We start from the raw sequence: 115,343 nt of genomic DNA, 5'->3' as shown, positions 1-115,343 counted from the left end.
TAAAAATGACGTAACAGTAAGTGGGGAAGTGCAGATGGCGGCATAGCTACTGCAAAAAAGAAATGGTAAACCGGAATGTAATATTCCCGGTTTACCATTTCTTTTTATAGCTAAAACTTAATTAGCTTTTTGCGTCAGACGCATCAGCTTTAGTATCTTTCTTTGATGGCTCATCTTTGGCATCTTTAAACTCACGTATGCCGCTACCCAAACCGCGCATTAATTCAGGTATCTTTTTACCACCAAACAATAACAATACTACCAGTGCTATCAGCAGTAATTCTTTGATACCTATTTCCTGCAAAAACAAAAGCGGGATATTCAAAAAAGATGTTGTCATTATATCAGATTTTATTGTGTTCTTTTATATACTGTATTTGGAAACATAAAGTTAGCACGAAATACGAGTTTTTTTGTTTTTTAAAGAGATATTTAAAAATTTTAACATAATTCGCTTGCCGGCAATAAGTTATAAATTAGAAAATATCACTTTTACCTCTCCGTTTTCTACCTTTAAATGTGATATCCGGCCATAATCAGCCTTAATATCAAAGGCATCTACCAATGCTGTATCGGTCACATGCGCCAATATACACCGGATCACTCCGCCATGGGTAACGATCACGGCATCCTGCTCCTTTGCGATCACTTCGTCCAGTAATTGTATGCTACGGGTATAGAGTTCTTCATAGCTTTCGCCACCGGGTATGTGTTCAAATACCACATTATCAGCCCACTTTCTGAGGGCAGTACGGCTGATATCATCCCATGGGAGCATCTCCCAGCTCCCAAAATTCATTTCCTTTAAGCGTGCATCTGTTGTATAGTTGCTGCCAAACAGCGCATTGGCCAGCTTCTCGCAGCGTTGCAGCGGGCTGGTATATACGTCATACGGCCGGGCAGGCAGCAGTGGCTTAATACGGGCGGCTTCTTCTTCAAAAGTATTGGCTACATCTATGTCAGATGCGCCGTAACAAATACCACTTTCGATAGCCGGTGTGGTATGTCTGATCAGGTATATTTCCATGTGAGAATACAAAAACATAAATAAATAACAGTCTCTGATACCTGCTGTACAGCCCCCAGGCAATCGCCGGTATAGCCGCCTATCCATTTGCGCATCAGTCGCGCCAGGTACCAGCGGGCCAGCCACAGGGCGGGAATGGTGAGCAGCAGGGTATAGTTCTGCAGGTAAATCATTGCTGCCAGGAAGGGTAACAGGCCAAAGGCAGCTGCAATAGATAAATCAGGTAAAGTGATGCCATTGGCAATAGGCTTTGCTTTACTGTCTTCATTTTCACGCACATAGGAGTGAGTATAAATAATCGTTACTGCTATAAACCGGCTCAATGGTTGTGCGGCTATAATAGCCAGCATTACTTTGTAAAATGAAAGTTCCCGCAGGCACAAAAATTTCAGTGTCATCAGCAGTAACAGCCCCAGCATACCATAAGTACCTATGCGGCTGTCTTTCATGATGTCCAGAATCTTTTCTTTGGTCCAGCCACCACCAAAACCATCGCACATATCGGCAAAACCATCTTCATGAAAAGCGCCTGTTACCCATACACCAATGATGATAGACAAAAAAATACTGATCATAGGCGGTGCAATGTGCCAGAGTACATATAGTACAGCTATCATAACAGCACTTGTTATCCAGCCTATCAGCGGCAGATAACGGGTAGCTTTACTGAGCATATCCGTGTTAAATGGTGTACTAACGGGAACGGGCAAACGAGTATAAAACATAATAGCGGTTAGCAAGAGCTGCCACTGTTTTTTCATATCGTACGATTTGATACCTGTGCACTGTTGAAACTGGCCATTTCTTCCAGGAAGGCCACTGCGCTCTGTATGAGTGGAATTGCCATGGCTGCGCCGGTACCTTCGCCCAGGCGCATATCCAGTTGTAACAGGGGTTGTACGCCCAGGTGTTGCAACATAGCCTTATGGCCTTTTTCTTCGGAGCAATGTGCAAAAATGCAATAGTCTTTTACTGCAGGTTGCATATTAGCGGCTACCAGCAAGGCAGAAGTAACAATGAAACCATCTATTACCACCAGCATTTGCAGTGCTGCTGCCTGTAATATTGCTCCGCAGATCATGGCTATTTCAAAGCCGCCAAAAGTAGCCAGCGCCTGTTCCGGCGACTGGGGGAAGGCGTGTTTTGCTATCACCTGTTGCAGCACAGCGCGCTTTTGTGCCAGCTGCTGTGCATTGCTGCCGGTGCCGGCACCTACACAATCCGCCAGCGGGATACCGGTAAAATGACTCATCAACAAGGCGGCGGCAGATGTATTGCCGATGCCCATCTCTCCAAAGCCTACAATATTGCTACCATTGGCGTGGAGTAATTTTACTTCTTCGGCACCGGCCTGCATAGCCAGTCTGCATTGATCCAAAGACATGGCCGGCATATGCAGAAAGTTCTGCGTGCCCATGCCCATCTTACGGTCTTTCAACAAAGGATGAGGCGCAAATGCATGATTCACCCCAGCATCTACTACAGTCAGCTGCAGGTGATGTTGCCTGCAAAATACATTGATAGCGGCACCGCCCTGCAAAAAATTATATACCATTTGGGCGGTAACAGCCTGTGGGAAAGGATTTACAAGTCCATCTGCGGCTATGCCATGATCACCCGCAAATACAATGATCGCGGGCTGCTTCAGCACCGGCGTCAGCGTATTTTGTACCATGCCTGCCTGCAGTGCAAGCCCTTCCAGCTTGCCCAGAGATCCGGGTGGTTTGGTTTTCTGATCTATCTTATCCTGCAATGCTGCTCTCAACGTTTGCGGCACAGGTGTTATCTGAATATTATTCATCATGACTGTTGATTTATAACGCGTCTTTTTTTATTACCACGGGTATACCGGAAACCATCAATACTACGGTGCCGGCTATACGTGCAATGTATTGGTTTACCCATCCCTGCAGGTCTGTAAACTTGCGCCCTACAGACGTTTCAGCGTGTACACCCATCCCTATTTCATTGGTAACAATGATAAAGGTGCCGGCTTTTTGCTGCAACGCATGTATTTCTTCCTGTATGGCTTGCAGTGCAGCGTCCATATCATATTCGTGATGTACAAAAAAATTGGTCAGCCAAAGTGTTACACAGTCGATCACAACGGTGTGTCCGTCCAGTGGCAGCCGGCTTACATGCAACTCTTCTTCGTAGTTAACCCACACCGGGCCACGTTCGTCTTTATGCCGTTGTATGCGCTGTGCAAAATCATCATCCCATACTTTGGCAGTAGCCACATACACGGGATGTGCACTTTGTGATAAAGCAAGTTCCTGTGCGTATTTACTTTTGCCGGACCTCGCGCCGCCTGTGATCAGATGAATCATATTATAGCTGTTAGCTGTTAGTGATTAGCTTTTAGCAATTAGCTTTCAGGTAACTACTAAAAGCTAATTGCTAAAAGCTAAAAACTGTTAATTAAATACTGGCATGGCCGGGAAGAAAAAGCCGGTATAATCAAAGCTTTTCTTAGCAGCGGCAGTAGATGCGTCGTAAATATAAAGTGTATTTACTTGTGCATCCTGTCCGTAGCCCGGTGATTTAATACCGGTGATTACCACGGTATTGTTATTGGAATTATATCTGATACCTGCGCTATACAATTGTTTGCCGGCAGGCAATGTAATAAAAGATGTTTGTAAAGAAGCAGGATTACCTGCTACATATCTGTAAATTTCATTGCCACCACCAAATGATAGGGTCTTAGCCAGGAAAACAACATTTTCTGCAGTGGAAGCTGTCAGCGAACCTGCGTTCCACCAACCCCACGTGCTGTAAATAGTAAATGGTACAGCTATTGTATCTGTTGTAAGTGTTTGCGGATTAATAGCATACAGCGAGTTGCCTCCGCTTGCCCATACTTTACCATCAAGCGTTTGGGTTAAACCTACATCTGCTTTTACAACTTTTTGCGCGATGCTGAAATCACCTGCGTTTAATACTACTACGCCATCAGCCTGGGAAATTACAAATACATAATTACCTGCTTTGAGCATGCCACCTATCTGTCCGTTTACACCAGCAATTTGAGTACCTACTGTGAGTGTTTGCAGGTTAAGTGGATAAAGGCCATTGGCAGTACCAATTAAACCGGTGTTATTGTCGATACCACAGAAAGATCTGCCATCAGCAGGTAATTGTGGTATGCGCCCAGTTTCTTTCATGGTAAAAGCATCTGCCACTACAAGCGGCCCCTGTTTGGAAACCAGGTACAGGTGTCCGTTAAATACAGCACCATATTGTGTAGTGGTACCTAATGTTTTACCGGGGTTCTCCCGCTGGAATACGTTCTGGTAAACGCTGTCTTCTCCGTTACGGTAAAAGTTTACATCACCGGGACCATGACCAAGCCAACCTTCGTTTACGATATAAAAACCATTATCATATTTACCTAATACTTTAATGCGGTAGTAGTAGGAAGCCATACTGTTACCCGAAAGTATTTTATAAGAAATCGTATAATCACCTCTGTTGGTAGGGGTAAAAGTAAAGATGGAGTCCGTGCTGGCTTGCACACCGTTTACCAGCCAAAGGAAAGTGGGATCTTTGGTGTTGGCTAATTGCGGACTCAATACCCTGCTGTCACCGAGATAAATGGTGTCCTGACCATTTTTCAACCCGGGGCTTACTATAGAAGGTACTGTTACAGTTGCTGCGTTATCTTTTTGACAAGAGGTGAAACCCAGTACAGATAGGGCTGCTGCAAAAAAGGAAATCTGAACTTTGCGCATGACTAGTAGTTTATTTACGTATGTCCGTTTTCGTAAGATATTACAGTTGGTTACTGTAACAATGGTGCTAAAGACAGCTGTACTACTTGCAAAAGAGCGTAATAATGGATATTCCTATAACAATTTAGAGATTTAGAGTAAGGCAAATGTTGGTCATCTGCTTATAGCTCTAAATCTCTAAATAAAAAATTTCAAAAATATTATTGGGCAAAATGCAATCTGCGTTTTACCAGTTCAAAGCTACCGAAGAAGATGGCACAATAGATCAGGTTTCCTGCCAGGCTAAACTTCATGTAAGGAATTGCCGCTACGTAGCAGCTGATAAGCCCGGACATGTCTTTGGTATAAAGTGTTCCGGACATCCATACACCAAAATCAGATACGATCCAGTGTGTAACTGCAGCAGCTACAGATGCTAAAACGATATTACCAACACTCGCTTTCTTAATCAACAACTGTCCTATCAGCACAATAAATACGAAGCTGAGGTAATTCCATATCCAACCTTTGTAAAGCAGGCCTTCTGCAAATTCTTTATGAAAAAACTGCATCAGGATAATATCACTGGCAAACATGGTTAATAAAGGGAAAGCATATGATTTCCACTTCTGGGAAAAAGAGGCACCGCCAAATAAGGCCATGGCTCCTACAGGCGTGAACATGGCTATCGGAGACATATTCGCATCAGCACCCAACACGACACGTATTACACCTGCCGCCAGAATAAAGAGCAGCAATACACCAAATCGCGGATTAAGATTCTTTAAAGACATTATGTTGGTTTTAGTGTTTACAAATTAAATACAATACCGGTGTTAAAATTAAACCGACGGGTATTATAACCGAGAATATCAAAATACTGATTATCCGTAATATTTCTAAACCCGGCGAAAATTTTAAGCAAGTTACCAAATTTATACTCACCGTATAAATCCAGGGTGTAATAATCGCCCATAGGTTTAACACCCTCATAGCGCTGCCCCATATATTTATAAGTGGCGCTGGCATAGAAGGCACGCGTTACCTGGTAACCCAAAGTGGCATTCAGTGCATGTCTGGGCACACGGTACAGGTTGTAATAGATAGAGTCTTTATTGTTCTGTTGACGTTGCGTGATACGGCCATCTACATACGTGTAATTTACCGTCAGTTCCAGTGCCCTGGTAATACTCCAGTTAGCCTCTATTTCTGCCCCGTATGCCTGTTGTTTGTCTGCGTTGCGGTATTGACTGAAATAGGTAGCAGGATCATAATAGAAAATGATCAGATCGCGGGTATCACGGGCAAAACCGGTAACCCGGAAATCAAGCGTATTATGCGCCACCGTAGCCTGGTAGCCAGCTTCATAGCTGGTGGTAGTTTCAGGTTTCAGCCCTTTATTGCCATAACCGGTAGCATATAACTGGTACAGTGTAGGTACCCGGTAAGCAGAAGATATATTGATAAATAATTTATGTTGCTGATTAATCAGGTAAGATGGATTAAAAGAGATCGTTTGGTTATTACCATAGAGGCTATGATAGTTGAAACGCCCACCCAGCTCCAGGTTAAAACTACCCATGTTATGCAATAGCAGGGAAGCATACAAACTGGTTTGATTAGTATTGGAGCTGTCAGGAGACAATATAGTAGTGGCTACCGTAGAACCGGGCCACAGGCTCAGCAGCCGGTCGTACTGATTTGTTTTGGACAGCGTAAAAGCTCCGCCACTGATGAGTCTTACCTGGTTGGTAACATCCCAGTTTACATAGGTTTCAAACTGGTGCGTATTGGAAATAAAAACAGAACTGTCGAATTTTGCGTAGGCATTTACCGGAACATCTATTGAATCATTGAGGATATCACGTTTATTACGCTGGTAGCTGTACAAAAAATGCCAGGAGCCCTTTTTGAACTTATACTCACTACTGAAGCCATTCAGGAGATACCTGGATTTACTGGTATAATCTTTATCATCTATGAACGCGCCTTCGTCCAGGTCATGATGATATTTACTCCAGTTAAGCAGGTATTGAAAATTCCAGCGGGAACCGGCTTGCAGCCCCATTTTGGCAAAAACACTGTTTTGTGAAAAGCCATCTTTATCAAAACCGGCTTTGCCGGTAGAATCGTAGGCTTCAGAAAACCCGGTTGTTTTTTCGTGTTTATAACCCAGCATATAGGAGAAGTGCCCCAGGTTGCCATGTACGTTTACATTGCTCTGGTAATCTCTGTAGCTGCCATAGCTGGCATTTACGCCTACACCAAATTTTTTATCACTGTTTTTGCGGGTAATAATATTGATCACTCCGGCCACAGCATTGGAGCCGTAGAGCGTAGATTGGCTACCGCGGAGGATTTCAATTCTTTCTACCTGATCCGGGGAAATAAAATTAAGATCAAATGTACCGGCTATCTGGGAGGCATCGTTTACCGGCAAGCCATCTACCAGGATAAGTGCGTTGCCATTTGTAGCACCGCGCATGTATACGTCGGGGACTGTACCCCGGTTATTTTCAGCCCCGTTTATTACCAGTCCGGCCTGTTGATTTAAGATGCTGGCAATTGTTTTGCCGCTGTTCTTTTGCAGGTACTCGTGGGTGAGGATGGTGACTACCTTACCCGTTTCACTGGCCTTTTGCGGCCCTTTGCTGGCGGTAACAGTAATTTCATTGAGTTGGCTAACCCGGTTAGAATCCTGCGCCATAGCTGCAGTATACCACCCAAGTATAGAAAATAAAGTGGCGTAAAATTTCATTTGCATCAACGAATAGTTTTAAAAAGAGCGATTAGCTTTCAGCAATTAGCTGTTAGTAAAAATGCAGCGAAGATAAAAGTATCATACTTCATCTCCACTGCATTTTTACTAACAGCTAATTGCTAACAGCTAAAAGCCAGTTGCTTATCCGGGCATCCGGGAAATATATTTGTCCATTTCTTTGATCTGGTTCACGATCTGCGCAGTGGTAGGCTTTTGTGCTTTAGCTCTGCGGAAGTATTCTTTGGCAGACTTGAAATCGCGGCGGCTCATGGCTATGGAAGACAGTGTTAACAAGGCCGCAGCCGTGTTTTCTTTGTCCGGAAGGCCTTTTTTCATCGCTATTTTCAGGTTCTGATCAGCCGTTTTAAGGTCATTTTTCTGGTAGGCAATGGTTCCAAGCTGGAAATATTGCATGCCTTCGTATTCCTTCATCGGGCTGCCGGAATTGATACTCTGGCGGATAGTAGACTCTGCTTTGTCCAGGTCATTGGAATACATGGCCATGTTGCTTTGCATAAAATAATATACAGAGCGGATAGGTTTGTACAGCAGTTTGGGGAACTTTACCTGGTTCATCAGCGCGGTAGCTCTTTCGATGTCACCGGCTTCCACGGCTTCCTGTACCATTCTCATGGGCCCGAACATCACATGTGTAACCAAACATACCAGTGCCAGTATCAGCACAATAGTAGCTTCCCACCAGCCAACAGTCAAGCCCAGTGTAATACCGCCTAATAATAACACGATACCTATCGGCAGACGATATAGAATAAAAAAATTAAATGCTTTCATGAAAAAACAGTTCGTAAATCACTAAGTTCTAATAGAGGGGGCAAAGATAAATAAAAAAAACACCTCATGGGTTTTAAATAGTACTCATTACCGGCGACCGTCGTTTCAGATTTGCCATGGCAATTGCACTTAATATGATCACTACCCCCAGTATTTGCAAGGCAGATACGGATTCGTGCAGGAAAATGGTGGCCGATAACATCGCCACCGGCAATTCGGCCGCGCTGAGGATAGCTCCCAGGGATACCCCCGTTTGCGGCATCCCCTTGGAAAACAGAAAAGGCGGCAATACCGTACCAAAAGCCGCCAATGGCAGCCCCCAGATCCATAAATCAGCGCCGGTAAAGCGTCCGTTAAAAAAATATACCGGTGGAAATATCAGGGTGATGATCAGAAATGCCCCGGTAACAATCCAGGCGCTTTTAAGCACAGGCTTTAAAGATGGTGCTACCCGGCCACTCACCACAATAAATACGGTATAACATAAAGCTGCCAGCAAACCAAAGCCGATGCCTTTCCAGTTGAGCTGTGCTGCTCCGCTATTTAATACACCACCGGCCAGCAGGGTGCCTGCCAATATACATATTACCGCTATCCACTGCACAACGGAAGGTCTCCTTTTATAGATGATCCATTCGGCCAACATACTCATCCAGGTAAACTGCATGAGCAGGATAATGGCCACACTGGCAGGAATATATTGTACACTCTGATAATAAGTAATGCTCACAAGACCGGTAGAACTGCCGAGTATAAAGGAAGTGCGGACATCCTTGTTTTTGAGCCCGTAAGTTTGAGCCCTGGATAAAAAATGAATTCCCCACAAAGCCAGCATGCCAAATCCTGCCTGTACACTACAAAGTTCACCTAATGTAAATCCTTGCTGATAGCCCAGTTTAACGATCGTTGATAATATCCCAAAGCTGCAAGCGCCCAGGAGCACAAGCAGTATGCCTTTCCACATAATAATTATTTTTTAGGGTGCGAAGATAAGACTGTGATTTATATGATTAATGTGATTATCCTGACTAGCGAAGATCAGTGCGGAAAATAAATCACGTTAATCTTCGCTAATCAGGATAATCACATTAATCATATAAATCATTGTTTCTTCTTCTCCAGATTCGGTAATAGTCCTGTCAGGAGTCCTATCAGTGGCAGATAAGCACATACCTGGTATACATGATTGATGCTGGTAGCATCTGCAAGCTTACCCAACAGGGCAGAACCTACACCGGCCATACCAAATGCCAGTCCGAAGAACAGGCCGGCAATCATGCCTACCTTGCCTGGTACCAGTTCCTGTGCGTATACCAGGATAGCGGAAAATGCAGAAGAAAGTATAACGCCGATGAATACACTGAGTACGGCTGTCCAGAATAAAGTAGCATGTGGTAGCAATAATGAAAATGGTGCTACCCCCAGGATAGAAATCCAGATCACATATTTACGGCCAATGCGGTCGCCAATAGGGCCACCAATGAAGGTTCCGGCTGCCACTGCAAATAGGAATATAAACAGGTATACCTGCGCACTTTGTACGGATAAATGGAAACGATCCATCAGGTAAAAAGTATAGTAGCTGGTCATACTTGCCATGTAAAAGTATTTGGAGAAGATAAGTGTCAGCAATATGCCAAGTGAAAATATCACTTTGGTATTGGAGAGTGTAGGCTTATCCAGTTGCTGCACCACCTTTTTGGGTTTAATACGATGTGTGTTGGCCAGATACCATTTGCTGATATTCAGCATCACCACAATAGCCAGCAATGCGGCAATAGAGAACCATATGATATGAAACTGTCCGAATGGTACAATTACCATGGCTGCCAGCAAAGGTCCCAATGAGCTGCCGGCATTGCCGCCCACCTGGAATAAGGATTGCGCCATACCATGTTTGCCTCCGGAAGCCATATAGGCCAGTCGCGATGCTTCCGGGTGGAATATAGCAGACCCGATACCTACCAGTCCTACAGATACAAGCACCATAGGGAAGGTATGTGCTAAAGACAAGCTAATCAATCCCAGTAAAGTAAAGCTCATACCAATAGCCAGTGAATAGGGCTGTGGTCTTTTATCGGTGAACAGGCCCACCAGTGGCTGCAATAGCGATGCGGACATCTGGAAGGTGAAGGTAATTAAACCTACCTGTGTAAAATTAAGTTTCAGTGTACCCTTTAGTACCGGGTACATAGCGGGTATCAGCGATTGCAACGTATCATTCAGGAAGTGAGTAAAACTCAGGGCCAGTAAGATGGAGAGCACTGTTTGCTGGGCTACTTGTTTGGCGTCGGTTTGGGTCTGTTCTGATAATGTTGTTTCCATTTCTGTTCTTTTAAGATCAGATCATCTGATGTTTTCAGGTAAAAAAATTATTTGGCAATGCCACTGATTTTGGTTGCCCAAACCAGTGCCTTTTTAGGGTCCTTGTCTATAATGCTTTGCAGTAAAGCATCATGCAGATGTTGTGATTCCGTAAATGAGTCTGTATTGCGGTAACGCAATGCAAAGGCTTTTTTCAAATGCTCCGCTACGGTTCTGTACAGGTCCCGCATGATTTCGTTTTTGGAGGCTTCCGCAATGGTATTATGGAAGTTGATATCCGCCTGTATGCAGGCTTCCAGCTGATTGGCGGCCGCGTACTCAAAACGTTTTTTCAGGAAACCTTTCATTTTTTCTATGTCCTTGCTCGTGCGGTGTACTGCTGCTTTTTCCCCAATTTTTACTTCCAGTAAAAGCCGCACTTCATTCAGGTCTTCAAAGTCTGCCCGCTGCAGTCGCTGCGACAAAGCTTCTCCGGATCCTGTTTGTGAGGCAACAAAAGTGCCCAGGCCCTGCTGTACACGCAGGAGTCCCCGATGTACCAGTATTTTTACAGCTTCGCGGATGCTGGAGCGCCCAACGGCAAACTGTAACATCAGTTCCGGTTCTGTAGGCAATTGTTGTCCTAAGGCATACTTGCCGGAGGTGATCAATCCCTGCAGTCTGTCTGCTACTTCCTCAGCCAGGCTGAGACGTTTTAATGGAGAGCTGTTTATATTCGTCATATCATCTGATGATTACAAAGATAACAGAAATTTTGATTGTTGATGATCCGATCATTTATTTTTTAACAGCGATCATTATCTGCATAAAATAATCAAATAGCTGAATTATTTTACCTTTAGCGAAGATGAACATCTTGCTTGAAATATTACGCGCACTACCTGCCTGGCTGCTATGGACTATCTTCCTGGCTGAAAATCTGCTGATTATGCTGGGCGTACTCGCATGGGGCAATGTATTGCAACGTAAACCACGCAGCAGGATGTTTTCGTATAGCCGCAAACAATGGAGCATTGCGCTGCTCACCTGTGTATTAAATACTATTGTCACCTATGTTGGGTACTGGCTCTGGAAGCAGGGCTACATCCATATTTCAACCGGTTTTTCCGGATGGATAATAATAGACGCGGTGTTTTTATTCCTGGCCATGGACTTGCTGATGTATATATTTCACTACTGCATCCATAAAACATTTGTCTACAAGCTGCTACACGGGCTACATCACGAATCTACAGATCCGGAGCCGATTGATCTTTTTATACTTCATCCACTGGAAACGCTGAGCTTCGGCGGATTGTGGCTCTTGTTACTGCTGGCATTCAGCATGAATATTTATGGTATCATCATTTACCTGGCTGTAAATGTATTGTTTGGTATGATGGGACATCTGGGGATGGAGCCGCTGCCTGAAAAAGTGCGCCAATGGCCGGTATTACGTTATCTGGGTACTTCTACCTTTCATCACGGGCATCATAAAAATGAGCAATACAACTTTGGGTTTTATACCAGCTTGTGGGACCGCCTCTTTCGTACATTTAATGAATCCCTTTAATATCACTCATCACTTTCCATTTTGTTCTCCGCAGCAATAAGTTTATTTTGGCCGGATACCTTGGTTACAGCTTATTAATTCAACCGCTATATGAGAAAACTGATTTTATCGTTATCCTTATTCATTACTTTTCGAACCTATGCCCAGGACGCGCTGAAATATCAGACGCCTCCGCAAAGTATTCTGGAACTAGCCATGGCAGCACCTTCGCCATCGGTAGATTTTAACAGCAAAGGAGATGTGATGCTGGTGATGGAACGCACCAGTTATCCTACTATTGAAGAATTATCGCAGCCGGAATACCGCCTGGCCGGAAACCGGATTAACCCGGCTAATTTTGGCCCCAGCAGGGGTGGTTATATTACCGCTATCCGTATTAAACTGGTAAATGGAAAAAAAGAGTATGCGGTTACAGGGCTCCCGGCTAATGCACGTATCAGCAACATACGCTGGTCGCCGGCACAAAAGAGTATAGCCTTCACCGTTACTAATAACAACAGCATCACTTTGTGGAAGGCTGATGTGGCCAGCGGTGTGGCTAAACAGCTAAGTACCCGCCGGTTGAATGATACCGGAGTACCGGCTTTTACCTGGATAGATGAAGAGCGTATCCTCGCGATGGCTGTTCCTGCCGGTATTGGCAATGCACCGGAAAAACCAGTAGCACCGGAAGGCCCTACAGTACAACAAACCAGCGGTAAAGCAGCTCCTGCGGCTACTTTTCAGGATATGCTAAAGAATCCTTATGATGAAAAATTATTCGATTACTATTTCCAGTCCGAACCGCTGATCATCAGTAACAGCGGCGAACAGGTAATCGGTAAACCTGCTATTTACAGTACCGCTGCACCATCTCCCGACAATCAATACCTGCTGATGGAAAGTTTGCATCGTCCATACTCTTACCTGGTAGGTGCCGGACGTTTTCCAACAGCAATAGAAATATGGAAAATGAATGGAGAGCTGGTGAAAAAACTGGCCAGCAATCCGCTGGATGAAGTAAGACCTAAAGGTTTTGATGCCACCAGCAACTATCCGCGCAATTTTGCATGGCGCAATGATGCCCCGGCTACTATCTGGTGGGTACAGGCCCTGGATGGCGGTGATCCTAAAAAAGAAGTGCCTTTCCGCGATGTAGTAAATACACTGGCAGCACCTTTTAATGGAGACCCCACACTACTGGTACAAACAACTAACCGCTTTGCTGGTATCTCCTGGGCTAATGCACAGCTGGCACTGGTGTCAGATGTCAATAACACACAACAAAAAGTAAAGGTAAGCCGCATAGATCCGTCTCATCCCGCACAGGCACCGGTAACCATTATTGACCGTTCCGAAAATGACCGCTATAATGATCCCGGAGAGCCGGTAATGGTGAAAAATCAATACAACAGATCTGTATTGTATGTATCGCCGTCTAATGAATTACTGATGACAGCACCCGGTGCATCTCCCGAAGGTGACCGTCCGTTCCTGTCTAAATTCAGTCTGAATGACGGCAAACAGAACATCCTGTGGCGTTCACAGGCTCCGTACTATGAGCAGGTAACCAATGTGATTGATCCGGCCAAACTGGTGGTAGTAGTGGCACGCGAGTCTGTAACATCTCCTGTGAACTATTATCTGCAGGACCTGAAAAAGAAAAACGCAGCGGTAACTTTAACCGCTTTCCCGCATCCACAGCCACAATTAGAAGGTGTTCAAAAACAACTGCTGAAATATAAACGCAAAGATGGAGTAGACCTCACGGCTATGTTATACCTGCCAAAAGGCTATGATCCCGCTAAAGACGGACGTTTACCGGTACTTATGTGGGCTTATCCACGCGAATATAAATCTGCCAGCGACGCTGCACAGGTACGCGGTTCCGCTTATAAATTCACGCGTGTAAATTATGGTTCTCCTATTTTCTGGGTTACCCGTGGCTTTGCTATCATGGATGCTACTGAAATGCCTATTGTAGGCGAAGGTGATAAAGAACCAAACGATTCTTTTATTGAGCAATTGGTGATGAATGCTGATGCGGCTGTAGACAAGATCACAACCATGGGTGTGGGAGATAAGAACCGCATTGCCGTTGGTGGTCACTCTTATGGCGCATTTATGACGTCTAACCTGCTTGCACATACGAATTTATTTAAAGCCGGTATATCCCGTAGCGGAGCCTATAACCGTACTTTAACGCCATTCGGATTCCAGAACGAACAACGTACTTACTGGCAGGCGCCGGATGTATACTATAAAATGTCTCCGTTTTCTTATGCAGATAAGATTAAAACGCCTATACTCATGATCCACGGCGAAGCAGACAATAACTCTGGCACCTTCCCGATCCAGAGCGAAAGATTATACAATGCCATCAAAGGAAATGGCGGCACTGCACGCCTGGTATTCCTGCCGCAGGAAAGCCATGGTTACGCTGCTAAGGAAAGTATCCTGCATATGCTGTGGGAAATGGATGAATGGCTGATGAAGTATGTCAAATAAACTGTGATTTATATGATTAATGTGATTATCCTGATGTGGGGAGATCAACGCGAATAATCTTCGCTGAAATCTTCCCACATCAGGATAATCACATTAATCGTATAAATCACAGTTCAGATATTTACAATAAGTAAAAAGTACCATTAAAGCCCCTAATTCCACAATCCGCTTTCCTTCCTCCGTATTACCTTTGTAACATCATGTCAAAGGCATTCATTCCTACATACGATATCTGTTCCCTGGCAATGGGAAGACCGGCATCAGAAGATATACTGGTCGCCAGATTCTCAGCGTATCTGGCTGTGCATAAGGATATTCATTTTCCGCACCGCCACTCTTTTTACCACCTGGTGTTTTTTACTGCCGGGGGAGGAAGCCATACTATTGACTTTGAACGTTTTCCTGTTAAGCCCGGTCAGCTTTACTTTATGATACCCGGACAGGTACATAGCTGGTTCTTTTCCGGAAAGACAGAGGGCTACGTGATGAATGTATCCGCTGATTTCTTTAACGCATTTTTACAGGACGCTGAATATGTAGAGCGATTTCCTTTTTTCAGCGGTGTGAGTGCTGAAGGCGTGGTACAGTTGCCCAAAGCAACCGCTCCTGTGGTAACACAGTTGTTTGAAGAGATGTTAAAAGAAATACGCGGTGAGCAGGTGTATAGTCAGGATCTCCTCCGGTTAAAGGTGCTGGAAATGTTTATACAGGTAAGCCGTGCCAGCAGACAGAAACATGCTAAACAGGAGCCTCCGCACAACTATGTACTGCTGCGTAATTTCCGTAAACTGGTGGATCAGCATTATATGCAGCTACACCTGCCCAAAGACTATGCTGCGCGTTTGTATGTAACACCTAATTATCTCAACGCTTTTTGCCGGCATATGCTGGGCAAATCGGCCGGGGAAATTATCCGTGACCGTGTGCTGTTGGAAGCAAAAAGATTATTGATCAATGCAGATATGAGTATCGCGTCTATTGCTTACCAGCTAAGCTTTGAAGACAACTCCTATTTTACTAAGTTCTTCAAAAAATATGCAGGTGTGACACCGGAAGAATTTCGTAAAAATATTTCCTGATAAAATTTAAAGCCTCCATATATGTGTGCAGATAAAAATCATGAAAAATCCGGTCTGCTGAAAAGCCTGCTGGGTAATAAATGCGCCCGTTGCAGACGGGGAGCTATTTATACAAGTAAGAATCCCTATGATCTTAAAAACTGTTTGAAGATGCCCGATACCTGCCCGGTATGCGGACAACAGGTAGAAGTGGAAGTAGGATTTTATTACGGTACCGGCTATGTTAGTTATGCCTTGTCTATTGCAATATGTGTAGCCAGTTTTATTGCCTGGTGGTTATTCATCGGGTTCTCTATATACGATAACCGTATTTTTTGGTGGTTGGGTGTAAACGCATTTATTCTGTTGGTGATGCAACCGCTTATTATGCGCTGGTCCCGTACCATCTGGATGGCATTTTTCGTGTATTATGATGAAAACTGGTACCAGGGGCCACCTGAAGGTAGTGGCAGGGCAAATGCAACGTTTAAAAATGCTATATAGATAATTACGAATTACAAATTGCGAATTACGGATATAAGCGATCTTCGCTTATATCCGTAATTCGCAATTTGTAATTCGTAATTTTTGAAGTGCCGTTGATGTATGAAGACGAATTATTCGTTATATTGTATTACTATTTAACCCCGTTCTATATCTGCAGATTTTACTAACATCAATGGTTATACGATGATGTTTTTCAGATGGCCCGGAACAATTTTACTCTTTTTTGTATTTTCCTTTTTGGTGAGTCCGCGACTGTTGGCGCAGGACAGCAGCGGCATAGCTTTGCCGGCTCAGTGGAGTTTGCAGGAGTGTTTTGATTATGCCCTGAAGAATAATATCCAGTTAAACAGTTTAAGATTAAGCCGGATGAGCAGTGAACAGGATCTGTTGTTATCCCGTGCTGCCCGGCTGCCTAACCTGAACGCTTCCGCTACACAATCACTGAATGGTGGTAAAACAATTAGTGCCGCTGGTAATTCGTCTTATGAGCTGTCTGCTGCTGGTAATTATGGCGTTAATTCAGCCCTCACCGTTTATCAGGGTGGATTTCTCAACTATGACATCAAACAAAAGAACCTGGCAATGCAGGTAGCAGGGCTGAATATAGCCCAACAGGTAAACGATATAACCGTACTCATTACACAGGCTTATCTGAACATCTTACTGGCCCGGGAGAATATTGTATATGTAAAGGATGTGGTAACTACCTCTGAAGCACAGGTAAAACAAGGACAGCAACAATATGATGCCGGCAGCATTGCATTGATTGGATTGGTGCAATTACAGTCGCAACTCGCTAATGACCGCTATCTGCTCACTATCGCAGAAAATCAGCACAGGCAGAATAAGCTTGTCTTAAAACAATTGTTGCAATTACCCGGTAGCTACAGCTTTGAAATAACAGCGCCGGATACACTCATCTCCAATACACATCTTGCTACGCTGCAGGAAGCGCAGGATTCTGCCCTGGCAAACCGGCCGGAAGTAAAGAGTGGTGAACTGGGTGTGCAGATATCTTCACTGGATCTGGCAAAAGCAAAATCCGGTTACCTGCCCACAATTACTGCAGGCGGGGCATTGGGGTCTTCCTATGGATCAAATTCAGGGAGTAGTTATTTTAAACAGATAGATAATAATTTTTATCAGCAGATAGGGTTAACACTGTCCGTACCCATTTTTACACGAAGGGTGGTTAAAACCAATGTAGAGAAATCAAAGATCGGGATAGATCAATCTAAACTAACATTGAAAGACACCAAAACCAATCTCTCCCAAACAATTGAACAGGCTTATATCAATGTGCAGAATGCACAGGCGCAGTACGATGCTGCGGTAGAGCAATTGAAATATTCACAGGAAGGCTATCGTATAGCCAGCGAGCAACTGAAAGTAGGAGCAGCCAATATTGTGGTTTTTCTGCAGCAGAAGAATTTATATATACAGGCTTTGCAATCTTATACACAGGCTAAATACAATGCTGCACTGAATATCAGGATATATGATTTTTACAGGGGCGTGCCGGTAAAACTATAAATGCAAAAGAGGTATGAGAAAGTATAAAGGAGTTATCATCACCGTGGTAATCATATTGGCGCTGATTGTTATCTGGTATCTTTTTATCCGGAAGAAACCGGTACCGATCTCATTTGAAACAGCGCAACCTGCATACGGACATATAGCCACTACCGTTACTGCCACCGGCACCATACAGCCTGTGGATACAGTTGCCGTGGGCACACAGGTTTCAGGCACACTTAAATATTTGTATGTTGATTTTAACAGCCATGTAAAAAAAGGACAACTACTGGCTGAACTGGACAAGGCCCTGTTTCAGGCCCAGGTAGATCAGTTCAGTGCCAATTTACTGGTGGCTAAAAGCAACCTGGAATACCAGCAGAATAACTTTCAGCGGCAGGACCTGTTATATAAAACCGGTGCTATCAGTAAAGCAGATCACGACCTGGCTACCAACCAGCTGGGTCAGGCCAAAGCCAATGTGGCCAGTGTAAATGCCCAGTTACAGTCAGCGTTGAAAAATTTCTCTTTCACTGAAATAACTTCACCCATAGAAGGAGTTGTGCTGAACAGGAACGTGAGCGTAGGACAAACCGTGGCCGCCAGTTTTAATACACCTACCTTATTCGTTATTGCAAAGGATATTACCAAGATGCAGGTAGAGTCGAGAGTGGATGAAGCAGACATTGGCACCGTTACAGACTCACAACGTGTAACCTTCACCGTAGATGCTTACCTGGAAGATGTGTTTGCGGGGCGTGTACAGGAAATCCGCCTGCAGCCTTCCGTTGCATCCAATGTAGTAACGTATAATACCATCATTAATGCCCCCAATGATAATATGAAACTAAAGCCGGGTATGACGGCTAACGTTACCATCGTCACCGCAGAAAAAGACAGTGCCTTGCTGTTGCCGGTAAAAGCGCTCAAATTCCGACCGGATTCTGTACAGCTGAAAGATTATGTAATACAAAGTGCGGTGCGCAAAAATGTAGGCCAGAAACGTGATTCCACCGCCGGTAAGTTAAAAAGCGGAACACGGTTAGGGTCCTCTAATTACGTATGGCTGCTCCGCGGCGATACGCTGATACAAAAACATATCAGAACAGGACTCAATGATAACACACATATAGAAGTACTCTCAGGAATAAACCAGGATGATGTGGTAATCATTAATATGAACACTGGCCCCACTGCAGTAGCAGCCGGAGCTGCTAAAAGCCCGTTCTTACCAAAAATGGGAGGAGGCCGCAAACGATGAACAACAAGATCCTGGAATTGCAGCATATCAAGCGTGAGTTCGTAATGGGCACAGAGATAGTGCGTGCATTAAAGGGCGTCACCTTTGACGTACATGCCGGTGAGTTTATTACTATTATGGGCAGCAGTGGCTCCGGTAAAACTACGTTGCTGAATATATTGGGTTGTCTGGATAAGCCTACGGATGGAGAATACCTGCTGGATAACGTGAATGTGAGTGGATTATCCCGCAACGAGCTGGCGCGATTGCGCAATCATAAAATAGGCTTTGTATTTCAGGCATACAATTTATTACCGCGTACTTCTGCACTGGAAAATGTGGAGTTACCGCTGTTCTATAATCCCGAACTAACGGCTAAGCAAAGAAAAGATAAAGCATTGGGTGCGCTGGAATCAGTAAAGCTGGCAGACCGGGGAGATCATACACCCAGCCAGCTTTCCGGCGGACAACAACAACGGGTAGCCATTGCAAGGGCATTGGTAAATCAGCCGGTGATGATATTGGCAGATGAAGCCACGGGCAACCTGGATACCCGCACTTCCTACGAGATAATGGCCCTCATGCAGGACCTGAATCAGCTGGAAGGCAAAACCATCGTATTTGTTACCCACGAACCGGATATCGCTGCTTTCAGCAGCAGAACGGTAATGCTGCGTGATGGCAAAGTGGTGAAAGATAGTAAGAATGAAAATGTACGTTCGGCAAAAGAGGCGCTGGAGGCTTTGCCACCGGCAGATGATTATTAACTAACAAACAGTAATGAGTGCAATCAACCTCATACGAATCGCATTAAGGGCTTTGCAGCGTAACAAACTGCGGGCTTTCCTGACCATGCTGGGCATCATCATTGGCGTGGCTGCTGTAATTGCTATGGTGGCCATAGGAGAGGGTTCTAAACAAAGCATTCAATCCCAGCTGAGTAGTATGGGTTCTAATATGATTACCATATTGCCCAGTAGTAATGTTACTGGTGGCGTGAGAATAGAAGGTGCCAGCTTCCAGTCATTAACCATTACAGATGTAAAGGCCATTGAGAATAATGCGGAATATGTGAGTGCGGTATCACCAGTATCATCTACAAAAGGGCAAGCGATTTACGGTGCCCTTAACTGGCCTACGTCGCTGCAGGGCGTAGCTCCTTCTTACTTTGATATCCGCAAGCTGACAGTGAATGAAGGCATTAGTTTTTCTGATGCCGATGTAGCTACCGCAGCAAAGGTGTGCCTGCTGGGGCAAACGGTTATCAATAACCTGTTTCCAAGTGGTGAAAGCCCCGTTGGGAAGGTCATCCGGCTCAATGCTATACCCTTGCAGGTGATAGGTACCCTGGTGGCTAAAGGACAAAGTTCTTTTGGTCAGGATCAGGATGATATTATCCTTACACCCTACACCACTGTACAGAAGCGCATTCTGGCTACTACTTATTTTCAAAGTATTTATGCATCAGCCATCAGTGAGGGGATGTCGGATAAAGCTACCAATGAAATAATAGATATCCTTAGAACAACGCATCGTCTGCGGCCGGCAGACGATAATAATTTCCAGGTAAGAACCATGGAAGAGCTTATTAAAACATTGAGCTCTACCAGTAGTTTGCTCACTATTCTATTGACGGCCATTGCTGGTATTTCACTGGTAATAGGTGGTATCGGTATCATGAACATTATGTATGTATCAGTAACGGAACGTACGCGGGAAATAGGATTGCGTATGGCTGTTGGTGCCAGGGGCATCGATATTTTATTGCAGTTCCTGGTAGAAGCTATCATCATCAGCATCACCGGCGGTTTAATTGGGGTAGTGCTGGGGATCACTTCTGCCAAAGTAATTACGCTCACATTGGGCTGGCCTACTATGGTGTCTGAATCTTCTATTATGCTATCATTTTTGGTATGTGCATTTACGGGGGTGTTTTTTGGCTACTATCCTGCGCAGGCGGCCTCCCGACTGGATCCTATCGAAGCACTGCGCTACGAATAGATGGTTATGTGTTGCAGTCGCACAATGTGGCAATACCTTCCGTAATCCATTCTTTAAAAGCGCTTTCTCTTTCAAACTGCAGCAGGTTAAGTGAGCGACCGGTAATGTCTTCCAGTGAAAAGCCATTAGCATGTGTCTCCACTATTTGCTGGGTAGCCATTTCCTGTTCACCGGAAGTAGCGCCTAATATTTTTTTCAATTCAAATACAACACTGTCGGAGGTGTCATTGGCGTGGATAACTGCTACAATGAATTCATATGCTCCAAATCGCTGCAGCAGCGGTGGGATGGCGCTGGCGTCTATTTTGTAGCAAGTGCCAGGTTTGAGTTGCATAGTCTTGCATTTTGTGTCAGTATGAATATACGTAACAATTTATGTATGCCAGCCTGCAGGAAGATTTTTTCAGCAACAAAAAAGCCGGTAGGTTTCCCTGCCCCGGCTTCTTTATTTCGACTTATAAATTAGTTTTTCTTTTTTTTCTTTTCATCCTTTTCATTCTTTTCATCGTGAATCTGTGATTTCTTCAGATATACTTTCTTTCCTTTTTCGTCTACAATGTATTTCTTATCTTTTTTGTTGATGTAAACGGTTTCTCCGTTCGGACCTTCTTTGCCTTTATAAACTTTATCTGTTATGGCAGAGGTTCCTTTTACAGCCAGAGAGGCTGTTTTGTGACCTATTTTTTTAACGGTGCTGTCGATGCCTTGTGCAAATGCATGTTGACCTGCGATAGACATTACAGCGCCTAATGCGGCAGCAAACAGGAACTTGGAAATGTGTCTTGGAGTTTTCATTTTGTTATCTTTTTTAATTTAATAATGATTGCTTTTGTTATCCTTTTAAATTTAAAAAATGATTGCCTGGTGACTAGATTATTTCAACAATGATGCCAGTCAGTTTGTTCACTGAAAAACAGATCCTTACAAATAGCTGTTTTAGCCGCTATTGTGGTAGTACCGGGAATTTTCCCACAAAAGGGTGTAATAAATTTTCGTATATTCATATCCGATAACCCGAACCTATGAAGTCAACGAAAGGTCTGTATCTATCTGTTCCTACACCTTGCGAGGAGAATTGGGGCCAAATGACCCACACTACAGCGGGGAAGCACTGTAGTAGTTGTAATAAAACCGTGATAGATTTCTCCTTATTAACGGATGTCGAGATGTTTGCTGTTATCAATAACAGTAAGGGAAGTGTATGCGGTCATTGGTTTTTCTGGAGATAAAGAAAAACCTTTCCGGCAGCCTGTTGCCAGAAAGGTTTACCCGTGTATTACCGCTGCGTTAATCATCTACCCCAGAAAGTATTTTCCTGCTGCACATCGGTGGCATATACTTTAGCCGCTACAATCTGGCCATCTTTTACCGTATATACGTCAACGTTATCTGTGTGCAATTCTGCCCCTGGCCTGGATGCTTTCCATGTTAATACAACAGAAGCCTGGTCACCGTTTACTGCAATCGTTTTGATATCTGTTAATGACATCGTATTCTGCGATACTTCAAACATGCCACCTACCATCTGGAATACTTCTCCGCTGGTTTTCTTAGTACCGGAGAAACGGTTGCTGCCAGGCTGTTCCCAGCTGATTTCAGGATGTAACAGTGCGCCTAATTTTTCGAGATTAACCTGTTGTACTGCGGTTACAAATTCAGTTACTACCTGTAATGTTTGCTTTTCCATTTTTATAATTTTTAGTTGTTGATGAATTGATAATGCAAAGCTACTTCGTCGACGATGTTTATCATTTACCTTAACACGACAATTACTTATCATTTAACGACAACTTGTTTTTTGTAATCTGATAGATGAATATCTTTATAGTATGAAACAATTGGTATTAAGTATGATTGCTTATGCGGTGCAGCGCGATATTGATGCTGCCCAGCTTTGCAAACTGGCAGGCATTGATTTACCTGCGCTGAAGAAAAAAACAGCCACACCCGTTACTGCACAACAACTGCAGGACCTGTGGTTGAATGCCAGCAGGTTAAGCAACGACCCGTTGTTTGGTTTACACTTTGCAGAATCATTGCAGCCCGCTGCATTAGGAATAGTAGGCGAAATTATTCAGAGCAGCGCTACCGCCGGGGAAGCGCTAACACACGCGGCTGCACTCACACACCTGGTAACGGATCAATGCAGAATGGAGCTTACCCGTACCAACAAAACATTTACCGTTAGGCTGATACCGGCTACTGATTATGGTGCTACACCACCCTATGCTTTCAGGCAACTGATAGACTTGCTGCTGGTAATGGTTATACACGAACTGGACGGTTTGCTGCTGGAAAAAATTGCTCCGTCGGCAGTGCGACTGGCATATACAGTACCTGATTTGCCGGAGTATGAGCGTGTTTTTCGTTGCAGGCCCTCAAAACGGGCAGGAGAATATGTGTTGGTGTTTGATATCAAATATTGGGACGAGCCGCTTTTAACGGCAAATTATGAGCTGCAAAACCTGTTGTTGCAAAAGGTGAGTACCCTGACCAACACAACAGCGCAACCACAAACCCTACAGTTGAGAATTTATAATTATCTGCTCGCCAATTCCTACCTGGGTGTTTCCTCGCTGGATGACATGGCGGCTAACTTTAATATAAGTCCCCGTAGTTTACAACGGAAACTGAAAGAAGAAGGCGTGAAATACCAGGACGTAGCAGATGCGGTGCGACGTTCTCTGGCAGTATATTATATCTCTTCCGGGAATTATCCGTTAAAAGACATCTCTTATATGCTGGGTTACAATGAGCTGAGTGCTTTTACACGTGCTTTTAAGCGGTGGACAGGCAGCACACCGGTCAGTTATCAATCGTTGTAATTCAGGAAAGTGTCTTTATGTACAATGCCCCATTTCTTAACAAATACATATTCTCCCTTTTCCAGGGCAATAATGTAGTTCCTGAGCCATTCTTCAAAAGAATTGGCCAGAATTTGCCGGTGCCCGTCATCGTGCCAGAGGGTGATTATCTGCCCATATCGCCCTTCCGGTGCGGGGTCCAGGTCAATACAGAGGTGGTTGCCGTAGCCATCGCTGGTAATGGGGATCCACAAAGGATTCCACCAGTCGTTTTTAATGCCCGTGTCGGGTGCAGACATGATGGGTTCGTCATTGTAGGTAAAAGTGCCGGCATCCAGTAAGTCCTTCCAATGATGCCACTGTGTAATGATATCCTCTACACCCAGTAATTGGTCGGCATCTACCAGCCCGGTTTTTACCCGATGCTGCCCGTTGTGGATAGCGTAAAATGCTTTGAAAGAGACCGGCATGGCTGCTCCGGTTAGTTTTTCAAGAGATTCAATGGCTTCAAAGGTTACTCCGGGATTGAGGATGTTAAGTAATTTTGGGGCATGCTGTTTCATCCAACTTTCCCACCTGATCCAGTATTGTTGCATATGGTATGGGTTTTAACGACTATAAAGATGTGAAATTTTATGAATAAATTCATTCATTCTCACAGTATGTTTTTTATTAGCTAATTATCAATAATTTTGTAATTCTTATTGAGAGAATCATTAAAAGTAAATAACTCATTATGGCACAGTTACCTAAATTTCTGATCGCAGACGATCCTGTAACAGATCCGGAAAATGAATATATTTTTCATACCGAGAAACCCCGCTTCTTCGCAAAACGTGTGGAAGAAGACGAAGAAACTGCTTACATCGATATCGTTCATGAAATCGATAATGTAGAAGAATTCTACAAAAACACGCCGGAAAAGAAACAGGAACTGCTGGAACAGCTGGAAGACTGGTACTACTCTTACATGGAGTGGCTGGAAGATGATGGGGATGAAGAGGAAGAAGAATAGTAACAACAATGAACTATAAAAAAGCGCTTCCGGCTAAGACGGGAGCGCTTTTTTATGTTTAATCAGTTAGTCTGCGATTGCAGCTCTTTTCTGAAGGAAGACGGATTAACGCCTTTATATTTTTTAAACATCCTGTTTAAATGACTTTCGTCTGTAAAGCCCAGCTCATCGGCAATTTCACCTACCCGCATACTGCTGTACTGTAACCGGGTTTCCACCAGTTTTAATTTGTATTGTGTAATATATTGCTGCAAACTATCACCATTATTGCGTTTAAAATATTCGCTGAGGTAGGTGGGAGAGATATTAAAGTGCGCTGCAATCTGCTCTGACCGCAGCTTTTCAGGTACATAAATATGCTCATGTATGTAATGCAAAATGTTTAACGACGCTTCGCTTTTACCCGGATGTTTAGGTTGTTCCGGTAGCTGTAATAAAATATTCCGGGCTATTACCGTGATGATCGTATTCACGATCTGCTGCGCCATTTCCTTGTGGTATGCCTGTTGATTTACCAGTTCTCTTATCAGGGCTTCTACCAATGATTTTACCAGCGGTTTGTCGTTCTTGTTTTTTAAGATACAGCCCGGCATATGATTGGTATGCTGGAAGATAAATTCCAATTGTTGAATCCAATCTTTTTGCTGATCTTTTAAGTAGATGTTATTGAAGCGGATAAAGAAAAATTTTGTATTTTCTTTTACATCAAATGAGTGACAATCCTGCGGCATTACCAGGAATAATTTACCCGCACTGTAAGGTAGCTGGTTCTTGTTAACACACTGTACACCATTGCCTTCTACGATATAAACCAGCTCAAAGAAATTGTGCTTATGCGGATCTATCGGGCATTCTGTGCATTCCCGGTATTCTATCTCAAAAGGCTGATATAAGTTTTCCTGTACCATACCTGCAAAAGTACAGAATGATCCAATAATTGTACAGCTATTTTAGTTTGCCGGAACTGATCTTTGACATATAAAACTATACTAATGGAAAATAATGCTATTGTATTTTTATTACTTCGTCTGGCCGTGGCTGCAAGTATGTTTGGGCACGGACTGGTAAGACTTCCCAAACTAAATGGCTTCAGTACCTGGATGGTGAAAAGTTTTGAAAAGTCGATGTTACCTGACTTCATGGTCGTACCTTTTAGTTACGCGCTACCCATTGCGGAATTTGTGATCGGCTTACTGCTCCTGGCAGGCTTATTTACGCGCATATCCTTAATAGGCGGGGGAATTGTAATGGTGATACTCATTTTTGGTACAGCCATGATAGAAAACTGGGATGCATTACCTTCTCAACTGATTCATGCTGCCTTCTTTGCGGTATTATTAGCATTTATCCGGTATAACACTATTGCCGTTGATCATCTCATAAAAAAATAATGGCTGCAGGAAAAGAATTCCTGAAAACAGCAGGCCTTATGCAGTTTGAAGCAGGCGGACAGCTAGACCGTGCAGAAAGCCCTTTTTCGCAAAAATAGCAGGAGAGGAGAAGTTCTCACTTCTCCTCTCCTTTTTTAGGGAAATTATTCTTCCAACATTGCTTCATAAATGATTTTGTATCTAATGGAGTCAATCGGTTTTTTTAAAATGGTAATCCTATCGCAAAAAAATTCATCATGATAGTCAAATGCAGATAAAGTTATTTTCTTAAAATCATTGTTGGGAATTGCTCTGGCAATAGTTAGATGCGGATTGATTTTCCTGCGCCTATTAAATTGAGCGAGGATCAACTGATGTATGGTAGCAATAGGAGTTGGATTATTAATTTTTATGAATAAAGTTTTTGAAGTGTTGTGGTTAAAAATGTCTGCTCCGTCCAGCTTTATACTAAACCTATGCTGATAAGAGATAGCCCTGTTTACTTTGTTAATAATAAAAAGATCATCATCGGGACAGCTCAGTTTTAACAAGGAAATATGTGCAATTGATTTTAAATTTATAGGAGATAGCCCAATCTTCTGATGTAATACCACCTTTAATAACGCAATGTCTTCTATGTTTTTTTTAGGAGGCGATATAACAATAGAATAAGATGGATACATATCTTCCAAATCAAATAAAGTCAGTTGTATATTATTTCCGCGACGCATCCCCACGAATATTACATGACTAATCAGTTGTATAATAGATAACAAAGTATTTTGAAAAGGGTTGACAAGGAAAGCTACAGCCTGATTAAAGCATCCTGTAGAGATTGTAAAGTTATCAAGATAGAAGTAACATGCGCTTTGTGCAAAAAAATATTATTTTTAACAGATAACTAATATAATACCTATGTCGTTTAGCAAATGATAAATCCGGGAATAACCAATTAAGCGTAATTAATAATAACTGCACACCGAATCAACATCAACCTGTTTATTGCCTATAAATATTTATCTATGAGAGCATTCTTTGCTAAGAGAATCTGTTTTTTAATTCCTGTTATTATTTTATTTTCCGGATGTGCGTCTATTGTATCCAAAAATAAATATCCTCTCAATATCAGGAGTACCCCCAAGAGTGCAAATGTTACTGTTGTTAACAAAAAAGGGATAGAAGTATTCAGTGGCATTACTCCGGCTGATATTATCCTGAAATCCAAAAATGGATTCTTTTCAAATGCAAGGTATAAAGTGAAGATCTCTATGGATGGTTATACAACAAAAGAGATCATCGTAAGTGCTAAACTTAATGGCTGGTATTTTGGAAACATCTTCTTTGGTGGCGTTATTGGTATGCTGATAGTAGATCCTTTAACCGGGGCCATGTGGAAGATCAGCGAACGTGCAGTTTATGCCTCTCTGGAACAGGTAGGGGCTACCAGCGTTACACCTGCTTTAACCATTATTGATATTAAAGATGTGCCGGAAACAATGAAAAAAGACCTGATAAGATTAAATTAATTTTTTATCATTACCGGAGTTTTCAGACTGTATGGTAGCCTATATAAGAAACAATGAAACGAGCAATTTTTCTTTACGCTGTAATAATGATTTGTGTGTTGACCAGCTGCAAAAAACATTCGGTAGCATCTCCTCCCTCAGCTGCGCAAGGACTTCCGGGTACTGTATTGGATTTGCACCCCTGGTATCTTATACTACCGGTCAATAGCAATAACCAGGAAGGTATAGGAAAAAAGGCTATTCAAATCTCCAATACGGCACTATTAGCGGGCTATACTTCTAAATATTTTCATAGCGCGGAAGGTGGCGGCGTGACTTTCTGGTGTCCTATCAACGGTGCTACTACTACGCCTGGAGCAGGATTTGGATCAGATCATCCGCGCACCGAACTAACAGAATCTTATAACTGGAATCTTGGTAAAACCGCAACACTGGAGGGAATAGTTGCAATTAATAAATATCCGGCTACAACAAAAACGATTATTATTGCTCAATTACACGGTGGTGGAAATTATAAAGCCGTCGCTTTTGTAATGCTTGTTGCAAGAGCCGGCACCATTACGGCTTACGTTAAGAACACTCCCCGCGGAGATGTGGGAATGCAACATATAGTGCTATTGCAAAATGTAGCAATGAATGCGAAAATTTCCTATTCTATTCATGCAGATGCACAGCGTATTAATTTCACTGTTACGGCACCGGGTGCTGGCTCTGAGCAATGGTCTGCCCCAATCCCAAGTGCCTGGGCGAAACAAACCGTTCATTTTTCTGCAGGAGATTACGTACAGGCTGTGGGAAATAGTAGTACTGACGGAGGAATGGTTACTTATTATAAGCTCAAAATATCCCATCTTTAACTGACCGGCTATTTATAAAAGCTAGTAGAAAGTGTTAGCATTGCTGCCCCAAAGGAAACTTTTTATTGCTAAATTTGGAAACGCGCTTTGCAGGTTAAGCGCATATCAGTCCAAAAAAAGCATATGCAAAAAAAGCCATCAGCAGAAAAATTGGTCTTCAACAAACTTCTGGATCAATACATTTATCTGGGATTGCCCATTGATAAGATAGATGTGAAAACTGAATTTACAATTCATAACCTGAAAGATATTCACGATACTTTACCTTATAAATCACCTATATACAGAACCAACTTTTTCTCCTTTGTTTTTGCAAAGAACGCCAAAGGGAAATATACAACAGATGAGCAATGCCCGAAAACCTGAATTTAGTATCAATGGTATCAAAATCAATTACCCGCTTATAGGTTTTTTGAAAGTCTCCTTGTTCCAGCAAGCGGTTGGTATTCGTTCCGATAGGTAGTATCGGAGTGTTTCATCCTCATAACTAATGTTAGCGAAAATGGTGTTTTCTGTGTCCTTCGGTCTTTTTAAATAAAATTTGATTTCCATTACGACAGAGCTAACAGGGTTAGTAAATAAAATTGCATTTTGGGGAAAGTAGCAGGTCTTTGCCGGTGGCAAAACCAATACAGTTTTACTTTGCTGGGGAAACTCTTGGGGAAAAATGGGAATGGTTTTGAGGATATTTCTGTTTAATTCCTCTTTACCTACTTTTCCCGTTCTTTCTTCTGAAACACACGTCCAGTAATGAAAAACGCCCAAGCCTAGTAAAACTAAGCTTGGGCGAGTAAACGTTTTTGTGGTCCCGACAGGGATCGAACCTGTATCTAAAGTTTAGGAAACTTCTATTCTATCCATTGAACTACGGGACCATTCCGGCACCCCAAATCGGGGATCGGGTGGCAAAAGTAAGGGTTTTAAATTAATATTTAAAGACTTTCTATATCTACTTTGCCATTGGCAGGGGCATAGATACCAGCAATTTCATTTTTGAATTTCTCCAGGATCACCTTACGCTTTGCTTTTAGTGTAGGGGTGAGTTCTCCGCCATCAACAGTCCATTCATGGGGGAGGAGGACAAATTTTTTCACTTGTTCAATGTGGCTGAAAAATTGGTTGTATTTATCTACTGCTTGTTTGAAGAGTTCTAATACTTCCGCATTTTTCAGCAGTTCTTCATTGGAATTGGCAGCAATGTCGTGTTTCTGGGCCCAGTTGCGCAAATTACCAAATGATGGAACTATCAGTGCTGCAGTAAATTTCCGGTCTTCACCCACAATCATGATCTGCTCAATAAAGGGTGATTCCTTGAATTTGTTTTCAATAGGTTGCGGCGCTACAAACTTGCCACCGGAAGTTTTGAATAATTCTTTTTTTCGATCTGTTATCTTCAGAAATTTATTATCTATCAGTACGCCTATGTCGCCGGTATGGAACCAGCCATCCTTAATGGCATCGGCAGTGAGATCCGGACGTTTATAGTAGCCAATGGTAACGTTAGGGCCTTTGCATAGGATTTCTCCATCTTCTGCCAGTTTTACCTGTACATTACTGATGATGGGTCCTACGGTGCCAAACATACGATCTTCCACTGTATAGCGGTTAACACTGATCACTGGCGACGTTTCCGTTAAGCCATACCCTTCCATGATAGGAATACCGCCGGCAGTGAATATCTTCAGGAGACGCACCTGGCAGGCTGCGGCACCATTAACGATGGCCTGGATATTACCACCCAATGCTGCGCGCCATTTGCTGAATACCAGCTTATTAGCCAGCTTGAGCTGCAGATTGTACCAGGCACCCTGGTCTTTGTTGATTTCATATCTTTTGCCAATGTCTACCGCCCAGAAAAACAAGGCCCGTTTAATGCCTTTGAGTTCAAGACCCGTAGTCATTATACGTTCATACACTTTTTCCAGTAGTCGTGGTACAGTGGTGAAAATAGTAGGCTTTACCTCTTTCAGGTTGTCGCCGATAGTATCCATACTTTCTGCATAGTAAATGGGCACGCCTGAAGTCAGGTACAGGTAGGTGACCATTCTCTCAAAGATGTGATTCAATGGCAGGAAACTGAGTGCTTTGGCGTCTTTGTTTACAGGCAGGTAAGGTTTACAGGCAAGTACATTGCTCATGATGTTATGATGACTGAGCATAACCCCTTTTGGAGTACCTGTTGTGCCTGAAGTATAAATAATAGTTACGAGTTCATCGGGAGAGATGTTTTTGCTGACTTCTTTTATCCTGACGAAATCTTCTTCCTGGGCCAGTTCCAGTACTTCAGTCCAATGCCGTGCGCCTTCTACCTTGTTAAAGGTGAATATTTCGCGGATGGTAGGAAATTTGTCGCGCATCGCCACTACTTTGTCCAGTAGCTCTTTATCACTTACAAAGAGGATACGTGCTTCTGCATCGTTGAGTACGTAGGCAAGTTCGTGTTCACTGATAGTAGGATAGATGGGAGTAAGCACAGCCCCCAGCTGCTGACAAGCCAGGTCAGTCAATAACCATTCTGGTCTGTTGGGAGATATAACAGCGATTTTATCTTTCTCTTCATTATGCGTAATACCCGCCCTGATACCCAGTTTTAGCAAACCAGAACTGAATTTAAGGGTGATGTCCGCTACTTCTTTTGTACTATATTTCTTCCATTGTCCGTTTTCCTTGCCGGCTAACATATCCTGTTTGGGGTAGTTTTCCAGTTGGTAGGTAATCACGTCAAATAGTCGCTGCGGTTGGTCCATCATGCTGCTGTAATTTTGTTTTGGCTCAAATACGGGTCTGTTGTTGCTCTTTTAGTTTTTCATATTCTTTCAGGGTATCACCGAACGGGTCTTTGTGATAAGCGCTGAAATATTGAAAAGCCAGTGCGATTCCCCAGCCCAATGCCGGCCATACCGGCCATGGTGTGCCATTGGTTTTATCGCTGTCTGTCAGAAACCATACGGCCCATAAGCCCATATTTATTACGAGGTATATGATAAGATGTGATTTGAATCCGGCTCTGGCTTTTGCAATACGCCAAAGTCGATCATCTCTTTCTTGAGTTGTTTCCATTGAAATCAGTTTTTTACGTGATAGAGGTTGTACTAAATTTAAAATATTTTATTGGCTTCACGTAGAAAAAAACGAAAAAAGCAGACTTATCGTTTTGCGCTGATATTGAATCCTATATTCACCTGTGAGTTGATGAGCTTGTCCTGTAGCGATTTGTCTGCCCGGTAGCTAATACCCCATTGGGTACGGTCAATGTTGAAGTTGGCCACAGCAGTGATGTTGTTATCACCAATGACAATTCTGGCGGGAAAGGAAATATTTTTGGTAATGGCTTTTAAGGTAAGATTGCCTTTAATAATATGGGTAGCACCTTTAAACGACACCTCTTCATCAACAGTAGGATGGAAAGGCATTACACTGGTTATTTCAAAAGTGGCAGTGGGATATTTTTTTACATAAAAGAACATATCGCCTTTCAGCTCATTCTCCAGTTTGTTTTTCATCGCAGTATCTGCTACCAGGTCAATATCCTGGAGAGAGTTCATGTTAAGGATGAACTCTCCGCCGGTGATCACACTGTCTTTTACATAGATGGCTCCGCCAGCCAGTTTCAGTGATCCATGATGTTTGCCGGTGGGTTTTGTCCCTACCCATTCTACCAGGCTTACAGCAGTATCCGGCAGATAGGCATTGCCGGTACCCGCGTGCACAGTTTGTGCATCGGTTACCTTGGCTTTGTCTGCCTTCGGAGCCTGCTCACATGCAGTGGCATAGCAGGTAAAAACGAATATGACCCATAGCAGTTTTCTCATAAATATACAGGTGCTTTATAAAGCAAGCGTCCCGTTAGGGCGGGACGCTTGCTGATATGTTAGACTATTCAACGAGCTCCCGGTTGCCTACCCATACAAATCGTTTTACAATAAATTCCTGGTTGGTAAAGCTGGCATTGCCTGCAGGATTGCCTCCCGTAACATGGAAGTCGGAAAATGCGGCGTGCTGATTTACCCATATAAAACCAGTCAGGTTAAATGAAACAGGTGTAAACACATTGTTCATCTCTTCTGCTATCTTTTCTTTAACGGCGGCATCTGTAGTATAAGCACCACAGGTGATGGCACCGTATTTTAATGCCATCTGTTTAGCCAGTTGTATGGTATGATCAGTATCCCTGGTCTTGATAATTAATACTACCGGACCAAAGAGTTCTTTCTCATAAATATTATTATCTGCACTGCTTACCTCTAATACAGTAGGAGCACATACCCTGGCGTTTCCATATTCTTCATTCACTACCGGCGTTCCTTCAAGTATTACTTTTCCACCCAGCTGATGTGCTTCTTTGGCGCGCGTGAGTGTATTTTCATTTTGTATGGCGCCTAATGTACCTGCTCCCATTTTAGGATGATTCACCAGGGCAACAATGGCATCTTTGAATTTTTGTACTACATCATTAAAGCTTACCTGTCCATTGTCAGTGGTTACGCCCTGTTCAGGAATGAAGAAGTTCTGTGGGGCAGTGCACATCTGACCGGAATACAGACTAACGGAAAATGCGAGGTTCTGAATAACGGCATCGAGGTCTTTTACACTGTCCAGTATCACAGAGTTCACGCCTGCTTTTTCCGTGAATACCGTTTTGCCGGGTAATGATTCTACATAATTTCCGAAGGTGCTGCCGCCGGTATAGTCTATCAGGCGTACATCAGGATGTTCACACAGTTCTTTGGCAATCAGTTGCTCAGAGCTGTCTGCTGCCAGCTGGCACAGGTTCGGATCGTATCCGTTGTCCTGTAATGTTTGCTGAATAGCACTAACGGCAATGGCTATAGGAAGAATTGCTTTCGGATGTGGTTTTACGATTACCGGGTTGCCGGTAATCAGGTCTGCGTATACACCCGGCAGGGTATTCCATACCGGAAAAGTAGAGCAGCCAATCACCACACCGGTGCCTTTAGGAATAGCTTTGAAGGTTTTCTCCAGCTTGATGCTGGTTTTACCCATTGGCTTTTCCCATAACAGTTGTGACGGATAACGCTTCAGCTCATGATAGCCGGTGGCAATGGCCTCCAGTGCCCTGTCGTTGGCATGCGGACCGGAAGCCTGAAAGCTCATCATAAAGCTTTGGCCGGTGGTATGCATGGTGGCATTGGCAATATCAAAAAAGAAGTCCTTAATGCGTTCCAGCGTTTCTGTTAATATACCAGCTCTTTCTGCTACGGGTGTGTTGGCCCAGCCTTTACCTGCTACCGCGGCTTTTTTCAGCAAATCATTTACAGTAAAGGAAGGATAAGTAACGCCCAGTACTTCGCGGGTATAGGGTGACACTTCTTCTCCGATCCAGCCGGTTTCACCGGTTTGCAGTAATTGTTTGAAGGGTTTGTTGAGCATTTGCTGATAGCTCTGCACGCCCTTCGCATGGGCGTCTTCACCGTAAGCCTTGGGATGCTCAGGGTATTGCGAATAGAAAGTTCTTTCGTGGTTCGCTTTTACAGCGTTGTCAATAGTGTTTTGGTGTTTAGTGACGAGCATATTCAGATTTTGAGATTTACGGATTCACAGTTGTAGCAATTTTGTTTCAATGAAAGATACATTACTGAAACGAAACCACTACAGCTGTAAATCAAAAAATTTCTAAATATTTAATATCCCGAATTAATCAGCGTAAACTTCCCGTCGTTATAATATTCATCAGGTCTCGGCTTCAATGGATGGTTACGTTGGAATTTCAGGAAAGTATCATAATCTTCTTTGTGTAATCCTACCCATGCTCTGTAATTGGCCTGGTTGGCCGCAGGGCCAAACAACCATTGATTGTAGGATTCAAACATGCCCTCCCGCAACAGGTTGCGTTGAAAATCGAAAAGGGCATACGGATATTTCGAATCGTAAAAATTAAACCAGTCCAGCAAAAAGCGTGTGCGTACCATAATCAGTACATCAGGATCAATGCCACCGGTAACTACGCTGATCTGTTTGCCCATGCTGGCTTTAAAAGCCTGTACAAAATCACTGTTACCGCTTTTACTTTTTTTGCTTCTCTTATCATCTTCCGGAACCATGCTTTCGAACAGCGACGGATCATTAAATAATTTCTTATAAGACTCCAGTAATATGTTCCTCACTTCTGCTGTACGCGTAGTGAAGCTTTCCATATTCATAAAAGTTTCGCCATATAAAATGCACCACAACGGGTTATTACTGAAATCGTAGGTTTTAACGGCATTGTAATAGTTACCTGGAAATCCGGGGTCCTGTTCAATACCTTTAATCCAGCTGCGTAACGCACCATCGTACATCTTAAAGTTCATCAGCAACGTACCGTTATCATTATACAGTTCACCGCTGTTGGGAAATTTTCTGATAGCACGCTCATACATGCGCTGTGCCGTTTTCCATTCCTCTCTCGCTACATAAATATTGCCGGCAATCTGAAATACCTGCACATCTGCTTCTTTGCTGCTTAGCAAAGGCTCTATCACACTTTTGGCTTTGTTAAGATCTCCTTTCAGATAATAAGTGAAGCCCAGCTGCTTTTTATACTCAAAATTATCCGGTTCCAGTTGCAAAGCCTGGTTCAGCACCAGTAACGCATTTGAATAGTCGCCACTGCGAATGAAGCCGGAGGCTGTATTGTACAGCTCCTTAGCATCCTGCGCTACTACCACCTGTGAAAATAAAACTCCCGCAACTAAAAATGTTTTCAATAAAGAAGACCTCATATGCATTCCTGTCTGTCGTTTGTTGTAAAAGTAAGGAAAATGAGGTTATGTCCCACAGATCAATCGATGAGTGCCGGGAGGAAATAAATAAAGGTTTTATATTAGTTAATTGTTTTATTTGAGAGAGCGGTATGTCTGGTGAAATAATATTGTAAATAGATAATGCCTGCCGCAAATATGAGCGTCATGGCTGCTACTATCAGTTTATAATCCAGGCTGTTATGGCAAAGGGGCGCTATGCTCAGGAATTGATCACCATTACTATACTGGAAAATAACCAATGCAGTAAGATTGAAAAGCATGCGGGTCAATATGCCGCCAGACACGGAACGCAGGTGATAATAGAGCCATCCCATAAAAATGGCAGTAAGGAAATTGGGTATAGCAATAGCGGGGGACATATACATAATCCCAATAATTAGTGAACTTTGAAGAATAGCTGAGAAAGTGTTTCTGTTTTTTAAGAGCCCGTCAAGTAAGACGCCCCTGAATATTACCTCCTCTACTACAGATGAAAATATCATTATAATACCAATATAAACCAGTGGATATTGCAAAGTACTTTTAAGGTAGTTGATGGCGTATTGGGGCATCTCAAAGGGAAGGATTTCGCTAAATGCCTGTAGAATTATATAGAATGCTGGTGTTATCACTATTAGTATCAGTACAACCGGAAGCGCTGGTAAACGGAATGATGGCCGGTAATCTGGCTCCGACCTGAGTTTCATGAAGTAGTAACTAAACAGTAAAAAAGTTATTTCACTACAAACTGTAATAAGAGAAAAGTTTATTACAAGTGAAGTCGCGGCTGCCTTCCAAAAAAAACTGCACATTAATCCCAATATTATTGCAAAGCTGACATTGATAATCAGCACGACAGGAATCCATAACCAGGCCTGTAACAGGTTTGGGTAGGATTTTTTTGTTTCAGGCAGCTCGTAGTTATCGAATATAGTTTCAGGTTGATCCTGTATTTGCATAAGATAGGGGAGATGATAGATTTAAAAGCAAAATAAATCCCCTGACTGCTGCATGCCAGGGGATCTGTAAATATTAAATAATATGTGTAATCAAACCATCACGCAGTTTGGGCTCAAACCAGGTGCTCTTGGGCGGCATTACATTGCCACTGTCTGCAATATCGAACAGCTGTTGAATAGTAACCGGATAAAGGGCAAAAGCAACCTGCATTTCGCCGCTGTCTACGCGTTTTACCAGTTCTCCTAATCCACGGATACCACCTACAAAGTCGATACGCTTATCGGTGCGTTGATCCTTGATACCGAGCAGTTTGTCCAGGATATTGTTGGAAAGGATGGTTACGTCCAGGATGCCGATAGGATCAGTGGTATAGGTGCCTTCCTTGGCCACGAGGCGATACCACTTGCCGTCCAGGTACATGCTGAATTCGTGTAACATGGATGGCTGTTGCGGTTGGTGGCCGGTTTCTTCTACTGTAAAGTCGTAATCCAGGCGGGATAACAACGCTGCTTTGCTCAGGCCGTTAAGGTCTTTTACAACACGGTTATAATCAAGGATAGCTAACTGGCTGGCCGGGAAAATGGTGGTGAGGAAGTAATTCACCGGATTTTCTACGGAAGTGATCTTTCCTGCTGCCTGGAATTCTTTTTGTACCAGGCTGGCGGAAGCAGCACGGTGATGCCCGTCTGCGATATATGTGCAGGGTACTTTTTCGGCAAACAGGGAAGTGATATCCTGTACTGCCGAAGGTGTATTTACCACCCAGATGGTATGTTGAATGCCATCTTCTGCAGTGAAATCATATACTGGTTTATTATGTTCCTGCCAGTGATCAATCAGGGCATTTACTTCCGGTACATCATTGTAAGCCAGGAATACGTTGCCTGTTTGGGCTTTGGTGGTTTTAATATGGTTGATGCGATCCAGTTCCTTGTCCGGGCGCGTAAACTCATGTTTCTTAATAATGCCGTTGTTGTAATCAGCTACAGATGAAACGCATACCAGGCCTGTTTGGGCACGGCCATTCATTACCAGTTTGTAGATATAATAAGAAGGTTGTACATCGGGAAACAAGGTGCCTTCCTGTACCAGGCGATGCAGGTTCTCTGCTGCCTTGTCATATACCTGTTGACTGTGTGTATCAATACCTTCCGGTAAATCTATTTCAGATTTTGACACACGATAATATGAATACGGATTCCCGGATGCAGCTGCTTTTGCTTCTTCCGAGCTGAGTACGTCATAAGGCCTTGCAGCTACTTTTGCCGCCAATTCTTCCTTGGGCCTTAGTCCATTAAAAGGTCTGATGATAGCCATGATAAAAATTGTGTGAGTGTGGGGTAAAAATATGAAAATAAGCTTTTAGCTGATATCTTTTAGCATATAGAAAAAGAAGATTGCCCTATTCAGTTACCCAAATAAAACAATCTTCTTTTTCTATATGCTAAAAGCTAACGGCTGATATTAATAATACAGCTCTTTATGCTTTCTTGAGGCTGAAATATTTCATGGCTTCCACCATTACTTCTACGCTTTCATAAGGCAGTGCATTATACATAGATACACGGAATCCGCCGGAAAGCCGGTGTCCTTTGATACCTACAATATCTTCTTTCTTACAGAACTTCAGGAACTCTTCTTCCATATCGGGTTTATCCATAATGAAGCAGGCGTTCATTTTGCTACGATCTTCCTTGGCCACCGTTCCACGGAACAGTGGATTGTGGTCAATTTCGTCGTACAGGAATGCTGCTTTCTTGTCATTGATTTTTTCAATGGCAGGAATACCTCCCTGGTCTTTGAGCCAGCGAAGCGTCAGCATGGAAATGTACACAGCAAATACAGGAGGGGTGTTCAACATAGAACCATTTTCTATATGATTCCTGTAGTCCAGTATGGATGGTATTTTGCGCGATACTTTACCTAACATGCTTTTGCGTATAGCTACCATGGTAGCACCTGCGGCGCCCATGTTTTTCTGTACACCGGCATATATCAGCGAGTACTTGTTAAAGTCCATGCTGCGGCTCATGATGTCACTGCTCATATCTGCTACCAGCGGAACGTCGGTTACGGGCGTCATATGCCACTGTGTACCATAGATGGTATTGTTAGTGGTAATGTGCAGGTAACTGGCCTGGGGCGGAATGGTAAATTGTTTAGGGATGTGGTTGTAGTTGCTTTCCTTGGAGCTTGCTACTACGTCTACGTAGCCAAACAATTTTGCTTCTTTGATGGCTTTGTTGGACCATACGCCGGTATCTGCATAAGCGGCAGTTTCACTGCTTTCCAGCAGATTCATCGGCACCTGCATAAACTGTGTGGTGGCTCCGCCATGTAAAAAGAGCACTTCAAAGTCGTCATCAAGCTGCATCAATTCCCTCACCAGGTTGCGCGCCTCATCCATTACCGCTATAAACGGTGCCGTTCTGTGGCCAATTTCCAGTATAGACATCCCCGAACCTTCAAAGTCGATCAGGGCTTTGCTGGCTTTGTACAATACCTCGTTGGGTAATACAGAAGGACCTGCGTTAAAATTATGCACCTTCATGTTGCGATTCAGATTAAATTCATTTTTTGATCTTTCCACTTTGTTTTGGTTTTTCTAAGGAAACGGAAAAAAAACGGCACGGGTGTTTTAAAACCAGTAAGGCGTGTGTGGTGTAGGACAGGTTAAAAGATGGTATGCGCAAAGATAAAATTTCTTTTCTAATTATTAAGTATTGCCATAAATATTTTAAGGGATTTACTCCTCTCTTCCCAACAGTTTGCCCTGTATCCACTGCTGTTGCAGCTTTTCAAATTCCTGTAACTCTGCCGGAGTAAGCGCTGTGTGGGTCAGGTCCTGTAAAGAAGGTTGTCCTGCATTCACCCATGCAGTATACCAGCATGCAGCCACTGCTTCAATAGCGTTTTTCATTCTCCGTTCTACCATATCACCCATAGATAAGCGATAGGCGTTCGTGTAACCATCTGCGTAGGTACGCACGAGTAAACCATTCCGGTTTTCATACGCAAACCGTTGGGCCGGAGGGAATTGGCTGCTTAGCCGCTTTTCATAAGTGAGCACAGTATCTGCTTCCATCCCGCTTATCGTAATAATTTGCCAGATGTATTTCCGGGGTTCGGCAATGTACATCGCCTTACCTGCCCAGTAATCAAATTCTCTGTCGGCTACCAGTTCCGGTATGCGCGACTCCCATAACGCATGGATCCCCTGCTGACCGGTAAATTGACCGTTATGATTGGAGCAGGCATGCAGCGGTACATGCGCATCTGCTATATAATGCCCTAACTCGGCAGATAGCTGTAATATGTGCTGCTGGTCTTTTTCCCGGAAAGCTTTGGTGAGCAATGCCAGCATCTTTTCCAGGTGCCAGGGCAGGATGCCGTTGCGGTTGAGCGAATCGGCGCTGTATTTGGTCAACGCATCCGTCCAGTTGCGCGGAATATGCTGGTAAGGTGGTTTGTCAAACAAGTCAATATCAATGAAATGCCGGGCACCTTCAGCCGCTACTGCATATCTTCTTTTGTCCGGATCAGTGGCATGTGTTGTAATGTATTCCAGGTGCGGTTTGTATAATAACATCATTTCCGGAGGCAAACAAAATACCGCCAGCCGGTTGATACGTTGATGCGCAAAAAATCCCCATGCATGGGCATCCGCATAAATCAGTATCATGAAAATAAAGGATACGGAAATTCGTATATGGGTTCGGGTTAACATGTCACTATATTTTTGGGAAGACGAATATAGTGATTTCTTATGTAGCTATTTTGATATTAAATGATCAATATGAAAATCAAGTATCAAAACAGCTACACGAATAAATAATTAATTAAATGTTGGTTACGCCACCACTCACTGCAAATTTCATCGCCTCTCCGGCAGAAATGTTCGTCAGGGCTTTAACCCTGTCTTTAGGCACCATAAACACTTTGCCGGTAATGGCATAAGCATGCGGCACATATACAGCCATATAACCTTCTAACCCAAAATTAGCAACATCTACCTGTGTAATAAATCCCATCTCCCAAACATCTACACCATAGATCTGTACTAATACCGGGTGATCAAATTTCTTTTTTTCTCCCACAAATGCATCAAATACATCCTTGATAGAAGTGTAAATATATTTGATAAAAGGAGTACGTTCCAGCAAGTGATCAAACAGATCAAAAATGCGCCCGATGATGAAGGATGAACTCAGATATCCTACCACAATTACTAATAATAATACCAACACAAATCCTACTCCTTTATATTTCAAAAAACTAAAGGCAGCATCAGCAGGAATTAATTCTTTAGGAATAATATTATCGATGGTCATAAAGGCCCAGTACAACGTGAGCGCGGTAATACCTATGGGTGCCAGTATCAGCAATCCCTGGAAGAAATACCGCAGTAAACGCGACATAAATACTTTAAATCTAAGTTTTGGAGACATGGTATATAGAAGAATGTGCAGCTGTGTTCCGGCATTTACCCGGATGCAGATATGCGAAGTTTAGAATCAAGTTTACGTTTCGGCATGCAAATTATACAATAAAGCTGACCTATACGAATGTTACCTCGCGCACGCTATTTCCCCCGGAATATCGATGTTGCCACATGCAAAAAAATATTACTGGAAACTTTGGAAGTTTGGAAAGTTTCCATAGTTTTGTGTCTCATAACCAAAGTTATTATTGCGGTAAATCTTATGGAAGTACAAGAACGCATAATGGACACGGCTTTCGGCCTGTTTCGTCAATATGGTACCAGATCCATTACCATGGACGACATCGCCGAACGAATGGGTATCTCCAAAAAAACATTGTATGCCCATTTCACCGATAAGGATGACATGGTATGTCAAACCATCACCCGGTTCATTGCCATCGTAAATGAAGAATGTATCACCGACCGCAATAAATCAAAAGATGCTATAGAGGAACTTTTCCTGGTAATGGAAATGCTGGACCGCCGGTTACGTAACATGAACCCCGTAATCATGCTGGACCTGCAAAAATTCCATTCCAAAGCATACCAGGTATTTCTCGATTACCAGAATAATATGCTCGCCACCATGATTCGTGAAAATATGGAACGCGGCATCAAAGAAGGATTATACCGGCCTGATCTGGATATCAGGATTTTGACGCAATACCGCATACATGCCTGCATGTTGTGTTTTCAGCAGGAACTTTTTCCGGGTACATTTGATATGAACAAAGTGCAGAGAGTGTTGCTGGAGAATTTTTTATATGGAGTGGCTTCGTCAAAAGGATACAAACTCATTGAAAAATATAAACAACTATCGCAAAATAAATAATACTATGCTATCAATCAAAAGGCTCACCAGCATGGCTTTAACGGTGTGGCTGCTATCATTGGCCACTACTATCCGCGCCCAGCAGCTTATCACACAGGAGCCAATACGCATGTCTGCCAAAGAAGCGGTAGACTACGCACTGGCCAACCAGAGCACAGTTAAAACTGCTAAACTGGACGAGCTGATCCAGTTGGCCAAAAACAAAGAGATCAGCGGGATGGCACTGCCTAATATTGCCGGAACAGGATCTTATCAGTATAACCCGATCACACAGAAACAAATGTTTAATATGAGGAACTTCGGCCTGCCGAAAGATTCCTTTACTACCGTTTCGTTTCAGTTGCCGCATAACATGGCCGGTGAACTAAGGCTCACACAAACACTCTTCGATCCCAGCGTACTCGTTGCTTTGCAGGCACGTAAAACACTGGAAGACCTGGTAGCCCAAAATGTTACCAAAACCCAGATAGATGTGAAGTCCAATGTGTACAAAGCGTACTACAACGTACTCTCTGCCAATAAAGCATTGAATATTCTCTCCGGTAACCTCAACTCGCTGGAAAAAATACTGCGCGAAACACAGGAAATATATAAAAACGGACTGGTGGAAAAACTGGATGTAGACAGGCTGATAGTACAATTCACCAATCTGCAGACAGAACAAACCAAACTTAAAAACCTGATAGAATTAGGCACCGCCTCTCTCAAGTACCAGATGGGTATGCCACTGAAACAGGTTATAACGTTAACGGATACACTATCTACCGAAAGGATTGCTGCTGATGTGCTGGACATGGATAAATTCGACTACTCCCAACGTATAGAATACCAATTGCTGCAAACACAGAAAAAAGCAAATGAATTTGATCTGAAAAGATATAAAATGAAAGCACTGCCTTCCCTGCAGTTATTTGGTGCTACCGGCGCACTCAGGGGCAGTAGTACATTTGATTATCTGCAAACCCAGATGTGGTACGGATATGTAAATACCGGGCTGAATTTATCTGTTCCCATTTTTTCCGGTATGCAGCGTAAACGTCAGGTAGATCAGGCTTTCCTGAACGTGAAGAAAAGTGAAGTCGCCATCGAAAATGCGAAACTGGGCATTGATCTGGAAAGAGAACAATCTGCCTCTACTTTCCGTAACAACGTGCTGACATTGGAATCGCAGGAAAAAAATATGGCACTGGCACAGGACGTATACAATACCACTCAAATTAAATACAGAGAAGGCGTAGGTTCCAGCCTGGAAATGACCACTGCGGAAAACGACCTGCTCACTGCACAGAATAATTATTTTACAGCACTGTTTAATGCCATCGTTGCTAAAATAGATTTGCTTAAATCATATGGCAAACTATAATGTAAATTTTTCCATTCACCATTCACTACTAATTATATGACTAAAAGATATTTCTTCCTTATTCCCGTCATCACTATTATCCTGGCCTCCTGCGGTGGCGGCGGCGGTAACAAAGCAGATCAGTTACAGAAACTTAAACAGGATAAGGTTAAGTACAATGAAGACATTGATAAAAAAATTGCTGCACTTGAAAAAGAAGTAGGTAAGAATGATAGTGTGGTAAAGATGAAAGATGTGACAGTAACAGAAGTAAGAGATACTTTATTTGAACATTATATTGATGTGCAGGGTAGCGTGGATGCCCGTGAAAATGTGAACGTATCTGCACGTGTACCAGGCGTTATTACAAATATTTTTGTGAAAGAAGGCCAGGCAGTAAGCCAGGGACAAACACTGGCGCAGGTAGATGACCAGGTACTGAAAGCTAATATGGCCGAACTCCGCACCCAGCTCGATCTCGCTAACACCTTATTCGAAAAACAAAAGAACCTCTGGTCACAGAAAATAGGGTCTGAACTGCAATACCTGAATGCTAAAAATCAAAAGGAAGGCCTGGAAAGGAAAGTAGCTACCCTGCAGGATCAACAGGCACAAACACGCATCATCGCACCTATCAGCGGCACCGTAGATGCGGTGATTGCCAAAGTGGGTGATAATGCAACACCAGGTACAGCGGCATTTCGTGTTGTAAATGCCAATAACCTGAAAGTTACGGCCAACGTTGCAGAAGCTTATGCCGGTTTACTCAAAGCAGGCGACGCTGTGATATTGTCTTTCCCAGATATAAACCGCGAAATACGCAGCAGCATTGGTTTTGCCTCCAGAACCATTGATCCGCTCAGCCGCACTATCAAAATAGAAGTACCACTGAAAGGAGATAATGCACTGCGTCCTAATATGATTGTACACATTAAAGTGATTGACTATACTTCAAAGAATGCAGTAGTTATTCCGGTGAGCGTTATCCAGTATTCTGCCGGTAAGCCTTATGTAATTGTAGCACAAGGCGCCAATGGCAAACTGGTGGCTCAACGTAAAGCAATAGAACTGGGTCGTACCTATAATGATAAAGCAGAAATCAAGGATGGTTTGGGGAAGGGTGATAAAATTATCACTACCGGTTTTCAGGGGCTGAACGATAACGACCTGATTAAATTATAAAGCTGACTGTAACAGCCAAAACCAAGTTTATGCAAGACAATATCCATAAAGAATTTAAGCCTACCAGTTGGGCCATTGATAATAAGGTGAGCATTTATGTGGCCACCGTTATCATTGCGCTCGCAGGTATACTTTCATATATCAGTCTGCCTAAGGAACAGTTTCCGGAGGTAGTGTTTCCACAGTTCTATATCAATACCATCAATGCTGGTACTTCGCCGGAAGATATGGAAACTACGGTGACCAAACCAATTGAAAAAGCATTGAACGGGATCTCTGGTGTAAAGAAGATCAAGAGTACTTCTATGCAGGATTTCTCTGCTATCACCATTGAATTTAATGCGAATGAAGATATAGAAGCAGCAAGACAAAGAGTGCGGGAGAAAGTAGATGATGCAAAGAAAGATCTGCCGCAAAACCTTACCCAGGAGCCGCAGATAATAAAGATCGACGTGTCGCAGATTCCTATCATGAACGTAAACCTCTCCGGTGACTTTGATTTGCCAACCCTGAAAAAGTATGCAGATGAAATGAAGGACCGCATTGAGGCACTGAATGAAATTACCCGTGTGGACCTGGTGGGTGAACTGGAACGTGAAATCCAGATCAACGTGGACAAATACAAAATGGATGCGGCTAAAATCAGTTTTGATGATATCATAGGCGCCATACAGGGAGAGAATATCACCATCTCTGGTGGTTTGGTTGCTATGGACGGACAAAAGCGCACCCTCAGTGTAAAAGGGGAATATAAAGATCCTTCCAGGATCGGTAATATCATTGTGCGTGGCCAATCCGGCGCTACCGTATATCTCAAGGATATAGCGAATGTGGTGGATGGTTTCCTGGAGCAGGAAAGTTATGCACGCCTGGCCGGAAAAAATGTAATCACGCTGAACGTTATTAAGCAGAGTGGTAAAAACCTGATTGATGCTTCTGATAAAATCCAGGCTATCACCAAAGATATGCAGGCCAACTATTTCCCGAAAGGCCTGAATGTAACCGTTACAGCGGATCAGTCAAAATCTACCCGCGTAACATTACATGATCTGATCAATACCATCATTATCGGATTCCTGCTGGTAACATTGATCCTCATGTTTTTTATGGGTGCAGTCAATGCCATCTTTGTGGCCTTGTCTGTACCAATATCCATGTTCATCGCATTCCTGCTGATGCCCACCTATGGGTTCACGCTGAATATGATGGTACTGTTTTCCTTCCTGCTGGCATTAGGTATTGTGGTAGATGATGCGATTGTGGTGATAGAAAATGTACACCGTATATATAATGAACGAAAGGAGCTGGGCATTGTGAAAGCAGCCAAGATAGCGGCAGGAGAGGTGTTTTTGCCGGTATTTTCAGGAACCCTGACGGTATTGGCGCCATTTGTACCATTGCTGTTCTGGCCTGGTGTGATCGGTAAATTCATGTTTTATTTACCGGTAACGTTGATCACTACACTGGGTGCTTCACTGATAGTGGCGTATATCATCAATCCTGTATTTGCAGTGGATTTCATGGATCGTCATGAAGGAGAAAATCATCCTAAACCTAAATTCGATAAAAAGTTTGCCATCCTGAGTGGAGTATTTGCATTCCTGGCGCTCATTGGTTATGCCAATGGCAGCAAGGGGGTAGGCAATTTTGTGATCTTCCTGTACCTTGTTATTGTACTGGAACGTTTCTGGTTAGGTGGCGTGGCACGCCGCTTCCAGCATGGGTTCTGGCCTAAAGTGCAGAACCGTTACAAACAAATGCTCAAATGGTGTTTGCTCGGCTGGCGTCCTGTATGGATTGTGTTGAGCACATTTGGATTGCTGATTTTCAGTATTGTATTAATAGGTATACGAAATCCAAAAGTCGTGTTCTTCCCGCAGGCAGATCCTAACTTCATCTATACATACATTGAATTACCAAACGGTACTGATCAGAAGTATACAGATTCTATCACACATATTGTAGAGAACCGCATTACCAAAGTGGTGGGTACCAACAATCCTATTGTGGAATCTATCATTTCCAATGTGGCCAAAGGTGCAGGAGATCCTTCTCAAATGGATTTGAGCGTACAGCCACAGAAAGGCAAAGTAACAGTAGCCTTTGTAGAATTTGGGGCGAGAAACGGACAGTCTACAGTACAGTATCTCGATAAAATCCGTGATGCAGTAAAAGGTATTCCCGGTACCAATATCACGGTAGAGCAGGAGCAGGGCGGCCCGCCAACAGGTAAGCCTGTTAATATCGAAATCACCGGTGATAATTTTGATGACCTCACTAACACTTCGTTTAGGCTTAAACGTTATCTGGATTCCTTACAGATAGGTGGTGTGGAAGAATTGAAAAGTGATTTTGAAGCTAACAAACCGGAAATCGTAGTAAGCATAGACCGGGAAAGAGCCAATAATGAAGGTATTTCTACCCGGCAGATTGGCGGCGCACTCCGCACCGCACTGTTTGGCTTTGAAGCTTCCAAGATCCGTGATGCGAAGGATGAATACAAGATCATGGTAAGATTAAGAGAGGATCAGCGTAATAATATTAACAACCTGATGAATCTTAACCTGGTATACCGTGATATGAATATGGGTGGCGCTATCCGTCAGGTACCGCTGTCGGCAGTGGCTGATATCCATTATTCCAACACCTATGCGGGTATTAAACGTATAGACCAGAAACGGGTGATCACACTGTATTCCAATGTGTTAACCGGTTTTAATGCCAATGAGGTAGTACAACATATAGAAACGGCGCTGCATGGTTTTGTACGTCCTGATGGGGTATTGATCAAAATGACCGGTGAGCAGGAAGACCAGCAGGAAACAATGAATTTCTTATTGATGGCCATGCTCGGTGCTTTTGGCTTAATTCTGATGATCATGGTTACCCAGTTTAACTCTATAGGGCGTCCGTTGATCATCTTCATGGAAATTTTATTCAGTATTATCGGTGTATTCCTTGGTTTTGCCATCTTCAAAATGAGCATTTCCATAGTAATGACTGGTGTGGGTATTATGGCGCTGGCAGGTATTGTGGTACGTAATGGTATCGTGCTGGTAGAGTTTACGGATTTGTTGATCCAGCAGAAAATGCCTGTGTATGAGGCTGTTGTAGAGGCAGGTAAAACACGTATGACGCCCGTAATCCTTACCGCTATTGCGGCTATATTGGGACTGATCCCGCTGGCAGTAGGCTTCAATATCGACTTTGCCTCCCTGTTCAGTGAGTTTAAAGCGCATATCTTCTTTGGGGGCGATAACGTGGCCTTCTGGGGACCACTGGCCTGGACCATGGTATTTGGGTTGGTGTTTGCCACCTTCCTCACCCTGATCCTGGTGCCGGTGATGTACGCCATGAACAAGCGTTCTATAGATGTGCTGGATAGGTATAATATGCCAAGAGGCTTGAAATACGTGCCTTTCCTGGTATTATTTATAAAAATATTTATGAAGAGAGAGGAGGTGAGAAAAATGCACGATCCTAAGTATTTATCTCCCAAAGCATATAATTTCTTCCCGGAACCAGAAGAATCAGAGGAGCAGGTACTGGCAAAGAAAGTAGAGGGAATCTCAGTTAATTAAGATTTTTTATTAATACAGTGTAACAGTTGTAGGTTAACAGTCTCCGTCCCGATTCTTCGGGACGGATTTTTTTTGTATATTGTCGTCAGAAATATCTTTTTTGCTCTCATTAACAAATTTTAACATTTGGAATGGCCGGCAATTGAATAGCCTTTATTACTTTTGAGTCATCAGACAGTTAACACGTTACTAGCCATATACAGCCTTAGCCTTATATGCCATATGAGAAAACAAGAAATAAGATATTAAAAGATACAGTCTGTTTAAACAGTTAGGCCCGCTTGTCTGTTTTATATTAAGAGGAGAACTAAGAATAAGATACAACTTGATAATACAGTAGAAATCCGCCATTAAAAGCTTACGAAGGCGCAAGATTGGAAGACCATGGAGTACGTAGCATCATTAGCGTTTGCTAAAGAGAGGGACCAACAGGATCCACTATATAAATTCAGAGATCAGTTTTATTTTCCACAGCGTAAAGGAAAGGATGCTATTTATTTATGTGGAAACTCACTCGGATTACAGCCTAAGAATGTGAAAGCAGCCATAGATCAGGAGTTAGCCGATTGGCAACAGTGTGCAGTGGAGGGTTATTGGGCAGCAAAGAACCCCTGGTTATATTATCAACAGTATTGCAGTAAGCCATTAACAGCTCTTTTAGGAGCCAGCCAGCAGGAGTTAACGGTAATGAATACACTAACCGTAAATCTGCACTTAATAATGTTGAGCTTTTACCGGCCAACTAAACAGCGGTTTAAGGTGTTAATGGAGGCAGGTGCCTTTCCCAGCGATCAGTATGCAGTAGAAACGCAGGTGAAAATGCATGGTTATGATCCGGAAAGCGCTATCATAGAGGTTTCCCCGCGAGTGGGAGAACATTTGATAAGATTGGAAGATATTTTAGAGATTATTAACAGAGAAAGTGATAGCTTAGCATTAGTTTTATTTGGAGGTATAAATTATTATACCGGACAGTTTTTTGATATACCCGCTATTACAGCAGCTGCACATGATGCAGGCGCTTACGCAGGTTTCGACCTGGCACACGTAGCTGGAAATATACCGGTAGAATTGCACAATTGGGAAGTAGATTTTGCCGTTTGGTGCTCATATAAGTACCTGAACGGTGGTCCCGGCGCGGTAGGTGGCGCATTTGTTCACGAAAAACATGCCGGCAACCGCGAATTTTTTCGCTTAGGTGGCTGGTGGGGTAACGAAGAGAGTGCTCGTTTTAAAATGGAAAAGGGGTTTGTGCCTAAAAAAGAAGCTGAAGGATGGCAACAAAGCACCGCTCAGGTGTTTAATATGGTAAGCCTGAAAGCATCCCTGGAATTATTTGAAGCAGCCGGTATCGGCGCTTTACGTAGCAAAAGCATTGGAATGACCAATTATCTAGAATTCCTGTTGCGACAGTTAAAAGGCATAAATTTCCAAATTATTACACCAGAAAATTGTAATGAACGTGGCGCTCAGTTATCTTTGCTCTTCCTAGGCAAAGGTAAAGAGATACATCAACGAATGACGGATGCCGGTATAATCGTTGACTGGAGAGAGCCCGGAGTTATAAGGGTTTCACCGGCACCCTTGTATAATTCCTATCAGGACGTATTTCATTTTTATGAAATCATAGCTAATATTGCTTCAAACGCTTAATTAAGTAAGATGAATTTTGAGAGAAACGAACGCCCCCGCAGGCCTTACTCTTCTGATACCAACAAAGAGAATGATCCCAATAAGGAGAAAGGCGATGACAAACCCAACTTAAATAACGAGCGGGAAGGCGGCAAACCCGACTACAACAGTGGAGGCTCATCAGAAAGCCGTCCAGGTTACAATCGTGAAGGCGGATATCGTCCGCGTACAGACTACAATCGTGATGGCGGCACAGGTGGCGGCTACAACCGTGAAGGCGGAAGTGGTGGTTACAACCGTGAAGGCGGAAGTGGTGGCTACAACCGTGATGGCGGTAGCAGCAGTTACAACCGTGACGGCGCAGGCGGCGGCTATAACGGCGGTGGTGGTAGTGGATACGATCGCGGCGGAAGCGGCGGTGGTGGCTATCGCGGCGGCAGTGGTGGCAGCGGCGGCTACGGCGGCGGAAGTGGCGGTGGTTACAACCGTGATGGCGGCAGTGGTGGCGGCTACAATCGTGGTGGCAGCGGCGGTGGTGGATACGATCGCGGCGGAAGCGGCGGTGGTGGATACGATCGCGGTGGTAGCGGCGGCGGTGGTTACAATCGTGGCGGCAGTGGCGGCGGCGGATACGATCGCGGTGGCAGCGGCGGCGGTGGATACGATCGCGGCAGTGGCGGCGGTGGTGGTTACAACCGTGGTGGCGGCAGTGGCGGTGGTGGATACGATCGCGGCGGTGGCGGCGGTGGTTACAACCGTGGCGGTAGCAGCGGCGGCGGTGGTTACGATCGTGGCGGTGGTGGCGGTGGCTACAACCGTGGCGGTGGCGGCGGCGGTGGATACCGCGGTGGCGGAAACCCAAGACAGGGTGGAAGACCTCAACGCTTTGAACCAAAACCTGATAACAAAATATACTTTATCGCTTTGCTGCCAACAGCTGAAGTAGGTAAAGAAATCATAAAAATCAAACAGGAATTTGCAGAATCATATGGTCCTATGTACGCACTGAAAGTGTTGCCGCATATTACCCTGCAAGTACCTTTCACGGCTGATCCGGCACTGGAAAAAGCTTTCTGCGATGAACTGACCGATTTTGCCAAAACACAGGCACCTTTCGAAGTTTCATTAAAAGGCTTCGGTACTTTCCCGAATAAACAAAACCGTGTACTGTTCATCAACGTGGAAAAAAGTGAAACCATGTCTGCAATGCACCGTCAGCTGATCAACTTCCTGCGTAAGGAATTTGGATTCAGCACCATGCTGGCACGCACAGGATTTACTCCACACGTTACCGTGGCTTTCAAAGACCTGGAAGACGATCAGTTTAACAAAGCATGGCCTGACTATGAAAACAAGGAATACGAGGCTACCTTTAAGGTAAACAACCTCTACTTCCTCCGTCACAACGGTAAATCATGGGAAGTACTGCAGAAATGTAAATTAGGTGGTGCTTAATTAAAGCCCTGCTTATAAAATAAATAAAAGGCCCTCGCAATAGCGGGGGCCTTTACTGTTAAAACCACAGACAGCATAACAGTGTAGACTATACGAAAATTTATGGCACTACAGTTTGATTAATTTCCCCGACCCTTTTATATCTGCATTTACTTTTGCAGCACCCGTGTACGTAATATTGCCACTACCGTAAATATTGGCATTGAGTGTTTTCGCAGCACATATCGAATGTTCACCGGAACCACGAATAGTAATGTTGGCATTTTGCACAGACATATCCAACGCTGCTATATTCCCACTACCATTAATATCGCTATCCAGCGTTACAGCACTGCCTTTCATAGTAATATTGCCCGATCCGTTAATAGTGGTGGTAAGATCTGTAGTAACCAGCAATAAAGATGCGTTGGCACTGCCGTTTAATTCATACTTAAACAACGAAGTATGTATGGTATCCTTACTTTCCAGAGAACCAGAACCATCAAAAGTTATACGCTGAAAAAGACGATTGTGCACATATATCCGGATAGGTAAATGATGCCGGATATTTACATGATTCCTGATGCGTACAAACAATCCGTTGTTGCTGACACCGGTTTCTATCACATCTATAATATTATCTTCAGCTTTTATTTCTACTGCAGCAGTATCCTCCTGCAAGAGGTGCACCTCAAATGGTCCGGATATATCCACATCTGCAAAAGTTGCTGTATTGCGGGTTTGCGACACTACATTGCCGGAACCGGAAATATTATCTTTGGTGCAACCGGAAAGTATAACGCTAAAGATAGCTACCATCAACAGCACCCATCCTAGACTTAAACTGGTATATGCAATAACAACTTGTTTCTTTGTCATCATCTTTTTAAAGGGGGTGTTTAAAGAATGACGGCTGCGGAAATATTTACCCCTATGATCGTGAAGGAAATAAGGCAAAAAAAGAAGCCGGCCGTACAGACGTACGGAACCGGCTTTTGATTAACCCCTATGAAAACAAACTATTGCTCTTGTTTAATATGCTAATTGAATCTCCCGCACATCAGTGGATTTTCTATTATCCACTTTAATAGCTGTAACAGTTGCAGGTTTAAATGATGCCTTTGTTTTTATGATAACGGTATATGCATCTGTTTTAGCGTGTGCTGCACTGTTATACTTTATATGCTTGGAAATGCATTATTGAAAACTATTTTTGCAATTACGGTGCCATTAAATGCAATCATCTTTTCTTTAACAATTTTTTTGGAAGACATTAACAAAATAAAAAAGCCGCCTCAATTTTTTGAGACGGCTTTTATGCATATAATTTTTGTTATTATTTTCTGTTCAATTTGCTCAACAGACGCAATATTTCCAGGTATAACCATACCAGGGTTACCATCAGACCAAAAGATGCGTACCACTCAAAATATTTGGGTGCACCTTGTGCAGCACCTTGTTCTATCATATCAAAATCAAGAATGAGGTTTAGTGCGGCAATGCTGACTACGACCAGTGAAAATATAATTCCAAAAGTACCACTGCTATGAATAAGTGGCATTTCTATATGGAACATACGCAGTGCAAGTGCAATGAGGTAAAAGATACCAATGCCAAGGGTAGCGGTAAAAACGATAGATTTAAAACGTTCTGTAGCGCGGATTACACCGGTACGATATAAAATCAGCATCGCTATGAAAGTGCCGAAAGTAAGTCCTACTGCCTGTAATACAATGCCCTGATACTGGCTGTTAAACATAGCAGAGATAGCGCCCAGAAATAAGCCCTCAGCAATAGCATAAGCAGGAGCAATGTATGGAGCCCATTCCTTTTTGAAGATAATTACCATAGCGAGGATAAAACCACCGATAGCGCCACCTATTGCCAGTGCCATCACACTGCTGCTACCTTTAGCGAACTCGCCCCAGGAATATACGGCCGCTGCCATTAACATGATCAGCAGAAAAGACATTTTGTTCACAGTACCACGGATGGTCATTGTTTCACCTGCAATATGCGGTGCTTTATCAAATACACTTTGTTTAAGTACAGGGTTGTTCGATTGAAATAGTGCCATAAAGTATAGTTTAAAATTTATGGGTTAAAAATACGATTTGATTTGATATCACGATATTTGCGGGATATAAATTGTAACAAAATTAGCATTTTATAGGCAATAACTTCCTGTTATCACCCATAACAAGAAGTAATAGGAATAACAGATTCCTGTAATAATAGTCTACCAAAGTTGTGTACTTTTGTATTCAAATCAGGATCAATCTTAATAGATGTGGGGTTACTACCTGCCGATTACCTAAATTTACACCTTTAAAAAGAATACCTTAAAAGAATATAGATGCCTAATACTTCGATTCAACAGCTGGAGGATGTAGTGATAAAATTTGCGGGTGACAGTGGAGACGGGATGCAGTTAACGGGTACCCAGTTTTCAAATAATACCGCTTTATTTGGCAATGACCTGAGCACATTCCCGGATTTCCCCGCAGAAATACGTGCCCCGATAGGTACACTGCCGGGCGTGAGCGGATTTCAGCTTCATTTTTCTTCTAACAGAATATTTACACCAGGAGATGCCTGTGACGTACTGGTAGTCATGAACGCTGCTGCTTTAAAAGCCAATCTGAAAGGGCTGAAAAGAGGCGGTATTATCCTGGCCAATACAGACGGCTTTGATGCAAAAAACCTGCGCCTGGCTAATTATCCGGAGGGTGTAAATCCCCTGGAAGATGGCTCACTGGTAGATTACCAGTTGCATACCATGGATGTTACCAAAATGACGCGCGAAGCGCTGAAAGACATCAACATGGGTATGAAAGAGAAAGACCGCGCAAAAAATATGTTTGTGCTCGGCTTCCTCTACTGGCTGTACGACCGTAACATGGAAAATACAGAAACTTTCCTGAAGGAGAAGTTTGGTAAAAAACCGGAAATACTGGAAAGTAACCTGAGAGTACTGCATGCCGGCTATAATTTTGCTGACACAGTGGAAGCTTTCACCACCCGCTATCGTGTGGAAAAAGCCAGGATGGAACCAGGTACCTACCGCAGCATTACGGGGAATACCGCGCTGTCGTACGGACTGGTAGCAGCTTCACAAAAGGCTAACCTGCCATTATTCCTCGGAACTTATCCTATTACACCGGCTTCCGATATTCTTCATGAACTAAGTCGCTTCAAAAACTTTGGCATACGTACCTTCCAGGCAGAAGATGAAATTGCTGGTATTACTTCCGCTATTGGTGCCTCTTACGGCGGCCATATGGGTATTACCACTACTTCCGGTCCGGGTATGGCGCTGAAAGGCGAAGCCATGGGATTGGCAGTAATGCTGGAAATTCCGTTACTGATCATCGATATTCAACGTGGTGGCCCTTCTACGGGCTTACCTACTAAAACGGAGCAGTCGGATCTGTTACAGGCATATTATGGCCGTAACGGGGAGTGCCCGATGCCAGTAATATCTGCCAGTACACCGGCGGATTGTTTCGAAGCTATATTTGAAGCATTCCGTATCTCAGTACAACACATGACACCGGTTATCTTCCTCAGCGACGGGTACATTGCCAATGGTGCTGAACCATGGCGTTTCCCTAAAGCAGCTGACCTGCCCGAAATTGAAGTGAAATTCAAAAAAGGACTGGAAGAAGGAGAGGAGAATTTCCTGCCTTATCACCGTGATGAAAACCTGGTGCGTCCATGGGCCGTTCCTGGTACACCTGGTCTGGAACACCGTATTGGTGGCCTGGAAAAACAGAATATCACCGGTAATGTCAGCTACGATCCGGAAAATCACCAGTTAATGGTGAAGATCCGCCAGGAGAAAGTAGATAAGATTGCTGATCATATTCCATTACAAAAAATTGAACTCGGTCCGGAAAAAGGAAAAATTCTGGTGCTGGGATGGGGATCTACCTATGGTTCTATAAAAAGTGCAGTACTGGAATTGTTGGCAGAAGGCCATGAAGTGGCACATGCACATATCCGTCACCTGCGTCCTTTCCCTAAAAACCTGGGCGAAATCCTGCACAGTTACGATAAAGTACTCATTCCGGAAATCAACAACGGACAGCTGATCAAAATCATACGTGATCAGTATCTGATTGATGCTCAGGGGTATCATAAAATTATGGGCGTACCTATTACCAAAGGAGAGCTGGTCACCAAGATCAGGGAAATGCTGGCATAAGTTGTGGCTATATAAATGATTTTACTGCACAATAAAAAATCCTGTCCTTCGTGACAGGATTTTTTGTATTTTCCTGCACGGAGGACTATTACAGCTACCTCCTCCATGTGAAATATTTTCAGTTTAAGTCAAAGAATATGAAGAGCCTTTTTCGTGTATTGTTTAGCGTTATAACGGCGGCTGTATTGTATCTGCCTTCGCATGCCCAGACGAATACTTTTGAAGTACGGATAGCCAACCATGCAGTAGGTACAATTGAAGCTAATCGTAAAGTGAGTGGTCAGGCTAAAAACATTGTTATTAAAACACGTATCCAGATAATGCTGTCTAAAATAAACAGTGATATCATTAATGAATACAATAATAATGTGCTTACTACAGCTAAATCTTCCCGTATATCAGGAAAGAACGGGGAAGATAAGGAAACAACCACGCGCCGCAACGGAAAGGAATATGCGGTAGTTGTTAATGGTGAAAAATCTGTTATTGATAACGCAGAAATAGAAGAATGTGTAGCAGACCTTTATTTTGTTGAACCTAAACAGGTCACCCGTGTATTTTCTGAAACATTAGGGCGTTTTTTGCCGCTTAAATCCATCGGTGGGGGTGTGTATGAACTGATCCTGCCGGAGGGGAAAAAGAACGTATTTAAATACGAAAACGGGACGTTAGTGCTGGTAGAGGTGAACCATACATTTGGGAAAGCTATTTTTGTAAAAGTCAGTTAGAACCAGGATTAAACGGATTGAATGGATTACCCTGATGGGTGCCGAAGATGTAAGCAGAGATATTTGCACATATCTACTTAATAAAATAAAACATTAAAACGTCCATCAGGGTAATCCATTCAATCCATTTAATCCTGGTTCAGGCATTATACGGTTTGCTCAATAATCTGCCCGGATACCTTATCCTTCAGTATCAGTTTCTTCACACCAAAATGCGTCATCTCTTCCTTCACCAGGTAGTATTGATCATTGTAGTCAGTCAGGGTTTTAGTTTTAGTAACACCTTCCTGTCCACGCCATACTTCCAGCTGTACCGGCTCCCATTGCTTGGTAGCTGCACTTTTGTAAGCTGCATCCAGAATAGCATTTACTACATAACCATCATAGAAGGTTTCCCGTGCTTCTTTACCATTTTCCATGGCATTGAACATGTCGGTAAACATATGATTGTACCCCAATTCATTGAGTTCATCGCCTACCGGAAACAGCCAGCCTGTGTTACTTTCCGCCTTTTCTGCTACATAGTCGGCCCCTTTGCCGGTAGTGAACATATCAAAGCCGGTACGTAAAAAACTATTGAGCCAGATGGTGCCTTCCGTACCCATTACTTCATCGCGCAAATCCAGGCCGCCACGGAAAGTCCAGCTTACCTCAAACTGGCCAATAGCCCCGTTTTCATACTTCACCAAACCAATAGCATGATCTTCTGCATCAATAGGTTTTACCTGCGTATCTGCCCAGCACATTACTTCTACCGGTCTGATATCTTTCCCGATAAAGTTGCGTCCGATTTCTACGCAATGACAGCCCAGATCCAGTATACAACCACCCCCGGCCTGTTCTTTATCCCAAAACCATTCGCTGTGCGGACCAGGATGGGTTTCTCTTGATTTGGCCCAGAGGATACGTCCCAATGCCCCGTCCTGCACACTTTGGAGTGCTTTCAGGAATTTAGGTGTGTACACCAGGTCTTCCAGGTAACCATGGAAAATGCCGGCTTTTTCAACCGCTTCCAGCATCCGTTTGGCTTCCTGTGCATTGCGCCCCAGCGGCTTGGTACAGATCACCGCTTTTTTATGTTTGCAACATAAATTTACCGCCGCTTCATGCAGGTTGTTGGGCAGCGATACACATACCACTTCTACTTCCGGATTAGATACGGCTGCTTCCATATCCAATGTCCAGTGGGCTACATTATAATCAGCCGCAAATTTCTTTGCACTTTCTTCCCGGCGGGAATACACACTCACAATTTTATCGCGACTACGCTGCCCCTGCAACGAATCTGAATAAAACCGCGCAATAAAGCCCGAACCAAGCATTGCTATCTTTGCCATACAAAATCAGGTTAATGTTTTACAACTGTATTTTTATCTACCTTATTATCTCTGAAAAATAACATAAACAATACCAGTACTGCTCCGGCAATTCCGGCAGGAATGAGCCAGATGGTTTGCCAGTTATGGCCACCGGAGGTTTTGTATGCTTCTACAATAGGTCCGGAAATAAGGAAACCTATGAGCATACCTACGCCATAAGTAGCCAGCGTAACAAAGCCCTGCGCAGAACTTTTAAATTCTTCTCCGGCAATTTTATCGGTATAGATCTGCCCTGTTACGAAGAAGAAATCGTAACAGATACCATGTAACACAATACCCACAATCAGCATCCAGTAGTTAGTATCGATATTGCCGTAAGCAAACAGGGTATAACGTATTACCCAGGCCAGCATACCTAATGCCAGCATCTTTTTTACGCCCAGCCTGGCAAAAAACAGCGGCATCACCAGCATGAACAGGAACTCAGACATTTGCCCCATAGATTGTTTGCCGGCAGCAGCGTCCATCCCTATTTCATTGAGGAAGGGATTGGTAAAGTTATAGTAGAATGCCAGTGGTATACAGATAGCAATGGAAGAGAGAAAGAACAGCAGATAGGAGCGGTTCTTCAACATGCGGATGGCGTCCAGTCCGAGGATTTCTCGAACAGATACTTTAGTGCCTTTCTTGGATGGTGGTGTTTTAGGCAGCGTAAAACTGAATACACCCAGCAGCAAAGAGGCTGCTGCAGCCATTTTAAAGGTCAGATCAAGACTGTTTGTTTTTTCCCAGTGCAGCCATCCTATCAGCAAACCGGCTATGATCCAGCCAACGGTACCAAATACACGGATAAAGGAAAATTCTTTGCTGGGATCACTCATCTGACGGAAAGAAATAGCGTTTACCAATGCCAGTGTAGGCATGTAAAGGATCATATAAACCAGTAGCACGGGATAGAAGCTGTCGAAGGTGGTCATGCCGGAACAAATCCATAACAGTGCTGTACCGATCAGGTGAATAACACCCAGTATCACCTGTGCAGCAATAAAACGGTCTGCTATTATACCCACAATAAAAGGTGCAATCACAGCACCGATAGACTGGGTGAGGAATGCTACGCTCACCTGTGTGGCGCTGGTGTCCTGCAGATTTTTTAATACGAATGTTCCTAATGTCACAAACCATGCTCCCCAGATGAAAAATTCAAGGAACATCATGAATGATAGTTGTACCCTAACAGCTGATTTCATAACGGCTAATGCTTTATTTATTGCATCTTAATGAATCATTTAAGATAATAAAATTTGCCAAATGCCTGTTGAAATTAATGATGGATAAAGGAAACTTTTGACGTTCACAGGGCGCTGCTGCGGATCTTCCGGCCGGGCATTACAGCAATCTCTGAACCCGCTGCCAGCAAAGCGCTGCGAGGATTTTGCTGCAACATGTTTTCAAAAGCGGCGCCACGATTGTAATATGGCAGGATCTGCTTCAAAATTAATCATCAGTAAATTTGTCCAGGCAGCAGTGAGGAAGGGACGCATATTTAATTGGCTTTAATCAGTTGTGCATAGTATTTACATGCTGGTCTGAGGCCGCATTCACCGCATTTGGGGCTACGTGCCACACAAGTATAACGGCCATGCAAAATAAGCCAGTGATGTGCAATATGTACTTTCTCTGTTGGAATGTTTTTCAGTAGCTGTAATTCTGTTTGCAGGGGTGTGGTTGCATTGGTAGTAAGACCAATACGCGCGGATACCCTGAATACATGTGTATCCACCGCCATGTTAGGCTGATGATGTACTACAGAGGTGATCACATTGGCCGTTTTGCGGCCTACGCCGGGCAGTTTTATCAGTTCCGGCACAGTAGCAGGTATTTCTCCGTTGAATTCCTCCACAACCAGCTGGGCCATGCCTATGAGGTGTTTTGTTTTGTTGTTGGGATAGCTGATACTGCGGATCAATGGGAAAAGGTCATCGAAGGTAGCCTTGCTCAGTGCATACACATCCGGGTACTGTGCAAAGATGGCCGGGGTGGTCATATTTACGCGTTTATCAGTGCATTGTGCAGACAAGATAACGGCTACCAGTAATTGGTATGGATTGTCGTAGATGAGTTCGGTTTCGGCATTGGGCGCATATGTCTCAAAGTAGTTGAGTACAAATGCATAACGCTCTTTTTTGGTCATGCCGTAAAGATAAGAAAAATGAAAAAGGAACCGCACCGCAAGGCACAGTACGCAATTGTTATTTTTCTTAATTATTCCTGCCCCTGCTTGTTAGCGGCGTAGTCAAAAATTACCTGAAGAGTAGCTGCTCTTGGGGCAAAGCGCACGGTGTTAAGGGCGGCTTTGGTATCCTCGAAGCATGCTTGTTCTTCCCGGGTCAACGAGAGTTCTTCCTGGTGATGTTTGAGATCGCTTTTTGTAACAAGACACAGGGTTGACAGGACAGAAAGTGTAAAATTACTCATGCATTATTATTTTAATACTAAGAATAGGTTCTTAATTATAACGACAGAATTGCTGTATCTATTGTTAATTTAAGATAAATTTTTAAGATATGCAAGGGGGGACATTAGGCTTATTGCTTAGGGGCCGGGGTGATAATAAAGAGGTCTTCGTTATCTTTTTTCATATAATATTTCTCGCGGGCAAATTTTTCCAGTTTTTCAGGGCTGGAAAGTAGCTCCTGTTGCTCTTCGCGGGTTTGTTTAATCTCTTTGAGAAAGAATTCCTTTTGGGTTTCCAGTTTGTTTACTTCCGACTGGAACTGGTATTGCAACATGAGATTGGTCTTGTCCAGAAACGCGATCCATACTATAAAAGCAGCAACAGCAATAAAGAACTTGTTCTTTAAATACTTAGGAACTTTTATGGACTTGAGCAATGACATGAGGCAATTTACAAAAAATAATTACGAATTACGACTATAAGCGAAGATCGCTTCGATCCGTAATTCGTAATTCGCAATTCGTAATTATTAAAATTGGTTTATTTTTTAACGCTAATTGAATTAGTAGGATATATTGCTACATCGCCCAATGCTTCTTCAATACGCAGTAACTGGTTGTATTTAGCCATACGATCCGTACGGGAAGCAGAACCGGTTTTGATCTGACCGCAGTTCAATGCTACCGCGAGATCAGCAATAGTGGTATCTTCTGTTTCGCCGGAACGGTGACTCATGATAGAAGTATAACCGGCTTTATGTGCCATGTTTACAGCATCAATAGTTTCTGTTACAGTACCGATCTGGTTTACTTTAACGAGGATGCTGTTGGCAATACCCTGATCAATACCTTGTTTCAGACGCAGTACATTGGTAACGAATAAATCATCGCCTACCAGCTGAACGCGGCTACCTACAGACTCGGTCAGTTTTTTCCAACCAGCCCAATCATCTTCAGCCATACCGTCTTCGATAGAAACGATAGGATATTTATTAACCCACTCTGTCCAGTAAGCAACCATTTCATCGCTGCTGATTACTTTCTGAGAGCTTTTATAGAATTTGTAAGTGTTGGTAGCATCATCGTACATTTCGCTGCTGGCGGCATCCAGGGCAATAGCAATTTGCTCGCCTGGTACATAACCTGCTGCTTTGATAGCTTCCAGTACAGTTTCGATAGCTTCTTCGTTGCTCTGAATTTCAGGAGCAAAGCCGCCTTCGTCACCTACGTTGGTGCTGTAACCTTTCTTTTTCAGTACGGATTTCAGGTGGTGGAATACTTCCACGCCCCAACGCAGACCTTCAGAGAAAGAAGCTGCACCTACCGGTACGATCATGAATTCCTGGAAATCAATTTTGTTATCAGCGTGCGCGCCACCATTGATGATGTTCATCAAAGGAATAGGCAGGGTGAATGCGTTTACGCCACCGAGGTAACGGTACAGCGGTTGATTGCATTCGTCAGCAGCAGCTTTAGCAACAGCCATGCTCACAGCCAGGGTAGCGTTAGCACCCAGCTTAGCTTTATTAGGAGTGCCATCCAGTTGGATCAGCAGTTTATCTATACCAGCCTGGTCTGTAACGTCCCAACCTACCAGTTCTTCAGCGATGATGTCGTTTACATTATTAACGGCCTGTAATACGCCTTTACCCATGTAAACACTCTTGTCATTATCACGGAGCTCTACTGCTTCATGTTTACCTGTAGAAGCACCGGAAGGTACTGCTGCACGACCAAAATGGCCATCTTCTGTGGTTACATCCACTTCAATTGTAGGATTACCGCGGCTATCCAGTATTTGCCTGGCATGGATTTCTGAAATAATACTCATAATACAAAAGTTATAATTGTTATTAGCTATTAGTGTTTATGGCCTGGCTTTTAGCTGCATGCTGATAGCAAAAAACTAAGCGCTTTTCGTTATTTCCCGGAAAATAGTCTCCAGGCTTTGTGAATTGCTCTGCAAAGAAAGTATGTTCCTGTTATTAATCAAAGCAAATTGTAAGAGGTTTTTTCTCACATCGTCAACCTGGCTGGTAAATAGTTGCCAGGTATTGCCTTCGCGGGCCACCACACGGGTTACACCGGCTATTCCCAACAGTTCAGCTTCGCTGGTAAGTTCCGCAAAGGTAACCTGTATGTAACCGTTGCCGGCATTGTTTTTCTGAAGTATTGATAATTTATCGTCAGCAACAATCTTTCCTTTGTTAATGATGATTACCCGGTCGCAGAGGGCCTCTACTTCCTGCATGATGTGGGTAGACAGGATCACTGTTTTATTAGCGCCCAATTCCTTAATCAGCTGGCGTATATCGGCCAACTGGTTGGGATCCAGGCCTGTGGTGGGTTCATCCAGTATCAACACTTCCGGATCATGAAGCAGCGCGTGAGCCAGGCCTACTCTTTGTTTGTAGCCGTTGGAAAGTGCGCCGATCTTTTTGTGGCGCTCCGGTTGCAGACCAGTAAGGTTGATTACTTCTGTAATCCGCTGTGAGCTTGCCTTTCCCAGCTGATGTATGCCAGCAATGAATTCCAGGAATTCTTTGATGTACATATCATAATACAACGGGTTGGATTCCGGCAGATAGCCCACCCGTTTACGTACTTCCAGCGATTGCTCCACAATGTCAAAACCACATACACTGGCCTTACCACTGGTAGGTGGTAAAAAACCGGTAATCATTTTCATGGTAGTGGATTTCCCGGCACCATTGGGCCCCAGGAAACCAGTGATTTCCCCCTTCTTTAATTCAAAGGAAATAGCATCCACGGCCCGCTGTTCGCCATATACTTTACTGAGTTCTGATACCTGGATAGACATGTATAATTGAACGTTTTGCGGGAACTAAAGTACTATAAAAAGAGCATGTTTTCTGCTTTCGGCTTTTTCCTACATTTGCATACTATGAAGAGAGTCATTGGTTTATTTTGCTTACTACCGCATTTGTTACAGGCGCAATCCATTCCGGTAAAGGACTACCCGCAAGGCTATTTCAGAAATCCGCTAAACGTTCCCATAGAGCTGGCAGGCAACTTTGGAGAACTGCGACCTAACCACTTTCACTCCGGCATGGATATAAAAACCCAGCAAAAGGAAAACCTGCCCGTGCATGCTGCTGCAGATGGCTATGTAAACCGTATCGGCGTTTCACATACCGGCTTTGGTAACGTACTCTATATTACTCACCCTAACGGCTACACGACGGTATATGCCCATCTGAACAGCTTTTTTCCGGCACTGCAGCAATATGTAAAACAACAGGAATACCAGGCAGAAAGCTGGGCCAGTGATCTGACTATTCCTCCCGGCATGTTTCCGGTAAAGAAAGGTGATTTTGTAGCCCTGAGTGGTAACACTGGCGGCTCTGCAGGTCCGCACCTGCACTTTGAAATCAGGAATACCCAAACCGAAAAGCCGCTAAACCCGCTACTCTTTGGTTTCAACATAGCAGATACCCGTGCTCCGGATGTATATCGCATCGCTGTTTACGATATGGAGAAAAGCATATATGAACAACAACCACTGATGCTACCCGTAAAAAAAGTAGGTGGGGAATATGTAACTACGCAACCCGTTATTAAAGTAAAGGCCGCTAAAGCAGGTGTGGGGCTTAACGCAGTAGATCGCATGAATAATGTACCTAACATCTACGGCATATACGAAGTAACGATGTTAAACAACGGCGTGCCTGATATAGACTTCCAGCTGGACAATATCGGCTACGAAGAAACCCGTTATATCAATGCACACATCGATTATAAAGTGAAGAAAGGCGGTGGTCCTTATCTGCAGCTGGTTTTCTCGCTTCCAGGTAATGAACTCGATATTTACCACGACCTCAAAGGGGATGGTACTATCAACCTGGCAGATGGAACTATACATGATGTGAAGTTGCTGGTGAAAGATGCATATGGCAATACTTCTACTGTGAAATTTGCATTACAACAGACCGGCTCAGATGCAGCAGATAAAACATGTGCTAATGCCATGTATCCTGATTCCCGCAATATATTTGAAAATAACCAGGTAGAATTTTATCTCGATGAACAGGCATTATACGATAAGATCTGTTTCAACTACCTGGAAACACCCGCTACCAGTGCAAAAGCGTATTCCAATACCTATCGTTTGCATACACCACTGGTGCCGGTGCATGATTTTTTTGCACTGCGTATGCGCCCGTCGAGAAATATACCTGATTATCTGCAGCCAAGAATAGTGATGGTAAGAGAAGGATTGGGCAGCAGTGTTTCCGGTACTACCCTGGAAAACGGTTGGTACAAAGGTACTTTCCGTGAATTTGGTAACTTCCACCTGGAAGTGGATACCACGGCGCCTAAAGTAACACCTTTAGGAATAAAGCCTGGCGCTAATCTGGCTAAAGCTACCAAATTGTTGTTTGCTATGAATGATGCCAGCGGTATTAAAAGCTACCGCGCGGAGCTGGATGGTAAATGGCTGATGTTCTCCCGTAAAAATAACGTACTCACTTACACGTTTGATGAGCATTGTCCGGCAGGTACGCACACGTTGGTGATGAAGGTAATGGACTTGGCAGGAAATGAAGGCACTTACAGATTAACTTTCAGACGTTAATTAGTTTGTCAGGTAATCAATAAAACACAATTCTAACAGTTAAAAGTTAATATATGGCACTCTTAAAAGAAGGCGATAAAGCGCCTGTTTTCAAAGGAAAAGATCAGCACGGCAAAACCGTATCACTGACAGACTTTAAAGGAAAGCGGGTGGTCCTGTATTTTTATCCCAAGGATATGACACCAGGATGTACTGCACAGGCCTGCAACTTGCGCGATAACTACCAGGCACTGACCAAAAAAGGATATGCCGTAGTAGGTGTAAGCACTGACAGCGAACAAAGTCACCAGAAATTTATAGAGAAATACGAACTGCCTTTTACATTACTTGCAGATGAAGACAAAGCTGTTGTTCATCAGTATGGCGTTTATGGTGAGAAACAAATGATGGGTAAAACCTATGATGGCATCTTTCGTACTACCTTCCTCATTGATGAGCATGGCGTAATTGCACACATCATCAAAAAGCCGGATACAAAGAATCACACAGAAGAAATTCTGGAACTCTGGAAATAAATTGTCTTACTCCCCGATTAGGCTGATTATGATGATTACCCCGATTTTGTTTTTTTGATTTTATAAGATTTAAAGAGATTAGCGAAGATCGAAGCGGGCATAGTCGCTTTTATCTTCGCTAATCTCTTTAAATCAAAAAAATAAAATCGGGGTAATCATCATAATCATCCTAATCAGCCTAATCGGGAGTAAGACAAAAAAAGCCCCCTGCCAAAGGCAGAGGGCTTCCTATAATTTAGGTTGTTATTATCTTTTCTGTCTTTGTTTCTTAAACAGGTTACCTGTTTTGAACTTGTTACCTTCCGGGCTACCTACGCGATCCATTGCGCAACGGAAACCTACAGTGTTAGTAGCCATATCTTCCTGCATGAAGCGACGGGTACCTGGTGAAAGCCAGTAAGCACGGTCGTTCCAGCTACCACCTTTAACTACGTGAGATTTATCATTGACCAGACTGGTGATGCCATAACCATATTCAACCTGTGAAAGGGAGTCACCATCCAGGTAGTTGATCACATCACCTTTCTGATAGTTCAGACGATTAGCACTTTCTTCATCAGTTACATCACGCATTTTCAGATGACCGAGGCTGTCTTTTTCAAACTCTTTATTTTCATTCTGATAAACAGTCTGGAATTTGTTACCACGGAAGTAGTTGAAGTCATCGCCATCAATCGGGGTTAGTGGTCTGTAAACGTCCAGTACCCATTCTGCTACGTTACCTGACATATTGTAGATACCGAAAGTATTAGGATAGAAGGAGCGGATAGGACCAGGGATAGAAGCGCGGTCATTCAAACCACCAGCCACACCCATGTTATCACCGGAACCACGTTTGAAGTTGGCCAGGAACTGACCCTGCATGGTACCGCGGCGGATATCACGTAAACCGCTGGTGTTGGTTCCCCAGGAGTACACCTGTTTGTTCATGATCAGCTCTTCCCCGTGTTTACCTTCTTTTTTGGAAGGACCGGGGTTCTGACCAATGTAACCCAGTGCTGCGTATTCCCATTCTGCTTCTGTTGGCAGGCGGTAGTTCGGTAACATAATACCATCTTCAAAAGCGGCGTTACGCGGTGTACCATCCGGGTTTTTGAACTGGTCTTTGGTACTTTTAGACATCTTGCCCGGTGTACCTTCATACAGGCCGGCCGTGTAGGATTTAGTATCAAAGGTGTTGTCGTCGGACTGGCTGGTAACATCTGCTTTGGAAAGCAGGCCTTTGTCCATCAACAGTTTTTCGTTTACACGGTTGGAACGCCATTTACAATAGTCAGTAGCCTGTTTCCAGGTAACACCAACTACCGGATAGTCGTTATATGCCGGATGACGGAAGTAATACTCTACCAGCGGTTCGTTGTATGCCAGCTCACTACGCCATACCAGGGTATCGGGTAATGCATTACGGTATACAGCAGGGAAGGACTCGCCATAAACACGGCCCAGCCAGTAAAGGTATTCACGATAATGTACGTTGGCTACTTCAGATTCATCAATGTAGAAAGAGGAAACTGTAATACGACGTGGAATGTTATTCCAGTCGCCCATTACATCCTGCTCTGTTGCTCCCATTGCAAAAGTACCACCTTGTACAAAGACAAGGCCCGGCCCGGTTTGCTGGTTTACATTTTTAGCTACGCTGAAACCACCCATTTTCTGGTCGTTATAGTTCCAGCCGGTAGCAGAAGAAGCTTGCTTCTTCTTGCCGAAAAGTCCCCCGCCGTCTTTATGACAGGCACTCATGGATAGCATTACGCTGGTACCTACGAGCAATGATAAAGAGGTTAATCTACGCATGCGATACAGCTTTAGTCTAGTATATTTACAGTAAACGCAAATGTACTCTTTTTTATTTTATGGCGAAAAAAATTAATTTGTAATTTGCTGCCATTCGTCCCCGCTGATCAAGGGTCTTTCTATATCAACCGGACCGAAAAACAGGGATTAAGATAATGAAACTCAATTATATTTTCCTAATACTACTCCTGATTTTTCCCTGGGGAAAACAGGGTGCTCATGCACAAAACGGCCAGCGGCACTATAAAAATAATTCTGTGCTGGCAAAAGGGAGCTGGTATAAACTGGCCATCACCGCGCCCGGCATCTATAAAATAGATATTCCTTTTCTTAATAACCTGGGCATTAATACCCAACAATTATTGTCCGCTAAAATCAGGCTGTTTGGCAACGGAGGACAGCTATTGGGGGAGCCTAACAGCACTCCCCGTTACGACGACCTGCCTGAGGTAGCACTATATGCAGCAGACGGGGGGGATGGGTACCTTAACGGGAATGACTATATGCTTTTTTATGCACCAGGTCCGCATCGCTGGGATTTTAACAGCACCTGGAAAACGTTTACGCATCAGTACAACCTATATAGCGATACCGCCTGGTATTATATTAATACAGATGAAGATGGTGTACGGGTACAAGCAGATAATAGTTTTCTGCAGCCTGGGGTTCCGGAATATACGTTTGATTACCACGCCTTCTATGAGCGGGATAGCCTTAATTTCCTGAACAGCGGTAAACAATGGTGGGGACAGGAATTTAGTAAAGTGTTGGGGCTTAGCCGTACCTATAATTTTACGTTGCCCGCAGCTCCGGTTGGCCCCGTGTCAGTAAGTATACGGGCTGCTGCCCGCAGCAGCAGCGGATGTAATTTTAATGTAACAGTCAATAATGCTGCCGCCGGTAACATATACCTGTTGCCGGTAACAGACAATATATTTGAAGGAGTGGCTACCGCCGCTGCTGCTACGGGTACTGCTGTTGCCAATCAATCGCAGTTAGTGATAGGAGTGGATTTTGCACAGGGAAACATCAACGACCACGGATGGCTGGACTACCTGGAAGTGCAGGCAAGGTGCCCGTTGGTAATGCCGGCTGCCGGTCCGCTGGATTTTCGTAGCAGCGTTTACGTGGGAAGCGGACAAAATACCAGTTATGTCATTCATAACGTACAGGCACAAACGAAAATATGGGATGTAACGGATGCTTTACATCCGGTAGCCGTAAACACAGTACTGCAGGGCGATTCCCTTTTGTTTACGGGTAAAAATGAGCAATTGCATGAATACCTGGCCTTTAACAGCAGTGATGCCGGAAGTCCCGCAGCCATAGGTAAAGTACCCAACCAGGACCTGCATGGAAGTAGCAGCGCCGATATGATCATCATTACTACCACAGCGCTGCGTTCACAGGCAGAAAGGCTCGCTGCCTGGCACCGGGCACAGGATCAGCTCACTGTACAGGTAACTACTATGGACCAGGTATATAATGAATTTGCTTCCGGCTCACCGGACCCCACTGCTATCCGCGATTACGTTAAAATGTTTTACGATCGTGGACCAGCACCCCGCTACCTGCTGCTGTTTGGCGCTGCCTCGTATGATTACCGGCAACGGGTAAAAAATAACACCAATGATGTTCCTTCCTGGCAAAGTGATGCATCACTGGACGCTATCCGTTCCTATGTATCAGACGATTACTTCGGAATATTGAATGATCAGGGAGATATTACCCGCACAGATATTCCCAACCTGCTGGACATTGGCATTGGGAGAATACCCGCACGCAACCTGGATGAAGCTACCCTGGCGGTAAATAAGATCATCCGTTACCGGCAGTCTGCTACTTTTGGTGCCTGGCGTAACCAGGTTACTTTTTTAGCAGATGATGGAGATAATAACCTGCACTTTAATGCGGCAGAGATGATGAGTAGTATTATCGAAAAAAATAATCATCTCCTGAATATTGATAAAATATACCTGGATGCTTATCCACAGGTAGTGGAGCCTACCGGTACCAGGTCGCCGGAAGTAAATAAAGCAATTGACAGCAGGATAGACAGAGGTACGTTGATATTGAATTACAGTGGTCATGGCAGCAACTCCCGGCTGGCAGAAGAAACGGTGATAGATGCCGGTAGCACAGCTGCATGGCATAACGAAAACAAACTTCCTTTGTTTATTACCGCCACCTGTGATTTTGCCCCTTTTGATGATCCTGGCATTACTTCGCTGGGCCATAAGGTATTGCTGCAAAACAATGGAGGCGCTATTGCGCTTATGACCACTACCCGTGCGGTATTTGCCTATTCTAACCAAGTGATGAATGCCAATTACCTGAAGACGGCCTTCACGCCACAGGCAGACAGCACCATGCCTGCTTTGGGCACCGCTGCACGGCTGGCGAAAAACATTACCTACAGTAGCTCCGGTGATGTGATCAATAACCGTAAGTTCCAGCTGTTGGGTGATCCTGCGCTAACACTTGCTTTCCCGCAATACCGGGTGATCACCGATACGATTAATGGAAGATCGGTATTAACGGGCAGGGATACACTAAAAGGGCTGGGACACTATACTATAAAGGGACATATAGCAGATGCGCAGGGTAATGCCGTAACAGATTACAATGGGACCCTGTTTACCACCGTATATGATCAGCCATCAGATCAGAAAACACGTGGCAATACCCCTCAGAGCCAGGTAGCTGCTTATTCCTTGCAACGCAATGCCCTGTTTCAGGGTACGCAAACGGTTACTAACGGACAGTTTACGGTTACTTTTGTAGTGCCCAAAGACCTTAACCCCGGAGAAGGGAATGGCAAAATCAGTTATTATACCAATAACGATACACAGGATGGTAATGGTTATTTTAATAATTTTACTACAGGTGGCTTAGCTGCTGAGGCTGTAGCAGACACTACCGGTCCGGCTATAGCAGCATGGCTGGATAAGCGTAATTTCAGGAGTGGGGATATTACTGGTCACGACCCCTTGCTGATAGTGGATTTGGCTGATAGTAGCGGTATTAATATTTCAGGAAACAGCGGTAGTTACCAGATAATAGCTATTCTGGACAACTCAGAATATTTTGTGTTAAATGATTATTTTGAAGCATCTTTGAATAGCTATCGAAGAGGAAGTATATTGTTTCCTTTACGTGGTTTGTCAACCGGAGAACATCAGATTACTATAAAAGCATGGGATACCTACAATAACGCTGCTGGCGCAACAATACATTTCAAAGTGGCAGAACCGGATATACTGGCTGTGGAGGAGGTAGGTAATTATCCCAATCCGTTTCATGATATAACACGTTTTACTTTTTTGCACAATCAGCAGGGAGTACAGCTACAGCTAACACTACAGGTGTTTGCTTTAGACGGAAGACTTGTCAAAACAATGCGTAGCACAATAATTTCAACGGCTGGCCGTTTTGATGGAATGCCCTGGGATGGTCGTGGTGACGCGGGAGCAAAATTGTCACCAGGACTATATATTTACAGACTAACTATTGCAGGTAACGGCAATACAAGGATAAAGGGTGGTAAATTAGTGTTATTATGACCTATGCATAAAAGATTAATTTTATCGTTGTCCCTAATAAACCCCCTGTTTCTGTATTATATTAATAAATAAGATTATTTTTACATCCTTATCAAATACGAATTCTGCATGATCCGAAAGGTAACAATGGGCCTTGTGTTCATTTACGGTTCTTTCACTAGTTTTGAAACCTCAGCTCAGATAAACACTGGCCAGATTGATGGTCGTACAAATACGATCAATACAGCTGTTCCGTTTCTACGAATCACGCCGGATGCGCGCAGTGGTGCCATGGGAGATGTGGGTTTAGCCATAGCACCGGATGCCTCTTCTATCTACTGGAACCTTTCTAAATTGCCTTTTGCAGAAAAAAATTCCAGCCTTGCAGTAACTTATACGCCCTGGTTGAAAGAACTGGTGAATGACGTATTCCTGGCTACCTTAAGTGGCTATACCAAACTGGATGAGCAGCAGGCTATATCAGGATCATTGCGCTATTTCTCTTTAGGTACTATCAATTTTACAGATGTTACCGGCCAGCCCAATGGCGATTTCCGGCCCCGTGAATTTGCACTGGACGCAGGTTACGCCCGTAAATTGTCTGATCACTTTTCCATAGGATTAACCGCACGGTATATTTATTCCAACCTGGCTGGTGGACAAACGGTTAATAGTACTGTTATTAAACCTGGTAAGGCTTTCGCAGCAGATATCTCCGGCTTTTATACCAAAGATTTTGAGAAAGATAACGGTCTGGTAAATAAACTCAACATAGGACTGGCTATTACCAATATCGGAACTAAGATTTCTTATACCAGTTCTGCACAGAATAAAGATTTTCTGCCTACCAATTTTGGAATTGGTACAGCATATACAACGTCATTGGATGAAGCCAATCAGCTGACCTTTTCCCTGGACATCAATAAATTGCTGGTGCCAACACCGGATTCTGCTGGTGATTATAAGAACAAAAGCGCTTTGGAAGGAATGTTTAGTTCCTTTGGAGATGCGCCGGGCGGCTTCAAGGAAGAAATGCAGGAACTGATGTACTCCATTGGTATGGAATACTGGTATAATCAGCAGTTTGCTGTGAGAGCTGGTTATTTCAATGAAAATAAATACAAAGGCAACCGTAAATATTTTACAGCAGGTATTGGTGTGAAGTACGATATTTTTGGCCTTAATTTCTCTTACCTCGTACCCTCCGGATCAGGGATTCAACGTAACCCGCTGTCTAATACCCTGCGGTTTACACTGACTTTTGATCTGGGTGCAAAAAATGAAGAAAGCCGTACTGGCTGGTAACTTATTTCACGCAAAGACGCAAAGTAGCAAAGACGCAAGGATTACTTTTAAATCTTCCTTGCGTCTTTGCTACTTTGCGTCTTTGCGTGAAATAAATATATGCCTTACCTTGCGGATTGGCAAAATGATAAAATTATTTCAGATATGAGCAGGATACGTATTGGATTGGGGGTAGATTTTCATCAGCTGGTAGAAGGCCGTGAATTTTGGCTGGGAGGCGTGCTGGTGCCACATCACAAAGGCGCACTGGGACATAGTGATGCCGATGTATTGTTACATGCTATCTGTGATGCTATGCTGGGTGCTTTGGCGCTGGGCGATATCGGTGTGCATTTTCCGGATACGGACAATGCTTACAAAAACATCGACAGTAAGATATTATTAGCCCGCTGCGCACAGCTGATAGGGGAAAAAGGTTACCAGGTAGTCAATGTAGATAGTACACTCTGTTTGCAGGCGCCTAAAATAAAGCCTTATGTAACCACTATGCAAGCCGTAATTGCAGAAACATTGCGCATCAGTGTGGAAGACGTGTCTGTAAAAGCTACTACTACAGAGCAGTTAGGCTTTGTAGGACGGGAAGAAGGCGTAACAGCACATGCAGTGGTATTATTAGAAAGCATCAATTAATAAAATTACGAATTACGAATTGGGAATTACGGTTATAAGCGAAGATCGCTCCGATCCGTAATTCGTAATTTAAATAAAATATCTTTGTTCAATGGCGGATATAATTGTGAAAATCATCAATAAGTCGGATAATGAATTACCGGCTTATGCAACGGCGGATGCGGCAGGAATGGACCTCCGCGCACATTTGGAAACAGCAATCACCCTGCAGCCCCTGGAAAGAACCCTGGTGCCTACAGGTTTATTTATGGAATTACCTTCCGGATACGAAGCGCAGATCCGCCCCCGTAGCGGCCTGGCCATCAAACAGGGACTTACCCTGCTCAATACGCCTGGCACGATAGATGCTGACTATCGGGGAGAGATCAAAATTATTATGATTAATTTATCTAACGAACCGCAAACCATACAACCCGCTGACCGTATCGCTCAAATGATCATTGCCCCGTTTGTACAGGTAGTGATGGAGCCGGTAGTTGTGTTAACTGACACAATACGTGGCGTCGGAGGTTTTGGACATACCGGTAAATCCTGATAAATGCGGATATACTTCACCGTTATAGGGCTGGCAGGTATTTTTTTAATGGGAGCATGCAGCGGTGCCAAACAATCAGCTACGCATAAAAATGCCACCGTTAAAGACCCCGCTGTGCTGGTACAACGGGCAGATAGCCTCTTTTTTGCGGCCCAGCGATCTAAAATGCTGGGCGATTACCGCACAGCTATCACTCAGTATTCCGATTATCTGCGGTTGAATAAAAATAACGCTACTGTTAATTATGAACTGGCCCGCCTGTATATAGAAGTACAGAACGCCGGCAATGCACTCAATTTTGCCCGTCGTGCAGTGGCTATAGACCCCGATAATCATTGGTTCCAGGTAACACTGGCCGATGCATACGCAATAAATCAAAAATTTGATAGCGCCGCTATCGTATTTGAAGGGCTTACCACTAAATATCCCGACAACGAAGACTATCTCTACAACAAAGGCGTATTGCTGGCCAAAGCCAACAAACCTGCATCTGCACTGGCCGTATTTAACCAGCTGGAAAGCAAAGCAGGCGTGGTAGAGGAACTCATCTACCAAAAACAAAAATTGCTGCTGAAAATGAGCATGGTGGATGAGGCAGCGGCGGAAATAATGAAACTCATCAGCCAGAACCCGCAGGAAATACGATACTATTACCTGCTGGCTGAAATATATGATGCCAATGACCGGATTAAGGAAGCTGCCGGAGTATACAAAACTATTCTGACAAAAGATGCGGACAATGCAAGGGCATTAATAGCGCTGGCATCTTATGCGAAAAAAAATAATGACAACGTTACATACTGGTCTTATCTCACCAAAGCCTTTGCTAACAAGAATTACAGTATTGATGAAAAAGTAGCTTACGTTTATCCGTACCTGCAAATGATGGAGGTAGATACCAGCAAATTGCAGGAAGGGCTTCAATTAACAGCACTGATCATAACAGCACACCCACAGGATGCCAAGGCATATGCTCTGCGCGGAGATATGTTTTCTCAGGCAGATATGCTGGACAGCGCTCAGATCAGCTACCAAAAAGCATTGGCGCTTGATACTACCCGTTTTTCTGTATGGTATCAGCTGATGTGGATCTACTCCCGTAAGGAAGACCCCAATGCGTTGCTGACACTGAGTAATACAGTGACCAATAAATTTCCGAAAGAATTCATGGGCTATTACTTTAAAGGTGTGGCCAGTTTCCTTTTGCAACAATATCCGAACGCTATTCAGTCGCTGAATGCTGCACTGGATGTAGGTAATGGAGAAAAGAGATTTATGGGTGATATCTATTCTCTGTTGGGAGATGCATACCACGCCACCGCACAGCATCAGCAGTCAGACAGCAGCTACGAACGCGCATTGCTGCTCCGGCCCAAAGATGCATTGATCATGAATAATTACAGTTATTATCTGTCATTGCGTGGCGAAAACCTGGAGAGAGCAGCTGAATTGTCGAAACTTTCCCTGGAAATTGAACCGGAAAGCCCTACCTACATGGATACCTACGCCTGGATTCTTTTCCGGCAGGATAAGTTCAATGAAGCAAAGCAGTGGATTGAAAAGGCATTGCAATATCCGGAAGCGCAGAAAAATCCGAATGTATTGGAACATTACGGAGATATTCTGTTTAATTTAAAAGATGTAACCAAAGCGGTGGAATACTGGCAAATGGCAAAAGACAAAGGTGCGTCTTCTGTTGACCTGGTACGGAAGATCGCTGAAAAAAGATATATTCAATAAGCTTTTAGCTTTTAGTTATTAGCCTTTAAATGCTAATCGGGAAATACTAAAAGCTAACTGCTAAAAGCTAATAGCTAAATGAAAAAAGCAGGACTAGTCACACTTTTAATAGCAACAATAAGTATGGGGATGATGGCGTGTCGCCATCCCAAAAAACTGGCACGTAACACTTTTCCTGCAGCAGATACCAACAAGGTAGTTGTTCCCAGAGACAGTGCTTCTACAGAAGAACTGGCAAAGTTTACCAACGGGATGTTGAAGGGGATTCGTGGCAATCATATAGAATTTAATACCTTTTCCGGCAAGATGAAACTGGCTTTTGAAACAGATAAAAAAAGTCATAATAACCTGAACGCTACTTTCCGGATGAAAAAAGATAGCATTATCTGGATCTCCATCTCTGCACCACTTGTAGACGAAGTAGTGAGAGCTGTGATCACGCCGGATAGTCTGAAAATGTATAACCGTTTGGATAAAGAATTATTCCTTCGGAAGATGTCTGATGCGGAAGAGTTACTGAATATTCCTTTTGATTTTAAAACGTTGCAGGACTTATTAATTGGTAATCCTGTATACCTGACAGACTCTGTGTTCCAGGTAGTAAAAACACCGTCTATCATTTCTTTCAGTTGTGAGCACGCTAAGTTTATTAGCTTGTTTAATGTGTTTGCGGATGATTACGGATTACAGCAAAGTAAGGTGATGGATAAGGACAGTTCAAACCCTAACAAGCGCTCGTGTGAACTTACTTATGGTGATTACACGAAAGTGGCCGATCGTAAGTTCCCCACTACACGACGCATTTTTGTGGAAGAGAAAAATGTGACGAAAGTAGCATTGGACTTTACCCGCTATGACTTTGATATACCACTCACTTTTCCGTTTAGTATGCCTTCCAGCTATAAACGTAAGTAAGGCAGTATTTCAGCAAATGTCATCTTCATTAAATTAATAAACGTTGTATATTTAGCGTTTATAAGTCTGGACCTGATATTTAATTTGCAGTTACTAAAAATAGTCATGTTGTATTTGAAGAAGATTATCCCGTTAATGTTGATGATATGGCTAATGCCAACCATGTTGGTGGCCCAGAGTACTGGCCAGCAACAGCAGCAATCGCGGGAAGAACTGGAGCGCAGGAAAAAAGATCTGCAAAGAGAAATTGATGAAGCAAATGAACAGCTGAAAGTAACTAAAAAATCTACCAAAGAGAGCCTGGGGCAGCTTCGTGCCTTACGTGATAAAATCACACTCCGTTCCCGGCTGATCAATAATATTAATGAAGAAATCAACTTTATCAACGGGGATATCAACACCGCTTACCGCGATGTAAAAACACTGCAGAAAGACCTGGATACCCTGAAAGCACAATATGCACAACTGGTAGTGTATGCTTATAAGAACCGTTCTTCTTATGATATGATGAACTTCGTTTTTTCTGCACAAAATTTTAATGATGCGGTAAAACGTTTCCAATATTTAAAGCAATATCGTGAATATCGTCGCAGACAAGCGGATAATATCCTCACTACGCAGGAACAGCTTAATCAAAAGATCCAGAACTTGGAATCCCAGCGTGTAAGGCGTTCCGACGCCCTGAAAACAGAGCAGGAGCAACGTGCTACACTGGAAACAGATAAGAAAGAGAAAGATGAAGTGTTGAGCAAGCTGAAAGGCCGTGAGAAAGAACTGGTGGCAGATATTAATCAGCGCAACAAAGATGCGCAGAAAGTACAGGCAGCCATCCGTGCGGTTATCCGTCGTGAAATAGAAGAGGCCCGCCGTAAAGCCATAGAAGAAGAAACAGCCCGCCGTAAAGCTGCGGAAGAAAAACGCAGACGGGATGAAGAAGCCCGTAAGGCCGCTGCATTAGCTGCTGCTGAAAAAGCCAGAGCTGCCGCTGCTGCAAACAATGCCAATAACAATAATACCGCCGCCAATACACCGGCACCCGAAAAAGCTGCACCGGTACCAGTAAAACCAGCTCCCGCGCCCGAACCTGAGAAAACAGTAAGCCGTACAGAAAGTGTGCTGGAAGCCACTCCGGAAGCGCTCGCGTTATCTGAAAGCTTTGAGGCCAATCGTGGTAAACTGCCATGGCCGGTAGATGCAGGTAATATCATTGAACACTTTGGTATTCACCAGCATGCGGTGATGGAGCATATCCAGGTACCATCCGATGGTATTGTAATCGCTACCAATAAAGGGGGTGCGGTGAAATCTATTTTTGAAGGAGAAGTGCGGTCTGTAGTAGTAATGCCAGGTTCCGGATATGTAATTATTATACGTCATGGACAATACTTTACTACCTATGTACGTTTGCAAACTACCCGCGTGAAGAAAGGCGATAACGTGAAAACAGGACAGGTAATAGGTACTGCCAGCGTCAACGATCTTGAAAATAGTGGTGAAGTAGAACTGCAGATCTGGAAAGGTAGCACCAAACAAAATCCTGAGCTGTGGATACGCAGAAGATAAATTAATACATAAGCGTAAAGCTTATATACTCATAAACCCAATGCTTTTTTTTTGAGAAAGTTGATCCCTCTTTTGATGGTTCTATGGCTGTTGCCTGCGCTGCTATATGCACAGCGGAGCAACAAACAATCGCGCGCAGCACTGGAAAACCGTAAGCAGGAACTGCTGAAAGAAATAGAAGAGGCCAACAAGTCCCTCGCAAAAATTCAGAAATCTGCCCGCGTAAATGTTGGTGTACAAAGGGAATTGCAACAAAAAATCATCAGCCGTACCGCACTGATTAAAGATATCAACCAGGAAATAAACTTAATTGAAGGGGATATCAGCAATACTAACGATAACGTACATACGCTGGAAAAGGAAGTAGATTCGTTAAGGGCGCGTTATGCTCAACTGGTAGTATATGCTTATAAAACACAGGGCTCTTATGATGTACTGAACTTCTTTTTCTCTGCTACCAGTTTCAATGATGCCATACGCCGTTACCAATATATGCGTCAATACCGCGACAGCAGGCGGCGGCAGGCAGAAAACCTGTTGTCAACAAAAGCATTGCTAAGCCAAAAGCTGGTAGTACTTCAGGAACAGCGTGCAAAAAAAGCAGACGTACTCCAAACGGAGCAGCAACAACGGGTCACTTTACTGGCTAATAAAAAAGAAACCGATCAGACCATTGCGCAGCTGAAAAACAAAGAACAGGAAGTACAGCAAAACATTACTCAGCGTAAAGCAGAAGCCCGGCAGATAGACCAGGCCATTCAGGATGCCATTCGCCGTGAAATAGCGGCGGCTCAGAAAAAAGCCGCAGCGCAGGCATTAGCACGTCAGAAGGCTGCTGCTGCAAAACGTGCAAAACGTCGTGAAGAGGCTGCTGCACGCAAAAGAGCAGCGCTGGCAGCAGCCAAAAAATCACATAAAAAAGTAGTCGTAAAACCGAAAGTGGAAGAAGAAGAAGAGGCAGATGATCCCCCACCAGCTAAAACTTCCAGTGAAGATGTACTGGTAGCTACGCCGGAAGCGCTTTCTTTATCGCGCGATTTTGAAGCTAACCGCGGCAGGCTGCCATGGCCGGTGGATGCAGGCCGTATTACCGGACATTTTGGAACAAGTACCGTAGGTAAGGTAGAAGTGGATCACAATGGAATCATTATCGCTACCGGCAAGGGAGCTGCTGTGAAAGCCATTTTCGACGGAGAGGTGATTATGGTATTTATGGTACCAGGCGCAGGATATATGGTTACCCTGCGCCATGGAAAATATTTTACCAACTATGTGAGATTACTGGATGTGCGTGTAAGAAAAGGAGTAGCTGTAAAACGTGGCCAAACACTGGGTGCTGCGGCTTCGGGGCCTGGCAGCAATACAGGTGAGATAGAATTACAGATCTACAGGAACACGTTACAACAGAATCCGGAAAGGTGGATTCGCACCCGTTAAAGCAGTTGTACCTGTTTTTGCAATACTTCTTCGTATAATGCTTCGTATTGAGGAATGATATTATCAATATGGAAGCGCTGTGCCTGTTCCCATGCGCCTTTGCGCACGCTGGCCAGCAACGTTTCATCCTGCAGTAATTTAATAGCATGAGCGGCCATACCATCTACGTCACCTACCTCACTCATATAACCGGTTAATCCTGGTATATTGATTTCAGGTAAGCCACCGGCGTTGGATGATATCACGGGTACCTGTGCAGCCATTGCTTCCAGCGCAGCTAACCCGAAACTTTCGTATTCAGATGGCAGCAGGAATAAATCACTGATAGACATTACATCTTCCAGTTGTTCCTGTTTACCAACAAATCGTACATCTTCACAAATACCTAATTCTCTGCATAAACATTCTATCGATGGTCTGTCTGGTCCATCACCTACCAGCAATAGTTTTGCGGGCATTTGTTCACGTACGCGGGCAAATATTTTTACCACATCAGGTACACGTTTCACTTTACGGAAGTTAGAAACGTGCAGCAGGATTTTTTCATCATTGGGCGCAATGGCCTTTCTGAAATGTGGTAACTCTCTGCGGCTGAAGCGCTGCGTGTCTACGAAGTTGTAGATCACTGATATTTCTTTCTCTATCGCAAAAGATTTATACGTTTCATCCCGCAGGTTTTCAGATACAGCGGTGATGGCGTCTGATTCATTGATAGAGAAGGTAACCACCGGTGCGTAAGTTTTATCTTTCCCTACCAGGGTGATATCTGTACCATGCAGGGTGGTAATAAAAGGTACCGTTCTGCCATGTTTTTTTACAATCTGTTTGGCCATATACGCGGTAGATGCATGTGGAATGGCATAGTGCACATGCAGCAGGTCCAGCTTCTGATTAATGATCACATCCACCATGGTGCTGCTAAGAGCAGACTCATAGGGGGGGAAGTCAAAAAGCGGATAGGTGGGAACCTGTACCTCGTGATAATATATGTTGGCGTGAAACGCGTTAAGCCTTACAGGCTGTTGATAAGTAATAAAGTGGACCATATGACCTTTATCTGCCAGGGCTTTCCCCAGCTCTGTGGCCAGTACCCCGCTACCACCGTAGGTAGGGTAACATACTATTCCTATGCGCATGAGTTATTTTTTTTGCATCCTGCAAAGGTAACCTTTTATGCTTTCAGCCATTTGTTATTTGTAAGAACAAGGTCAATTAATTAGTTTTATTGAAAATTAACCTGCTGCATGAAAAAATACCTTTTGCCAATTTTATTTGCCTGCTCTTTGCCCGTGGTGGCAGTAGCGCAGCAACAGGATTCAGTAGTACTAAGGCACTTAGCTGATGAAGTATTGACACACAGTACCGCGTATGAAAACCTCAGAACGTTAACAAAAACGATAGGAGGCCGGTTGGCCGGATCTCCGCAAATGCCAAAGGCGGAGCAGTGGGGGGTAAAAGCCTTGAAGGCTGCCGGTGCGGATACTGTATACCTGCAGGAATGCATGGTGCCACATTGGGTAAGAGGTGCTAAGGAAGAAGCCCGCATTATTTCCAAACGCCGCGATTTTGTGCCGCCTTTGAATATCCTGGCACTTGGCAATTCTGTAGGAAGCGGTCCTGCCGGCATAACGGCGCCAGTGCTGGAAGTGGCTTCCTTTGATGATCTGGAAGCTAAGAAAGACCAGGTAAAGGGAAAGATCGTTTTTTACAATTACCACTTTAATCCTACTTACGTTAAAACGTTCCATTCCTACCGCGATGCTGTTATGTATCGTGGGCGCGGTGCGAGTCGCGCTGCCAAATACGGCGCAGTGGCGGTAATTGTGCGCTCTATGTCCCATGGTGCAAATAATCTCCCGCATACCGGTGCTATGGCGTATGACAGTGCGTACCCCAAAATACCTGCAGTGGCTATCGGCCTGGAAGATGCAGACCGTTTGAGCCAGCGTATTAAGGATGATGAGAGTGCAAAAGTATTCCTGCGTACAAATTGTGTTATGCTGAAAGATACCATCGGACATAACGTGATTGGTGAGCTGAGAGGTAGTAAATATCCGGATCAGTACATCACCGTAGGCGGCCACCTGGATTCCTGGGACGTAGCAGAAGGTGCACATGATGATGGTGCCGGTTGCGTGCAGTCTATTGAGGTATTGCGTGCATTCAAAGGCGCGGGCATCCGGCCACAGCATACATTACGCGTGGTATTGTTTGCGAATGAAGAAAATGGTACCCGTGGTGGAACCAAGTATGCAGCGGTAGCCAAAGCCCGCAATGAAAAACATATCCTTGCGTTGGAAAGCGATGGTGGGGGCTTTACACCTCGTGGGTTCTCTTCCACTATGGATGCAGGTAAAAAGGCTAAAATGATGAGCTGGAGGCCTTTGTTTGAACCCTATGGTATATATGATTTTGAAGATGAAGGTGGCGGAACCGATGTAGGACAGCTCAATGCAGCACTGGGCACGCCTATGGCTGAACTTTCTCCTGACTCCCAACGTTATTTTGATATTCATCACGCAGCCAATGATGTGTTTGAAGCGGTAAATAAACGTGAGCTGGAACTGGGAGCTTTTGGTATGGCGGGTTTCCTTTATCTTGTAGATCTGAATTTCTGATCTTCATCAACTAAAATTTAAATATGGGTCGGTTTGTTTTTATCGTCGTGGCTATCATCTTAGTGATATTGGGCGGCACAGTATTCTACAAATTCTATTTTGTCTTCGGACAAGGCGTGAAGGCGGGTGAACTTAATTATTTTGTGCAGAAAGGTTATGTCTTTAAAACTTACGAAGGCAAATTAATCCAGACTGGCTACAAGGGCCAGGCGGCGGGTACTATTCAATCTAATGAGTTCCAGTTTTCTGTTACCAGTGAACGTATTGCACAGCAACTGATGACTTCCAGCGGAAAAACGGTGGAACTGCATTACAAGGAGTATCTGGGAGCTTTGCCCTGGAGAGGATACAGTACGTTTATTGTAGATAGTGTTATTTCTATGACAGAGATCAATAAGCAGGTGATACCTTAATAATTACGAATTACGAATTGCGAATTACGGATTGAAGTGATCTTTGCTTATAACCGTAATTCGCCATTCGTAATTTTTATTGCCCTGCATACAACAGGAAGATCGCCGGCCTTTTATGCAGCTCCGGCAATTGTTTCCTCCACTCTTTTACAGTTTTTGTTTTGATATATTCTGTGGGAGCAGTGATGTCTGCTGCAATGCAAACCTGCGTATGGTCTTTACAGTTATCCAGGATATCTTTCAATAACTGATTATTGCGGTAAGGGGTTTCAATAAAAAGCTGCGTTTGTTTTTTCCTTTCGGATTCCAGCTCTAATTCTTTGATCATTTTTGTTCTTTCCGGGGGTTTAATAGGCAGATAGCCTACGAACTGGAAATTCTGCCCGTTCATACCGGAGGCCATCAGGGCCAGCAGCATAGAATTGGGGCCGATCATCGGAATTATTCTTGCATCTACACTATGTGCTGCCTGCACTACAAGATGACCAGGATCTGCTATGGCAGGGCATCCGGCTTCGCTCAAAATACCAATATCCTTTCCTTCCAGTAACAGCTTTTTTGCCAGTGCTACATCCGGTGGCTGGTTTTCGTTCATGAGCAATAACTGCAGGGCATCTATATTAATATTTCTATCCAACGCTTTTAAATAGCGCCGGGCAGTACGTTCGTTTTCTACATAAAAAACAGTGAGTTGCTGCACGATGGCAGTAACATATGCGGGAATGCTGAATAAGGCATCGGCGCTCAACACGGTGGGAACAAGGTACACTTTGCCGGGAGTAGTCATTATATCAGTCTTTTATTTTGTAAATCAATGGTAGCCGCAATCACAGCATAGGAAGGTGCCAGCATCCAGCCCAGCACAGGGATGAGCATAAACAGGTAAAACACAATTCCATTGCCCAATGCCATGCCACGGTGCTGACGGATAAATTGTATGCTCTGCGACATATTTAACCGGTGACGCTCACAGCTATAGTCCATCATGGAAAATCCATAAAAATAGGATTCAATGAAAAAGCCTACCATAGGCGTTAGCCAGCCAATAACAGGTATAAAAGAAACCAGTAGCATGACCAGTATGGCAGCTGTCTGGTAAACAATATTGCGGCAAGACATTTTAATCCCTCTCAGTATGTCCTGTCCTAACTGTGACCAGCTGAAGGGGAAATCTTTGTGCTCAAGAATAGCCTCTGTTTTTTCCGACAGGTAGGAAAAAACCGGTGATGCTACAATCAGGAATAAATATTTGAAATAGGAGAAGTACCAGAACACAAATACAATGCGGACAGAAAACGCTACCAATATAAAAAGGAAACTTATCCAGCTGCTTTCCAGGTCCTGCACCCACTCCGTGATATGCATCAGTTTCGTAAGGTATTCCACAAAATCACCAGAGTAGCCCCAAACAAAGTAAAACCCTGTGAAAAATAACAGGCAATATATGACACCGGGTATCAGTATCCATTTCCACAATTTATGCTGCATTATGAACTGGTGGGCTTTTCCGTAAGACTGAATGGCCGACAGTACTTCTCTGAATGAAAACAACGCCTGAGTATTTTAGTGTAACTGAATTAGTTTTTGTTCCTGTTTATGAAAGAGCAACGAAACTAAGGCAAAAATTATTTTAAACTGTGATTAATATGATTTAAATGATTCGCCTGATGAGTGAAGATACTAACGGAGATCATATTCCGCTTTTATCTCCGCTCATCAGGCGAATCATTTAAATCATATTAATCATTGTCCTAGAAGCGGGGACAGAGTGTTTTATACTTATTATTTTCGTTGCGTGTATGAATGTAGATCAGCGATATTTCCAGGCCACCACGGTAGTTGGAGGCTGGCTTCAGACTGGATACGTTGGTATCGTAGGTTAGACCTACCTGGAAGCCCTTAATTTCCATTCCAACATAAGGAATGATCGCATCTTTCAAACGGTACCAGCTACCCAGGTAAAAGGTAGTAGGATTATCATCAGCGTCGCTGAGGGAGAAGCCATAAGCGCCGCCTAATGTAAACTCAGAGGCAGTGCTTTGTTTCATATAGAGGACACTGCCATGAAACCGATCTTTCCCATTTACCGGTACAGATCCGCCACCATGTACAGTCCAGCGATAGCTGAGCCTGTTTTGCGTGAGGTTCATAAACGATTCTGTAGGCTGGGTAATATGGTAATAGGATGCGCCCAGGTAAATATTTGATGATTGTCCGATTAACCCGTTATATAAAATACCGATGTTAGGATCGAAGTAAGATATTTTTGGGTTTACCAATGTTTCATTACTTGGAATTGCCGGATTGTATCCGTTATTATCTATCTGATTTTCAAACTGTAGTTTACTGTTATCAATTCTCTTCTGCACAATTGTTCCCTGTAAACCGATGGCCAGTGTGTGATTACCCTCAGGGTCCAATCCTTTATGGTAGGCCGTGCTGAAGGAAAGGTAGCTGGAAGTCAGCGCACCGCCACCGCTTCTGTCATACATCGCCATCATACCTACGCCCCAGATATCCGTGTAGGAAATCACATTTTTTAGTATCCCGAAATCAATAGCAGCGGTACCGGTTACAAAGGGCGTAGAAATGCTGCGCCATTGTGAACGATAGTTGCCTGATAAACGATAATCGCCTGAAAATAAACCTGTAAATGCCGGGTTAAGCGTTAGTGGTGATGCAAAAAACTGGGAAAAGTGCGGATCCTGTGCCCGCAACGGATTACAATAAAGCAATATGGTCAGGAATAGTAAAGCTCTTTTCATATAATAAAGCTTAAAGCATAGGGTATTATGCAATACGGGTGAAGGTACGTAAATTAAATCATATTTCAAATTAAATCAATGTATAAAAAATTATATCAAAAAAAACGAATAGCAGTGAATATCATTTTTAAAGATACTCCACTGCTATTCGTAAAACGATTATTGTTAATTATTGTTGCAATTTATTTCCAAAAGCCAGATCACCGGCGTCACCAAGCCCCGGCACTATGTAACCTTTTGCAGTGAGTTCGTCATCAATATCACCTGCCCAAATGGTAAGATTAGCTTTGGTGTTACGCAATACATATTCAATTCCAACGGTACAGGCAATAGCTACTACCAGGTGAATATGAACAGGTTTTCCAATTTCTTCCAGGTGCTCTATCGTTTTCACCAATGAAGCGCCGGTAGCCAACATGGGGTCGGAAAGAATCAGTACTTGTCCCTCAATGGAAGGACTGCTTACGTATTCCAGGCTGATATCGAAAGAACCATCATGGTTATGTTTGCGATAGGCAGATACAAAAGCATGATCGGCTTTATCAAAATAATGCAGCAGCCCCTGATGCAACGCTAGTCCGGCACGTAATATCGTAGCCAGTACCGGCTGAGTTTTCAGTACCCGGCAAGTAGCAATACCCATTGGGGTTGTTACTTCCGCATCTACATAGTCCAGTGTTTTACTGATTTCATATGCCGCTACTTCTCCCAGTCGTTCCATATTACGCCGGAAACGCATACGATCCTGTTGAATGTCAACATTCCTGATCTCGCTTAGCCATTCTCCCACCAACGAGTTGGTTTCACTTAAATTGATAATCATGTGCTTGCCCTTTGAGTGCGCAAATTACCGAAAATTAGTGTAACTACTCTTTGTCCAGCAGCTTCGCCTTTTTCACCAGCTGAATAAATTCCGCACGATAACCTTCCGGATCTTCTCCACGTGCTTTGCCGGCCCAGGCAAGTACCTGCTCATAGGTTGCCGTGCCTTTGAAAGCGGAGTTGCGCAACAGCTGGCCAAAAGCAGCCACGGCAACCGTCATACGGAAATCTTCCGGTACCTGTTCTATCTGCTGCCGGCTGTAAGGGAGTACTTTTTGCAGCAGCTGACTTTTATCTTCCTGTGGTTCTTTATAGCGCAACTTTACGGTCAGTACTTCTGCCTGGTTACCCATGATCTTTGCCTGTTGGTATTTCAGCGGATCTACCCAGTTTACGACAGGTGAATTTTTTCCGGTAGGTATAATCTCATACAACGCTGTTACGGTATGGCCTACACCCATATCTCCGGCGTCTTTTTTATCGTTGTTGAAGTCTTCGTTCTGCAACAGGCGATTTTCATAACCTACTAACCTATACGACTGTACGAATTGAGGATTAAATTCCACCTGCAGCTTTACATCTTTAGCCACAGTGAAGAGCGTGCCACCAAATTCTGTTACAAAAGTTCTGCGGGCTTCTTCAAAATTATCAATGTAGGCATAGTTCCCGTTTCCTTTATCTGCCAGTATTTCCAGCTTGTTATCTTTATAATTTCCCATACCAAAGCCCAGTACAGAGAGATAAATACCCTTTTGTCTTTCTTTCGTTATAATCCGTTCCAGTTCTCCATCGCTGGAAGGGCCAACGTTGAAATCACCGTCTGTAGCCAGTATTACGCGGTTGTTGCTGTTTTTTGTGATATGCTCAGCGGCAATGCGATAAGCCAGCTGTATGCCTTCTCCACCCGCAGTAGAGCCCCCGGCCTGCAATTCATCCACAGCGGCCAGGATCTTGCTCTTTTCACTGCCACCGGTAGAAGGCAGTACTACACCGGCAGCCCCGGCATACACTACAATGGCTACCTTATCCTGAGGACGCAGCTGTTCAATCAATACTTTGAACGCGCGCTTTACCAGTGGCAGCTTGTTTTCTTCATCCATAGAACCGGAAACATCAATCAGGAATACCAGGTTAGAAGGAGGCAGATCTTTGGTATCTACCTGTTTGCTTTTTAAGGCAATGCGTACCAGCTGATGACCAGTATTCCAGGGACATACTGCCATATCTGTATAAATAGCCACAGGGTCCTTGCCAGTAGGGGCTTTATATTGGTAATCAAAATAGTTGATCATCTCTTCTACTCTTACCGCGTCTGCAGGTGGCATTTGTCCATTATTCAGGAAGCGGCGCACATTACTGTAAGAGGCCCGGTCTACATCAATACTGAATGTACTGAGTGGTTGATCGGTGGCAGTATGAAAAATATTTTCATTAATAGGACTATAGTCTTCTGTATTGTTTTGGGGACTCGCTTTTATATGAATCCCGGAAGCGATACGTGGCGCAGCATAACCTGTCACCACAACCTCCGATAATCCTTTTTTGTCATCCATTATATACCGGTTCTTTTCGCTGTCTGTTATCAATGGTTGCAGCAGGTTCAGTGTAATGTGAACCGTAGTTTGTGAGGCACCTACCATAATTTCCTTTTGTTTAAAATGGGTAGCAATTGCTTCTACTGTAACCGCGCCGGCAGGGACTTTTAGCTTAAAATTGCCTTTTGCGTCCGTTGCTGTTAGAAAATCCGTGCCTTTTACACGTACCACCACATTGGGTATACCTGCATTACGGAGGCTGTCTTTAACGGTTCCTGTAATCAGCCGCAGCTGCTGCGCAGAGGCATTAAAGGCCAGCAAACAGGCAAGTACTAATAACGAAAGATATTTTTGCATAGCAGTGAAGTTTTCTTCCTGTAGGATGTGCCCCAATCATCCATTTCCATAAATCGTAAAAAAAATATTTTAAAACTACCTTTGCTGAAATTTTTAGTCGATGGTATATAACGTGATTGGCACCATGTCTGGTAGCTCATTAGATGGACTGGATATAGTTTTTGCAGAACTGACCGAGATACGCGGACAATGGACCTATGCTATCAAAGCATCTGAGAGCCTGCCTTATGAGCCGGAATGGCTGGAAAGACTGGCCACAGCTACCATGCTGCCAGCTCAGGAATACCTGTTGTTACACACCGCTTACGGACATTATACCGGCCAGCGCATCCTCTCTTTTATTGAAAATAATCAGCTGGATCATAAAGTACATTTTATAGCTTCTCACGGGCATACTACCTTTCATTTACCTGCGGGTAAAATGACTGCCCAGCTGGGCGATGGTGCTGCTATTGCAGCCGTTACCAACCTGCCGGTGATTACTGATCTGCGTGCAGTGGATGTGGCACTCGGCGGACAAGGAGCACCCATAGTACCTATCGGGGAAAAATATTTGTTTACAGGTTACCAGTATTGGCTTAACCTGGGCGGTATTGCCAACATTTCCGCACAACTACCGGAGCAGTTTGCCGCCTTTGATATTTGCCCGGCCAACCGTGTGCTGAATACACTTGCATCAGCACTGAACAAACCTTATGATGATGGCGGGGCGCTCGCTGCGGGCGGTGTATCAGATAAGGGTTTGCTGGAGCAACTGAATGCATTGCCTTACTATACAGCACCATGGCCTAAATCGCTGGCTAATGACTTTGGTACAGGCACCATATTACCTATGATTGACCCATTGCGTATATCTGTACAGGGCAAACTGCGCACCTATTCAGAACATATTGCTATTCAGATAGCTAAAGCGGCAGCAGCGCTGAAAGCGCAAATGCCGGAAGGACCGGCAAAAATGCTGATCACCGGTGGTGGTGCTTTTAATACTTTCCTGGTAAATAGTATACAGCAACAGCTGGCGCCATTAAACATTGTAGCAGAAGTGCCGGATGCAATCACCGTTAATTTCAAGGAAGCACTGGTAATGGCCCTGGTTGGCGCACTGCGCTGGAGACAGGAAAATAATGTGTTGTCTTCCGTTACCGGAGCATCAAGAGATTCTATTAATGGAGCACTCTGGACAAGCCATTAGGAGTTAGCTATTAGCTTTTAGCAAAATGCAGCGGAGATTGTAGCTCTCCGCTGCATTTTGCTAAAAGCTAACCGCTAAAAGCTAACCGCTAAAAGCTAACCGCTAAAAGCTGGAATGTGTCACCATCAAATAATCCCAGATCGCTGAGTTTTAAATGCGGGATCACCAGCAATGCCATAAATGACAATGTCATGAAAGGCGATGCCAGCGGTGATCCCAGCGCTTTGGCTGATTTATCCAGTGCACTGTATTGTGCTGCAATCGTATAGCCATCGAGGTTACTCATTAACCCTGCTACCGGCAATGGCAATACCTGCAATTCTTTATTGTTTACCACACTGATACCACCTTGTTGTGCAATCACCGTGTTGATAGCAGCAGAAAGACTTTCGTCGTCTGTTCCTACAGCAATAATATTATGACTGTCGTGCGCAACCGAGGAAGCGATCGCACCATGTTTTAGACCAAATCCATGAATAAATGCCAGTGCCACCGGCGCTTCGCGGTAACGGTTTACCACAGCCAGTTTCAGTATATCTCCGGTAGTGCTGCTGTGCAGTAATCCGTTTGTTACCGGAAGTTCGGCAGTAATAGCGTTGGTAATAAGCTGCCCTTCAAGTGCTTCAATAACTTTTACGTTTACGGTAGCCGCACTACTATCGTTAACGGACATACGAAAATCAGCTGCTGAAGTGTTATTGCACACAAAATTATTGACAGGAGAGGAGGGCACAGAATTAATCAGCGTATGGCCATTTTCTGCCACTTTCACTCCTGCTATATATGTTGCAAGAATGTTAAAGTTTTGAAGATCATCTACCACAATAAAATCGGCAGCATCATTTTCCCGCAGTAATCCATTATCCAGTTTGTAATGCAGTACCGGGTTTACACAGGCTGCACGTAATATTTTAAAGAGATCAATACCCTTTGCCAGCGCGCGTTTCACCAGCAGGTTGATATGGCCTTCCACCAGGTTATCCGGATGTTTATCATCGCTGCAAAACATAATATGCTCCGGATGATCCTGCAGGAGCGGAATGAGGGCTTCAAAATTTTTGGCAGCACTGCCTTCACGGATGAGGATATGCATGCCGTATTGCAGCTTTTCCAATCCTTCTTCCAGTGTAAAACATTCATGGTCTGTACTGATACCGGCAGCAATATAATCACGGGCAGCATCGCCGCGAAGGCCCGGTGCATGGCCATCTACAGGCTTTCCTGTTTTTTTTGCAGCTGTTATCTTTGCTAATACTTCCGGATCTTTGTGGAGCACACCGGGGAAGTTCATCATCTCTGTAAGATACCTGATATCATCCCGTTGCAGCAGCTGTTCAATATCTGCTACACTTACGGTGGCACCGGCTGTTTCAAAAACAGTGGCGGGTACGCAGGAAGGCGCGCCGAAGTTGAATTTGAAGGGCACCTGTTTACCATTTTCCAACATATATTCCACGCCCTTCACGCCCATTACATTGGCTATTTCGTGCGGATCGCTCACGGTGGCTACTGTACCATGTACTACCGCCAGTCTGGCAAATTCAGAAGGGATCAGCATGGAGCTTTCTATGTGCACATGTGCGTCTGTAAAGCCCGGCAGCAGATAGTTTGGGTATTTATTACCATTACGTTCAATCCTTCGGATATAACCACCTTCTATGTGAAGTGTGGCCGGATATATTTCCTGTTGCAGTATATCTACCAGGTTACCGGAAATCTGGAATGTATTCATGGGCGTAAAGCTAAGGAATAGAAGGCATTTTCAGCCCTGGCGTATTTTTTTGGGAAGATGCGGAGGGAGATGTTTTTTGGTTATCTTTATTTGCTATAAAAAAATATTACAAAAATTCTTTTATGAGAGGTATTAAGATTTATACACTGATGACCGGACTTTTAATTGCCGGCATCAGCACCTACGCACAAACGGTAGATGAAATAATCACTAAGAATACAGTAGCCATGGGAGGAGCGGATAAATTGAATGGGATTAAGTCGCAGTACATGGAGGGAACCATGGAAGTGCAGGGGCAAACAGTGCCTATTAAAAGATGGGTAAAGCAGGATGAGGGCATGCGTTTGGAATTTAGTATTATGGGAACCAATAATGTTCAGGTAGTTACACGTACTGCTGGCTGGAGTTTGATGCCTGTTATGCAACAAACGGAAGCGCAGGAAATGGATCCGCAAATGTTGAAATTGATGAAATCCCAGCTGGATTTGAGAGGGGAGCTATATGATTACAAAACCAAAGGCAAAAAAGTGGAATTGCAGGGAAAAGATACTGTGAATGGGGCTCCCGCGTATAAATTGAAAGTAGTGGCTGCTGATGGTGCTATCGGAACAGCTTACCTGGATGCTGTAACTTTTTTATTGGTGAAAGCTACTAATACACTGGCAGTACAGGGGCAGACGCTTGAGATGACCACATTGTTGTCTGATTACAGAAAAACACCGGAAGGCCTGTCTTATCCGGCTGTAACAGAACAAAATCCCGGTGGTGTAAAAATTAACGTCACTAAGGTAGAAACGAATCAGACATTAGCAGATAGTTTGTTTACGAAACCAGTAAATAAATAAATTACGAATTACGGACAAAAGCGAGTGATAACAGCGTATAATCTTCGCTGTTATCACTCGCTTTTGTCCGTAATTCGCAATTCGTAATTTATTTATATAGCGCTGCCATAGCCTTTGCTTCTTCGGCTACTTTCCGGGCCAGGTGGGCAGGTTGTAACACCTTTACCTGGGAGCCGTAGCTGAGCAGCGTCATGGTGAGTTCATGATTGATAACCACGTTAAGGGATATACGACATTCATCACTATTATCTTCCACTACCTCTTGTGAAGTATGAATGGGTTGTGATTTGATATACTTTCCCTGTCTGGGTGTAAAGCTCAGCAGCACATGTTCCGGCTCGCCATCATGTACTGTGATACCAATAGCATGTTGGAAATAGCTGGCATCATCAAAATTCTTTTCATCAAAATGTTTCATGGTAGGCCAGAGTTTTACTACTCTGTCCAGCGCAAACGTAATAACCACACCACCGCGGGTTTGCTGGCTTTTTCCAATCAGGTAAAAACGATGCTGGTATTCCCGCAGATGATAGGGTTCTACCCAATGTTCTTTAGGTTCATCCCGGTCAAAGCTCTGATATGCAATGCGTATTACTTCCAGGCTTTTGATAGCGTCTACTATTTCGGGAATATGTTCTGCTCCTTTGTACTGAGAGGTACGTGTAAATTTGATAAGTCCTCTGTGTTGCAGTGCTTCCCTGTTCATTTTCAGACTGGCAGCTATTTTTAAGATAGCATCTTCAAACTGCTGCACCACCGGCAAACTGCGGAATTGTTCCAGTATGCCGATAGCTATTTCCAGGCCTTGCAGGTCTGCTTCTTCGATGGGAGAATTACTGATGGAAAAACTTTCGTCTGAATAGCGGTATGTGCGACTGCTACGGTCATACACAATAGGCGCCATATAATTCAACTCAGGATCCTGACGCATATCCTGTATGTCTTTTTGTATAGTGCGCGTTGATATATCTGTACCCATTTTATCGGATACATACTCAATCAGGTTTTCCAGGGTGGGTTTAGGCTTTTGCTTGCTGCGCAGCCGCTCATCAATCCAGCGGTAGCGTGACACTGCATCCTTGTTTTTGGGCAAATGATAAAATTTAGGTAATAAAAATAAGCAATTCCCGCTTTTGCAAACAGGATTTAAAATTTTATAACCAAATGTTTACTACGCAAATCCCTTGCGTGCAGCACCGGTAGATTTGTAGTGTTATTAAAACCTGACGGTTATGAATAAGCTACATACAACAGCAATTACACAAATGCAGGCTATTTCAATTGGACAGATCATTATGGATGATTCCAATTACCTGACACTCTGGGGCCAGGTGCAACAGAATAATGTGTGGTATTCATGTGACTTTGTAACTACTTATGAGGTAATGAATACGATGTTGCGGTACAACCAGGAAAAACATCATCATGATGCGGTGCTGATGACAATTGTAAAGAAACTGGAAGACATGCGCCGTGTACCGGATATCATTGACCTGGAAGCTGAACTGGGAGATGCCGTCGTTTTTGATAACATGACCTTTCATATGAGAAGACCCTGTTTGCAGCAGGACAGTAATTGGGAGGCCTATGCAGATGAGGAATGTTACTACATAGAGCGGGTAATTCCCTTGCCTACTGTGCCTACCTTACCACCAGCTGCCCGTACAGATATAAGCGGAAAAATGGAGCAGTGTATACAATTGCTCGCAGATACCTATGACCTATACCTTGGATTTATTGAAATAGAACTGGAGGATGAAGCTGCCCGTGTGAAAGCCGGACTGGAAAACGATAAAAAGTTCAGTATGGCATATTATGCCTGGCAGCTACATACTTCAAATCTTAACGACTTGTAAACCATATTTTTATCCGTTGAATGAACCCTTTTTATCCATTTAAGTTAACCCTTATCTTTCCATGTAAGTTAGCCCCGCTATCCATTTAATGTTAACCCCGACGATCCATTTAAGTTAACCCTGGAAATCCGTTTTAAGTTAACCCCGCTCATCCATCTGAATGAAAACCCTGTTTATCCATTTTTATGAACCCCGTTAATACATTGTTTGTTAGCCCTAATAACCTATCTCCCAAAAAAAATGAGTAAAAAAGAGAAAAAAATCCCTTAAAGTCTATAAATTTTGTAGGAAAATGCTATTTTTGGACAAGTAAATCGTAAAACCATGAGTTTAAGACTGGGCGACGCTGCTCCTAATTTCAAAGCCAACACCACGCTAGGGGAAATAGATCTTTACGATTTCCTCGGCGATAGCTGGGGCGTATTATTCTCCCACCCTGCAGATTTTACACCGGTATGTACTACTGAACTAGGTAAAACAGCCCTGCTCAAAGACGAATTTGCTAAGCGCAACGTTAAAGTGCTGGCTGTCAGTGTAGATCCATTGGATAAACACCTGAGCTGGATAAACGATATTAACGAAACACAGCATTGTGACGTAACTTTTCCTATTATTGCAGATGAAAATAGAACGGTGGCGGATTTGTATGATATGATTCATCCAAATGCTTCTGAAACATTTACAGTAAGATCCTTGTTTGTAATAGGACCAGACAAAAAGATAAAACTGACGATTACATATCCGGCCTCTACCGGCAGGAATTTTCACGAAGTTTTACGCGTTATTGATTCCCTGCAGCTGACAGCTAAATACAGTGTAGCTACACCGGCAGACTGGAAGGATGGCGAAGATGTAATTGTTACGGCAGCAATAGCTACTGCAGATATCCCGGCACGTTTTCCGAAAGGGCATAAGATTATCAAGCCTTATCTGAGAACAACACCGCAGCCTAACAAATAATTTAAAAAGCACAGAAGCCGACATACTATAACCAGGTAACGGCTTTTCTCAATAAGAATTTTTAATGGTTGGTTTTTGATTTTTACGAAACGGGGATTTCTCCCCGTTTTTTTTGTGCCATAATGTAGCCTGCTATAAAACAAAAAGGATCGGGGATGTTAAAAAAGTAACAGGAGCTGTTATTCTATAGTCCAGCAGTTATATTGTACGCTTTAACTCTCTACAATAGCATAATGATGACACAAGGAAAGCACTAGAACAGCTATTTGTTGGCGGATTTTTAGTAGAAAGTTTAAATTTATTGAGAGAAGAGATTGTTATCAATAACCTGAAATTAGATCCCATGGCAAGGCTTCGTGATAATTTCCTTTTCACTGGTACTTTTTCCGGTTGCTGCATTTATAAAGTGGCAGGTAAACATTATTTGCGGGCAAAGAGTTCTCTTTCGGGTAAGCGGGTAAATGCCCTTAACTTCTCGACCTGATTCATAAAAAGCGAAGATCAAAACGGGTAATCTCGCTTTAATCTTCGCTTTATATTTTATAACAAAATGCAGGAGAATCATCTGACATAACACTGGAGAATCAGCATAATCATGAAAATCAGCCTAATCCTGTGTAAGATAATCGCTGGCAGCTGGCTGCCTATCCGCGGTGCTTTCTTAACTGCGTCAGCAACGCGCTCATATCTTTTGGTAGTGGAGCTTCTATTGTATGCTCTTGTCCGCTTTGGTCTTTAAATACCAGCATGGCGGCATGCAATGCCAATCTGCTAAGCATCGGACGTTCTTCTTCCGTGTGCTTTCCCAGCTTGAATTTCTTTTTAATAGAAGATAACATGACCGGTTGAGCACTACCATACAACTCATCTACTGCAATCGGGTGGCCCAGAAATTTCATATGTACCCTGATCTGGTGTGTACGGCCGGTATGGATCTGCATCCTTACTAAACTATATAAACCAAATTCTTCCAGTACTTCGTAATCTGTGGAGGATGGCTTGCCTTTACGGTTAGTCACCATCTTTCCTTTTTGCACCGGATGTTCCATGATACCTTCGCTGACATTGCCTTGTTTAGGCATCGGCTGACCACTTACGAGGCCGAGGTAATATTTTTTTACATCTCTGCTTTCAAAAAGCTGCGAGAAATATTTATGAGCTGCTTCATTGCGTGCAAACAGGATAATGCCACTGGTTTCACGATCCAGTCTGTGAACCGTGAAAATTTCCCCATATGCCTTTTTCATAATAGCGTTCAGCGAGGCTAACTCATTATCATGACGGTCGGGCAGGGTCAGCATTCCCGAAGGTTTGTTGATCACAACAAAATCAGGCGTTTCGAGTAAAATATGATCTACTAATCGCATCAGGTTATTCGGCAGTTATTTTTTAAAATGTTTCAGCAGGATGACCTCTTTTTCGCTGAGAAAGCGCCATTGGCCACGATTCAGCGTTTTTTTGGTAAGACCTGCATACATTACACGATCCAGTTTTTCTACCGTATACTCCAGGTGTTCAAAAATGCGACGTACAATGCGGTTCTTTCCACTGTGAATTTCGATACCTACCTGTTTTTTATCTTTAGGATCTACATATCCCAGCGCATCTACAAAAGCAACACCATCTTCCAGTGTAACACCTTCTACTATCTTCTCAAAATCACCTTTGGTAAGTGGTTTATCCAATTCTACCTGGTAGATCTTTTTGCATTTGTGTTTAGGATGCGACAGGTGTTGTGCAAGTTCACCATCATTGGTCAGCAACAACAAGCCGGATGTATTACGATCCAGACGTCCAACAGGATATACCCTTTCATTTTCCGTAGTAGCGTCCTGAATCAGGTCCATTACGGTTTTGCGGCCTTCAGGATCATCGGTAGTAGTGATGTATCCTTTAGGTTTGTTGAGCAGGATATAAACCAGGTTTTTAGTTAGATTAATTTTTTTTTCATGCATGGTCACCACGTCATCGCCGGTAACTTTGGTAGCCGGTTCGGTTACCACTTTACCATTCACGGTTACTTTACCTTCCTTGATAAGGTCTACCGCTTTTCTGCGTGAGCAAAGTCCGCAATGAGCCACATATTTGTTCAGCGGCATTTCACCGGGGCCAAAAATGCTTTCTTTGGATTCTTTATTGTTCGTGTGTTCGTTGTCGTTAGTATCTCTGGTTTTACCACCTTTTTTCCTGTCTTGTTTATCAGCAAAACGTTCGTTGGTTTTGTCAAAGAATTTCTTACGGTTAAAGCCGCTGGGAGTATCTCTTTGAGCGGACTTGTCGCCTTTACGGCCTTCTCCGTGGAAGTGAAATGCGCTGTTGTCGTCGCTTTTTTTACCGGGTCCTTTTCTGTCGCCACCAAAGGTGCGTTTACGCGGAGCTTTTTCGCCACCATTGTCTTCTTTATCGAAGCTGCGTGTACGTTCAGGGCGTTCTCCATCTCTTCTGAATGCGCTGAAAGCACGTTTGCCATCTGGTTTATCCTCACCGCGGCTGTCGTTGCCTGTGCTGCGTTTACGGAAGCCGGGCTTATCATCACTGTTCCTGTCGGCACCAAAAGAACGTTTACGTTCCGGCTTATCATCACCACCAAAACTACGCTTACGGAAAGCGGGTTTATCATCACTGTTTCTGTCTGCGTTTCTGTCACCGCCAAAAGAGCGTTTGTGTGCTGGTTTTACCTCACCACCGAAGCTGCGTTTGCGTTCCGGTTTATCATCGCTATTTTTGTCGCCGCCAAAAGTACGTTTAGCACGTACCGGTTTATCGTTGCCTAAGTTATCAGTGCCCGATCCACGTTTACGTTCCGGTTTACCATCAGCACCAAAGCTGCGTTTACGGAAGGCAGGCTTATCATCATTGTTTCTGTCGGCACCAAAAGTGCGTTTGCGTTCTGGTTTATCATCATCGCCGAAACTGCGTTTGCGTTCCGCTTTATCATCGCTGTTTCTGTCGGTACCAAAACTGCGTTTACGTTCCGGTTTATCATCACCACCAAAGGTGCGTTTACGGAAAGATGGTTTATCATCACCCGTTCTCTCGCCATCAAAGCGGGGTTTGCGGGAAGATGGTCTGTCATCTCCGGTGCGATTATCTTTTGCAGATGCTCTTCCTGGCCTTTCGCCGTCAGCGGAAGAGCGGTTGCGGTTGCCTGCTGGTTTGTCGCTTTTCCCGAATTTATTTTCTTTGAAAGGACGAGACCCTTTTTTAGCAGGTTGTTTTTTCTTCATAAATTATTATTGATTGATGATCATGCGTGCATGACCAATAGAAATATTATTTTTTAATGATTAGCCTTTATTGGCCAGTTGTCCACATGCTGCGTCAATATCCTTACCACGACTGCGGCGCAGCCTTGCATTCACCCGGTTTTTGGAAAGATATTCCATAAACTCTTCTGCTGTTTTCGCATCTGGTTTCTGGAACCGGGCCATATCGATAGGGTTGTATTCGATAATGTTTACCAGGTCTGCCGGTACCTGACGATATATCTTAATCAACTCATCAGCATCTTCTTTTGAGTCGTTAAAATCTTTGAAGAGGATATATTCGAAGGAAATTTCGTTCTGTGTAGCTTTATAGAAGTAGTTCAGCGCAGCTATCAATTCCGTCAGATTGTTGGAATCGTTGATAGGCATAATTTCGCTGCGTTTTTTATCATTGGCGGCATGTAAAGACAGCGCCAGGTTAAAACGTACTTTGTCGTCGCCCAGCTGCCGGATCATCTTTGCTACGCCGGCAGTAGAAACTGTAATACGTTTGGGAGACATCGCAAGACCATCAGGAGCGGTGATGCGCTCAATAGCCTGTAACACATTCTTGTAGTTGAGCAATGGTTCGCCCATTCCCATAAATACAATGTTACTGAGCTTTTTGCCGGATGTTTCCAGGGCTTGCTGATTGATCAGCGCCACTTCATCATAGATTTCGTCGTAATCGAGATTACGTTTGCGTTCCATGTAGCCGGTAGCACAAAACTTGCAACTCAGGCTACAGCCCACCTGTGAGGATACACAGGCTGTTTGTCTGCTATCAGTAGGGATTAGTACGCCTTCTACGAGATGATTATCGTGTAAACGGAACCTGCTTTTAATGGTGCCATCCGTACTTTGCTGTACGGTATCTATTTTTACGGCTGGCAGGGAAAAATGTTCCTCCAGTTTTTGCCGTAATTCTTTGGAGAGATTGGTCATCGCTTCAAAGCTATTGGCGTGACGCAGCCATAGCCACTCGTATACCTGCTTTGCGCGGAAAGGTTTTTCACCTATTGAACCAAAATATTCCTGTAATGCCGGTAAACTTAAATGCCGGATGTTTTTGTTGTCAGACTTCATTATTGACCATTAATTAAGCAAATGGCTGCCTTACGGCAGTCGAAAAGTAACGGCAAAGATACGTAATATTGAGTTACTGACAGAATGGCCTGTTAAAAGCAATGCCACGGCCATTCCGGGCCGTGGCACACTTATGAAGGGTATTCGGTCTATTTCATCCAAATGGCAGCAAACCGGGACGAATTATCATATCCCTGAATGCGATACAACTGGTATCCCTGGGCATTTAAGTCCTGGAATTTGGTCTGGTAATCGGCCGGAGTCATGTTCATATAAGAATAATATGCTTTGTTCCGCGGCCACCAGAGGCCACCTACATTATTCTGACTGCCATTTTCCTCTATGTTCACATTCACAGTCATCAGGCCGGCTTTGTTTAGCTCATCAAATTTTTTGGTAAAGTCGTTGGTATTCATGCCATAATACATATAAAAGCCACCAGGATTATTGCTCCCGAAGACACCTGCATGGTAGCGCTTGCCGCCTGCATAATATACCACATGCTCTGTTACCCGCATCTTTTGCTGATCTACACATGTTTTCCATTTAGCATTCCATACATCATCTGTGGCATTGTGTATGGCGGTGAAATTTTCATTGCCTCTTTGTTTCCATATAACGGTGAACAGCGGATTGCCGGAATTATCATTTGTAACTGCTATCTGGCGGGGAATGTAGCCCTTGGCATAATACTCATCAAAGTATTGCTGGTATTGCGCGGAGCTCATATTAATGCGGCAATACCACTGAGAAGACAGCCCGTATTGAAAAGATCCGGAAGCCAGATATTGATTACCGGATTTATGTACACTCAGTGTTTGCAATGCCATACCCATACCTGTATAATAGCCCCAGTAGCGGGTTATATACTCAACCGGCACATTATGAAAAGAAGGATAGAAGGGGGCAAAAAAACGATTAAAAGGACTGACAGCACCCACTTCGTAACAGCTGCTGTTATCTGCTGTAGCATATACACCGTAAGCATCTACTTCCATCCAGTTTACACCGGTGGCTGGATTGGGACTTGTTATCCACAACATAAAATGAAGATGATTGTTGCCGGTATTGGGGTCTATGGGGGTGCCATCCTGGTTGAGGCCCCATCCTGCGCCACCAAAGCCGGTGTTGCCACTCCAGGCTATCTGCTGACCGGCATACACCTGGTCTCCGGCTTTTACTTTCAGCTGCTGGTCATTGGTGCCCCACAATAGTTTGGAGGGGTTGGGCAGGTTGGCGAATTTTTTATACTTGGTATCCCGTGCATCTTTATTATTAGGATCTGCCACCGTGATATTTTTTGCGTTCTGCAAATCATGATCAAATCCGCCACGCAGATGAAAGTATCCTGTGCGGTATTGGGTGCCATCTGCAGCAGTATGCTCAATGATCACCACATTGCCGAAGAACTGGTCCCACATGGCAGTTACTACTTTACCGGGAGCGGAAGCATACACACCAAAAGTGGGATCTATACCTGCGCCGTAGGCATCGGCTGTTTTGAGAAAGTCTATGGAGCCATGTCCGCTACCGCCACTATAAATCCAGCCTCCCGAAGGAAAAACTTTGCTGTTAGTATATGGAAGATAAAAGGGAAGCTTTGGAGACAGGCTCTCCGCATACGTTCTGGCATCCGCTTCATTATTGAATATGGATGCAGGAGAGGCATAAAAAAGATTTTTATTTGCTACCTCATCTTTGATACTATAACCACAACAACCGATGGTAACGGTTGGTGTAGTGCAGAAAGCGGTCATATTGCCTTTCATGACCGTTACTTTGTCCCGCATTAACAGCCCGTTATCGATGCTGATCAGCTGTGCGTTACCAGTGACGGCACGATTCCATTTGGGGGCTGCCACCAGGCGCGTAATATTCATTGGGGCAGATGTACGGCCTGACGGTAGTTTTTGCTGAGAGGGCTCGTTACCTTCCATTACTTTAGCCGTAGGTTTAATAGGTCTGTACAGTAATTCAGAAAGGTTTGCTTCATTTTCTCCTGCCGGCTGTTGTGCCTTCGTAACAGTGGAGATGCTGAGCAGGCACGCCGATAGCAACAGGATGCTACATACATTTTTCATTTTGGGGCTATTTTGTTAAAAGTTAAAACAATCGTGGGCAAAGCTAATTAACTGTGCTTTTCAGCAAAGCAGCAATTAGCAATAGGTGGTAATGAGTTAATATCTGGCGGTTTATGTCGTTTATTTATCACAAAAGATGTTTTGTTGGCTGAGTTATAGGGATGTGTTTTATTTGCATATAAACTAAAACACCGACATGCAAGTTGCTTACATAGTAGATGCGGTACGTACGCCTATAGGCCGTTATGGTGGCGCTTTAAGTTCCATTCGTCCGGATGATATGCTGGCGCATCTGATTAAAGCATTATTAAAAAGGAATGCCTCGTTAGATCCTGCTGTAATTGAAGATGTGATTGCAGGAGCAGCTAACCAGGCAGGCGAGGATAACAGGGATGTAGCACGTATGGCTGCGCTGCTGGCTGGTTTACCGGTAACAGTAGCAGGTAATACTGTGAATCGTTTATGTGCTTCCGGTATGCAGGCCATAATGGATGCTGCCCGTGCGGTAATGTGTGGTGAAGGAGATGTATACCTGGCCGGTGGCGTGGAAAGTATGACCCGCGCACCTTTTGTAATGGGTAAATCAGATGGTGCTTTCAGCCGTAAAACAGAAATGTATGATTCCACTATAGGGTGGCGTTTTACCAATAAAAAATTGGCGGATATGTATTATCCATATTCAATGGGAGAAACCGCTGAAAATGTTGCCAGACAATGGAATATCGGCAGGGAAGAACAGGATCTTTTTGCCCTGCGTAGCCAGATCCAGTACAAACAAGCATTTGAAGCTGGTAAATGGCAGGATGAAATTATTCCGGTAGAGATCACTCCCAATAAAGAAGAACAGGTAATATTCTCCAAAGATGAACATCCCCGCGAAACCACGCTGGAAAAGCTCTCCGGGCTGCGTCCTGCTTTTGCAAAAGACGGCAGCGTAACGGCAGGTAACTCTTCCGGCATCAATGATGGTGCTGCGGCGGTATTGATAGTATCTGAAAAAGCATTGAAGCAATTTAATCTGCAGCCACTGGCCATGATAAAAAGTATGGCGGTAGCAGGAGTAGATCCTTCTATTATGGGTATTGGTCCTGTGCCGGCTTCCAGGAAGGCATTACAACGTGCAGGCTTAACAGCAGATCAACTGCACCTGGCAGAACTGAATGAAGCATTTGCCTCTCAGTCACTCGCCTGTATGCGTGATCTGGCATTGAATCCTGATATCGTGAATGTAAATGGTGGGGCTATTGCTATTGGTCATCCGCTGGGTTGTAGTGGTGCCCGTATTACAGCCACCCTGTTGCATGAAATGAAGCGCAGGCCCAATGCTAAATACGGCCTCGCTACCATGTGTGTAGGCGTAGGACAGGGAGCAGCAATGATCTTTGAACGATTGTAAATGATAGTAGGATTTGCCTAAAATAGCGAGCGGTCGGACATTACATCCGGCCGCTCGTTGCTGGCAAGCAAAAAAAAGGGTTCATCATAGACAGATTTGTTTCTCCGTCATCATTTTACGGAGATTGATCAGACCATATCGCATCCGACCTAATGCTGTATTGATACTCACTTGTGTGAGATCTGCAATTTCTTTAAAACTTAATTCTGCATAGTGACGAAGAATGATTACTTCACGTTGTTCCTCCGGTAACATGTCCAGCATTCTGCGAACACGGTCATGGCTCTGGCGTGTAATCATTTTTTCTTCAGCACAGCTATCACTGAATCCCAGTACATCAAAAATATCTTTATCATCACCGGTTCTGATCATTGGCGTACGCTTGATCTTGCGGAAATGATCCACACACAGATTATGCGCTATACGCATGGCCCACGGTAAAAATTTTCCTTTTTCCGTGTAGCGTCCAGCCCTGATGGTGTCAATAATTTTAATGAAAGTATCCTGGAATATATCTTCTGCTAAAAAAGAGTCTTTGACTAAGAGCAGGATAGAGGTAAACACCTTGTCTTTGTGACGGTGTACCAACTCTTCTAACGCGGAAGAATGGCCCTTTTTAAAGAGGGTAATTAACTGCTCATCGCACAATTTGTACATTATTTGCATAAACTTCTACAACTAGGCGGGTTAGTAAATAAATTACAGACTTTGCAGCCAGTTTGGTTGTTTTAATTACGTAGAGTTTAAGCTATAATAAGCAGTTTAGTGTTAGAGATAGTGTTGAAAATGCCAGCGAGATAGATCTGGCCCGTATGCAAATATAGAAGATTTATTCATTTAAACAAATAATAAGTTAGCCGTGGTTTTCAGACGTTTTTGCTTTCAGGTATTGACTTTTAGCTGATAAAACGAACGTGTTATATACGCTTAATTTTTTCAGAACTAAATCACTGATAGCTAACATCATTTCCCTTAAATTTGTTCTGACATGGCAACAAAAGTAAAGAAACAGGAAAGCATAATTGATCCTCAGGAAGTTAGCCCGCAGGACTATATTTTTATAAAAGGAGCCAGGGTACATAATCTCAAGAATGTGAGTGTATCCATACCGCGTAGTAAACTGGTCGTTGTAACAGGCGTTTCCGGATCGGGAAAGTCTTCGCTGACAATGGATACCTTGTATGCAGAAGGACAACGCAGATATGCCGAGAGCTTGAGCTCCTATGCCCGTCAGTTCCTCATGCGAATGAACAAACCGGATGTGGACTACATTAAGGGTATTTGTCCGGCTATTGCTATAGAGCAAAAGGTGATTACCCGTACTCCGAGGTCTACGGTGGGCTCTATGACGGAAATATATGATTACCTCCGCCTCTTGTTTGGGCGTGTAGGTAAAACATACTCTCCCGTATCCGGGCAGTTGGTAAAAAAGCATGAAGTAAGCGATGTGGTAGACTATATCATAAAGCTGAAAAAAGGTAGTAAAGTATTACTGCTGGTGCCTTTTCGCCGCCATGCCAAAAGAGAGGTGAAGGAAGAGCTGAATATCCTGATGCAGAAAGGCTTTTCCCGCTTATATACTCCTGGCAGCGAAGGAACCGGATTGGTACGCATTGAAGAATTGCTGGAAGAAAAGAAACCCGTTGTTGCCGCAGATGCCTGGGTACTCATAGATCGCCTGGTAGTGAAAGATTTTGAGGAAGATGATAAACATCGTATAGCCGATAGCGTGCAAACGGCCTTTTATGAAAGCGAAGGAGATTGTTATGTGGAGATAGATGGCAAACCGATGCAGCATTTTGCTAATCGTTTTGAATTAGATGGCCTTCAGTTCGAAGAACCCGTTCCCAATTTATTTTCTTTCAACAACCCATACGGCGCATGTCCCACCTGTGAAGGATTTGGACAAACGTTAGGAATTGATACCGACCTGGTAATACCGGACAAACGGTTAAGCGTTTTCGAAGGTGCGGTAGCACCGTGGAGAGGAGAGAAGATGGGCGAATACAAAGAAGCGCTCATCAAGGCTGCCCGCAAATTCGGATTCCCGGTACACAAACCTATCGCGGACCTTACAGATGAACAGGTGCAATTGCTGTGGACAGGCAACGAGCATTTCTATGGGCTGAATGAGTTCTTTAAAATGGTAGAACAAAACCTGTACAAGGTACAATACCGTGTGTTACAGGCGCGCTATCGTGGCCGCACCATCTGCCCGGAATGTGGAGGTGGCCGTTTACGCAAAGAAGCATTATACATCAAAATAGGTGGTCGGAATATTGCAGACCTGGTAGATATGCCGGTGGAGAACCTGAAAGTATGGTTTGATGAATTGCAATTGAATGAATATGAACAACAGGTGGGGAAACGTATCCTCATAGAAATAAACCATCGCCTAAAAACATTACTGGATGTAGGTCTTGGCTATCTTACGTTAAATCGTGTAGCCAATACATTGAGTGGCGGGGAAAGTCAGCGTATTCAGCTTACACGTACACTCGGCAGTAACCTCACCAACTCCATGTACATACTGGATGAACCCAGTATCGGTTTGCATGCACGTGATACACACCGTTTAATTGCCGTGTTAAAAGAACTGCGTGATTTAGGCAATACGGTAGTAGTAGTAGAGCATGATGAGCAGATGATGGAAGAGGCGGACTATATCATTGATATGGGGCCACTGGCAAGCCATCTGGGTGGTGAAGTAATTTTTGAAGGTACTTATCCGCAGATTTTGGAAGATGGTAAAAGTCTTACTGGTAAGTATCTCAGCGGTCAACTCACCATTGATCCACCACTGAAATTACGCAAATGGAAAAAGGCGATTACCCTGGAAGGCTGCCGTCAGCATAACCTGAAAGATATCACTGTTGATTTTCCGTTAGAAGTACTGACAGTTATAACGGGTGTGAGCGGATCAGGCAAAACCACGTTGGTAAAGCAAATTCTTTATCCTGCGCTGATGAAGCTGAAAGGGGAATTTGCAGAAAGAGTAGGTTATCACAAAGCCCTGAAAGGTGCTGTAGATGATATTACGCAGATAGAAATGATTGATCAGAATCCTATCGGTAAGTCTTCCCGCTCCAATCCGGTTACTTACATCAAGGCATACGATGAAATCAGGGATCTTTACTCCAAACAACCATTGAGTAAAATGCGTGGCTTCCAGCCGAAACATTTTTCTTTCAATGTGGATGGTGGCCGTTGTGATGCCTGTAAAGGAGAAGGAGAAGTAGTAGTAGAAATGCAGTTCCTGGCCGATGTACACCTTACCTGCGAAAGCTGCGGTGGTAAAAGGTTTAAAGATGAAGTACTGGAAGTAACCTATAAAGGGAAAAATATTTATGAGGTGCTGGATCTGGGTGTAGATGATGCACTGGACTTTTTCAAAGAAGAGAAAGATGTTTGCAACAAAATACGTCCGTTGAGCAGTGTGGGATTAGGATATGTAAAACTCGGACAAAGCAGCGATACCCTGAGTGGTGGCGAGGCTCAACGTGTAAAGCTGGCATCTTTTCTGGGTAAAGGAAAAGCACAGGGTCATATCATGTTTATCTTTGACGAGCCTACTACAGGTCTGCATTTCCACGACATCAAAAAATTATTGAACTCTTTTAATGCATTAATTGAACAGGGACATACCGTGTTGGTTATTGAACACAATCTCGACGTAATTCGCAGCGCTGACTGGGTAATTGACCTGGGGCCTGAAGGTGGTGCTGGTGGCGGTAATCTGCTGTATGCCGGTGTACCGGAAGGATTGAAGAAAGTGAAGGGAAGCTATACAGGAAAGTTTCTTTAAAGCGGAGGGAAGGCCTTCGGCCTTTGTCTTTTCTTTAGCAGGATTATGCTGATTATAATGATTATGCTGATTTTATTTTCTTCTGAAAGTTATCTCTATCGTTATTAAATATGCTTTAGAAAATCAGTAAGTATCTTTATAAAAAAGAAATGAAATCAGCATAATCATTATAATCAGCATAATCCTGCTAAAGAAAAGACAAAGGCCGAAGGCCTTCCTCGCAATTCTTTATCTAAGTCTGTCTAAAGACTTAATCAGCTTCTCATCTTTATAAATTCCTCTTGCTGCAAGGAATAAAAGAATAATAATAATGATGGGTAAAAAAGAAGCCAGCAGGTAAGAAGCAGAAACGATGGAAACCCCGCCGGAACTGAGCTTGTTAGCCGTTTGCTGTACTACATAATATTGGTAGGTCAATGCAGCTACTGCAAACAGAATATTGAAAACTGTTAAACGGAATTGCATTTTGCGCTTCTTAAAAAGAAAAATGCAGCCCCCAGCCACTAGAATAATGACGATATACAGTACAAATAACAGGTAATTGCTGGACGCATTTACATACGTTTCAGTGCCATTGCTAAGTTTGGCTTTCCATAGATTGTAACATAAAGCAGCGGCGCCTCCACCGGCAGCCAATAGCAGATAAAGACTCTGGATGCGTTGTATCATGATATTTACGAATGTTTAACGCCGTAAAAGTAAGTAATTTTAATGGTGTAAGTGCGCAATATCTGATAGGTATTAGACTATTTTGATAGACTGCTTACCGCAATACTTCGTATATTGCACGCCCAATAACAATCTTTATATTTATATGGCAAGAAAACTGAATAAGCAGGATGCATTGGACTATCATGCAATGGGCAGGCCGGGTAAAATTGAAGTAGTACCTACTAAAAACACTAAGACTCAATGGGATCTCTCTCTCGCCTACTCTCCTGGTGTGGCTGAGCCTTGTAAGGAAATTTTCAACGATGTAGAAAACGTTTACAAATATACAGCAAAGGGAAACCTCGTGGGCGTTATCAGCAATGGTACCGCTGTACTGGGTTTGGGCGATATAGGACCAGAAGCCGGCAAACCGGTGATGGAAGGTAAAGCCGTATTGTTCAAAATATTCGCGGATATTGATGTATTTGATATTGAGTTGAATGCAAAAGATCCGGACAGCTTTGTAGCAGCAGTAAAAGCCCTGGAGCCTACTTTTGGTGGTATCAATCTGGAAGATATCAAAAGCCCGGAGTGCTTCGAAATTGAAGAGCGGCTGCGCAAAGAGTTGAAAATCCCGGTAATGCATGATGATCAGCATGGTACGGCTATTATTTCTGCCGCAGCATTGCTCAATGCATTGGAACTGGTTAAAAAGAAAATAGAAAAAGTAAAACTGGTGGTAAATGGCGCAGGAGCTGCTGCCATGGCCTGTGTTAAGTTATATGTGGCACTGGGTGCCAAACCGGAAAACTTTATCATGTTTGATAAAGACGGTGTACTGAATAAAGACCGTACAGATCTTACCGACAGGCATATGCAATTTGCCACTTCCTCCAAAGTGAAAAACCTGTCGGAAGCAATGAAAGGCGCAGATGTATTCCTGGGTCTTTCTGTAGGAAATGTGGTTACATCGGAAATGGTTAAGAGCATGGCAAAACATCCGATTGTATTTGCGATGGCTAATCCTGATCCTGAAATTGCCTACGAAACAGCAATCGCTGCACGTCCGGATATCATTATGGCAACCGGCCGTTCCGATTATCCTAACCAGGTGAACAATGTACTGGGCTTCCCTTATATTTTCCGCGGAGCACTTGACGTTAGAGCTACCCAAATTAACGAAGCCATGAAACTGGCTGCGGTAAGAGCTTTGGCAGAAATGGCGAAATCCCCTGTGCCTGATATCGTGAACCTCGCTTATAACGAAAGAAGTATTTTCTTCGGACCTAAATATATTATTCCTAAACCGCTGGATCCCCGTTTATTAAGTACAGTGGCACCTGCGGTGGCGAAAGCTGCTATGGAAAGTGGGGTGGCACATCGGCCTATTACGGATTGGGATGCTTACAAACAGGAGCTGAACAGCCGCCTGGGACTGGATAATCAGCTCTTCAGGGTAATAGGTACCAAAGCGCGTCGCGATCCAAGGAAGGTGGTATTTGCGGAAGCAGATAACCTCAAAGTATTGAAAGCAGCACAGGTAGTGAATGACGAAGGGATTGCCCATCCTATTTTGTTAGGCAATGAAGCGCGTATCCGTCAGCTGATGCTGGAAAACTCCATCGAGATTGATGACGTTGTGATCATTGATCCGAAGAGTGATGAAATGCAGGATAAACGTCATCTTTTTGGCGATTTATTCTTTGAAAAGCGCAAGCGTAAAGGCTTTAATCTTTATGAAGCAAGAAAAGTAATGCGTGAGCGTAACTATTTTGGTTGTATGATGGTGGAAACAGGAGAGGCGGATGCGCTGATCTCTGGTCTTACCCGTAAATATCCTGATACCATCCGTCCTGCGCTGCAGGTGATTGGTATGGAAGAAGGTGTGAAGCGTGTAGCGGGTATGTACATCATCCAAACTAAACGCGGACCTCTATTCCTGGCTGATACCACGGTGAACTTCAACCCCACTGCGGAAGAGCTGGCAGACATCACCCTGATGGTAGCCAAGGAAGTGAAACATTTTAATATGACGCCGCGTATTGCGATGTTGTCGTACTCCAACTTTGGCAGCAGCCAAACCCCGGAAGCGCAACTGATGAGCAAGGCACGCGAAATCGTAAAACAGCGTGATCCATCACTGATCGTAGATGGTGAAATCCAGGCAGCGATGGCCTTTAACAAGGAGATCCTGAAAGATAACTATCCGTTTACAGAATTGATGGAAGAAGAAGTAAATACCCTCATCTTCCCTAATCTTGCTGCCGGTAATATTGCGTATAACCTGTTACAGGAAGTAGCAGGCTTTGATGCCATCGGACCAATCCTGTTGGGCATGAAAAAGCCGGTACATATTCTTCAACTAGGCAGTACCGTTAGACAGATTGTGAACATGGTAAATATCGCTGTGGTAGATGCGCAGGAGAAATGCTGCAGAGACATAGAAAACAAAGACAAGAAGAAAAAAAAGAAATAATTTTAAAGAGATAATAAAGTAGCAATGGTCCTGGCTTAGCCGGGACCATTTTTGTTTTATATTTATGTATGCAAAATATTTCCCGGAAGAAAATATTCTTTCCTATTAATGCTGCTTTCCGCAACTATCTCAAAATGTATGAGCGGGAAATAAAATTGCCGTTAACGTACCAGGAATTGCGTTATTATGATCAGTCTATATCGGTATATGATAAAGAAGGGAAAGATACTTTATGGGAAACAGTGTTTTATCCACAGAGTATGGTAGGCCCTATTCATGCTGGTTTAAAGCGTATATACTCCATACTTAAAGCGGGTGGCGACCAAACGGCAGAAGAACACCTGCATATTGAGCGCATCGACTATTGCACATTTGGTAATTCACATCCGTTCCGTATCAAAATAGTGAATAACTACAACGAAGTATATGACTATTTCTATATCAAAATAGCCGATGCATCCCGTATCTATGGCCTGGAGCTGGAACATATCCTGTCGCCTTACTGGATGAACTTCCTGGTGGATGGCAATACACTTGTGGAAGAACATATAGCCGGGGTACCAGGTGATCAGTTCATTCTGCATTACCTGGATCGCCTGGATTTTAATCCGAAACGTATCGCCAAAGAATTTGTAAAATTTAATGAGCGCTGCTTTGTACGGTTATTGGGAGATATGCGGTCCTATAATTTTGTTTTTGATATCACGCCGGATTTTGATGATGTACAGTTCCGTATACGTGCCATAGATTTTGATCAGCAGTTTTACGAAGGCAGACGTACTTTATATATGCCGCAGTATTTTAAAGAGAACCGCGTGTTTGTGGACCTGGCAATAAAACACCTGAATGCAGAAGTAGTAAAACAATATCAACAGGAAGAGCGTGCCGTTATTGCACGTCGTATAAAAGTGCAGCGTCACCGCATCAAAGACCTGCGGGACGTGATTATGACGGATCGGGTGTCTTTTCCTGAAAAGATCCAGCAGCTGGGAGATGAGCTGGCAGAATATTATCATGACACTGTTTTCTCCCGTTGTAAAACGATGGGTGAAATTATCGAGCGTAGTTTGAAACGTTTGTTGGTGAGTAGTTTGCGTTAAGCCCTTTATAAAATCTTAAATTAGGATATGATTGGCAAAATCCTTCCTATCTTTGGTCAGCTATGGAGTTCAAATTCTTCTATCATTTCGGAAACTTCCTGCTCATGCTTAAAGGCATGTTTTCCCGTCCGGAAAACATGAAGATGTACTGGAAGCAATTTATGCAGCAGTGTGTGGATATCGGCGTAGGCTCGTTCGGGATAGTGTTTATTATTTCCCTGTTTATGGGAGGTGTAACCACTTTACAAACAGCCTATCAGTTGGTGAGTCCTATTATACCCAAGAGTACCATCGCACAGGTGGTGCGGGATACTATTATCCTGGAGTTTGCACCTACCCTTACCTGTATTGTACTGGCGGGTGTAATTGGTTCAAAAATAGCATCGGAGCTGGGTAATATGCGTATCTCAGAACAAATTGATGCCCTGGAAATTATGGGTATCAATACAAAAGGATATCTCATTGCCCCTAAAATAATGGGCGCTGTATTGATGATACCTGTGCTGGTAGCTATCGCAGGATTCCTTGGTATATGGGGCGGTAAAGAAGCCGGTGTATTATCAGGGATCATTTCAGAAGAACAGTTTATGCAGGGGCTCCGACAAGAGTTTAAGGCTTACAACGTATTTTTTGCGATGGCCAAATCATATACTTTCGGATTTATCATTGCCAGTGTATCTGCTTATTATGGGTATAATGTAACGGGTGGCGCACTGGAAATAGGTAAAGCCAGCACCACTGCCGTAGTAGTAAGCTGCGTGCTGATATTATTCATGGACTACGCATTAACGGCAATATTACTGTAATCATGATTGAACTGCAAGACATAAAAAAAGGCTTTGCTGATAAGGAAATATTGAAGGGGGTATCGGCGGTAATGGAGTCAGGTAAAGTAAACCTGATCATTGGCGCCAGCGGCAGCGGCAAAACAGTGATGATGAAATGCATCGTGGGACTAATGGGAGTAGGCAGCGGTAAAATCCTGTATGACAATCAGGACTTCACGGCTATGGACGATAAAGAAAAGAAAGTAGTCCGCCAGGAAATTGGCATGTTGTTCCAGGGCTCCGCCTTATTCGATAGTATGACAGTGGAACAAAATGTAATGTTTCCCCTGGATATGTTTGGTAAAGGCACCCTGAGAGATAAGAAAAAGCGGGTAGCAGAATGCCTGGAACGTGTACAACTGATGGAAGCAGCTAAGAAATTCCCTGCAGAAATCAGCGGTGGTATGAAAAAGCGGGTAGGTATTGCCCGTGCTATTGTACTGAATCCAAAGTACCTGTTTTGTGATGAACCCAACTCCGGCCTTGACCCACAAACCTCCCTCCTTATAGATAAGCTCATTACTGAATTAACGAAGGAATATAACATTACAACCGTTATCAATACCCATGATATGAATACAGTAATGGAAAGCGGCGACCATATTGTATATATGTACCAGGGGCAGAAACAATGGGAGGGTAGTAACAAAGACATCATTTTCAGCAAAGACCAGAAACTGAATGACTTCATTTTTGCCTCCGAATTCTTACGGGAAGCCAAAGAAATGCGGCAGCTGGACATATTTAAAGACAACAAGTGGCGTGACCAGCTGAAGAATAAAGAGGGGAATGCCTCCGGTAAATAGAAATTTCCGGCTTAAATGATAGCTTTATCATAAAGGCACTAAATTGCAGAATTATAGAAATCGGCTTATTTTTGCCGTCCGGAGAATTAAACATATAATATAATAAACCAATAAAACAACCGCGATGAGTGTTTTAGTTAATAAGGATAGTAAAGTGATTGTTCAGGGATTTACTGGTACTGAAGGTACATTCCATGCTACACAGATGATTGAATACGGTACCCAGGTAGTGGGTGGTGTTACGCCGGGTAAAGGTGGCAGCACACATCTGGAGCGCCCTGTGTTCAATACAGTGGCCGATGCGGTGAAAGCAACCGGTGCAAATGTTTCCATCATTTTTGTACCTCCGGCTTTTGCAGCTGATGCAATCATGGAAGCTACTGAAGCAGGTATAGCCCTGGTGGTATGTATCACAGAAGGCATTCCTGTACAGGATATGATCAAAGCTAAACACTTCCTGCAGGGTACATCAACCCGCCTCATCGGGCCAAACTGCCCCGGCGTTATCACTGCTGATGAAGCTAAAATAGGTATCATGCCAGGTTTTATCTTCAAAAAAGGTAAAATCGGGATCGTATCTAAATCAGGTACCCTGACTTATGAAGCGGCCGACCAGGTTGTAAAAGCTGGTTTAGGTGTTTCTACAGCTATCGGTATCGGTGGAGATCCAATCATTGGTACCCCCACTAAGGATGCGGTAGAACTGCTGATGAATGATCCTGAAACAGAAGGTATCATCATGATCGGTGAAATTGGTGGTAGCATGGAAGCAGAAGCTGCTTACTGGATCAAAGCAAACGGTACTAAGCCTGTAGTAGGCTTCATTGCTGGTCAGACTGCGCCTCCGGGTCGTCGTATGGGCCACGCCGGTGCTATCATTGGTGGTGCAGAAGATACTGCTGCTGCAAAAATGAAGATCATGGCAGAATGTGGTGTTCACGTAGTAGACAGCCCTGCTAACATTGGTAAAACAATGGCGGAAGTGCTGAGCAAAAAAGTTGCGCTGGCATAGTAATCTGCTGACAAAATATTAAAAGTGAAAAGTGAAGCGGAATAATTCCATCACTTTTCACTTTTTTTTTACCCCCATTATGGAAACCCGGCTCTTACCTGCATCCTGTATAAAATAAGTATCTTACTTACAGTAAATAACGATCCTATATGCGTTTGTTCATCGGAATATTCATTGTTTTAATCTTTAGCAGCAATAAAATAATGGCCCAATATAATTACGACAATTCCTGGAAGAAAATAACAGGACTGGAAGCCAAAGGATTACCCAAATCGGCACTCGAAGTGGCAAATGAGATCTATGCACATGCTGTGAAAGACAAAGCTGAAGTACAACAGATTAAAGCACTTATCTTTCAGCTGAAGTATAATGCTGTTATTAACGACAGCAGTACTTTGCAGAACCTGACAAGAATTGATCAGGAAATTGCAGCTGCTACCGGCGGCGCCCGTGCATTATTGCAAAGTATAAAAGCAGAAATGCTGCTTCGTTATCTGCAAAATAACCGTTACAAATTCTACAACCGCACGGCTATTGCGAATGATGAAGGCAAAGACGTAAGCACCTGGGGCCTGGAGCGGCTCAACCAGGAAATTACGGCTGCCTACCAGTCTTCCTTATCAGAAAAGGCATTACTGGAAAAAATAAACATTGCCGCCTTTGACCCTATTATAGTGAAAGGGAAAAATACCCGCTCCTTACGGTCAACACTATACGATTTGCTGGCACATCGTGCACTGGATTATTTTAAGTCCGGAGAAGAGAATGTAAATAAACCTGAACATCAGTTTGAACTGGAAGATCCGGCTGCATTTGCGCCCGCTGCTACTTTTGCAGCGCACCACTTTGTAACTGCCGATTCTTCTTCCCTGCAATACCACGCCCTGCTAATATTACAGGAACTGATCCGGTTGCATGAAAATGAGAAAGCTGCTTTGCTGGATGTAGACCTGGAAAGAGTGCAGTATATGTACCAGGTAGCAGTAATGGAAAACAAGGAAACATTGTACCTGCAGGCGCTGGATCAACTGCTGCTGGCGTATGAAGGTCAGAAAGAAGTTACCGGTGTACTGCAATTACAGGCAAGTCACTACCTGCAAAAAGGCACATCTGAAGCAGCAGGGAACGGAGACGCCATGAAAAAAGCTAAAGCCCTTTGTGAAAAAGCGGTGCAGCTGGCTCCCAAATCCATTGGTGGCGCAGCATGCGCTGCTATGCTGGATCAGATCGCAGAAAAATCCCTGGAACTGGTTACCGAAAAGGTGAATGTGCCTTCACTGCCTTTCCGCACACTCGTAAGATATAAGAACATCAACAAGATCTACCTCCGCATAGTGAAGGTAGATGAAGATTTCCTGAGGGCTTTACGCAAAGCACAAAACAACTACCAGGATCAGGACAACGGCTATTGGAAAATGATACTTGACAAATCCGCCCTGAAAACGTGGGAACAGCCACTACCTGATCCACAGGATTACATTATCCATAAAACAGAAATTAAGATTGATGGATTACCGGTGGGGCATTATATGCTGTTATCCAGCGTGGATCCGGCCTTTCGCCTGGAGAATAACCCGGTATCGATGCAGCTGACCTGGGTGTCCAGTATCAGCTATATTGAAAATAATACTACTTATTATGCCCTGGATCGTACTAGCGGTAAGCCTTTGGAAGGCCTGCGGTTGAATGTAATGGCCAATGTCAGCAATAATGATGGGGAGAACTGGAAAGTACAGCAAACTGCCGTTACTGCAAAAGATGGTAGTGTGAACATTGTTCCGAATGATGACCGTGGCCGTAGTATACGGCTGCAGTGGAAAGGGGAGCAGGGTGAGCTGTATATGGATGAATACAAGTATTTCTACACAACAAATAATAACGATCATCCTGTTGTTGCTAAAACCTTCCTGTTTTCCGACAGAAGCATTTACAGGCCAGGTCAAACGATCTATTTTAAAGGGATTGTGCTCAAAAACCGGCTGCATGAGCCATTGAGTGATATACTGTCCGGTTACCAAACCACCCTGTACTTGTATGATACCAATGGCGAAAAGGTAGATTCCATGCAGGTGAAAACAAATGATTTTGGTGCGTATTCCGGAAAATTTGTACTGCCGGAAGGCCGCATGAACGGTAGTTTCAGCTTACGGGATCAAACGGCCAATGGATACCTGTCTTTCCAGGTAGAAGAATATAAACGCCCTAAATTTTATGTGGCGTTTGATACGGTGAAAAATAGTTATCGTATAGGCGACACTGTTACCACAACTGCAAAAGCACTGGCATATGCCGGTAATAATATAGACGGCGCCACTGTAAAATACAGGGTAGAGCGGAGAGTAAGATTCCCTTATCCATGGCTGTTTTGGAAGATATCTATGCCATATGGATCTTCCCGCGAAATTGTACATGGGGAAACTACTACAGATGCCAACGGTACTTTCACCGTTAAGTTCCCCGCATTAAATGATAAGACGGTAGATCCTGCTACCAAGCCCATTTTTACTTATGTGGTGCATGCAGATGTCACTGATTTGAATGGAGAAACACGTAGTGGAAATCAATCCGTCAGCGTTGGTTATCAATCCATGGAAATAACCCTGAATATGCCGGAACGGTTGGAGCAGAAAGACTTACAGCAGGTAGAGATCTTCACAAAAAACCTCAATGGTGCTTTTGAACAAACTACTTTATCTGTACAGTTAAAACCACTCGATCCTAACAAACGTTTACTGCGCCCACGTTATTGGGAAGTTGCGGATCAGTTTGTGATGAACGAGGCAGAATATATTAAAGTATTTCCGGTAGATATTTATAAAGATGAAGATGCACAGAAAAACTGGCCGCGAAAAGCTGCTGTTATGGAGGAAAGCTTTGCCAGCAGCCCTGCTGGTAAGGTAGCATTGAATGCTAAAAAACTGGCGCCGGGTTTCTATGAAATGGAGGTAAGTGCAAAAGATAAAAACGGCGTACTGGTTATTCAGAAAACTACTTTTGAACTGATAGACGTAGATGCGAAATCATTGTCTGCACCAGCATACCTGTGGCTCTATCAGCCAGAAGCCACTGCACAACCAGGAACTACTGCCAGCATATTATTTGGTACAGCTGCGAAAGACCTGAACGTATTGCAAACAATCGGACATGTTGAAAATAAAGAAAGTCGTACTAACCTGGATCTGTCATCTCTCAAAAAACTGGAATACCCGGTAACGGAAAATGACAGAGGTGGTATGCAGATCGGTTATGTATTTGTAAAAGATAACCGCCTCTTTACTGTACAGCAAAGTATTAGTGTACCATGGGATAACAAAACGCTGAATGTTAAACTGGGTACGCATCGCGACAAATTATTACCTGGCGAAAAAGAAAAATGGACCGCTCAGATATCTGGTTACAAAGGAGATAAGGTAGCTGCAGAAATGCTGGCTTCTATGTATGATGCGTCGCTGGATGCATTCAGACCACATTCCTGGGCTGTGCCATCTATCTATCCTTATATGTATGGGGTGTTGCGATTTAACGGAACGGGTAATTTCGGTATGGATGTATCAGAATTGCTGTATCTGAAGCACGATAAAGATTACGTAAGTAATGATAAATCATATGATGAACTGAACCTGTTTGGATGGATGATGGATGAAATCCGCAGAAGAGATGTGATGTATGAATCAGTTAAAGGTGGCGCACGGAAGCCTGCTCAGGCGCGTATGATGATGAAAAGTAATAAGGCAGAT

General features: G+C 43.7%; 100 protein-coding genes and 1 tRNA gene (2 of these 101 running past the window's edge). 47 read left to right on the top strand and 54 right to left on the bottom strand.

From position 1 onward, the window contains the following. A protein-coding gene (locus tag CLV51_RS01220; RefSeq protein ID WP_106526188.1) for a DUF5690 family protein crosses the window boundary here: on the top strand, positions 1-46 show its final stretch. Its footprint begins 1,280 nt before the window's first position; only the last 46 of its 1,326 coding nucleotides appear in the window; its start codon lies beyond the left edge, outside the window; it ends in the stop codon at positions 44-46. Positions 47-121: 75 nt separating this feature from the next. Here CLV51_RS01220 and CLV51_RS01215 read toward each other — a convergent pair whose 3' ends face one another. From CLV51_RS01215 to CLV51_RS01160, 12 genes are all read right to left on the bottom strand, one after another. Continuing rightward, positions 122-340: a Sec-independent protein translocase subunit TatA/TatB gene (locus tag CLV51_RS01215; protein WP_106526187.1), complete on the bottom strand. Its 219-nt coding sequence runs from the start codon at positions 338-340 to the stop codon at positions 122-124. Between the two features lie 129 nt (positions 341-469). After that, entirely contained in the window at positions 470-1,027 is a 558-nt protein-coding gene (cobC, locus tag CLV51_RS01210; RefSeq protein ID WP_158266902.1) for an alpha-ribazole phosphatase, read from the bottom strand. Then, positions 1,012-1,788 carry an adenosylcobinamide-GDP ribazoletransferase gene (locus tag CLV51_RS01205; RefSeq protein ID WP_106526185.1) on the bottom strand — a complete coding sequence of 259 codons (777 nt, stop codon included), beginning with the start codon at positions 1,786-1,788 and terminating at the stop codon, positions 1,012-1,014. Before CLV51_RS01205 ends, cobC begins: the two co-directional genes overlap by 16 nt. After that, complete coding sequence (gene cobT, locus CLV51_RS01200) at positions 1,785-2,831, bottom strand: nicotinate-nucleotide--dimethylbenzimidazole phosphoribosyltransferase (RefSeq protein WP_245898589.1); 1,047 nt, start codon at positions 2,829-2,831, stop codon at positions 1,785-1,787. Before cobT ends, CLV51_RS01205 begins: the two co-directional genes overlap by 4 nt. 10 nt (positions 2,832-2,841) lie before the next feature. Continuing rightward, positions 2,842-3,357, bottom strand: coding sequence for a bifunctional adenosylcobinamide kinase/adenosylcobinamide-phosphate guanylyltransferase (gene cobU, locus CLV51_RS01195; protein WP_106526184.1), 516 nt, complete (start codon positions 3,355-3,357; stop codon positions 2,842-2,844). An 87-nt stretch (positions 3,358-3,444) separates the two neighbouring features. Next, the gene (locus tag CLV51_RS01190) at positions 3,445-4,761 is read right to left on the bottom strand and encodes a DUF5074 domain-containing protein (protein ID WP_106526183.1); all 1,317 of its coding nucleotides are present in this window, start codon (positions 4,759-4,761) and stop codon (positions 3,445-3,447) included. Between the two features lie 200 nt (positions 4,762-4,961). Beyond that, positions 4,962-5,534, bottom strand: coding sequence for a DUF6580 family putative transport protein (locus tag CLV51_RS01185; protein WP_106526182.1), 573 nt, complete (start codon positions 5,532-5,534; stop codon positions 4,962-4,964). Positions 5,535-5,551: 17 nt separating this feature from the next. Continuing rightward, entirely contained in the window at positions 5,552-7,504 is a 1,953-nt protein-coding gene (locus tag CLV51_RS01180; RefSeq protein ID WP_106526181.1) for a TonB-dependent receptor, read from the bottom strand. A 138-nt stretch (positions 7,505-7,642) separates the two neighbouring features. Further along, positions 7,643-8,293, bottom strand: a complete 651-nt coding sequence (locus CLV51_RS01175) for a tetratricopeptide repeat protein (RefSeq protein WP_106526180.1) — start codon at positions 8,291-8,293, stop codon at positions 7,643-7,645. Positions 8,294-8,366: 73 nt separating this feature from the next. Continuing rightward, a complete protein-coding gene (locus CLV51_RS01170) occupies positions 8,367-9,257 on the bottom strand; it encodes an EamA family transporter (RefSeq protein WP_106526179.1) in 891 nt (296 codons plus the stop codon). 137 nt (positions 9,258-9,394) lie between these two features. Further along, positions 9,395-10,618 (bottom strand): MFS transporter, encoded by a 1,224-nt coding sequence (locus tag CLV51_RS01165; RefSeq protein ID WP_106526178.1) that lies wholly within the window; start codon positions 10,616-10,618, stop codon positions 9,395-9,397. A gap of 47 nt (positions 10,619-10,665) precedes the next feature. Beyond that, positions 10,666-11,340, bottom strand: a complete 675-nt coding sequence (locus tag CLV51_RS01160; protein WP_106526177.1) for a FadR/GntR family transcriptional regulator — start codon at positions 11,338-11,340, stop codon at positions 10,666-10,668. A gap of 125 nt (positions 11,341-11,465) precedes the next feature. Here CLV51_RS01160 and CLV51_RS01155 point away from each other — a divergent pair, with 125 nt between their 5' ends. From CLV51_RS01155 to CLV51_RS01120, 8 genes are all read left to right on the top strand, one after another. Further along, positions 11,466-12,170 (top strand): sterol desaturase family protein, encoded by a 705-nt coding sequence (locus tag CLV51_RS01155; RefSeq protein WP_106526176.1) that lies wholly within the window; start codon positions 11,466-11,468, stop codon positions 12,168-12,170. A gap of 90 nt (positions 12,171-12,260) precedes the next feature. Then, positions 12,261-14,657, top strand: coding sequence for an alpha/beta hydrolase family protein (locus CLV51_RS01150; RefSeq protein WP_106526175.1), 2,397 nt, complete (start codon positions 12,261-12,263; stop codon positions 14,655-14,657). A gap of 200 nt (positions 14,658-14,857) precedes the next feature. Then, positions 14,858-15,736 (top strand): AraC family transcriptional regulator, encoded by an 879-nt coding sequence (locus tag CLV51_RS01145; protein WP_106526174.1) that lies wholly within the window; start codon positions 14,858-14,860, stop codon positions 15,734-15,736. Between the two features lie 21 nt (positions 15,737-15,757). Then, positions 15,758-16,219, top strand: coding sequence for a DUF983 domain-containing protein (locus CLV51_RS01140; protein WP_106526173.1), 462 nt, complete (start codon positions 15,758-15,760; stop codon positions 16,217-16,219). A 186-nt stretch (positions 16,220-16,405) separates the two neighbouring features. Beyond that, entirely contained in the window at positions 16,406-17,755 is a 1,350-nt protein-coding gene (locus CLV51_RS01135) for a TolC family protein (protein ID WP_245898588.1), read from the top strand. A gap of 13 nt (positions 17,756-17,768) precedes the next feature. Then, positions 17,769-18,998, top strand: a complete 1,230-nt coding sequence (locus CLV51_RS01130) for an efflux RND transporter periplasmic adaptor subunit (protein ID WP_106526172.1) — start codon at positions 17,769-17,771, stop codon at positions 18,996-18,998. Next, entirely contained in the window at positions 18,995-19,744 is a 750-nt protein-coding gene (locus CLV51_RS01125) for an ABC transporter ATP-binding protein (RefSeq protein ID WP_106526171.1), read from the top strand. Before CLV51_RS01130 ends, CLV51_RS01125 begins: the two co-directional genes overlap by 4 nt. Before the next feature lie 13 nt (positions 19,745-19,757). Next, positions 19,758-20,978 (top strand): ABC transporter permease, encoded by a 1,221-nt coding sequence (locus CLV51_RS01120; protein ID WP_106526170.1) that lies wholly within the window; start codon positions 19,758-19,760, stop codon positions 20,976-20,978. A 4-nt stretch (positions 20,979-20,982) separates the two neighbouring features. On the opposite strand, the gene CLV51_RS01115 is transcribed toward CLV51_RS01120, so the two are convergent. From CLV51_RS01115 to CLV51_RS01105, 3 genes are all read right to left on the bottom strand, one after another. Next, complete coding sequence (locus CLV51_RS01115; protein WP_106526169.1) at positions 20,983-21,312, bottom strand: hypothetical protein; 330 nt, start codon at positions 21,310-21,312, stop codon at positions 20,983-20,985. Between the two features lie 128 nt (positions 21,313-21,440). Next, entirely contained in the window at positions 21,441-21,773 is a 333-nt protein-coding gene (locus CLV51_RS01110; RefSeq protein ID WP_106526168.1) for a hypothetical protein, read from the bottom strand. A 496-nt stretch (positions 21,774-22,269) separates the two neighbouring features. Further along, positions 22,270-22,665, bottom strand: coding sequence for a nuclear transport factor 2 family protein (locus CLV51_RS01105; protein ID WP_106526167.1), 396 nt, complete (start codon positions 22,663-22,665; stop codon positions 22,270-22,272). Between the two features lie 142 nt (positions 22,666-22,807). Here CLV51_RS01105 and CLV51_RS01100 point away from each other — a divergent pair, with 142 nt between their 5' ends. Continuing rightward, positions 22,808-23,803, top strand: a complete 996-nt coding sequence (locus tag CLV51_RS01100; RefSeq protein WP_106526166.1) for an AraC family transcriptional regulator — start codon at positions 22,808-22,810, stop codon at positions 23,801-23,803. Here the strand turns inward: CLV51_RS01100 and CLV51_RS01095 are convergent. Next, positions 23,791-24,378, bottom strand: a complete 588-nt coding sequence (locus CLV51_RS01095) for an SMI1/KNR4 family protein (protein ID WP_106526165.1) — start codon at positions 24,376-24,378, stop codon at positions 23,791-23,793. The genes CLV51_RS01100 and CLV51_RS01095 overlap by 13 nt on opposite strands. 140 nt (positions 24,379-24,518) lie before the next feature. Between CLV51_RS01095 and CLV51_RS01090 the strand changes: the two genes are divergently transcribed. Further along, the gene (locus CLV51_RS01090; protein ID WP_106526164.1) at positions 24,519-24,797 is read left to right on the top strand and encodes a hypothetical protein; all 279 of its coding nucleotides are present in this window, start codon (positions 24,519-24,521) and stop codon (positions 24,795-24,797) included. Between the two features lie 62 nt (positions 24,798-24,859). Here CLV51_RS01090 and CLV51_RS01085 read toward each other — a convergent pair whose 3' ends face one another. Beyond that, the gene (locus tag CLV51_RS01085; RefSeq protein WP_106526163.1) at positions 24,860-25,705 is read right to left on the bottom strand and encodes an AraC family transcriptional regulator; all 846 of its coding nucleotides are present in this window, start codon (positions 25,703-25,705) and stop codon (positions 24,860-24,862) included. An 84-nt stretch (positions 25,706-25,789) separates the two neighbouring features. Here CLV51_RS01085 and CLV51_RS01080 point away from each other — a divergent pair, with 84 nt between their 5' ends. Continuing rightward, positions 25,790-26,188, top strand: coding sequence for a DoxX family protein (locus tag CLV51_RS01080; RefSeq protein ID WP_106526162.1), 399 nt, complete (start codon positions 25,790-25,792; stop codon positions 26,186-26,188). Between the two features lie 143 nt (positions 26,189-26,331). Here the strand turns inward: CLV51_RS01080 and CLV51_RS01075 are convergent, their stop codons facing one another. Further along, positions 26,332-26,898, bottom strand: a complete 567-nt coding sequence (locus tag CLV51_RS01075) for a 2'-5' RNA ligase family protein (RefSeq protein ID WP_106526161.1) — start codon at positions 26,896-26,898, stop codon at positions 26,332-26,334. A 291-nt stretch (positions 26,899-27,189) separates the two neighbouring features. On the opposite strand from CLV51_RS01075, the gene CLV51_RS01070 reads away from it, so the two are divergent. The 3 genes from CLV51_RS01070 to CLV51_RS01060 all read left to right on the top strand — a co-directional run bounded on the left by CLV51_RS01070 (position 27,190) and on the right by CLV51_RS01060 (position 28,916). Further along, positions 27,190-27,693 carry a hypothetical protein gene (locus CLV51_RS01070; protein WP_106526160.1) on the top strand — a complete coding sequence of 168 codons (504 nt, stop codon included), beginning with the start codon at positions 27,190-27,192 and terminating at the stop codon, positions 27,691-27,693. 53 nt (positions 27,694-27,746) lie between these two features. Then, positions 27,747-28,550 carry a polysaccharide lyase family 7 protein gene (locus tag CLV51_RS01065; protein WP_106526159.1) on the top strand — a complete coding sequence of 268 codons (804 nt, stop codon included), beginning with the start codon at positions 27,747-27,749 and terminating at the stop codon, positions 28,548-28,550. 123 nt (positions 28,551-28,673) lie between these two features. Beyond that, entirely contained in the window at positions 28,674-28,916 is a 243-nt protein-coding gene (locus CLV51_RS01060) for a hypothetical protein (RefSeq protein WP_106526158.1), read from the top strand. A 437-nt stretch (positions 28,917-29,353) separates the two neighbouring features. Here the strand turns inward: CLV51_RS01060 and CLV51_RS01050 are convergent. The 11 genes from CLV51_RS01050 to CLV51_RS01000 all read right to left on the bottom strand — a co-directional run bounded on the left by CLV51_RS01050 (position 29,354) and on the right by CLV51_RS01000 (position 40,671). Next, positions 29,354-29,425, bottom strand: a tRNA-Arg gene (locus tag CLV51_RS01050). Between the two features lie 57 nt (positions 29,426-29,482). Beyond that, entirely contained in the window at positions 29,483-31,300 is a 1,818-nt protein-coding gene (locus CLV51_RS01045) for an AMP-dependent synthetase/ligase (protein WP_245898587.1), read from the bottom strand. Between the two features lie 22 nt (positions 31,301-31,322). After that, the gene (locus tag CLV51_RS01040; protein ID WP_106526156.1) at positions 31,323-31,610 is read right to left on the bottom strand and encodes a 2TM domain-containing protein; all 288 of its coding nucleotides are present in this window, start codon (positions 31,608-31,610) and stop codon (positions 31,323-31,325) included. An 86-nt stretch (positions 31,611-31,696) separates the two neighbouring features. Next, the gene (locus tag CLV51_RS01035) at positions 31,697-32,362 is read right to left on the bottom strand and encodes a YceI family protein (protein WP_106526155.1); all 666 of its coding nucleotides are present in this window, start codon (positions 32,360-32,362) and stop codon (positions 31,697-31,699) included. A gap of 64 nt (positions 32,363-32,426) precedes the next feature. Then, entirely contained in the window at positions 32,427-34,082 is a 1,656-nt protein-coding gene (gene paaN, locus CLV51_RS01030; RefSeq protein ID WP_106526154.1) for a phenylacetic acid degradation protein PaaN, read from the bottom strand. A gap of 110 nt (positions 34,083-34,192) precedes the next feature. Continuing rightward, entirely contained in the window at positions 34,193-35,278 is a 1,086-nt protein-coding gene (locus CLV51_RS01025; RefSeq protein ID WP_106526153.1) for a tetratricopeptide repeat protein, read from the bottom strand. Between the two features lie 95 nt (positions 35,279-35,373). Further along, complete coding sequence (locus CLV51_RS01020) at positions 35,374-35,865, bottom strand: CPBP family intramembrane glutamic endopeptidase (protein ID WP_281261518.1); 492 nt, start codon at positions 35,863-35,865, stop codon at positions 35,374-35,376. 460 nt (positions 35,866-36,325) lie between these two features. After that, positions 36,326-37,570 (bottom strand): DUF1015 domain-containing protein, encoded by a 1,245-nt coding sequence (locus CLV51_RS01015; RefSeq protein WP_106526151.1) that lies wholly within the window; start codon positions 37,568-37,570, stop codon positions 36,326-36,328. A 163-nt stretch (positions 37,571-37,733) separates the two neighbouring features. Beyond that, positions 37,734-38,843, bottom strand: a complete 1,110-nt coding sequence (gene serC / locus CLV51_RS01010) for a 3-phosphoserine/phosphohydroxythreonine transaminase (RefSeq protein WP_245898586.1) — start codon at positions 38,841-38,843, stop codon at positions 37,734-37,736. A gap of 156 nt (positions 38,844-38,999) precedes the next feature. Further along, positions 39,000-39,935, bottom strand: coding sequence for a zinc dependent phospholipase C family protein (locus CLV51_RS01005; RefSeq protein ID WP_106527547.1), 936 nt, complete (start codon positions 39,933-39,935; stop codon positions 39,000-39,002). Positions 39,936-40,092: 157 nt separating this feature from the next. Continuing rightward, entirely contained in the window at positions 40,093-40,671 is a 579-nt protein-coding gene (locus CLV51_RS01000) for a DUF502 domain-containing protein (RefSeq protein WP_245898585.1), read from the bottom strand. A gap of 285 nt (positions 40,672-40,956) precedes the next feature. On the opposite strand from CLV51_RS01000, the gene CLV51_RS00995 reads away from it, so the two are divergent. The 6 genes from CLV51_RS00995 (at position 40,957) to CLV51_RS29730 (ending at position 50,760) form a co-directional block, all read left to right on the top strand. Next, positions 40,957-41,568: a TetR/AcrR family transcriptional regulator gene (locus tag CLV51_RS00995; RefSeq protein ID WP_158266900.1), complete on the top strand. Its 612-nt coding sequence runs from the start codon at positions 40,957-40,959 to the stop codon at positions 41,566-41,568. Positions 41,569-41,572: 4 nt separating this feature from the next. After that, positions 41,573-42,931, top strand: coding sequence for a TolC family protein (locus tag CLV51_RS00990; protein ID WP_158266899.1), 1,359 nt, complete (start codon positions 41,573-41,575; stop codon positions 42,929-42,931). A gap of 36 nt (positions 42,932-42,967) precedes the next feature. Beyond that, positions 42,968-44,092, top strand: coding sequence for an efflux RND transporter periplasmic adaptor subunit (locus tag CLV51_RS00985; protein WP_106526146.1), 1,125 nt, complete (start codon positions 42,968-42,970; stop codon positions 44,090-44,092). 29 nt (positions 44,093-44,121) lie between these two features. After that, positions 44,122-47,673, top strand: a complete 3,552-nt coding sequence (locus CLV51_RS00980) for an efflux RND transporter permease subunit (protein WP_106526145.1) — start codon at positions 44,122-44,124, stop codon at positions 47,671-47,673. A gap of 384 nt (positions 47,674-48,057) precedes the next feature. After that, positions 48,058-49,326 carry a kynureninase gene (kynU, locus tag CLV51_RS00975; RefSeq protein WP_106526144.1) on the top strand — a complete coding sequence of 423 codons (1,269 nt, stop codon included), beginning with the start codon at positions 48,058-48,060 and terminating at the stop codon, positions 49,324-49,326. Positions 49,327-49,335: 9 nt separating this feature from the next. After that, positions 49,336-50,760, top strand: coding sequence for a 2'-5' RNA ligase family protein (locus tag CLV51_RS29730; protein ID WP_281261511.1), 1,425 nt, complete (start codon positions 49,336-49,338; stop codon positions 50,758-50,760). Positions 50,761-50,868: 108 nt separating this feature from the next. Here the strand turns inward: CLV51_RS29730 and CLV51_RS00960 are convergent, their stop codons facing one another. Both CLV51_RS00960 and CLV51_RS00955 read right to left on the bottom strand, forming a co-directional pair. Next, a complete protein-coding gene (locus CLV51_RS00960; RefSeq protein WP_106526143.1) occupies positions 50,869-51,621 on the bottom strand; it encodes a head GIN domain-containing protein in 753 nt (250 codons plus the stop codon). A 454-nt stretch (positions 51,622-52,075) separates the two neighbouring features. Then, on the bottom strand, positions 52,076-52,816 hold the full coding sequence (locus tag CLV51_RS00955) for a Bax inhibitor-1/YccA family protein (protein WP_106526142.1): 741 nt from the start codon (positions 52,814-52,816) through the stop codon (positions 52,076-52,078). A 279-nt stretch (positions 52,817-53,095) separates the two neighbouring features. Between CLV51_RS00955 and CLV51_RS00950 the strand changes: the two genes are divergently transcribed. Both CLV51_RS00950 and CLV51_RS00945 read left to right on the top strand, forming a co-directional pair. Beyond that, positions 53,096-54,946 carry a 2-oxoacid:acceptor oxidoreductase subunit alpha gene (locus CLV51_RS00950; RefSeq protein WP_106526141.1) on the top strand — a complete coding sequence of 617 codons (1,851 nt, stop codon included), beginning with the start codon at positions 53,096-53,098 and terminating at the stop codon, positions 54,944-54,946. Positions 54,947-54,996: 50 nt separating this feature from the next. After that, the gene (locus CLV51_RS00945; RefSeq protein ID WP_106526140.1) at positions 54,997-55,674 is read left to right on the top strand and encodes a DUF6134 family protein; all 678 of its coding nucleotides are present in this window, start codon (positions 54,997-54,999) and stop codon (positions 55,672-55,674) included. 146 nt (positions 55,675-55,820) lie between these two features. Here CLV51_RS00945 and CLV51_RS00940 read toward each other — a convergent pair whose 3' ends face one another. The 8 genes from CLV51_RS00940 to gldA form a co-directional block, all read right to left on the bottom strand. Further along, positions 55,821-57,011, bottom strand: coding sequence for a Gfo/Idh/MocA family protein (locus CLV51_RS00940; protein WP_106526139.1), 1,191 nt, complete (start codon positions 57,009-57,011; stop codon positions 55,821-55,823). An 11-nt stretch (positions 57,012-57,022) separates the two neighbouring features. Further along, a complete protein-coding gene (locus tag CLV51_RS00935; RefSeq protein ID WP_106526138.1) occupies positions 57,023-58,243 on the bottom strand; it encodes a nucleoside permease in 1,221 nt (406 codons plus the stop codon). A 104-nt stretch (positions 58,244-58,347) separates the two neighbouring features. Then, positions 58,348-58,488, bottom strand: coding sequence for a hypothetical protein (locus CLV51_RS28990; protein WP_158266898.1), 141 nt, complete (start codon positions 58,486-58,488; stop codon positions 58,348-58,350). A 51-nt stretch (positions 58,489-58,539) separates the two neighbouring features. After that, positions 58,540-59,187 (bottom strand): endonuclease III, encoded by a 648-nt coding sequence (gene nth / locus CLV51_RS00930; RefSeq protein ID WP_106526137.1) that lies wholly within the window; start codon positions 59,185-59,187, stop codon positions 58,540-58,542. A 71-nt stretch (positions 59,188-59,258) separates the two neighbouring features. Next, the gene (locus CLV51_RS00925) at positions 59,259-59,471 is read right to left on the bottom strand and encodes a hypothetical protein (protein ID WP_106526136.1); all 213 of its coding nucleotides are present in this window, start codon (positions 59,469-59,471) and stop codon (positions 59,259-59,261) included. 110 nt (positions 59,472-59,581) lie between these two features. Then, positions 59,582-59,893 (bottom strand): FtsB family cell division protein, encoded by a 312-nt coding sequence (locus tag CLV51_RS00920; RefSeq protein ID WP_106526135.1) that lies wholly within the window; start codon positions 59,891-59,893, stop codon positions 59,582-59,584. A gap of 98 nt (positions 59,894-59,991) precedes the next feature. Next, on the bottom strand, positions 59,992-61,281 hold the full coding sequence (gene eno, locus CLV51_RS00915) for a phosphopyruvate hydratase (protein WP_106526134.1): 1,290 nt from the start codon (positions 61,279-61,281) through the stop codon (positions 59,992-59,994). 75 nt (positions 61,282-61,356) lie between these two features. Further along, complete coding sequence (gene gldA, locus CLV51_RS00910; RefSeq protein WP_106526133.1) at positions 61,357-62,271, bottom strand: gliding motility-associated ABC transporter ATP-binding subunit GldA; 915 nt, start codon at positions 62,269-62,271, stop codon at positions 61,357-61,359. An 84-nt stretch (positions 62,272-62,355) separates the two neighbouring features. On the opposite strand from gldA, the gene CLV51_RS00905 reads away from it, so the two are divergent. Both CLV51_RS00905 and bcp read left to right on the top strand, forming a co-directional pair. Next, the gene (locus CLV51_RS00905) at positions 62,356-64,047 is read left to right on the top strand and encodes a M23 family metallopeptidase (RefSeq protein WP_158266897.1); all 1,692 of its coding nucleotides are present in this window, start codon (positions 62,356-62,358) and stop codon (positions 64,045-64,047) included. Positions 64,048-64,100: 53 nt separating this feature from the next. After that, complete coding sequence (bcp, locus tag CLV51_RS00900; RefSeq protein ID WP_106526131.1) at positions 64,101-64,562, top strand: thioredoxin-dependent thiol peroxidase; 462 nt, start codon at positions 64,101-64,103, stop codon at positions 64,560-64,562. Between the two features lie 246 nt (positions 64,563-64,808). On the opposite strand, the gene CLV51_RS00895 is transcribed toward bcp, so the two are convergent. Further along, on the bottom strand, positions 64,809-66,359 hold the full coding sequence (locus CLV51_RS00895; protein ID WP_106526130.1) for an SUMF1/EgtB/PvdO family nonheme iron enzyme: 1,551 nt from the start codon (positions 66,357-66,359) through the stop codon (positions 64,809-64,811). 155 nt (positions 66,360-66,514) lie between these two features. Between CLV51_RS00895 and porU the strand changes: the two genes are divergently transcribed. The 8 genes from porU (at position 66,515) to CLV51_RS00855 (ending at position 78,026) form a co-directional block, all read left to right on the top strand. Continuing rightward, positions 66,515-69,922: a type IX secretion system sortase PorU gene (porU, locus tag CLV51_RS00890; protein WP_106526129.1), complete on the top strand. Its 3,408-nt coding sequence runs from the start codon at positions 66,515-66,517 to the stop codon at positions 69,920-69,922. Between the two features lie 108 nt (positions 69,923-70,030). Continuing rightward, positions 70,031-71,206 carry a type IX secretion system outer membrane channel protein PorV gene (gene porV, locus CLV51_RS00885; RefSeq protein ID WP_106526128.1) on the top strand — a complete coding sequence of 392 codons (1,176 nt, stop codon included), beginning with the start codon at positions 70,031-70,033 and terminating at the stop codon, positions 71,204-71,206. 144 nt (positions 71,207-71,350) lie between these two features. After that, positions 71,351-71,836 (top strand): 2-C-methyl-D-erythritol 2,4-cyclodiphosphate synthase, encoded by a 486-nt coding sequence (gene ispF, locus CLV51_RS00880; RefSeq protein WP_106527545.1) that lies wholly within the window; start codon positions 71,351-71,353, stop codon positions 71,834-71,836. A gap of 91 nt (positions 71,837-71,927) precedes the next feature. Beyond that, the gene (gene dut / locus CLV51_RS00875) at positions 71,928-72,371 is read left to right on the top strand and encodes a dUTP diphosphatase (protein WP_106526127.1); all 444 of its coding nucleotides are present in this window, start codon (positions 71,928-71,930) and stop codon (positions 72,369-72,371) included. A gap of 3 nt (positions 72,372-72,374) precedes the next feature. Then, positions 72,375-74,111 (top strand): tetratricopeptide repeat protein, encoded by a 1,737-nt coding sequence (locus CLV51_RS00870; protein WP_106526126.1) that lies wholly within the window; start codon positions 72,375-72,377, stop codon positions 74,109-74,111. A 78-nt stretch (positions 74,112-74,189) separates the two neighbouring features. Then, positions 74,190-75,026 carry a lipoprotein insertase outer membrane protein LolB1 gene (gene lolB1, locus CLV51_RS00865; RefSeq protein WP_106526125.1) on the top strand — a complete coding sequence of 279 codons (837 nt, stop codon included), beginning with the start codon at positions 74,190-74,192 and terminating at the stop codon, positions 75,024-75,026. A 114-nt stretch (positions 75,027-75,140) separates the two neighbouring features. Next, on the top strand, positions 75,141-76,589 hold the full coding sequence (locus CLV51_RS00860) for a murein hydrolase activator EnvC family protein (RefSeq protein ID WP_158266896.1): 1,449 nt from the start codon (positions 75,141-75,143) through the stop codon (positions 76,587-76,589). Between the two features lie 51 nt (positions 76,590-76,640). After that, entirely contained in the window at positions 76,641-78,026 is a 1,386-nt protein-coding gene (locus CLV51_RS00855; protein WP_146151208.1) for a murein hydrolase activator EnvC family protein, read from the top strand. On the opposite strand, the gene bshA is transcribed toward CLV51_RS00855, so the two are convergent. Next, a complete protein-coding gene (bshA, locus tag CLV51_RS00850) occupies positions 78,023-79,162 on the bottom strand; it encodes an N-acetyl-alpha-D-glucosaminyl L-malate synthase BshA (RefSeq protein ID WP_106526122.1) in 1,140 nt (379 codons plus the stop codon). The two genes, CLV51_RS00855 and bshA, sit on opposite strands and share 4 nt — an antisense overlap. A gap of 108 nt (positions 79,163-79,270) precedes the next feature. On the opposite strand from bshA, the gene CLV51_RS00845 reads away from it, so the two are divergent. Together CLV51_RS00845 and CLV51_RS00840 are read left to right on the top strand one after the other, a co-directional pair. Further along, positions 79,271-80,644 (top strand): M20/M25/M40 family metallo-hydrolase, encoded by a 1,374-nt coding sequence (locus CLV51_RS00845; protein WP_106526121.1) that lies wholly within the window; start codon positions 79,271-79,273, stop codon positions 80,642-80,644. Positions 80,645-80,667: 23 nt separating this feature from the next. Then, positions 80,668-81,057, top strand: a complete 390-nt coding sequence (locus CLV51_RS00840; RefSeq protein WP_106526120.1) for a hypothetical protein — start codon at positions 80,668-80,670, stop codon at positions 81,055-81,057. 76 nt (positions 81,058-81,133) lie between these two features. Here CLV51_RS00840 and CLV51_RS00835 read toward each other — a convergent pair whose 3' ends face one another. The 5 genes from CLV51_RS00835 to CLV51_RS00815 form a co-directional block, all read right to left on the bottom strand. Beyond that, entirely contained in the window at positions 81,134-81,844 is a 711-nt protein-coding gene (locus CLV51_RS00835) for an SAM-dependent methyltransferase (RefSeq protein ID WP_106526119.1), read from the bottom strand. Further along, complete coding sequence (locus CLV51_RS00830) at positions 81,844-82,608, bottom strand: EI24 domain-containing protein (RefSeq protein ID WP_106526118.1); 765 nt, start codon at positions 82,606-82,608, stop codon at positions 81,844-81,846. Before CLV51_RS00830 ends, CLV51_RS00835 begins: the two co-directional genes overlap by 1 nt. A 200-nt stretch (positions 82,609-82,808) precedes the next feature. Continuing rightward, the gene (locus tag CLV51_RS00825) at positions 82,809-83,822 is read right to left on the bottom strand and encodes a PorP/SprF family type IX secretion system membrane protein (protein WP_106526117.1); all 1,014 of its coding nucleotides are present in this window, start codon (positions 83,820-83,822) and stop codon (positions 82,809-82,811) included. A 169-nt stretch (positions 83,823-83,991) separates the two neighbouring features. Further along, positions 83,992-84,645, bottom strand: coding sequence for a uracil phosphoribosyltransferase (upp, locus tag CLV51_RS00820; protein ID WP_106526116.1), 654 nt, complete (start codon positions 84,643-84,645; stop codon positions 83,992-83,994). 43 nt (positions 84,646-84,688) lie between these two features. Next, positions 84,689-86,536, bottom strand: coding sequence for a YfbK domain-containing protein (locus CLV51_RS00815; RefSeq protein ID WP_106527544.1), 1,848 nt, complete (start codon positions 86,534-86,536; stop codon positions 84,689-84,691). A 100-nt stretch (positions 86,537-86,636) separates the two neighbouring features. On the opposite strand from CLV51_RS00815, the gene CLV51_RS00810 reads away from it, so the two are divergent. Continuing rightward, positions 86,637-87,728, top strand: a complete 1,092-nt coding sequence (locus CLV51_RS00810) for an anhydro-N-acetylmuramic acid kinase (RefSeq protein ID WP_106526115.1) — start codon at positions 86,637-86,639, stop codon at positions 87,726-87,728. Positions 87,729-87,816: 88 nt separating this feature from the next. Here CLV51_RS00810 and ade read toward each other — a convergent pair whose 3' ends face one another. Next, entirely contained in the window at positions 87,817-89,460 is a 1,644-nt protein-coding gene (gene ade / locus CLV51_RS00805) for an adenine deaminase (RefSeq protein ID WP_106526114.1), read from the bottom strand. 122 nt (positions 89,461-89,582) lie between these two features. Between ade and CLV51_RS00800 the strand changes: the two genes are divergently transcribed. Further along, positions 89,583-90,305: an outer membrane lipoprotein-sorting protein gene (locus CLV51_RS00800; protein WP_106526113.1), complete on the top strand. Its 723-nt coding sequence runs from the start codon at positions 89,583-89,585 to the stop codon at positions 90,303-90,305. Between the two features lie 88 nt (positions 90,306-90,393). Here the strand turns inward: CLV51_RS00800 and CLV51_RS00795 are convergent, their stop codons facing one another. Continuing rightward, the gene (locus CLV51_RS00795) at positions 90,394-91,398 is read right to left on the bottom strand and encodes a helix-turn-helix transcriptional regulator (protein WP_106526112.1); all 1,005 of its coding nucleotides are present in this window, start codon (positions 91,396-91,398) and stop codon (positions 90,394-90,396) included. Between the two features lie 139 nt (positions 91,399-91,537). Here CLV51_RS00795 and CLV51_RS00790 point away from each other — a divergent pair, with 139 nt between their 5' ends. Both CLV51_RS00790 and CLV51_RS00785 read left to right on the top strand, forming a co-directional pair. Further along, entirely contained in the window at positions 91,538-92,161 is a 624-nt protein-coding gene (locus CLV51_RS00790) for a hypothetical protein (protein ID WP_106526111.1), read from the top strand. 324 nt (positions 92,162-92,485) lie between these two features. Further along, positions 92,486-93,121, top strand: coding sequence for a peroxiredoxin (locus CLV51_RS00785; RefSeq protein WP_106526110.1), 636 nt, complete (start codon positions 92,486-92,488; stop codon positions 93,119-93,121). 644 nt (positions 93,122-93,765) lie between these two features. Here the strand turns inward: CLV51_RS00785 and CLV51_RS00780 are convergent. The 4 genes from CLV51_RS00780 to CLV51_RS00765 form a co-directional block, all read right to left on the bottom strand. Next, a complete protein-coding gene (locus CLV51_RS00780; protein ID WP_106526109.1) occupies positions 93,766-94,488 on the bottom strand; it encodes an RluA family pseudouridine synthase in 723 nt (240 codons plus the stop codon). A 15-nt stretch (positions 94,489-94,503) separates the two neighbouring features. After that, positions 94,504-96,348 (bottom strand): pseudouridine synthase, encoded by a 1,845-nt coding sequence (locus tag CLV51_RS29540; RefSeq protein WP_106526108.1) that lies wholly within the window; start codon positions 96,346-96,348, stop codon positions 94,504-94,506. A gap of 60 nt (positions 96,349-96,408) precedes the next feature. Beyond that, positions 96,409-97,452, bottom strand: a complete 1,044-nt coding sequence (rlmN, locus tag CLV51_RS00770; RefSeq protein WP_106526107.1) for a dual-specificity RNA methyltransferase RlmN — start codon at positions 97,450-97,452, stop codon at positions 96,409-96,411. A 149-nt stretch (positions 97,453-97,601) separates the two neighbouring features. Then, complete coding sequence (locus tag CLV51_RS00765; protein ID WP_106526106.1) at positions 97,602-99,533, bottom strand: M23 family metallopeptidase; 1,932 nt, start codon at positions 99,531-99,533, stop codon at positions 97,602-97,604. 196 nt (positions 99,534-99,729) lie between these two features. On the opposite strand from CLV51_RS00765, the gene CLV51_RS00760 reads away from it, so the two are divergent. Next, positions 99,730-100,929: a thiolase family protein gene (locus CLV51_RS00760; protein WP_106526105.1), complete on the top strand. Its 1,200-nt coding sequence runs from the start codon at positions 99,730-99,732 to the stop codon at positions 100,927-100,929. 84 nt (positions 100,930-101,013) lie between these two features. On the opposite strand, the gene CLV51_RS00755 is transcribed toward CLV51_RS00760, so the two are convergent. Continuing rightward, positions 101,014-101,586: an RNA polymerase sigma factor gene (locus CLV51_RS00755; RefSeq protein ID WP_106526104.1), complete on the bottom strand. Its 573-nt coding sequence runs from the start codon at positions 101,584-101,586 to the stop codon at positions 101,014-101,016. Between the two features lie 331 nt (positions 101,587-101,917). Here CLV51_RS00755 and uvrA point away from each other — a divergent pair, with 331 nt between their 5' ends. Further along, positions 101,918-104,734: an excinuclease ABC subunit UvrA gene (gene uvrA, locus CLV51_RS00750; RefSeq protein ID WP_106526103.1), complete on the top strand. Its 2,817-nt coding sequence runs from the start codon at positions 101,918-101,920 to the stop codon at positions 104,732-104,734. Positions 104,735-104,962: 228 nt separating this feature from the next. Here uvrA and CLV51_RS00745 read toward each other — a convergent pair whose 3' ends face one another. Next, positions 104,963-105,403 (bottom strand): DUF4293 family protein, encoded by a 441-nt coding sequence (locus tag CLV51_RS00745; RefSeq protein ID WP_106526102.1) that lies wholly within the window; start codon positions 105,401-105,403, stop codon positions 104,963-104,965. A gap of 145 nt (positions 105,404-105,548) precedes the next feature. Here CLV51_RS00745 and CLV51_RS00740 point away from each other — a divergent pair, with 145 nt between their 5' ends. The 6 genes from CLV51_RS00740 to CLV51_RS00715 form a co-directional block, all read left to right on the top strand. Continuing rightward, positions 105,549-107,861, top strand: a complete 2,313-nt coding sequence (locus CLV51_RS00740; protein WP_106526101.1) for an NADP-dependent malic enzyme — start codon at positions 105,549-105,551, stop codon at positions 107,859-107,861. A 68-nt stretch (positions 107,862-107,929) separates the two neighbouring features. Then, positions 107,930-108,961, top strand: coding sequence for a hypothetical protein (locus CLV51_RS00735; RefSeq protein ID WP_106526100.1), 1,032 nt, complete (start codon positions 107,930-107,932; stop codon positions 108,959-108,961). Between the two features lie 62 nt (positions 108,962-109,023). Next, positions 109,024-109,767: an MlaE family ABC transporter permease gene (locus tag CLV51_RS00730; protein ID WP_106526099.1), complete on the top strand. Its 744-nt coding sequence runs from the start codon at positions 109,024-109,026 to the stop codon at positions 109,765-109,767. 2 nt (positions 109,768-109,769) lie between these two features. Beyond that, positions 109,770-110,594 carry an ABC transporter ATP-binding protein gene (locus CLV51_RS00725; RefSeq protein WP_106526098.1) on the top strand — a complete coding sequence of 275 codons (825 nt, stop codon included), beginning with the start codon at positions 109,770-109,772 and terminating at the stop codon, positions 110,592-110,594. A 124-nt stretch (positions 110,595-110,718) separates the two neighbouring features. After that, on the top strand, positions 110,719-111,606 hold the full coding sequence (sucD, locus tag CLV51_RS00720; protein WP_106526097.1) for a succinate--CoA ligase subunit alpha: 888 nt from the start codon (positions 110,719-110,721) through the stop codon (positions 111,604-111,606). A 149-nt stretch (positions 111,607-111,755) separates the two neighbouring features. Further along, positions 111,756-115,343, top strand: the 5' portion of a protein-coding gene (locus tag CLV51_RS00715; protein WP_106526096.1) for an alpha-2-macroglobulin family protein. The gene runs 2,454 nt beyond the window's last position; 3,588 of the gene's 6,042 nt are visible here — the first part of the coding sequence; its start codon is at positions 111,756-111,758; the stop codon falls past the right edge of the window.

Source organism: Chitinophaga niastensis, assembly GCF_003014755.1.
GTDB classification, from domain to species: Bacteria; Bacteroidota; Bacteroidia; order Chitinophagales; family Chitinophagaceae; genus Chitinophaga; species Chitinophaga niastensis.
The sequence above is the reverse complement of the archived record's forward strand: the minus strand, read 5'-3'. Positions and strand labels throughout refer to the sequence as shown.

What these genes read in the sequence shown, in the direction of transcription:
- CLV51_RS00935 (WP_106526138.1), bottom strand. Translation starts at nt 58,243, where the DNA reads ATGAAATCAGCTGTTAGGGTACAACTATCATTCATGATGTTCCTTGAA.
- CLV51_RS00725 (WP_106526098.1), top strand. Translation starts at nt 109,770, where the DNA reads ATGATTGAACTGCAAGACATAAAAAAAGGCTTTGCTGATAAGGAAATA.
- CLV51_RS00765 (WP_106526106.1), bottom strand. Translation starts at nt 99,533, where the DNA reads ATGAAAAATGTATGTAGCATCCTGTTGCTATCGGCGTGCCTGCTCAGC.
- CLV51_RS00740 (WP_106526101.1), top strand. Translation starts at nt 105,549, where the DNA reads ATGGCAAGAAAACTGAATAAGCAGGATGCATTGGACTATCATGCAATG.
- CLV51_RS00960 (WP_106526143.1), bottom strand. Translation starts at nt 51,621, where the DNA reads ATGATGACAAAGAAACAAGTTGTTATTGCATATACCAGTTTAAGTCTA.
- CLV51_RS00895 (WP_106526130.1), bottom strand. Translation starts at nt 66,359, where the DNA reads ATGCGTAGATTAACCTCTTTATCATTGCTCGTAGGTACCAGCGTAATG.
- CLV51_RS29540 (WP_106526108.1), bottom strand. Translation starts at nt 96,348, where the DNA reads ATGAAGAAAAAACAACCTGCTAAAAAAGGGTCTCGTCCTTTCAAAGAA.
- CLV51_RS00940 (WP_106526139.1), bottom strand. Translation starts at nt 57,011, where the DNA reads ATGGCAAAGATAGCAATGCTTGGTTCGGGCTTTATTGCGCGGTTTTAT.
- CLV51_RS01145 (WP_106526174.1), top strand. Translation starts at nt 14,858, where the DNA reads ATGTCAAAGGCATTCATTCCTACATACGATATCTGTTCCCTGGCAATG.
- CLV51_RS00920 (WP_106526135.1), bottom strand. Translation starts at nt 59,893, where the DNA reads ATGTCATTGCTCAAGTCCATAAAAGTTCCTAAGTATTTAAAGAACAAG.
- CLV51_RS01115 (WP_106526169.1), bottom strand. Translation starts at nt 21,312, where the DNA reads ATGCAACTCAAACCTGGCACTTGCTACAAAATAGACGCCAGCGCCATC.
- CLV51_RS01085 (WP_106526163.1), bottom strand. Translation starts at nt 25,705, where the DNA reads ATGGTACAGGAAAACTTATATCAGCCTTTTGAGATAGAATACCGGGAA.
- CLV51_RS00840 (WP_106526120.1), top strand. Translation starts at nt 80,668, where the DNA reads ATGGGTCGGTTTGTTTTTATCGTCGTGGCTATCATCTTAGTGATATTG.
- uvrA (WP_106526103.1), top strand. Translation starts at nt 101,918, where the DNA reads ATGGCAACAAAAGTAAAGAAACAGGAAAGCATAATTGATCCTCAGGAA.
- CLV51_RS00780 (WP_106526109.1), bottom strand. Translation starts at nt 94,488, where the DNA reads ATGCGATTAGTAGATCATATTTTACTCGAAACGCCTGATTTTGTTGTG.
- CLV51_RS00980 (WP_106526145.1), top strand. Translation starts at nt 44,122, where the DNA reads ATGCAAGACAATATCCATAAAGAATTTAAGCCTACCAGTTGGGCCATT.
- porV (WP_106526128.1), top strand. Translation starts at nt 70,031, where the DNA reads ATGATCCGAAAGGTAACAATGGGCCTTGTGTTCATTTACGGTTCTTTC.
- CLV51_RS01075 (WP_106526161.1), bottom strand. Translation starts at nt 26,898, where the DNA reads ATGCGTCGCGGAAATAATATACAACTGACTTTATTTGATTTGGAAGAT.
- CLV51_RS01025 (WP_106526153.1), bottom strand. Translation starts at nt 35,278, where the DNA reads ATGCATATGAGGTCTTCTTTATTGAAAACATTTTTAGTTGCGGGAGTT.
- CLV51_RS01020 (WP_281261518.1), bottom strand. Translation starts at nt 35,865, where the DNA reads ATGCCCCAATACGCCATCAACTACCTTAAAAGTACTTTGCAATATCCA.
- CLV51_RS01070 (WP_106526160.1), top strand. Translation starts at nt 27,190, where the DNA reads ATGAGAGCATTCTTTGCTAAGAGAATCTGTTTTTTAATTCCTGTTATT.
- CLV51_RS00800 (WP_106526113.1), top strand. Translation starts at nt 89,583, where the DNA reads ATGAGAGGTATTAAGATTTATACACTGATGACCGGACTTTTAATTGCC.
- kynU (WP_106526144.1), top strand. Translation starts at nt 48,058, where the DNA reads ATGGAGTACGTAGCATCATTAGCGTTTGCTAAAGAGAGGGACCAACAG.
- sucD (WP_106526097.1), top strand. Translation starts at nt 110,719, where the DNA reads ATGAGTGTTTTAGTTAATAAGGATAGTAAAGTGATTGTTCAGGGATTT.
- CLV51_RS01000 (WP_245898585.1), bottom strand. Translation starts at nt 40,671, where the DNA reads ATGTCGCGTTTACTGCGGTATTTCTTCCAGGGATTGCTGATACTGGCA.
- CLV51_RS01095 (WP_106526165.1), bottom strand. Translation starts at nt 24,378, where the DNA reads ATGCAACAATACTGGATCAGGTGGGAAAGTTGGATGAAACAGCATGCC.
- CLV51_RS01135 (WP_245898588.1), top strand. Translation starts at nt 16,406, where the DNA reads ATGATGTTTTTCAGATGGCCCGGAACAATTTTACTCTTTTTTGTATTT.
- CLV51_RS00825 (WP_106526117.1), bottom strand. Translation starts at nt 83,822, where the DNA reads ATGAAAAGAGCTTTACTATTCCTGACCATATTGCTTTATTGTAATCCG.
- CLV51_RS01165 (WP_106526178.1), bottom strand. Translation starts at nt 10,618, where the DNA reads ATGGAAACAACATTATCAGAACAGACCCAAACCGACGCCAAACAAGTA.
- CLV51_RS01190 (WP_106526183.1), bottom strand. Translation starts at nt 4,761, where the DNA reads ATGCGCAAAGTTCAGATTTCCTTTTTTGCAGCAGCCCTATCTGTACTG.
- CLV51_RS29730 (WP_281261511.1), top strand. Translation starts at nt 49,336, where the DNA reads ATGAATTTTGAGAGAAACGAACGCCCCCGCAGGCCTTACTCTTCTGAT.
- dut (WP_106526127.1), top strand. Translation starts at nt 71,928, where the DNA reads ATGGCGGATATAATTGTGAAAATCATCAATAAGTCGGATAATGAATTA.
- CLV51_RS00955 (WP_106526142.1), bottom strand. Translation starts at nt 52,816, where the DNA reads ATGGCACTATTTCAATCGAACAACCCTGTACTTAAACAAAGTGTATTT.
- nth (WP_106526137.1), bottom strand. Translation starts at nt 59,187, where the DNA reads ATGACCAAAAAAGAGCGTTATGCATTTGTACTCAACTACTTTGAGACA.
- bshA (WP_106526122.1), bottom strand. Translation starts at nt 79,162, where the DNA reads ATGCGCATAGGAATAGTATGTTACCCTACCTACGGTGGTAGCGGGGTA.
- CLV51_RS00810 (WP_106526115.1), top strand. Translation starts at nt 86,637, where the DNA reads ATGGTATATAACGTGATTGGCACCATGTCTGGTAGCTCATTAGATGGA.
- cobC (WP_158266902.1), bottom strand. Translation starts at nt 1,027, where the DNA reads ATGGAAATATACCTGATCAGACATACCACACCGGCTATCGAAAGTGGT.
- bcp (WP_106526131.1), top strand. Translation starts at nt 64,101, where the DNA reads ATGGCACTCTTAAAAGAAGGCGATAAAGCGCCTGTTTTCAAAGGAAAA.
- CLV51_RS00870 (WP_106526126.1), top strand. Translation starts at nt 72,375, where the DNA reads ATGCGGATATACTTCACCGTTATAGGGCTGGCAGGTATTTTTTTAATG.
- CLV51_RS01005 (WP_106527547.1), bottom strand. Translation starts at nt 39,935, where the DNA reads ATGATACTGATTTATGCGGATGCCCATGCATGGGGATTTTTTGCGCAT.
- CLV51_RS01215 (WP_106526187.1), bottom strand. Translation starts at nt 340, where the DNA reads ATGACAACATCTTTTTTGAATATCCCGCTTTTGTTTTTGCAGGAAATA.
- CLV51_RS01060 (WP_106526158.1), top strand. Translation starts at nt 28,674, where the DNA reads ATGCAAAAAAAGCCATCAGCAGAAAAATTGGTCTTCAACAAACTTCTG.
- CLV51_RS00950 (WP_106526141.1), top strand. Translation starts at nt 53,096, where the DNA reads ATGCCTAATACTTCGATTCAACAGCTGGAGGATGTAGTGATAAAATTT.
- CLV51_RS01175 (WP_106526180.1), bottom strand. Translation starts at nt 8,293, where the DNA reads ATGAAAGCATTTAATTTTTTTATTCTATATCGTCTGCCGATAGGTATC.
- CLV51_RS00745 (WP_106526102.1), bottom strand. Translation starts at nt 105,403, where the DNA reads ATGATACAACGCATCCAGAGTCTTTATCTGCTATTGGCTGCCGGTGGA.
- CLV51_RS01035 (WP_106526155.1), bottom strand. Translation starts at nt 32,362, where the DNA reads ATGAGAAAACTGCTATGGGTCATATTCGTTTTTACCTGCTATGCCACT.
- ade (WP_106526114.1), bottom strand. Translation starts at nt 89,460, where the DNA reads ATGAATACATTCCAGATTTCCGGTAACCTGGTAGATATACTGCAACAG.
- CLV51_RS01155 (WP_106526176.1), top strand. Translation starts at nt 11,466, where the DNA reads ATGAACATCTTGCTTGAAATATTACGCGCACTACCTGCCTGGCTGCTA.
- CLV51_RS00755 (WP_106526104.1), bottom strand. Translation starts at nt 101,586, where the DNA reads ATGTACAAATTGTGCGATGAGCAGTTAATTACCCTCTTTAAAAAGGGC.
- CLV51_RS00735 (WP_106526100.1), top strand. Translation starts at nt 107,930, where the DNA reads ATGCAAAATATTTCCCGGAAGAAAATATTCTTTCCTATTAATGCTGCT.
- CLV51_RS00925 (WP_106526136.1), bottom strand. Translation starts at nt 59,471, where the DNA reads ATGAGTAATTTTACACTTTCTGTCCTGTCAACCCTGTGTCTTGTTACA.
- CLV51_RS01170 (WP_106526179.1), bottom strand. Translation starts at nt 9,257, where the DNA reads ATGTGGAAAGGCATACTGCTTGTGCTCCTGGGCGCTTGCAGCTTTGGG.
- paaN (WP_106526154.1), bottom strand. Translation starts at nt 34,082, where the DNA reads ATGCTCGTCACTAAACACCAAAACACTATTGACAACGCTGTAAAAGCG.
- CLV51_RS01110 (WP_106526168.1), bottom strand. Translation starts at nt 21,773, where the DNA reads ATGAAAACTCCAAGACACATTTCCAAGTTCCTGTTTGCTGCCGCATTA.
- rlmN (WP_106526107.1), bottom strand. Translation starts at nt 97,452, where the DNA reads ATGAAGTCTGACAACAAAAACATCCGGCATTTAAGTTTACCGGCATTA.
- CLV51_RS01105 (WP_106526167.1), bottom strand. Translation starts at nt 22,665, where the DNA reads ATGGAAAAGCAAACATTACAGGTAGTAACTGAATTTGTAACCGCAGTA.
- CLV51_RS01140 (WP_106526173.1), top strand. Translation starts at nt 15,758, where the DNA reads ATGTGTGCAGATAAAAATCATGAAAAATCCGGTCTGCTGAAAAGCCTG.
- CLV51_RS00905 (WP_158266897.1), top strand. Translation starts at nt 62,356, where the DNA reads ATGAAGAGAGTCATTGGTTTATTTTGCTTACTACCGCATTTGTTACAG.
- cobT (WP_245898589.1), bottom strand. Translation starts at nt 2,831, where the DNA reads ATGATGAATAATATTCAGATAACACCTGTGCCGCAAACGTTGAGAGCA.
- CLV51_RS01125 (WP_106526171.1), top strand. Translation starts at nt 18,995, where the DNA reads ATGAACAACAAGATCCTGGAATTGCAGCATATCAAGCGTGAGTTCGTA.
- eno (WP_106526134.1), bottom strand. Translation starts at nt 61,281, where the DNA reads ATGAGTATTATTTCAGAAATCCATGCCAGGCAAATACTGGATAGCCGC.
- CLV51_RS01065 (WP_106526159.1), top strand. Translation starts at nt 27,747, where the DNA reads ATGAAACGAGCAATTTTTCTTTACGCTGTAATAATGATTTGTGTGTTG.
- CLV51_RS01180 (WP_106526181.1), bottom strand. Translation starts at nt 7,504, where the DNA reads ATGCAAATGAAATTTTACGCCACTTTATTTTCTATACTTGGGTGGTAT.
- CLV51_RS01045 (WP_245898587.1), bottom strand. Translation starts at nt 31,300, where the DNA reads ATGATGGACCAACCGCAGCGACTATTTGACGTGATTACCTACCAACTG.
- CLV51_RS00760 (WP_106526105.1), top strand. Translation starts at nt 99,730, where the DNA reads ATGCAAGTTGCTTACATAGTAGATGCGGTACGTACGCCTATAGGCCGT.
- CLV51_RS00845 (WP_106526121.1), top strand. Translation starts at nt 79,271, where the DNA reads ATGAAAAAATACCTTTTGCCAATTTTATTTGCCTGCTCTTTGCCCGTG.
- CLV51_RS00990 (WP_158266899.1), top strand. Translation starts at nt 41,573, where the DNA reads ATGCTATCAATCAAAAGGCTCACCAGCATGGCTTTAACGGTGTGGCTG.
- upp (WP_106526116.1), bottom strand. Translation starts at nt 84,645, where the DNA reads ATGATTATCAATTTAAGTGAAACCAACTCGTTGGTGGGAGAATGGCTA.
- CLV51_RS00815 (WP_106527544.1), bottom strand. Translation starts at nt 86,536, where the DNA reads ATGCAAAAATATCTTTCGTTATTAGTACTTGCCTGTTTGCTGGCCTTT.
- CLV51_RS00835 (WP_106526119.1), bottom strand. Translation starts at nt 81,844, where the DNA reads ATGACTACTCCCGGCAAAGTGTACCTTGTTCCCACCGTGTTGAGCGCC.
- CLV51_RS01150 (WP_106526175.1), top strand. Translation starts at nt 12,261, where the DNA reads ATGAGAAAACTGATTTTATCGTTATCCTTATTCATTACTTTTCGAACC.
- CLV51_RS01205 (WP_106526185.1), bottom strand. Translation starts at nt 1,788, where the DNA reads ATGAAAAAACAGTGGCAGCTCTTGCTAACCGCTATTATGTTTTATACT.
- CLV51_RS01080 (WP_106526162.1), top strand. Translation starts at nt 25,790, where the DNA reads ATGGAAAATAATGCTATTGTATTTTTATTACTTCGTCTGGCCGTGGCT.
- CLV51_RS00985 (WP_106526146.1), top strand. Translation starts at nt 42,968, where the DNA reads ATGACTAAAAGATATTTCTTCCTTATTCCCGTCATCACTATTATCCTG.
- CLV51_RS01015 (WP_106526151.1), bottom strand. Translation starts at nt 37,570, where the DNA reads ATGGCTATCATCAGACCTTTTAATGGACTAAGGCCCAAGGAAGAATTG.
- CLV51_RS00730 (WP_106526099.1), top strand. Translation starts at nt 109,024, where the DNA reads ATGGAGTTCAAATTCTTCTATCATTTCGGAAACTTCCTGCTCATGCTT.
- CLV51_RS01130 (WP_106526172.1), top strand. Translation starts at nt 17,769, where the DNA reads ATGAGAAAGTATAAAGGAGTTATCATCACCGTGGTAATCATATTGGCG.
- CLV51_RS01185 (WP_106526182.1), bottom strand. Translation starts at nt 5,534, where the DNA reads ATGTCTTTAAAGAATCTTAATCCGCGATTTGGTGTATTGCTGCTCTTT.
- lolB1 (WP_106526125.1), top strand. Translation starts at nt 74,190, where the DNA reads ATGAAAAAAGCAGGACTAGTCACACTTTTAATAGCAACAATAAGTATG.
- ispF (WP_106527545.1), top strand. Translation starts at nt 71,351, where the DNA reads ATGAGCAGGATACGTATTGGATTGGGGGTAGATTTTCATCAGCTGGTA.
- cobU (WP_106526184.1), bottom strand. Translation starts at nt 3,357, where the DNA reads ATGATTCATCTGATCACAGGCGGCGCGAGGTCCGGCAAAAGTAAATAC.
- CLV51_RS00995 (WP_158266900.1), top strand. Translation starts at nt 40,957, where the DNA reads ATGGAAGTACAAGAACGCATAATGGACACGGCTTTCGGCCTGTTTCGT.
- CLV51_RS01160 (WP_106526177.1), bottom strand. Translation starts at nt 11,340, where the DNA reads ATGACGAATATAAACAGCTCTCCATTAAAACGTCTCAGCCTGGCTGAG.
- gldA (WP_106526133.1), bottom strand. Translation starts at nt 62,271, where the DNA reads ATGTCTATCCAGGTATCAGAACTCAGTAAAGTATATGGCGAACAGCGG.
- CLV51_RS01120 (WP_106526170.1), top strand. Translation starts at nt 19,758, where the DNA reads ATGAGTGCAATCAACCTCATACGAATCGCATTAAGGGCTTTGCAGCGT.
- CLV51_RS00790 (WP_106526111.1), top strand. Translation starts at nt 91,538, where the DNA reads ATGAATAAGCTACATACAACAGCAATTACACAAATGCAGGCTATTTCA.
- CLV51_RS01100 (WP_106526166.1), top strand. Translation starts at nt 22,808, where the DNA reads ATGAAACAATTGGTATTAAGTATGATTGCTTATGCGGTGCAGCGCGAT.
- CLV51_RS01040 (WP_106526156.1), bottom strand. Translation starts at nt 31,610, where the DNA reads ATGGAAACAACTCAAGAAAGAGATGATCGACTTTGGCGTATTGCAAAA.
- CLV51_RS01090 (WP_106526164.1), top strand. Translation starts at nt 24,519, where the DNA reads ATGGCACAGTTACCTAAATTTCTGATCGCAGACGATCCTGTAACAGAT.
- CLV51_RS00785 (WP_106526110.1), top strand. Translation starts at nt 92,486, where the DNA reads ATGAGTTTAAGACTGGGCGACGCTGCTCCTAATTTCAAAGCCAACACC.
- porU (WP_106526129.1), top strand. Translation starts at nt 66,515, where the DNA reads ATGAAACTCAATTATATTTTCCTAATACTACTCCTGATTTTTCCCTGG.